Origin of the sequence: Halorientalis sp. IM1011 (genome assembly GCF_001989615.1) — an archaeon.
Lineage (GTDB): Archaea > Halobacteriota > Halobacteria > Halobacteriales > Haloarculaceae > Halorientalis.
Genome location: NZ_CP019067.1, coordinates 2655042 through 2767302, shown reverse-complemented (window position 1 = coordinate 2767302; position 112261 = coordinate 2655042). Strand labels below are relative to the sequence as shown.

115 protein-coding genes and 3 tRNA genes (1 of these 118 running past the window's edge) are annotated in these 112261 nt (G+C 66.4%); 60 read left to right on the top strand and 58 right to left on the bottom strand.

Features of this window, described 5'->3' with window-relative positions; all coding sequences use genetic code 11:
* Positions 1-330: 330 nt before the first annotated feature.
* Genes BV210_RS14300 through BV210_RS14290 form a run of 3 tightly spaced genes read right to left on the bottom strand, consistent with a single transcriptional unit; the run spans position 331 to position 2762 of the window.
* Entirely contained in the window at positions 331-1086 is a 756-nt protein-coding gene (locus BV210_RS14300; protein ID WP_077207303.1) for a VOC family protein, read from the bottom strand.
* 54 nt (positions 1087-1140) lie between these two features.
* On the bottom strand, positions 1141-1650 hold the full coding sequence (locus BV210_RS14295) for a TIGR04206 family protein (RefSeq protein WP_077207302.1): 510 nt from the start codon (positions 1648-1650) through the stop codon (positions 1141-1143).
* Positions 1650-2762 carry a GTP-binding protein gene (locus BV210_RS14290; RefSeq protein WP_077207301.1) on the bottom strand — a complete coding sequence of 371 codons (1113 nt, stop codon included), beginning with the start codon at positions 2760-2762 and terminating at the stop codon, positions 1650-1652. The genes BV210_RS14295 and BV210_RS14290 overlap by 1 nt, the downstream gene beginning before the upstream one ends.
* Positions 2763-2951: 189 nt before the next feature.
* Between BV210_RS14290 and BV210_RS14285 the strand changes: the two genes are divergently transcribed.
* Together BV210_RS14285 and BV210_RS14280 are read left to right on the top strand one after the other, a co-directional pair.
* Complete coding sequence (locus tag BV210_RS14285; RefSeq protein WP_077207300.1) at positions 2952-4433, top strand: APC family permease; 1482 nt, start codon at positions 2952-2954, stop codon at positions 4431-4433.
* A gap of 1 nt (position 4434) precedes the next feature.
* The gene (locus tag BV210_RS14280) at positions 4435-5091 is read left to right on the top strand and encodes a TrkA family potassium uptake protein (protein WP_077207299.1); all 657 of its coding nucleotides are present in this window, start codon (positions 4435-4437) and stop codon (positions 5089-5091) included.
* Here BV210_RS14280 and BV210_RS14275 read toward each other — a convergent pair.
* Complete coding sequence (locus BV210_RS14275; protein ID WP_077207298.1) at positions 5088-6323, bottom strand: cation:proton antiporter; 1236 nt, start codon at positions 6321-6323, stop codon at positions 5088-5090. The genes BV210_RS14280 and BV210_RS14275 overlap by 4 nt on opposite strands.
* Complete coding sequence (locus tag BV210_RS14270; protein ID WP_077207297.1) at positions 6324-6821, bottom strand: cation:proton antiporter regulatory subunit; 498 nt, start codon at positions 6819-6821, stop codon at positions 6324-6326.
* A gap of 115 nt (positions 6822-6936) precedes the next feature.
* On the opposite strand from BV210_RS14270, the gene BV210_RS14265 reads away from it, so the two are divergent.
* The 7 genes from BV210_RS14265 (at position 6937) to BV210_RS14235 (ending at position 13395) form a co-directional block, all read left to right on the top strand.
* Positions 6937-7137: a hypothetical protein gene (locus BV210_RS14265; protein WP_077207296.1), complete on the top strand. Its 201-nt coding sequence runs from the start codon at positions 6937-6939 to the stop codon at positions 7135-7137.
* Positions 7138-7260: 123 nt separating this feature from the next.
* A complete protein-coding gene (locus BV210_RS14260; protein ID WP_077207295.1) occupies positions 7261-7743 on the top strand; it encodes a 50S ribosomal protein L11 in 483 nt (160 codons plus the stop codon).
* Positions 7744-7924: 181 nt separating this feature from the next.
* Positions 7925-8563 carry a 50S ribosomal protein L1 gene (locus BV210_RS14255; protein WP_077207294.1) on the top strand — a complete coding sequence of 213 codons (639 nt, stop codon included), beginning with the start codon at positions 7925-7927 and terminating at the stop codon, positions 8561-8563.
* A gap of 1 nt (position 8564) precedes the next feature.
* The gene (locus BV210_RS14250) at positions 8565-9611 is read left to right on the top strand and encodes a 50S ribosomal protein L10 (protein ID WP_077207293.1); all 1047 of its coding nucleotides are present in this window, start codon (positions 8565-8567) and stop codon (positions 9609-9611) included.
* Positions 9612-9642: 31 nt separating this feature from the next.
* Positions 9643-9996, top strand: a complete 354-nt coding sequence (rpl12p, locus tag BV210_RS14245) for a 50S ribosomal protein P1 (protein ID WP_077207292.1) — start codon at positions 9643-9645, stop codon at positions 9994-9996.
* 194 nt (positions 9997-10190) lie between these two features.
* The gene (locus tag BV210_RS14240; RefSeq protein ID WP_077207291.1) at positions 10191-12089 is read left to right on the top strand and encodes a histidine kinase N-terminal 7TM domain-containing protein; all 1899 of its coding nucleotides are present in this window, start codon (positions 10191-10193) and stop codon (positions 12087-12089) included.
* A gap of 55 nt (positions 12090-12144) precedes the next feature.
* On the top strand, positions 12145-13395 hold the full coding sequence (locus BV210_RS14235) for a tripartite tricarboxylate transporter permease (RefSeq protein ID WP_077207290.1): 1251 nt from the start codon (positions 12145-12147) through the stop codon (positions 13393-13395).
* On the opposite strand, the gene corA is transcribed toward BV210_RS14235, so the two are convergent.
* Positions 13392-14369, bottom strand: a complete 978-nt coding sequence (corA, locus tag BV210_RS14230; protein ID WP_077207289.1) for a magnesium/cobalt transporter CorA — start codon at positions 14367-14369, stop codon at positions 13392-13394. The genes BV210_RS14235 and corA overlap by 4 nt on opposite strands.
* A gap of 258 nt (positions 14370-14627) precedes the next feature.
* Here corA and BV210_RS14225 point away from each other — a divergent pair, with 258 nt between their 5' ends.
* Both BV210_RS14225 and BV210_RS14220 read left to right on the top strand, forming a co-directional pair.
* Complete coding sequence (locus BV210_RS14225; protein WP_077207288.1) at positions 14628-15152, top strand: FlaD/FlaE family flagellar protein; 525 nt, start codon at positions 14628-14630, stop codon at positions 15150-15152.
* 86 nt (positions 15153-15238) lie between these two features.
* Positions 15239-16297: a hypothetical protein gene (locus tag BV210_RS14220; RefSeq protein ID WP_077207287.1), complete on the top strand. Its 1059-nt coding sequence runs from the start codon at positions 15239-15241 to the stop codon at positions 16295-16297.
* Here BV210_RS14220 and BV210_RS19960 read toward each other — a convergent pair.
* Positions 16291-16464 carry a hypothetical protein gene (locus tag BV210_RS19960; protein WP_157526035.1) on the bottom strand — a complete coding sequence of 58 codons (174 nt, stop codon included), beginning with the start codon at positions 16462-16464 and terminating at the stop codon, positions 16291-16293. The two genes, BV210_RS14220 and BV210_RS19960, sit on opposite strands and share 7 nt — an antisense overlap.
* A gap of 190 nt (positions 16465-16654) precedes the next feature.
* Between BV210_RS19960 and BV210_RS14215 the strand changes: the two genes are divergently transcribed.
* The 4 genes from BV210_RS14215 to BV210_RS14200 all read left to right on the top strand — a co-directional run bounded on the left by BV210_RS14215 (position 16655) and on the right by BV210_RS14200 (position 22201).
* A complete protein-coding gene (locus BV210_RS14215; RefSeq protein ID WP_077207286.1) occupies positions 16655-18040 on the top strand; it encodes a PH domain-containing protein in 1386 nt (461 codons plus the stop codon).
* A 99-nt stretch (positions 18041-18139) separates the two neighbouring features.
* Positions 18140-20317, top strand: coding sequence for an N-6 DNA methylase (locus BV210_RS14210; RefSeq protein WP_077207285.1), 2178 nt, complete (start codon positions 18140-18142; stop codon positions 20315-20317).
* Positions 20318-20361: 44 nt separating this feature from the next.
* A complete protein-coding gene (locus tag BV210_RS14205) occupies positions 20362-21660 on the top strand; it encodes a PH domain-containing protein (RefSeq protein WP_077207284.1) in 1299 nt (432 codons plus the stop codon).
* A 187-nt stretch (positions 21661-21847) separates the two neighbouring features.
* On the top strand, positions 21848-22201 hold the full coding sequence (locus BV210_RS14200) for a hypothetical protein (protein ID WP_077207283.1): 354 nt from the start codon (positions 21848-21850) through the stop codon (positions 22199-22201).
* A gap of 29 nt (positions 22202-22230) precedes the next feature.
* Here BV210_RS14200 and BV210_RS14195 read toward each other — a convergent pair whose 3' ends face one another.
* Positions 22231-22476: a hypothetical protein gene (locus tag BV210_RS14195; protein WP_077207282.1), complete on the bottom strand. Its 246-nt coding sequence runs from the start codon at positions 22474-22476 to the stop codon at positions 22231-22233.
* Positions 22477-22571: 95 nt separating this feature from the next.
* Here BV210_RS14195 and BV210_RS14190 point away from each other — a divergent pair, with 95 nt between their 5' ends.
* Together BV210_RS14190 and BV210_RS14185 are read left to right on the top strand one after the other, a co-directional pair.
* The gene (locus tag BV210_RS14190) at positions 22572-23513 is read left to right on the top strand and encodes a M48 family metallopeptidase (RefSeq protein ID WP_077207281.1); all 942 of its coding nucleotides are present in this window, start codon (positions 22572-22574) and stop codon (positions 23511-23513) included.
* 208 nt (positions 23514-23721) lie between these two features.
* Complete coding sequence (locus BV210_RS14185; RefSeq protein WP_077207280.1) at positions 23722-24552, top strand: hypothetical protein; 831 nt, start codon at positions 23722-23724, stop codon at positions 24550-24552.
* A gap of 1 nt (position 24553) precedes the next feature.
* Here BV210_RS14185 and BV210_RS14180 read toward each other — a convergent pair whose 3' ends face one another.
* Both BV210_RS14180 and BV210_RS14175 read right to left on the bottom strand, forming a co-directional pair.
* Entirely contained in the window at positions 24554-25903 is a 1350-nt protein-coding gene (locus tag BV210_RS14180; protein ID WP_077207279.1) for a cytochrome P450, read from the bottom strand.
* Between the two features lie 65 nt (positions 25904-25968).
* Positions 25969-26688: a TIGR00266 family protein gene (locus BV210_RS14175; protein WP_077207278.1), complete on the bottom strand. Its 720-nt coding sequence runs from the start codon at positions 26686-26688 to the stop codon at positions 25969-25971.
* Positions 26689-26867: 179 nt separating this feature from the next.
* Here BV210_RS14175 and BV210_RS14170 point away from each other — a divergent pair, with 179 nt between their 5' ends.
* A complete protein-coding gene (locus BV210_RS14170) occupies positions 26868-27452 on the top strand; it encodes an NAD(P)/FAD-dependent oxidoreductase (RefSeq protein WP_077207277.1) in 585 nt (194 codons plus the stop codon).
* Positions 27453-27481: 29 nt separating this feature from the next.
* On the opposite strand, the gene BV210_RS14165 is transcribed toward BV210_RS14170, so the two are convergent.
* From BV210_RS14165 to BV210_RS14150, 4 genes are all read right to left on the bottom strand, one after another.
* Entirely contained in the window at positions 27482-28120 is a 639-nt protein-coding gene (locus tag BV210_RS14165; protein ID WP_077208070.1) for a helix-turn-helix domain-containing protein, read from the bottom strand.
* A 34-nt stretch (positions 28121-28154) separates the two neighbouring features.
* Positions 28155-29093, bottom strand: a complete 939-nt coding sequence (locus BV210_RS14160) for an alpha/beta fold hydrolase (RefSeq protein WP_077207276.1) — start codon at positions 29091-29093, stop codon at positions 28155-28157.
* Between the two features lie 237 nt (positions 29094-29330).
* A tRNA-Val gene (locus BV210_RS14155) sits at positions 29331-29405 on the bottom strand.
* 42 nt (positions 29406-29447) lie between these two features.
* Positions 29448-29711 carry a hypothetical protein gene (locus tag BV210_RS14150; RefSeq protein WP_077207275.1) on the bottom strand — a complete coding sequence of 88 codons (264 nt, stop codon included), beginning with the start codon at positions 29709-29711 and terminating at the stop codon, positions 29448-29450.
* A gap of 274 nt (positions 29712-29985) precedes the next feature.
* On the opposite strand from BV210_RS14150, the gene BV210_RS14145 reads away from it, so the two are divergent.
* On the top strand, positions 29986-30930 hold the full coding sequence (locus BV210_RS14145) for an MBL fold metallo-hydrolase (RefSeq protein WP_077207274.1): 945 nt from the start codon (positions 29986-29988) through the stop codon (positions 30928-30930).
* Between the two features lie 24 nt (positions 30931-30954).
* Here BV210_RS14145 and BV210_RS14140 read toward each other — a convergent pair whose 3' ends face one another.
* On the bottom strand, positions 30955-31491 hold the full coding sequence (locus tag BV210_RS14140; protein WP_077207273.1) for a cob(I)yrinic acid a,c-diamide adenosyltransferase: 537 nt from the start codon (positions 31489-31491) through the stop codon (positions 30955-30957).
* A 78-nt stretch (positions 31492-31569) separates the two neighbouring features.
* On the opposite strand from BV210_RS14140, the gene BV210_RS14135 reads away from it, so the two are divergent.
* From BV210_RS14135 to BV210_RS14125, 4 genes are all read left to right on the top strand, one after another.
* Positions 31570-32160 (top strand): rhomboid family intramembrane serine protease, encoded by a 591-nt coding sequence (locus tag BV210_RS14135; protein WP_077207272.1) that lies wholly within the window; start codon positions 31570-31572, stop codon positions 32158-32160.
* Between the two features lie 66 nt (positions 32161-32226).
* Positions 32227-32394 (top strand): hypothetical protein, encoded by a 168-nt coding sequence (locus tag BV210_RS20305; RefSeq protein ID WP_172824903.1) that lies wholly within the window; start codon positions 32227-32229, stop codon positions 32392-32394.
* Positions 32395-32770: 376 nt separating this feature from the next.
* On the top strand, positions 32771-34372 hold the full coding sequence (locus tag BV210_RS14130) for a methyl-accepting chemotaxis protein (protein WP_077207271.1): 1602 nt from the start codon (positions 32771-32773) through the stop codon (positions 34370-34372).
* Positions 34365-35102 (top strand): bacteriorhodopsin, encoded by a 738-nt coding sequence (locus BV210_RS14125; protein ID WP_077207270.1) that lies wholly within the window; start codon positions 34365-34367, stop codon positions 35100-35102. Before BV210_RS14130 ends, BV210_RS14125 begins: the two co-directional genes overlap by 8 nt.
* Positions 35103-35104: 2 nt before the next feature.
* Here BV210_RS14125 and nikR read toward each other — a convergent pair whose 3' ends face one another.
* The 14 genes from nikR to BV210_RS14055 form a co-directional block, all read right to left on the bottom strand.
* Positions 35105-35536 carry a nickel-responsive transcriptional regulator NikR gene (gene nikR / locus BV210_RS14120; protein WP_077207269.1) on the bottom strand — a complete coding sequence of 144 codons (432 nt, stop codon included), beginning with the start codon at positions 35534-35536 and terminating at the stop codon, positions 35105-35107.
* A gap of 60 nt (positions 35537-35596) precedes the next feature.
* Positions 35597-37054: an aminomethyl-transferring glycine dehydrogenase subunit GcvPB gene (gene gcvPB / locus BV210_RS14115; RefSeq protein ID WP_172824902.1), complete on the bottom strand. Its 1458-nt coding sequence runs from the start codon at positions 37052-37054 to the stop codon at positions 35597-35599.
* Positions 37051-38388, bottom strand: a complete 1338-nt coding sequence (gene gcvPA / locus BV210_RS14110) for an aminomethyl-transferring glycine dehydrogenase subunit GcvPA (RefSeq protein WP_077207268.1) — start codon at positions 38386-38388, stop codon at positions 37051-37053. Before gcvPA ends, gcvPB begins: the two co-directional genes overlap by 4 nt.
* An 81-nt stretch (positions 38389-38469) precedes the next feature.
* On the bottom strand, positions 38470-40332 hold the full coding sequence (locus BV210_RS14105; protein WP_077207267.1) for a sodium:proton antiporter: 1863 nt from the start codon (positions 40330-40332) through the stop codon (positions 38470-38472).
* Between the two features lie 447 nt (positions 40333-40779).
* The gene (locus tag BV210_RS14100; protein ID WP_077207266.1) at positions 40780-41193 is read right to left on the bottom strand and encodes an SRPBCC family protein; all 414 of its coding nucleotides are present in this window, start codon (positions 41191-41193) and stop codon (positions 40780-40782) included.
* Positions 41194-41331: 138 nt separating this feature from the next.
* Positions 41332-41715 (bottom strand): glycine cleavage system protein GcvH, encoded by a 384-nt coding sequence (gene gcvH, locus BV210_RS14095; RefSeq protein ID WP_077207265.1) that lies wholly within the window; start codon positions 41713-41715, stop codon positions 41332-41334.
* A complete protein-coding gene (gene gcvT / locus BV210_RS14090) occupies positions 41712-42815 on the bottom strand; it encodes a glycine cleavage system aminomethyltransferase GcvT (protein WP_077207264.1) in 1104 nt (367 codons plus the stop codon). Before gcvT ends, gcvH begins: the two co-directional genes overlap by 4 nt.
* A gap of 45 nt (positions 42816-42860) precedes the next feature.
* Positions 42861-44270 (bottom strand): phosphomethylpyrimidine synthase ThiC, encoded by a 1410-nt coding sequence (thiC, locus tag BV210_RS14085; protein ID WP_371340827.1) that lies wholly within the window; start codon positions 44268-44270, stop codon positions 42861-42863.
* Between the two features lie 134 nt (positions 44271-44404).
* Positions 44405-45103 (bottom strand): ABC transporter ATP-binding protein, encoded by a 699-nt coding sequence (locus BV210_RS14080; RefSeq protein ID WP_077207262.1) that lies wholly within the window; start codon positions 45101-45103, stop codon positions 44405-44407.
* Positions 45096-45893 carry an ABC transporter ATP-binding protein gene (locus tag BV210_RS14075; protein ID WP_077207261.1) on the bottom strand — a complete coding sequence of 266 codons (798 nt, stop codon included), beginning with the start codon at positions 45891-45893 and terminating at the stop codon, positions 45096-45098. The genes BV210_RS14080 and BV210_RS14075 overlap by 8 nt, the downstream gene beginning before the upstream one ends.
* Complete coding sequence (locus tag BV210_RS14070) at positions 45890-47014, bottom strand: urea ABC transporter permease (protein WP_077207260.1); 1125 nt, start codon at positions 47012-47014, stop codon at positions 45890-45892. The genes BV210_RS14075 and BV210_RS14070 overlap by 4 nt, the downstream gene beginning before the upstream one ends.
* A gap of 1 nt (position 47015) precedes the next feature.
* Positions 47016-47978 carry an urea ABC transporter, permease protein UrtB gene (gene urtB, locus BV210_RS14065; RefSeq protein WP_077207259.1) on the bottom strand — a complete coding sequence of 321 codons (963 nt, stop codon included), beginning with the start codon at positions 47976-47978 and terminating at the stop codon, positions 47016-47018.
* A 1-nt stretch (position 47979) separates the two neighbouring features.
* Positions 47980-49254, bottom strand: coding sequence for an urea ABC transporter substrate-binding protein (locus tag BV210_RS14060; protein WP_084802640.1), 1275 nt, complete (start codon positions 49252-49254; stop codon positions 47980-47982).
* Positions 49255-49608: 354 nt separating this feature from the next.
* Positions 49609-50280 (bottom strand): sulfite exporter TauE/SafE family protein, encoded by a 672-nt coding sequence (locus tag BV210_RS14055; RefSeq protein ID WP_077207258.1) that lies wholly within the window; start codon positions 50278-50280, stop codon positions 49609-49611.
* A gap of 337 nt (positions 50281-50617) precedes the next feature.
* Here BV210_RS14055 and ureB point away from each other — a divergent pair, with 337 nt between their 5' ends.
* The 10 genes from ureB (at position 50618) to BV210_RS14010 (ending at position 57252) form a co-directional block, all read left to right on the top strand.
* Complete coding sequence (gene ureB, locus BV210_RS14050; protein ID WP_077208067.1) at positions 50618-51049, top strand: urease subunit beta; 432 nt, start codon at positions 50618-50620, stop codon at positions 51047-51049.
* On the top strand, positions 51046-52749 hold the full coding sequence (gene ureC, locus BV210_RS14045) for an urease subunit alpha (protein WP_077207257.1): 1704 nt from the start codon (positions 51046-51048) through the stop codon (positions 52747-52749). The genes ureB and ureC overlap by 4 nt, the downstream gene beginning before the upstream one ends.
* A 2-nt stretch (positions 52750-52751) precedes the next feature.
* The gene (locus tag BV210_RS14040; RefSeq protein WP_077207256.1) at positions 52752-53153 is read left to right on the top strand and encodes an urease subunit gamma; all 402 of its coding nucleotides are present in this window, start codon (positions 52752-52754) and stop codon (positions 53151-53153) included.
* Entirely contained in the window at positions 53150-53764 is a 615-nt protein-coding gene (gene ureG / locus BV210_RS14035) for an urease accessory protein UreG (RefSeq protein ID WP_077207255.1), read from the top strand. Before BV210_RS14040 ends, ureG begins: the two co-directional genes overlap by 4 nt.
* 1 nt (position 53765) lies before the next feature.
* On the top strand, positions 53766-54653 hold the full coding sequence (locus BV210_RS14030; protein ID WP_077207254.1) for an urease accessory protein UreD: 888 nt from the start codon (positions 53766-53768) through the stop codon (positions 54651-54653).
* Complete coding sequence (locus tag BV210_RS14025; protein WP_077207253.1) at positions 54653-55297, top strand: hypothetical protein; 645 nt, start codon at positions 54653-54655, stop codon at positions 55295-55297. Before BV210_RS14030 ends, BV210_RS14025 begins: the two co-directional genes overlap by 1 nt.
* A complete protein-coding gene (locus BV210_RS14020; RefSeq protein WP_077207252.1) occupies positions 55294-55998 on the top strand; it encodes an urease accessory protein UreF in 705 nt (234 codons plus the stop codon). Before BV210_RS14025 ends, BV210_RS14020 begins: the two co-directional genes overlap by 4 nt.
* 200 nt (positions 55999-56198) lie before the next feature.
* Positions 56199-56351 (top strand): hypothetical protein, encoded by a 153-nt coding sequence (locus BV210_RS19955; RefSeq protein ID WP_157526033.1) that lies wholly within the window; start codon positions 56199-56201, stop codon positions 56349-56351.
* Between the two features lie 128 nt (positions 56352-56479).
* Positions 56480-56767 carry a HalOD1 output domain-containing protein gene (locus BV210_RS14015; RefSeq protein WP_084802639.1) on the top strand — a complete coding sequence of 96 codons (288 nt, stop codon included), beginning with the start codon at positions 56480-56482 and terminating at the stop codon, positions 56765-56767.
* Positions 56768-56808: 41 nt separating this feature from the next.
* A complete protein-coding gene (locus tag BV210_RS14010) occupies positions 56809-57252 on the top strand; it encodes an NYN domain-containing protein (protein WP_077207251.1) in 444 nt (147 codons plus the stop codon).
* A 12-nt stretch (positions 57253-57264) separates the two neighbouring features.
* Here the strand turns inward: BV210_RS14010 and BV210_RS14005 are convergent, their stop codons facing one another.
* The gene (locus BV210_RS14005) at positions 57265-58305 is read right to left on the bottom strand and encodes a sodium:calcium antiporter (RefSeq protein ID WP_077207250.1); all 1041 of its coding nucleotides are present in this window, start codon (positions 58303-58305) and stop codon (positions 57265-57267) included.
* Between the two features lie 117 nt (positions 58306-58422).
* Between BV210_RS14005 and BV210_RS14000 the strand changes: the two genes are divergently transcribed.
* The 8 genes from BV210_RS14000 to BV210_RS19950 all read left to right on the top strand — a co-directional run bounded on the left by BV210_RS14000 (position 58423) and on the right by BV210_RS19950 (position 66413).
* The gene (locus tag BV210_RS14000) at positions 58423-59280 is read left to right on the top strand and encodes a TatD family hydrolase (protein ID WP_077207249.1); all 858 of its coding nucleotides are present in this window, start codon (positions 58423-58425) and stop codon (positions 59278-59280) included.
* Entirely contained in the window at positions 59277-59480 is a 204-nt protein-coding gene (locus BV210_RS13995; RefSeq protein ID WP_077207248.1) for a hypothetical protein, read from the top strand. Before BV210_RS14000 ends, BV210_RS13995 begins: the two co-directional genes overlap by 4 nt.
* Before the next feature lie 195 nt (positions 59481-59675).
* Complete coding sequence (locus BV210_RS13990; protein ID WP_077207247.1) at positions 59676-60263, top strand: DUF2150 family protein; 588 nt, start codon at positions 59676-59678, stop codon at positions 60261-60263.
* Positions 60264-60358: 95 nt separating this feature from the next.
* Positions 60359-60775, top strand: coding sequence for a type IV pilin (locus tag BV210_RS13985; protein WP_077207246.1), 417 nt, complete (start codon positions 60359-60361; stop codon positions 60773-60775).
* 74 nt (positions 60776-60849) lie between these two features.
* On the top strand, positions 60850-62835 hold the full coding sequence (locus BV210_RS13980) for a hypothetical protein (protein ID WP_077207245.1): 1986 nt from the start codon (positions 60850-60852) through the stop codon (positions 62833-62835).
* 100 nt (positions 62836-62935) lie between these two features.
* Complete coding sequence (gene hmgB, locus BV210_RS13975) at positions 62936-64279, top strand: hydroxymethylglutaryl-CoA synthase (RefSeq protein WP_077207244.1); 1344 nt, start codon at positions 62936-62938, stop codon at positions 64277-64279.
* Positions 64280-64437: 158 nt separating this feature from the next.
* Positions 64438-65682 (top strand): hypothetical protein, encoded by a 1245-nt coding sequence (locus BV210_RS13970; protein WP_077207243.1) that lies wholly within the window; start codon positions 64438-64440, stop codon positions 65680-65682.
* Positions 65683-65978: 296 nt separating this feature from the next.
* Positions 65979-66413 carry a hypothetical protein gene (locus BV210_RS19950; protein ID WP_157526031.1) on the top strand — a complete coding sequence of 145 codons (435 nt, stop codon included), beginning with the start codon at positions 65979-65981 and terminating at the stop codon, positions 66411-66413.
* Between the two features lie 101 nt (positions 66414-66514).
* Here BV210_RS19950 and BV210_RS13965 read toward each other — a convergent pair whose 3' ends face one another.
* Positions 66515-67222 (bottom strand): helix-turn-helix domain-containing protein, encoded by a 708-nt coding sequence (locus BV210_RS13965; RefSeq protein ID WP_077207242.1) that lies wholly within the window; start codon positions 67220-67222, stop codon positions 66515-66517.
* 93 nt (positions 67223-67315) lie between these two features.
* On the opposite strand from BV210_RS13965, the gene BV210_RS13960 reads away from it, so the two are divergent.
* Positions 67316-67942 (top strand): metal-dependent hydrolase, encoded by a 627-nt coding sequence (locus tag BV210_RS13960; protein ID WP_077207241.1) that lies wholly within the window; start codon positions 67316-67318, stop codon positions 67940-67942.
* Here the strand turns inward: BV210_RS13960 and BV210_RS13955 are convergent.
* On the bottom strand, positions 67930-68505 hold the full coding sequence (locus tag BV210_RS13955) for a hypothetical protein (RefSeq protein ID WP_077207240.1): 576 nt from the start codon (positions 68503-68505) through the stop codon (positions 67930-67932). The genes BV210_RS13960 and BV210_RS13955 overlap by 13 nt on opposite strands.
* Positions 68506-68739: 234 nt before the next feature.
* On the opposite strand from BV210_RS13955, the gene BV210_RS13950 reads away from it, so the two are divergent.
* Positions 68740-70233 carry a replication factor C large subunit gene (locus tag BV210_RS13950; protein ID WP_077207239.1) on the top strand — a complete coding sequence of 498 codons (1494 nt, stop codon included), beginning with the start codon at positions 68740-68742 and terminating at the stop codon, positions 70231-70233.
* A gap of 15 nt (positions 70234-70248) precedes the next feature.
* On the opposite strand, the gene BV210_RS13945 is transcribed toward BV210_RS13950, so the two are convergent.
* Positions 70249-70758: a COX15/CtaA family protein gene (locus BV210_RS13945; protein ID WP_077207238.1), complete on the bottom strand. Its 510-nt coding sequence runs from the start codon at positions 70756-70758 to the stop codon at positions 70249-70251.
* A gap of 139 nt (positions 70759-70897) precedes the next feature.
* Between BV210_RS13945 and BV210_RS13940 the strand changes: the two genes are divergently transcribed.
* A complete protein-coding gene (locus tag BV210_RS13940; RefSeq protein ID WP_077207237.1) occupies positions 70898-73156 on the top strand; it encodes an NADP-dependent malic enzyme in 2259 nt (752 codons plus the stop codon).
* Positions 73157-73308: 152 nt separating this feature from the next.
* On the opposite strand, the gene BV210_RS13935 is transcribed toward BV210_RS13940, so the two are convergent.
* A complete protein-coding gene (locus tag BV210_RS13935) occupies positions 73309-73701 on the bottom strand; it encodes a hypothetical protein (RefSeq protein WP_077207236.1) in 393 nt (130 codons plus the stop codon).
* A gap of 41 nt (positions 73702-73742) precedes the next feature.
* Positions 73743-74384 carry a ribonuclease HI gene (locus BV210_RS13930; RefSeq protein WP_077207235.1) on the bottom strand — a complete coding sequence of 214 codons (642 nt, stop codon included), beginning with the start codon at positions 74382-74384 and terminating at the stop codon, positions 73743-73745.
* 119 nt (positions 74385-74503) lie between these two features.
* On the opposite strand from BV210_RS13930, the gene BV210_RS13925 reads away from it, so the two are divergent.
* On the top strand, positions 74504-75049 hold the full coding sequence (locus BV210_RS13925) for an HPP family protein (protein ID WP_077207234.1): 546 nt from the start codon (positions 74504-74506) through the stop codon (positions 75047-75049).
* A 14-nt stretch (positions 75050-75063) separates the two neighbouring features.
* Here BV210_RS13925 and BV210_RS20645 read toward each other — a convergent pair whose 3' ends face one another.
* The 6 genes from BV210_RS20645 to BV210_RS13895 form a co-directional block, all read right to left on the bottom strand.
* Positions 75064-75222 carry a hypothetical protein gene (locus BV210_RS20645; protein ID WP_253741528.1) on the bottom strand — a complete coding sequence of 53 codons (159 nt, stop codon included), beginning with the start codon at positions 75220-75222 and terminating at the stop codon, positions 75064-75066.
* 360 nt (positions 75223-75582) lie between these two features.
* Entirely contained in the window at positions 75583-75849 is a 267-nt protein-coding gene (locus BV210_RS13915) for a hypothetical protein (protein ID WP_077207232.1), read from the bottom strand.
* Positions 75850-75886: 37 nt separating this feature from the next.
* The gene (locus BV210_RS13910; RefSeq protein WP_077207231.1) at positions 75887-76318 is read right to left on the bottom strand and encodes a hypothetical protein; all 432 of its coding nucleotides are present in this window, start codon (positions 76316-76318) and stop codon (positions 75887-75889) included.
* A gap of 43 nt (positions 76319-76361) precedes the next feature.
* The gene (locus BV210_RS13905) at positions 76362-77330 is read right to left on the bottom strand and encodes a methyl-accepting chemotaxis protein (protein WP_077207230.1); all 969 of its coding nucleotides are present in this window, start codon (positions 77328-77330) and stop codon (positions 76362-76364) included.
* Positions 77331-77417: 87 nt separating this feature from the next.
* Positions 77418-79034, bottom strand: coding sequence for a bacterio-opsin activator domain-containing protein (locus BV210_RS13900; protein ID WP_077207229.1), 1617 nt, complete (start codon positions 79032-79034; stop codon positions 77418-77420).
* Positions 79035-79128: 94 nt separating this feature from the next.
* Positions 79129-79833 carry a 5-formyltetrahydrofolate cyclo-ligase gene (locus BV210_RS13895; protein ID WP_077207228.1) on the bottom strand — a complete coding sequence of 235 codons (705 nt, stop codon included), beginning with the start codon at positions 79831-79833 and terminating at the stop codon, positions 79129-79131.
* Between the two features lie 106 nt (positions 79834-79939).
* Between BV210_RS13895 and BV210_RS20300 the strand changes: the two genes are divergently transcribed.
* A complete protein-coding gene (locus BV210_RS20300) occupies positions 79940-80116 on the top strand; it encodes a hypothetical protein (RefSeq protein ID WP_172824901.1) in 177 nt (58 codons plus the stop codon).
* A 343-nt stretch (positions 80117-80459) separates the two neighbouring features.
* Here the strand turns inward: BV210_RS20300 and BV210_RS13890 are convergent.
* Both BV210_RS13890 and BV210_RS13885 read right to left on the bottom strand, forming a co-directional pair.
* Positions 80460-80600, bottom strand: a tRNA-Met gene (locus BV210_RS13890).
* A gap of 57 nt (positions 80601-80657) precedes the next feature.
* A complete protein-coding gene (locus BV210_RS13885; protein WP_157526029.1) occupies positions 80658-82556 on the bottom strand; it encodes a hypothetical protein in 1899 nt (632 codons plus the stop codon).
* Between the two features lie 108 nt (positions 82557-82664).
* On the opposite strand from BV210_RS13885, the gene BV210_RS13880 reads away from it, so the two are divergent.
* Positions 82665-83744, top strand: coding sequence for a hypothetical protein (locus BV210_RS13880; protein WP_077207226.1), 1080 nt, complete (start codon positions 82665-82667; stop codon positions 83742-83744).
* On the opposite strand, the gene BV210_RS13875 is transcribed toward BV210_RS13880, so the two are convergent.
* Positions 83741-84103, bottom strand: coding sequence for a DUF5830 family protein (locus BV210_RS13875; protein WP_371340796.1), 363 nt, complete (start codon positions 84101-84103; stop codon positions 83741-83743). The genes BV210_RS13880 and BV210_RS13875 overlap by 4 nt on opposite strands.
* A gap of 83 nt (positions 84104-84186) precedes the next feature.
* Between BV210_RS13875 and BV210_RS13870 the strand changes: the two genes are divergently transcribed.
* A complete protein-coding gene (locus tag BV210_RS13870) occupies positions 84187-84855 on the top strand; it encodes a TVP38/TMEM64 family protein (protein WP_077207224.1) in 669 nt (222 codons plus the stop codon).
* On the opposite strand, the gene BV210_RS20895 is transcribed toward BV210_RS13870, so the two are convergent.
* Together BV210_RS20895 and BV210_RS13865 are read right to left on the bottom strand one after the other, a co-directional pair.
* Positions 84849-85025 carry an HVO_2523 family zinc finger protein gene (locus BV210_RS20895; protein WP_172824900.1) on the bottom strand — a complete coding sequence of 59 codons (177 nt, stop codon included), beginning with the start codon at positions 85023-85025 and terminating at the stop codon, positions 84849-84851. The genes BV210_RS13870 and BV210_RS20895 overlap by 7 nt on opposite strands.
* A gap of 154 nt (positions 85026-85179) precedes the next feature.
* On the bottom strand, positions 85180-88314 hold the full coding sequence (locus BV210_RS13865; RefSeq protein WP_077207223.1) for an adenosylcobalamin-dependent ribonucleoside-diphosphate reductase: 3135 nt from the start codon (positions 88312-88314) through the stop codon (positions 85180-85182).
* 518 nt (positions 88315-88832) lie between these two features.
* Here BV210_RS13865 and BV210_RS13860 point away from each other — a divergent pair.
* Positions 88833-89036, top strand: coding sequence for a hypothetical protein (locus BV210_RS13860; protein WP_077207222.1), 204 nt, complete (start codon positions 88833-88835; stop codon positions 89034-89036).
* On the opposite strand, the gene trpG is transcribed toward BV210_RS13860, so the two are convergent.
* From trpG to trpD, 4 genes are read right to left on the bottom strand one after another with little or no spacing between them, the layout of a single operon-like run.
* On the bottom strand, positions 89030-89656 hold the full coding sequence (gene trpG, locus BV210_RS13855; protein ID WP_077207221.1) for an anthranilate synthase component II: 627 nt from the start codon (positions 89654-89656) through the stop codon (positions 89030-89032). The two genes, BV210_RS13860 and trpG, sit on opposite strands and share 7 nt — an antisense overlap.
* Positions 89653-91404: an anthranilate synthase component I gene (gene trpE / locus BV210_RS13850; protein ID WP_077207220.1), complete on the bottom strand. Its 1752-nt coding sequence runs from the start codon at positions 91402-91404 to the stop codon at positions 89653-89655. The genes trpG and trpE overlap by 4 nt, the downstream gene beginning before the upstream one ends.
* The gene (locus tag BV210_RS13845) at positions 91401-92042 is read right to left on the bottom strand and encodes a phosphoribosylanthranilate isomerase (RefSeq protein WP_077207219.1); all 642 of its coding nucleotides are present in this window, start codon (positions 92040-92042) and stop codon (positions 91401-91403) included. The genes trpE and BV210_RS13845 overlap by 4 nt, the downstream gene beginning before the upstream one ends.
* A complete protein-coding gene (trpD, locus tag BV210_RS13840) occupies positions 92039-93040 on the bottom strand; it encodes an anthranilate phosphoribosyltransferase (RefSeq protein ID WP_077207218.1) in 1002 nt (333 codons plus the stop codon). Before trpD ends, BV210_RS13845 begins: the two co-directional genes overlap by 4 nt.
* Positions 93041-93223: 183 nt before the next feature.
* Between trpD and BV210_RS13835 the strand changes: the two genes are divergently transcribed.
* Positions 93224-93298, top strand: a tRNA-Val gene (locus tag BV210_RS13835).
* A 41-nt stretch (positions 93299-93339) separates the two neighbouring features.
* On the opposite strand, the gene BV210_RS13830 is transcribed toward BV210_RS13835, so the two are convergent.
* A complete protein-coding gene (locus BV210_RS13830) occupies positions 93340-94080 on the bottom strand; it encodes an HNH endonuclease (protein WP_077207217.1) in 741 nt (246 codons plus the stop codon).
* A 229-nt stretch (positions 94081-94309) separates the two neighbouring features.
* Here BV210_RS13830 and BV210_RS13825 point away from each other — a divergent pair, with 229 nt between their 5' ends.
* A complete protein-coding gene (locus tag BV210_RS13825; RefSeq protein ID WP_077207216.1) occupies positions 94310-95884 on the top strand; it encodes an ATP-binding protein in 1575 nt (524 codons plus the stop codon).
* A 51-nt stretch (positions 95885-95935) separates the two neighbouring features.
* Here the strand turns inward: BV210_RS13825 and BV210_RS13820 are convergent, their stop codons facing one another.
* On the bottom strand, positions 95936-96421 hold the full coding sequence (locus tag BV210_RS13820; RefSeq protein WP_077207215.1) for an HTH domain-containing protein: 486 nt from the start codon (positions 96419-96421) through the stop codon (positions 95936-95938).
* Between the two features lie 291 nt (positions 96422-96712).
* Here BV210_RS13820 and BV210_RS13815 point away from each other — a divergent pair, with 291 nt between their 5' ends.
* The gene (locus BV210_RS13815) at positions 96713-97855 is read left to right on the top strand and encodes a CBS domain-containing protein (RefSeq protein ID WP_077207214.1); all 1143 of its coding nucleotides are present in this window, start codon (positions 96713-96715) and stop codon (positions 97853-97855) included.
* Between the two features lie 138 nt (positions 97856-97993).
* On the opposite strand, the gene BV210_RS13810 is transcribed toward BV210_RS13815, so the two are convergent.
* Together BV210_RS13810 and BV210_RS13805 are read right to left on the bottom strand one after the other, a co-directional pair.
* Entirely contained in the window at positions 97994-98392 is a 399-nt protein-coding gene (locus tag BV210_RS13810) for a hypothetical protein (protein WP_077207213.1), read from the bottom strand.
* Between the two features lie 387 nt (positions 98393-98779).
* Positions 98780-101008: a CDC48 family AAA ATPase gene (locus tag BV210_RS13805; protein ID WP_077207212.1), complete on the bottom strand. Its 2229-nt coding sequence runs from the start codon at positions 101006-101008 to the stop codon at positions 98780-98782.
* Between the two features lie 165 nt (positions 101009-101173).
* Here BV210_RS13805 and BV210_RS13800 point away from each other — a divergent pair, with 165 nt between their 5' ends.
* Positions 101174-103342 carry a PAS domain S-box protein gene (locus BV210_RS13800; protein ID WP_077207211.1) on the top strand — a complete coding sequence of 723 codons (2169 nt, stop codon included), beginning with the start codon at positions 101174-101176 and terminating at the stop codon, positions 103340-103342.
* A gap of 187 nt (positions 103343-103529) precedes the next feature.
* Here the strand turns inward: BV210_RS13800 and BV210_RS19945 are convergent, their stop codons facing one another.
* Together BV210_RS19945 and BV210_RS13795 are read right to left on the bottom strand one after the other, a co-directional pair.
* Positions 103530-103700, bottom strand: a complete 171-nt coding sequence (locus tag BV210_RS19945) for a hypothetical protein (RefSeq protein ID WP_157526025.1) — start codon at positions 103698-103700, stop codon at positions 103530-103532.
* Position 103701: 1 nt separating this feature from the next.
* Positions 103702-103932, bottom strand: coding sequence for a hypothetical protein (locus BV210_RS13795; protein ID WP_077207210.1), 231 nt, complete (start codon positions 103930-103932; stop codon positions 103702-103704).
* 137 nt (positions 103933-104069) lie between these two features.
* On the opposite strand from BV210_RS13795, the gene larC reads away from it, so the two are divergent.
* Complete coding sequence (larC, locus tag BV210_RS13790; protein ID WP_077207209.1) at positions 104070-105440, top strand: nickel pincer cofactor biosynthesis protein LarC; 1371 nt, start codon at positions 104070-104072, stop codon at positions 105438-105440.
* Between the two features lies 1 nt (position 105441).
* Here the strand turns inward: larC and BV210_RS13785 are convergent, their stop codons facing one another.
* A complete protein-coding gene (locus BV210_RS13785) occupies positions 105442-107433 on the bottom strand; it encodes a thiol-activated cytolysin family protein (RefSeq protein WP_077207208.1) in 1992 nt (663 codons plus the stop codon).
* A 189-nt stretch (positions 107434-107622) separates the two neighbouring features.
* Between BV210_RS13785 and BV210_RS13780 the strand changes: the two genes are divergently transcribed.
* Positions 107623-108396, top strand: coding sequence for a winged helix-turn-helix domain-containing protein (locus BV210_RS13780; protein WP_172824899.1), 774 nt, complete (start codon positions 107623-107625; stop codon positions 108394-108396).
* Between the two features lie 20 nt (positions 108397-108416).
* Here the strand turns inward: BV210_RS13780 and BV210_RS13775 are convergent, their stop codons facing one another.
* The gene (locus tag BV210_RS13775; protein ID WP_077207206.1) at positions 108417-109151 is read right to left on the bottom strand and encodes a hypothetical protein; all 735 of its coding nucleotides are present in this window, start codon (positions 109149-109151) and stop codon (positions 108417-108419) included.
* Positions 109152-109226: 75 nt separating this feature from the next.
* Here BV210_RS13775 and BV210_RS13770 point away from each other — a divergent pair, with 75 nt between their 5' ends.
* The 5 genes in view from BV210_RS13770 to radB are tightly spaced (at most 59 nt apart) and all read left to right on the top strand, a layout consistent with a single transcriptional unit that may run on beyond the window.
* Positions 109227-109637, top strand: a complete 411-nt coding sequence (locus BV210_RS13770) for a hypothetical protein (RefSeq protein ID WP_077207205.1) — start codon at positions 109227-109229, stop codon at positions 109635-109637.
* A gap of 59 nt (positions 109638-109696) precedes the next feature.
* Complete coding sequence (locus BV210_RS13765; protein ID WP_077207204.1) at positions 109697-110272, top strand: hypothetical protein; 576 nt, start codon at positions 109697-109699, stop codon at positions 110270-110272.
* On the top strand, positions 110269-110715 hold the full coding sequence (locus BV210_RS13760) for a hypothetical protein (RefSeq protein ID WP_077207203.1): 447 nt from the start codon (positions 110269-110271) through the stop codon (positions 110713-110715). Before BV210_RS13765 ends, BV210_RS13760 begins: the two co-directional genes overlap by 4 nt.
* 46 nt (positions 110716-110761) lie before the next feature.
* The gene (locus BV210_RS13755; protein ID WP_077207202.1) at positions 110762-111601 is read left to right on the top strand and encodes a hypothetical protein; all 840 of its coding nucleotides are present in this window, start codon (positions 110762-110764) and stop codon (positions 111599-111601) included.
* Between the two features lie 46 nt (positions 111602-111647).
* Positions 111648-112261, top strand: the 5' portion of a protein-coding gene (gene radB / locus BV210_RS13750; RefSeq protein ID WP_077207201.1) for a DNA repair and recombination protein RadB. The gene runs 79 nt beyond the window's last position; only the first 614 of its 693 coding nucleotides appear in the window; the start codon lies at positions 111648-111650; its stop codon lies off the right edge, out of view.

Genomic DNA, 112261 nt, shown 5'->3' with positions numbered 1-112261 from the left:
TACGGTCAGAACAACTGGCCCTCATAATAAATGCTTTGTGGTCAAATTCGCGGGTTGACATCATCCCACACACCCAGATTTCGGGGTTTCGAGGCCCTGATTCCGGAATTTAGCCTCAGATGTGAGGGCGTCAGTCGAACGGCTAACAGGCGTCTGACACGAGCGGCCGGGTAACAGCCGTCTCGATCTGGCACGCAGCCGGGACGGTAGATGCCGGCTTCCGGAGCGGTATCGATCACCAGCCTTTGGATGGAACGATCGCTCGCGGTAACCGATAGGCAGCGAAAAACGAGTACTGAGACTAACCTGTCGAGGAACCGCGAACGACGCTCAGTTCGTCACGACCTCGACTTCGTGGCCGTCCATCGTCTTCGTGAACGCGTAGCGGTCGTCACAGCTCTCTGGGTCGCGGTAATCCTCGGCGTGGCGAGTCAGCAGCGTGTCCCAGAACTTCTGGAGGTCGTCGGCCTGCACCGCGACGTGGCCCCACGCGTCGCCCACGTCGTACGTGCGCCCGTCGTAGTTGTACGTGAGTTCGACGGACATCTCCTCGGGGGCGGCGTCCTCGGGCTTGAGGAAGTAGAGTGCGAAATCGTCGAACTCCTCGCGGCGGAACAGTCGATAGTCGAGTTTCCGGGTGAACCAGCCGATGGCTTCGTCGGCGTCCTCGACGCGCAGCATGGTGTGGTCGAGGCTCCACTTCGCGCCGTGGTCTCGCTCGACGATCTCGATCTCGTGGCCGTCCGGATCCGTCACGAACGCGTACTGCCCGCCACAGGAGTCGGGATCGCGGTAGTCCTCGACGCCCTCGTCCATCAGTTCGTCGTAGGCCTCGTACACGTCCTCACAGCGCACCGCAACGTGCCCCCACGCGTCGCCGAAGTCGTAGGTCCGGTCGTCGTGGTTGTAGGTGAGTTCCAGCAGCGCACCGTCCTCGTGTTTGTCCGCGGGGCCGAGGAAGACGTTGGTGAAGGTGTCGGCCTCCCAGCGGCCGTACTCCTCGTAGTCGAAGTGGGTCCGGTACCAGTCGAGGGACTCCTCGAGGTCCTCGACGCGCATCATCGTGTGATCGAGCGTCGCGTGCATGTCCGATAGGCTGGGGTGGAACGCCGAAAAGGATATCGACGGCCAGATCGCGTGTCAGTCACCGTACCGGAACATCGAGGCCAGATCGCGCCGGTAGTACCGCCAGACGAGCCCCCACAGGAGGAGGGTGCCGAGCGGGACGGCGACGTACCCGGACGGCCGCCGGAGGAACCCGAGCACGAACACCAGCTGTCCGAAGCCGGCGAAGACGTACATCGCCGCCGTGATCCGTGGGTCCTCCCGCAGGGCGAGGCCGAACCGCTCGCTCACCAGTCCGAACAGCGCGTTCGCCAGTCCGACCGCGAACAGTAACACGCCCAGGCCCCACGCGTTCAGGTACTCGGGGAGCCCGGCCGTGTGCCGGAAGTAGAAGTCGGTGACCGTCGTCACTCCCGACGGACCGACCGGAACGAGGCCGAACGAGAAAAACAGGTCGAGGTACTGCCGTCTGAACAGGACGGTCCACGGCAGAAGGCCAACGGCGATGGCGGCGAGAACGCGACGGGAGGGCGGTCGGGCGTCCGAATCGCCCCCGTCCTCGTCGGGTTCGGATCGGCCGTCCATCACTTCCGGGTCACGAGTCGGAGCACGTCCTCGTCTTCGAGTTCGTGGTCCTGGCCGACCTGTTGCTCGTCGTGTTTGGCGCTGGGGCCGGAGACACGGGCGAAGCGGAACCGTTCCTCGAACTCGCCGCCGAGTTTCTCGCAGGCGTCCTCGACGGTGTCACCCGACCGCAGGACGAGGGGTTCGTCGTAGTCGACGCCCCGTCCCGGTTTGTCCATGTAGATCCGGATCAGGCCGAGGGCGTCCCAGATCTTCTCTTTCAGCGCGTCCAGACCCTTTCCCTCCTCGGCGCTGATGAACACCGCCTCGTCGGGGTCGATGTCGTGGTCCCGGAGGTTCTCCTCGACGGTCGGCAGGTAGTCCGGGTCGATCAGATCGGCCTTGTTGACGACCTCGATCGAGGGGAGGTAGACGCGGTTGTCCATCACGCCGTCGATGAGGCGGTCGATGTCGACATCCTCGCCGACGGTCACGTCGGCGTTGACGAACCCCTGGTCGCGGAGGACCTGCTTGATGGTCTCCTCGTCGAGTTCGAGGTCCGAACTCGCGTTCACGTCGATACCGCCTTTCCCCTTCCGACGGATGGTCACCCGCGGGGGTTCGGTGTCGACCCGGACGTCGTTCTTGTATAGTTCTTCGCGCAGGCGCGCGTACTGGTCTATCTCGAACACGTCCATCACGAAGACCACGAGATCGGCCGTCCGGACGACCGAGAGGACCGCCTGGCCGTCACCGCGGCCCTCGGCAGCGCCCTCGATGAGGCCGGGCACGTCCAGCATCTGGATGTTCGCGCCGTTGTACTGGAGCATGCCGGGGTTGACGTCGAGCGTGGTGAACTCGTACTCCCCGACTTCGCTGTCGGCGTTGGTCAGGGCGTTCAACAGCGTCGACTTGCCGACGCTGGGGAAGCCCACGAGGGCGACGGTGGCGTCGCCGTGTTTCTCGACGGCGTAGCCGCCACCACCGCCCGAGCCAGACTGCTGTTTCTCGAGTTGCTCCTTTTTCTGTGCGAGTTTGGACTTCAGCCGGCCGATGTGGGCCTCAGTCGACTTGTTGTAGGGAGTCTCGGCTATCTCCTCCTCGATCTCCTCGATCTCCTCCTCCAGGCCCATTAGGGGACAGTCGGCAACCGCGACTCAAAAGCGCTTTCGTTGGGTCTCGTCACACCGGCCGTCGCCCCCACGGACCGGGAATCGCGCCGAGGAATTATGAGCCACGGGTGAGAGGGCTTCGACGGATGCACTCCGGAACCGGCCGGCCTGTCGCTCCGATGAAAGACCACTCGTACTGGGAGGGAAGCGATGAGTAGCGGGAGCCACGGCGAACGCAAGCCCGAGGCCGAACTCGGCCTGCTCGACGCCACCATGATCGGCATGGGCGCGATGATCGGCGCGGGCATCTTCGTGTTGACCGGACTGGCCACCGAGATCGCCGGCCCTGCCGCGATCGCCGTCTTCGCGTTGAACGGCGTCGTCACGGCCTTCACCGGCCTCTCCTACGCCGAGCTCGCCTCGGCGATTCCCAAAAGCGGTGGCGGATACGCCTTCGTGCGCGAGGTGTTCGACGACCTGAGTTCGTTCCTGATGGGCTGGATGCTCTGGTTCGCGTACATGATCGCCGGTGCACTGTACGCCCTGGGCTTCGCCCCGAACTTCCTCGAGCTGCTCCACGTCTACGGCCTCGCTCCAGCCCCCGGTCAGGTGGGCGCAATCACGCTCCCGGTGGTCGAGGCTGCCGTCCCGGTCAGCGTCGGCCTGGCCTTCACCGCGGTCCTGTTGCTGGTGGCGCTGAACGCCGCCTCCACGGCCGCGAGCGGGAGCGTCGAGACCATCTTCACGCTCGTGAAGGTCGCCATTCTCGTCGTCTTCGTCGCCTTCGGTGCGCTGTCCCCGATGTTCTCGACCGCCGAGTTCCAGCCGCTGTTCCCCGTGGACGGCTCGGCCTTCGCGATCATCCCCGCGATGGGACTGACCTTCATCGCCTTCGAGGGGTACGACCTCATCACGACGGTGACGGAGGAAGTGAAGAACCCGCGGGAGAACATCCCGAAGGCCATCTTCCTGAGCCTCGCGGTGACCGTCGTGGTCTACCTCGCGGTCGTCACGGTCGCCGTCGGGACCCTCGGGGCACAGGGGCTGGCCGAGGCCGGCGAGGCCGGGATCGCACAGGCGGCGACCGAGTTCATGCCGACTGGCCTGCCGGTGATCCAGAACGGGGGTGCGATCATCGTCTTCGGCGCGGTGTTCTCGACGCTGACCGCGCTGAACGCCGTCGTCATCGCCTCGTCACGGGTCGCGTTCTCGATGGGGCGGGAAGGGCAGTTGCTCCCCTCGATCGGCCAGTTACACCACCGGTTCGGGACGCCGTTCGTCGCGATTCTGGCGAGCGCGGTGGTTATGCTCGCCTCAGTTGCTCTGCCGACCAAGAGCGCGGGGAACATGTCCAGCCTGTTTTTCCTGCTCTCTTTCATCGTCGTCAACGGCGCGGTCATCCGCCTGCGCCGCGAGCGACCCGACATGAAACGGCCCTACGAGATGCCGTACTACCCGGCACCGCCAGTGCTGGGAATCCTGTTGAACCTGGTGCTGACGAGCGTACTGATCTGGTACCTGGTACAGACGGACCCGCTGGCGCTCGTTCTCAGCGTCGGCTGGATACTCCTTGGCGGACTGGCGTACGTCGGGTTGAACCGGTATCGGTCGTCCGGGGAGGCCAGCGGATCGCTAGCGGACCCGGGCGCATCAGAAACGACTGCCGAACCCGTTCCAGGGGAGGACGACTGACATGACTCAGGACCTGAACGTCATCATCGTTGGCGGTGGACGCGTCGGTTTCCAGACAACGGCCATCCTCGCGGACAGGGGCCACGACATCACCGTCGTCGAGCGCGACCCGGAAGTGTGTGACGCGATCGCCGACGAGTACGTCGCGACGATCATCCAGGGCGACGCGACGGATCCGGCGATCCTCGAACAGGCCGACGTGGAACGCGCCGACGTGATCGCGGGGCTGACCGCCTCGACCGGCGTGAACCTCGCCGTCTGTCTCGAAGCAAAGGAGATGAACGGTGGCGGTATCCGAACCATCGCCCGCGTCGAGCGCCTGGGCGGCGAGGAGTACACGCGGTTCGTCGACGACGTAGTGTTTCCAGAACGCGCGGGCGCACGCATGGCCGCAAACGAGATCGTCGGCGGCGACGTGGAGAGCATCAGCGACGTGACCGAGACACTGGACATCATGCAGGTCCGGGTGGCCGACGGCGCGCCGGCGGCGGGCAAGCGACTGGCGGACGTGAACTTCCCGACGGGGACGCTCGTCGTCTCCGACGACGACGGCGAGCGCATCGCCGGTCCGGAGACGACGCTCGATCCGGGGAAACGCTACGTGGTCGCCGTCGAGCCTGACGTGGCCGACGAAGTCATGAACCTGCTTCGCGGTTAGGACTCCCCCACCGCCCGCTCCCTGAGCCCCTCGATCGCGCTCGCGTTCTGGATCAACAGCGTCCCGACGATGCTCATGATCAGGACGTAGCCGACCGCAAAGGCCGGCACGACCTCACCCAGCGTCCCCGCCGACCCGCCGGCGGTCGCCGCCAGCGTCGCGAGGATCAGCGAGAACTCACCGCGAGGAACCATCCCGAGCCCGACTCGCAGCGATCGCCGCGGGTCCAGATCGTACACGCGACCGGAGACCGTCCCGCTCAGGAGCTTGCTCGCGGTGGTCAGGACCACCGCGGCCGCCAGCAACAGTGCCACGTCGGCCAGCAGCGTCACGTCGGTCGTCAGCCCGATCGAGAAGAAGAAGACGGCGGCGAAGAAGTCCCGGGAGGGCGCGATCACGTGCTCGATGCGTTCGGTGTGGTCGGTGCCGCTGAACGCCGTCCCGACGAAGAAGGCCGCGACGGCCTCGCTGACACCCATCGCGAGCGCAACGCCGGCGACCAGTGTCGTGACCCCGAGCACACGCAAGAGGAACAACTCGTCGGAGTCGGTCCCGAACAGGCGTTCGACAACGCCCGAGCCGTACCACGCGGCCCCGAACAGCACGCCCAGGAAGGCGAAGGCGATACCGACCGAGGTGGCGGCGTCGGCGAGCGAGCCACCGCCCAGCGCCACCGCCGAGAGGACTGCGAGATAGACGGCGATGAAGATGTCCTCGAAGACGAGCGTCCCGAGGATCGGCCCGCTCTCGGCGTTGGCCACCCACCCCTCGTCGATGAGGGATTTGGTGATCACGGCCGAGGACGAGATGTAGACGATGCCCGCGAGAAACAGCGTCTCGACGGGGCCGAAACCGAAGGCGAACCCGAGCGCCAGCCCGATCCCGAAGTTCACGACCAGATCGATCACGCCGATGGTGGCGATCCGACGCCGATCGTCGAGCAGCTGGGAGACGCTGAACTCCAGCCCGAGGAAAAAGAGGAGGAGGACGATCCCGAGTTCGGCCAGTCCGGCGACGAGGTCGCTATCGGAGACCAGTCGCAGGGACACGTCGCCGACCGCACCGAGCGCGACGGGCGAGAGGTCACCGACGGTGGTCGGGAAGTTCGGGCCGACGAAGATGCCGATCACGATGTACGCGGGGATGACCGACAGGCCGTAGCGGTAGACGACGGACCCCGCGATCGCGAGCGCGGTGATCGCGATCCCGAGTTCGTAGAGTGCGACCGCCATCTACTCGCTGGACGCGTCGTCCTCACCGAGCATCGTTTCCAGTTCGTCCTGTTCGTCGCTGGTCCCGAGCGTGACCAACACGTCCCCGGCGGCGAGTTCGAACGAGGAGTCGGGATTGGGGTAGGTATCCGAATCACGCTGGACCGCCAGCACGGAGACGCCGGTCTCCTGGCGGAGGTCGGCCTCGCCGAGTGTCTGTCCGGCCAGTTCCGAACTCGGCTCCAGATCGAGCCACTCGATGAAGGCGTCGCCCAGCGGCACCTGCACCTCGTCGGTCTCGACGGGCTGGAAGTACGCCCCTTCGAGGATCGACCCGAGTTTGCGGGCCGTCTCGCCGCTCACCGTGAACAGCTTCTCGCTGTCGGCGTCCGGGTCCGGCCGCCGGTACACCTCGCGTTTGCCGTCGTGATGGATGAGGACGACCAGCCGTTCGTCGCCGCCGGTCTCGAGTTCGAACTTCTTGCCGACGCCGGGTACGTCGGTCTCGTAGACGGTCATGCCCGGACAACGGAGGTGAACCGGGATAAATCCAGTGCGGTGACGGCGTCACAGGCGTCGTTCACCGGGGATCGTTTCGATACACCTATACGGAGAGATAGCTTTGATCCGGGTGATGCCCGACGCAGCTCTGCTGCGCGACAGTACACAGATCCTGCTTCCGGAGGAGGCCCTCGACGGGCTCCGGGAGGAACTGGAGCACCGGTTCACGCTAACGATCCGCTCCGAGGAAGAGGGGGTGCGTATCGTCGGCAGTCCCGTCGAGATCAAGGAAGCGAGCGCCTACCTCTCTCGAAACGGCGTCTCGATCCAGTAGTCGGGCGCAGTTCGCCCGGTCCCCCTTTCTGGTCGTCGACCCCCTCGTGACCGGCGTGTGTCCCGTCGACACCCTCGCCGCGGAAAGCAACCGTTAAAAGCGCGCCGCCACGATAGATCCGATATGGCTGGAACCATCGAAGTACTCGTCCCCGGCGGGGAGGCCAACCCCGGACCGCCGCTCGGTCCGGAACTCGGCCCGACCCCGGTCGACGTGCAGGCAGTCGTGCAGGATATCAACGACCAGACCGCGGCCTTCGACGGAACCGAAGTCCCGGTCACCGTCGAGTACGACGACGACGGCTCCTTCGAGATCGAGGTCGGCGTCCCGCCGACGGCCGAACTCGTCAAGGACGAGGCCGGCTTCGAGACGGGCAGCGGCGAACCCCAGGAGAACTTCGTCGCCGATCTCTCGGTCGATCAGGTCAAACAGATCGCCGAGCAGAAACACCCCGACCTGCTGGCCTACGACCTGAAAAACGCCGCCAAGGAAGTCGTCGGTACCTGCACCTCGCTGGGCGTCACCATCGAGGGCAACAACCCCCGCGAGTTCAAAGAGCGCATCGACGAGGGCGAGTACGACGACCAATTTGCGGCCGAAGCCTGATTTCGGCGGCAACTTTTCGGCGGTATTCGTCCCCGTCAGTGACCGGTGTAGCGCTCGGAGCGGGGTTCTGACGGGGCCGGTTCGACGGGTTTAAGTTTCACATTGGCGTCGTTCCGGGTGAGACAGGCTTCGCCTGTTTCACTGACCCGTAGGAGCGTTACGCGTACTACGGAGGTGAACGATGGCAGATCAGGACATAGAGCAAGCAGTATCTAGCGCACTTGAGGAGGCACCGCCGCGGAACTTCCGCGAGACGGTCGACCTCGCGATCAACCTGCGCGACCTAGACCTCGACGACCCGTCGAACCGCGTCGACACTGGCGTCGTCCTCCCCGAGGGGACGGGCCAGGAGACAAGTATCGTCGTCTTCGCGGAGGGCGAGACCGCCCTGCGTGCCGAAGACGCCGCCGACGACGTGCTCGACGGGGACGACCTCGAAGAGCTAGGCGACGACGACGACGAGGCCAAGGACCTCGCCGACGAGACCGACTTCTTCATCGCGGAGCAGGACATGATGCAGGACATCGGTCGCTATCTCGGTACCGTCCTCGGCCCGCGCGGGAAGATGCCCGAACCGCTCGACCCCGACGACGACGTCGTCGAGGTCGTCAACCGAATGAAAAACACGGTGCAGCTCCGGAGTCGCGACCGGCGGACCTTCCACACGCGCGTCGGCGCGGAGGACATGGACGCCGAGAACATCGCGGACAACATCGACGTCATCCTCCGGCGCCTGCACGCCGAGCTCGAGAAGGGCCCGCTGAACATCGACTCGGTGTTCGTCAAGACCACGATGGGCCCGGCCGTCGAGGTGGCCTAACATGAGCGCAGAACGCAAGACAGAGACCATCCCGCAGTGGAAAAAGGAGGAGGTCGACGACCTCGTCGCCACGCTGGAGAGCTACGACTCGGTCGGCATCGTCAACATCGCCGGCATTCCGAGCCGTCAGCTCCAGGACATGCGGCGCAATCTCCACGGCACCGCCGAACTCCGCGTCAGCCGAAACACGCTGATGGCGCGGGCCCTCGACGAAGTCGACGAGGGGCTGGAGGACCTCACCGAGTACATCGGTGGGCAGGTCGGCCTCATCTGTACGAACGACAACCCGTTCACGCTGTACCAGCAGCTGGAGGCTTCCAAGACCTCCGCGCCGATCAACGACGGCGAGGTCGCCCCCAACGACATCGTGATTCCGGAGGGCGACACCGGGATGGACCCGGGCCAGTTCGTCGGTGAACTCCAGGCCGTCGGGGCCGAGGCCCGTATCCAGGAGGGGTCGATCCAGGTCATGGCCGACTCCACAGTGCTGGAAGCGGGCGAGACGGTCGACAGCCAGCTCGCGAACGTCCTCAGCGAACTCGGCATCGAGCCCAAGGAAGTCGGGCTCGACCTGCAGGCCGTGTTCGCCGACGGCGTCCTCTTCGAGCCCGACGCGCTCGAACTGGACGTCGAGGAGTACCGGACGGACATCGAGGCCGCCGTCGCTGGCGCACAGAACCTCTCGCTCAACGCCGAATACCCGACCGCACAGACCGTGGGGTCGCTGCTCGGCAAAGGGGCCGGCGAGGCCAAATCGGTCGGCCTCCAGGCGGCCATCGAGGACGAGGAGCTCATGCCCGACCTCGTGAGCAAGGCGGACGGCCAGGTCCGTGCGCTGGCGGCCCAGATCGACGACCCCGAGGCGCTCCCCGAGGAGCTCCAGGACGTCGAGACGGCCGAACCCGAGACCGAAGCCGAGCCCGAGGAGGGTGACGAGGAAGACAGCGAGGAAGACGAAGCGGACGCCGACGCGGAGCCCGACGACACCGACGACGATGACGACGACGACGGTGACACGGGCGATGCGATGGGCGCGATGTTCGGCTAACAACTAAATACCACCAACCAGACTACCAACCATGGAATACGTTTACGCAGCACTCATCCTGAACGAGACCGGCGAAGAGATCAACGAAGACAACATCACGGGCGTCCTCGAAGCGGCGGGCGTCGACGTCGAGGAGTCCCGCGTCAAGGCCCTCGTCGCAGCCCTCGAGGACATCGACATCGAGGAAGCCGTCGAGCAGGCCGCAGCGGTCCCGGCCGGCGGTGCAGCGGCCCCCGCAGGCGGTAGCGCCGACGGCGAACTCGAAGAGGGCGGCGACGACGAAGGCGGCGACGAGGGCGGCGACGAAGCCGAAGCCGAAGACGACGGCGACGACGACGAAGAAGAGGGCGACGGCGGCGAAGGCCTCGGCGAGCTGTTCGGTTAAACGCGGCCCACCAATCTTCTCCAGTTATTTTTCACCCGGGAGTGGCGACGCCGACACCCGCCCGATCCCAGTGACACTAGTTCCCGGCATGGCCCACCAGGGCCCCGGAGACGGGCGTATCAGCGGTGATTTCCAGGACGTATCTTTATATATCTGACTCACCGAGTCCGAGTCAAGGTCGACTTTCGAACACGATGGAGTGGCAAGCGACACCGTACACGCTGCCGCTCGCGCTCGCGGTGGTGATCGGGACTGTGGGGGCGGCGATCTCCTGGCGTCAGCGAGAGGGACGTCTGGAGCTCTGGGCGATGGGAGTCCAGCTGTCGCTGGCGCTGTGGTCGCTGTTCACGCTGTTGACGGTCTCGGCAGTGTCGCTGTTCTGGAAGCGGTTCTGGTTCGCGCTCTTTCTCCCGACGATCCCGATGCTCGTCGTCACGACTGGGCTGTTCACGCTCAACTTCGTGGGCCGTCGGGACTGGCTCACGCGGCCGCGGATGGTCACAATTCTGGCCTTTCCAGTGGTCACGCTCGCGCTCACCCTGACCGACGGGATTCACGGGCTGTTCCTGACCGAAGTCGCGGTGGATCGGAGCGGGGCGTTCGACGAGCTCACCTACGAATTCGGGATCGGGATGTACGTGATGGGGGCCATCTCCTATGGCGTCGCGATCGGGTACAACACTATGCTGGCCCGGCGGGTACTCCGGTCCCGAAACGTCTATCGAAAGATGAGCGCCGTCGTCTCCCTGTCGACGCTCGCAATCGGAGTCGTGACGGTACTCTCGTTCACCGGACTCAGCCCGTTCCCGCACTTCATGCTGGTCCCGTTGATTTACCTCGGGATCGGCGTGGTCCTCCTGCTGGCGACGGGCAGCGTGACGTTCGTTCGGGCGCTCCCGGTCGACCGACTCTTCGCCGTCGTCGGGTCGCGGTTCGAAGACGACGTTCCCCTGGCCCGGGACTTCGTCGTCGAGGCGGTCGACAACGGGATCATGGTCCTCGACGAGGAGGGTCGGATCGTCGACGTCAACTCGACGGCAAAGCGGATGCTCGGACTGGACCGACCGATCGGCGACCCGCTGACCACCGTCGTCCGGCCGGAGTGGGTGCTGGAGTGCGACGAGATCGGGCCGGTCCTCGACGGGGACGAACCGGTCCACGAACTCGACGACGAGGTGTGGGTCGAGACACCGAACGGTGAGCGCTGTTATCAGGTGACGATCTCCGCCCTGAGTGACGACGAAGCGGCGGCGCGTGCCCACGTCATCCTGCTCCACGATATCACGGACCGCAAACGCCGGGAGGAGCAGTTAGAGAAACAAAAAGAGACGCTCCGGGCACGGAAACAGCAGCTCGAACACCAGAACGAGCGGCTGGACCAGTTCGCCGGGATCGTCTCCCACGACCTGCGGAATCCGCTCAACGTTACGTCGGGCTATCTCGAACTGATCGACGCGCGGATCGAGGACGACACCGCCGCGGTCGACGAGTCGGAGCTCGACGAGATGAAACAGGCCGCCGAGCGGATGGAAGCGATCATCGAAGACGCGCTGACGTTGGCCCGGGAGGGGAAAGCGGTCACGGAGACGAAGGCCGTCGGGCTGGCCGAGACCGCACGGAGTGCCTGGGAGACCGTCGCGACCACCGATGCTACGCTGACTGTCGAGACCGACGCCGTGATCGAGGCGGATCGTGGCCGAGTGCGAACGATCTTCGAGAACCTCTTTCGCAACAGCGTCGAACACGGCCGGGCGGACGTGAGCGTCACGGTGGGCGACCTCGACGACGCGACCGGCTTCTTCGTCGCCGACGACGGTCCCGGGATTCCCGACGAGCAAAAAGAAGCGGTCCTCGATCACGGATTCACCACCAGCGAGGACGGGACCGGGTTCGGACTGGCTATCGTCTCCGACGCCGCCAGCGCCCACGGCTGGGACGTGACCGTCACCGACAGCGAGACCGGCGGTGCCCGGTTCGAGTTCACCGGCGTCGACCGGACGGACGACGACTTCCGAACAGCCGACGTCCGCGACGGTTCGCCCGGTCCCTCGCCGCACGCCGAAGTCGACAACCGACCGGTGGACGAGGACTGACACAACACCGTCCCGGCCGAGCCCTTAAATCGGAAGCCGGGACCAGCCACTCTCGATGGCAGTATCGACCTGGTTGGGTGTCCGGATCGCGGTCGCGCCGTCGGCGGCGGCCGCGGCGCTCGCGTTCGTCCTGGGCGGTGTCGCACTCGGGGTCGTGAGCGGACTCGTCCCGGGCCTGCACGCGAACAACATGGCGTTGCTGCTCGCGGCGGGGGCAACGTCGGTGCCCGGCCCGCCACGGCTGATCGGGGCAGCGATGCTGGCGGCGGGCACGGTTCACACGTTCCTCGACATCGTTCCCGCACTGTCGCTTGGCGTCCCCGATCCGGCGATGGCCGCGACGGCACTCCCCGGCCACGAACTCGTACTGGCCGGCCGTGGCCGGGAAGCCCTGCGACTGTCGGCACTGGGAAGCGGGCTGGCGGTCGCGCTGGCCGTGCCGCTCGCGATTCCGGTCACAGAAGCCGTGACTGCACTCTATCCGACGATTCGGGCACACCTCTCGGCCGTGCTGGCGGCCGTCGCTGTCGGACTGGTGACGACCGAGGGAACCTATCGCGCGAAGGTCGGTGCCGGAATCGCGCTGGCTGCCAGCGGCGTCCTCGGTCACCTAACGCTCGATCTCCCGACAGACGGGCTGGTGAGCGCGGGCGGAACGCTGGCACCGCTGTTCGCAGGGTTGTTCGGCGCGCCGGTCCTCATCGAGGCCCTCGGCGGAAGTGGCGTCCCGCCACAGGACGACGCGACGCTCGCGCTCTCGAAGCCGGCGGTCGGCGGGCTCTCGGCTGCCGGCACGCTCTCGGGGGCCGTCGTGGGGTTCATCCCGGGCGTCTCCAGCGCCATCGCGGCCACGGGTGCGCTACTCGCCGTGCCGTACCGCTTCGGCGCGCGCGGGTTCGTGGTGATCACGAGTGGCGTGAACACGTCGAATACGATATTCGCTCTGTTGGCCTTGCGCGCGCTCGGGTCCCCGCGGACGGGCGTGCTCGTCGCGCTTGAGGAAAGCGGCGCGCCGCTCGCGTTCCCGCTCTTGCTCGCGAGCGTCGCGCTGGCGTCGGCCGTCGGGTTCGTCCTCGTCCCGACGGTCGGTGACCGCTATCTCTCGCTGGTCGGCTCGGTCGCCTACGGGAAGCTCTCCGTGGTCGTATTGGCGCTGCTTGCGGTCCTCTCGCTCGTCCTCGCCGGCCCGATCGGAATCGCGATCTTCGTGGCGGCGACGCTCGTGGGTCTGATCCCGCCTCGCTTCGGCGCGCGGCGTGCGACGCTGATGGGCGTGTTGCTGGTGCCGCTGATCGCGGGGGGCTAGAGGTATCCCTTCCGCCTGAAATAGACGAGCATCCCACCGGCGATGGCACCCATCAGGATCAGGCTGGCCGGGTAGCCGTATCGCCAGGTCAACTCGGGCATGTTGTACGGGCTCCCGGCGAAGTTCATACCGTAGACGCCAGCGACGAAGGTCAGCGGGAGGAATATCGTCGCGATGACCGTCAGCACCTTCATCACCTCGTTGGTGGACTGTGAGAGCGTGTTGAGGTAGATGTCTCGGGCTCCGTTGGTCAGGTCCCGGTAGGTCTCGGTGAGGTCGACGACCTGAACGAGGTGGTCGTACACGTCCCGGTAGTACTTCTCGGTCTCCTCCGCGATCTGGGCGGGGCCGCCGCGAGCGAGGACGCCGACGGCCTCCCGGCAGGGCCAGGCCACCTTACGGAACGCCAGCAGATCCCGGCGGAGCGCGTTGATCTCTTCGAGCGTCTCGATGTCGGTCGAGACCGTGACCGCCTCCTCGATGGCCTCGATATCGGTCTCCAGATCGTCGAGGACGGTGAAGTACTCGTCGACGATCACGTCGACGATCCGGTAGGCAGCGAAGTCTGGACCGCGGTCGAGGATGCGCCTGTCGCCCCCGAGCACCGCCTCCCAGACCCGGTCGACGGGATCGTCGGGAGCGACCGACAGCGTGACGAGCCAGTCCGCACCGACGCAGATCCCGACGGGTTCGGCGCGGATCTCCTCGTCGAAGGGCTGATCGCCCCGGGCCAGTTCGACGGTCTTGACGAGGGTGAAGGCGTAGTCGTCGTAGAACTGAGTCTTCGCCCGGACCTCGTTGTGAACGTCTTCGACGACTAGCGTGTGGATCCCGAAGGTCTCTGCGACGGTGTCGAGTTCGTCCGGGGTCGCGTCGCTGACACGGACCCAGGTCGTCCCCGTCGCGGCATCGGCGGCGGCGAGGTCGTCGTACTCGGTCACGCCGTCGGCGTCGTAGACGGCCGTCGAGATCATGGGACCCGCCTCCTGCGTGGTGAGCGACTGGCGGGCGCAGGTCGCCGGCTCCGAACGCCGTGCATACCGGCCAGTCACACGGACGTATGAAAAACGTTCCCGGGCCCAGAACCGAGCGTGGCGTGACAGCCAGTCGTCAGCCCCGCGTCAGACGCGTCCCTGATTCCGGGCGATTTCCGGCGGAGCGAACCCACAGCGGGCGCTCGGTCGGGTGTAAGGTTTAACATACTGGGGGAGAAATCTCTTCACAACGAACACATGACGATCAATCCACGCGATTACGATCTCGACGAACTCCGGAAGATGGCCCGGGAGCGGGGTGACGGACCCCGCTCCGGCAGTGACGGCGGCAACGCGCCGAGACCCCCGACGAGCGATGGCGAGGAGAGCGCGCGGCCGGATGCTGGCGGCTGGGACGGCCTCGATTCGGAGACGCCGTCACGTGACCAGTTCGAGAACGGACTCTACCGGGAACTGTTGCCCCTGGAAGCGAGTGTCGACGATCTGGAGAAGCCGTATCTCGACGCCCTGCCGGAGAGCTACGCCGCCGAGTACGTCGTCTTCGAGTGGCTGGAGTTCCTGCTCTCGAACTTCGGCTACCAGGGGACCAGCGAAGCGCTCCAGTACTACGAGTCGGTCGGCTGGCTCACCGAGGACGTGGAGGGGGCCCTGAACGACTACCTGCTCGGACTGGAGAGCCCGAACGAGGAACCTCGCGGCGGCAGCGTCGACGATCACAAACTCAGTCTGGTCTACATCGCGCGACTCGTCTCGATGCTGTAGCGAGCGATACCGTTCGGGCCGACGTGTTTCGATTTTGAGTACAGGGAGAGATTATATACCAGAGCCGTGAGTAGCCGCGGCCGATTATGAGCGATGACGAAGACACGGCGTCGGACGGACCAGTTCCGGTCGGGGTCAAACTGGGGAGTACCCGGACTGTGATCGCCCGCCCGGACGGCGAGGGCGGACTGGAGACGATCCGGACGCTGACCTGTCTGGCCACCTACGAGGACCAGCTCACCGGCGAGGAACGGGTGCTGTACGGCGACGAGGCGGCGATGGAGTACCCCGACCGCGCGGAGTTCATGCTCCGATCGGGGCTGCCCGAGGACGACGACCGGGCCGAACTGACCAAGAAGTTCTTCGACGCCCTGATCGAGGAACACGACGTTCCCGAGGACAGCGTCGTCGTCTACGCCATCCCGACCATCGACAACGAGGCGGGCCTCGCCAACCTCGAATCCGTGATCGAGGAGAGCGCCATCGGCCAGGCCGGCGTCCAGAGCTATCCGGAGTCACTCTGTGGCTCGATCCCCGCAATCGGCGACGACCTCGAAGCGATCAGCGAGATCTTCACCGCGGTCAACATGGGCTCGACCAATCTGGAGGCCTCGGCCTACCGTCGCGGCGAGCAACTCACGCCGTTCGCGACGGGCGCGGTGACGGGCAACGAAGTCGATCGGATGATCGCGAACAACGTCGAGGAGGAGACCCAGGGACGGGTCAACATCGACAAGACGACCGCCCGCGAGTACAAGGAGGAACACGCCGACTTCGTCGACTTCGAGCCCTTCACCGACGTGATCCAGCAACCCGGCGGTGGCGCACACGAGTTCACCATCGAACGAAGCGTGATGGACGCCTGCAACGACTACTTAGACGAAGTCGTCGACGAGATCGCCAACAGCTTCCTGCCCGACCTCGCCAACGATTACATGAAAGTGTACCAGCTCGCGCTCGACCAGCCCATCGCCCTCACGGGTGGGATGGCCTGTGTCCCGGGCATCGTCGACGAGTTCGAGGAGCGACTGAGCGAGGAACTGAACCGGGAGGTCACCGCCACCGCGCCCGAGCGACCCGACCTCTCTGCGACCGTCGGTGCACAGCGCATCGCCGCCCACCTGATCGAGAGCGACAGTTACTGATCGCCGGCCCAGCACCGGTGCCACCGGGCGACTCTCGGATCGTCGCTACCCGTCACGGTCGCCGTTCGGGTCCGGGCTGCGGTCCCGCCGGTCCGTCTCTCACCGTTCTCGCGACTGTTCTCGGCTCGCCTGAGGTCGTCGGGCAGATCCAGCGCCAACCGTGGCATACCCCACAGAGAGGCGGTCAGACCACCTAAACCCCAGTCAGACACGCGTCTGCGCTGTGGCGCACACGAGACGTATTCGGCGTAGGCAGCCATTTATTTCTGCAAATATATAATAAATATAATGTCTGACGCTCGTTTGATCGAGCGCATGACTCATTATCAACCAGCATCATTGTATCCCTGCGAACTCATGTTGGCTTCCCAGGACGAGAACGCGATTGTAGACGAGGAGTTGCTCACGGAGACGGGTAGCGGGGGTGTATTCGCGAGTGGCTACCTCGCCGACAAACCGCTCATCGAACACCTGGGAGCCGCCGAACGCGTCGCGTTTCTATTATCGAACAAGAAAAAGGGCGTCAGACGGGAGAGCGAGGAAGACACGACGGTGTACACGCCGGGCGACGGCCACCGGGCCATCGCGGCGATCACCGACACCCGTGTCTTCTTCGTCGTCGGTGACAGCGACGGGACGGGCGACGAGTCCTTCGCAGTCCCGTACACGGAAATCGAGGACGTGAAGACCCGAAGCGGGATGTTGACGAAGGGCGTCGATATCTGGACGACGGAAGGCGTCAAGTGGCGGTTCTCGGTCCGGAGTTCCGTCGACATCGATCCAGCGGTGGAGTATCTGGAACGGGCCGCCGTCGTCTGGTCGCGCGTCGAGAGCCAGCTCGGACACGCCCGCAGACACCTCGCCGACGTCGAGGAACGGCTCTCGGACGGCGACCACGACGCGGCTCGTGACGCCGCCAGCACGGCCAGAGATCACGTGGAGGAGGCCCAGCGGAAAGCGCCGGAGCTTTCGACCAACCGGGACGACGCAGTCTGGGAACGCGTCCACGAAGTCGAGCGACGACTCGACGCCAGCGTCATGAACATCCACGTCTCGCGGGCTGAGGACCACGCGAAAGCGGCCCACGACGAGTGGCGACGGGAGCAGTACAACGAGGCCTACGACGCCTTCCTGCAGGCGCGGACGGAGTACGAACGCGCGCTGGACATCGCACGGGACGACGACTTCCCGGACGAAAGCGACATCCGGGAGAACGTCGACACGGTGACCCAGAGTCTGGACCACCTCTCGAAGTCGCCGCTCCAGCGCGCCGAGACGGCCTACGAACGCGCCCGGGACGCGGACACGCTCGCCACGACCGCCGATCAGTTCGAGGTCGCACTGGAGCGATACCAGACCGCGCTCGTCCTCGACTGGGGTAGCGACGACCGGCGCTTCGCCGGCGACAGCGACGAGTTGCGCGAGACGATCGAGCGGGTCGTCGGCGAGATCGTCCACACGCGTCAGCGGCTGGCCGCGTACCACCGGACGGCCGGCGACCGCCTCCATGCGGCCGACCGGTCGGTGGCGGCGGCCGTCGCCTACGAGAACGCGCTCGACGAGATCGGGCAAGCACTCGGCGTCGCGAAAGAACTGCAACCGGGGCTGGTCGCCGATCTCGAGGCCTCCATCGAGACCCTTACCGACCTGCTCGACGGGCTCGAACCGTCCGACGACGACTTCGAGTTCGTCGGCGACATGGCCGACGGCGACCCGCGGACCCGGCGACTCTCGAACGACTGATACCTCACGGTTTCGGCACGCCAGCGACCGAGACCGGCCGGACCCGGCAGCGATAGAGGGCGGGAGGTATTTCACAGGTCCGCTCGAAGCCGCGAGGGAATGGTCGTATTCCGGGATTTCGACGCCGACGCCTGCCGCGACGCCTACTGCACCGCCGCCCGGGAGCGACTCGACGAGGACGGTCCGCTGGCCGACGCCCGTGACCGCTGGGCGAGGTTCGTCCGAACCAGCCACGGGGACGTGTTCACCGCCCTCGACGCTCCCGATCCGGTCGACCGGGCGTTCGTCGAGACCTGCTACGTCGACTTCCTGCTCGACTGCCTGCTCGATGCCTTCGAGGGCAAAGTGGGTGTGAGAGTCACGAACCGCCAGCCGGGCGTGAACACGGGCGCGTCCGACGTGGCGTTCGGCGACCTCCACGATTGCGTGCTCGCGCCGGAGCGGGGACGGGAGCGGGTGATCGCCGCCGTCGATGACGAAACCCTGCGACGGCTGACGCCGGATCGGCTCAGGGGCCTCTACGCCGAGGTGGTCTCCCGGGAGGTCCGACTCGTGCTGGGGGAGTACTACACGCCTCGGGGCGTGGCTGATCTGGCGCTCGACGCGCTCCCGGCGTCGGTGGCCGACCGGCGCGTCCTCGACCCCGGTTGTGGGTCGGGCGTGTTCCTCACCGCCGCGCTGGATCGGAAACGCGACGCCTGGACGGGCTCGCCCGAGGAGTTTCTCGACGCCGCCACCGAATCGGTCGTCGGCATCGACGTGAACCCGGTCGCCGTCAAGTCGGCCACGCTCGCGTACTGCACCGCGCTGTTCGACGAACTTGCGGCCAGCGACCGCGAGACGATCGCCGTCCCTGTCTTCCTGACCGACGCGCTCGGGCTCACCCGAGACGACGAGATCGAGTTTCGCGGCGACTCGCTCGATCTGCAGTACGATACCCTCGTAGGCAACCCACCGTGGATTCCCTGGGAACGCCTCTCCGAGCGACTCAAGGATCGGTGGCGCGAGCGATACGTCGAACCGCTCGGGCTCCAGCCTCACGAGGGCGTCTCCGCCCGACTGGGACACAGCAACGACGATGTGTCGGTCCCGTTCGCCTGGACCTGCATCCACCGCTACCTCCGGGAGGGCGGGACGGCGGCGTTCGTCCTCAAACGCGACCTGATGCGGGGGCCGGCGGGGGCGGTCCTCCGGCAGTTGCAGGTCGGTGACCGGCCGCTGTCGCTCCAGACAGTCGAAGATCTCTCCGCACTCGATCCGTTCCCCGAGGTCGGCGCGAACGCCGCGATCTACGGCGTTGCGGCCGACACCGAGCCGACCTTCCCCGTGTCCGCGACGGTCCGGACGCCCGGCGACGGACAGGCGGAGTTCGATTCCGGCACGGCGCTCCGGGCCAGTACCGCGACGACGGACACCGAACTCGTCCCCCTGGATCCCGACGATACGACGACACCGTGGCTCCGGGCGGATGCCGAGCGGGCCGCGCTGGGGGGATGCACACACGAGATAAGACACGGGCTGAAAGACGACGCCAACGCCGTGTTCGGGCTGGAGCGGGGGGATCTGGACCGACTGGAGCCCGGACTCGTCTACCCGTATCTCAAGTCGCGACACGTCCGGAAGTGGGGGTTGACGGGCCACGACCTCCGGTTGATCCCACAGGAGCAGGCCGGCGAGGACAACGAGGCGTGGCTTCGCGATGAGTACCCGGAGACCTACGACTACCTCACCGAGCACCGCGAGGCGTTGCTCGATCGGTCCTCGTCGTGGCTGGACCGGGGACCCTTCTACTCGGTGTTCGGCCTCGGAGAGTACACCTGGGCCGACTACAAGGTGGCGTGGTGTCGGCTGGGGTTCAAACCGGATTTCACGGTGGTTTCGACCCGCGAGGATCCGGATCTGGGCGAGAAGCAGGTGATTCCCGGCGATCACTACATGTTCGTCGCGACCGAGGACCGCCGGGCGGCCCACTTCCTCTGTGCCCTGCTCAACGCCGCACCCTACCAGCGGACGCTGCGGGACCTGTCCTCGAACGGGAAAGCCAGCCTCTCGAAGTCGGTCGTCTCCGAACTCGCTCTCCCCGCGCCGGCCGACTGCCCGCACAGCGACCGGCTGGCAGACCTCTCTATCGAGGCACACGAGCGGGTCGCGACGGCCGACGGGGAGGTGGCAGAAGACGCCGAACTGGCGGCCATCGAGACCGAAATCGACCGTCTCGTCGAGGAGTGGCTGGCCGAGGCCGGGGATGTCGGTTCGACGGAGGTACCGGGCGAGTGATTGATTAGGGATGAGCGACAATCACCAACAGTTACGGGATCACAATGGGGGGCAGCACTAATGCGGGGCACGCGGTAACGAGCGACGGCAGTGGGAACGGCTACCTCGACGGAGAGACGCTAGACGACTACTTCGAGGGCACCGAAGAACCCCGGTACGTCCTGACGAACGAGAAGAAGGGGATCGAACACGAGGACGGCGACGGGGAGCGAGTCGTCAAACCGGGCTCGGGGTACAACGCCGTGGCGGCGGTGACCGACGAGCGAGTCCTGTTGCTCGTGGGCGGCAACGACGACGGAAGCGGGCGAAACCGGAGCGTCTCACTGCCGTACACCGAGATCCGGGCCGTCGAGACCAAAAGCGGCGTGTTCAAGAGTCGCCTGACGCTGACCGCGCGGACCAGCGACCGGTACACCTTCTGGGTCGGCGGGCGCGAGGACCTCGACCACGTCGCGGAGTACGTCGAACAGGCGATCTCCTACTGGGTGACCGTCGACCGCAGACTCGAGAAGGCGCGGGAACACCTCTCGACGGTCGAGGACAACCTCGACGACGGCGAACCGGCGACGGCACGGACCGCCATCAACCGGACCGAGGAGTTGCTCGGGGAGGCCGAGCGGGTGGCCGCGGACTTCCGTGACGGCGACCACGCGATGCACCGGCGGATCGCCCAACTGGAGACGCGGCTGTCGCTGGCACGGATCCGCACTCACTGGACCCGGGCGCGACACCTCGCCGGCGGGGCCGAAGCCGCCCGGTCCGCGGGCGACTACGCCGAGGCCTACGAGATTTACCAGCGCTCACTCTCGGCGTACGAACGCGCCACGGAGCTCTCCGAGGACGTCGAGTATCACGCGACCGACGACATGGCCGCGGAAGTGGCCGGTGTCGAGAAGGCAATCGACGAGATCGGCTCCGCTCCGCTCAGGGAGGCCACCGAGGCCTGCGACGCCGCGACCGGGACCGACGACCCCGAGACCGCCGTGGACCGCTGGGAGACGGCGCTAGAGGCCTGTCACGAGGCGCTCACCCTCGGCCTCCGTCGCGGGGACGTGTTCGACGGCGATCCGGACGCGCTCCGCTTCCAGGTCGAGTGGGCCGCCCAGAAACTCGTCGCGGCCCACGAGACCGTCGCGGAGACGGCCCGGGGCCGCGGCGAGACTGCACGCGAGACCGGCGACGCAGTGACGGCCGTCGAGTCCTACGACCGCGCCCGCGACCACTACGAGGCCGCTCGGCGGGTCGCCGCAGAGTTCCGGTCGTGTGACCCCGAGCGGTTCGAGCGCGCACTCGACCGCCTGCCCGAGGACGTCGACGCCGAAGCGGTCGACGCCACCGTCTGACGGTTCCCTCTCCTCTCCCGTCCGTCACCAGTAGCGGCGTCCTCACCCGCCGGGAACCCCCCATCTCGTTTACCCGGCTTCGATGAGAGCCGGATGCGGACACCGAGGCAACTCGGTCCAGGTTGCCGCTGGCCGCCGAGCGTTCCAGACCGGCCATCTAAAGACGCCCGACCGACAACCGGTGACCATGACTACCTATCACGTGACGCGGGGGTTCGAGACGGTCGCGACGGTCAGTGCCGGCACGACCGGGACGGCCAAAAGCGACGCCGCCGACTCGGTCCGGGAATCGGTCCGCGAGGCCGGCGGTGAGACATTCGAGTCGGTCACCGCGGAAGCCATCGACGTGTACGAGTTCCCCTCCGGCCCGTTCGATCCCTATCGGATCACCGTCGAGGGAGCGGCGACGGTGGCCATCGAGAGCGAGGACGAGGCGAGCGCGTCCGAGACCGGCGGCCAGTTGCTCGAGGACCTGCTGACGGCCGCGCAGCTGGACGACTGGGAGTTTCTCGACGAGGCCACCGTCACCGTGGCGGACTGAAAAATCGGTCCGGGCGGGCGCCCGGCTGTTCAGAGATAATCGTCGTCGGGGCCGCCGGCGGCCGGGTCCTCGGCGGTGTCCCACATGTCCTCGGCGAACTCGTCGGCCACGTCCGTCGCCTCCCGGTCGTCGCCGGACAGATTACGCGTATACGCGTCCAGTCCCGACGAGAGCAACTCCTCGACGGCCTCCTCCTGTGTGACGAACTCCTCCTCGACGAGCCGTTCGAACTGCGCGTGTACGTCCTGTGGAAGCGAGACTTCGACAGTCGGCACGTTCGTAGCTATCCCGTCGTTCGATTTCAATCTTTGGGCTACGGTGACAGTTTCGAGACGACACGCCTTTGCGCGGGAGTGGGTTAAGCCAATCCATGGGTCGGCTGGGACTGCGCGCGCTCATGGCCGGCGTCGGACTCTCCTTGCTCGTCGGGTACGGACTCGCCGCCTGGTTGGTCTACGCCCTGTTGGTCTGGTTCTGGTCGAGTCGGCCGCCGCTGGGGACGACAGTGGTCGTCGTCGCCGTCACGACGCTCGTCCTGAGCTATCTCAGCTACCAGTACGGCACCAGTCGGTTGCTCGAGAGCGTCGACGCGACCGCCCTCACTCGGGAGCGCGCGCCGGAACTGTACCGGCGTGCCGATCGACTGGCCGCCGACATGCGCATCGAAACGCCCCGACTGCTCGTCGCGGACATGGCGGTACCCAACGCCCTGTCGCTCGGAAGTCGGCGCGACGGCGCGGTGGTCCTCGACCGGTCGCTGTTTCGCCTGCTCTCGCCGGCCGAACTGGAGGGAATCCTCGTCCACGAGTTCGCCCACCTGGAGCACCGCGATAGCCTGATCCAGACGCTCGCCTACAGCGGCCTCCGCACGCTGGTCGGAATCGTCACCGTCGTGCTGTCGCCCGCCCTGCTCTTTCTGACAGGGGTGGCCCGTGGCGTGGCCTGGATCCGCGGCCGTCCGACCCGGTGGGCCGAGGGGTCGATCGGCCGGTTTCGCCTGCTGATCGGCAACGCCGTCGTCGTCCTCTTTTTCGTGCTCACACTCCTGATCCGCGCCCACTCGCGCCGGCGGGAACTGGCCGCCGACGACCGCGCCGCGTCGGTGACCGGCGATCCGCTCGCGCTGGCCCGTGCACTGGCCAAGATCGACCGGGTACAGGACCCGAACTGGAGTCTGCTCTCGCCGCTGTACACCCGCGGCGACGAGGACGGCACGCTCGGAGAGATTCTCTCGACTCATCCCGCCGTCGACGAACGCATCGAGCGTCTGCGCGAACACGCACGGACGAGCGACCAGCGGATCGTCCGGTGAGTGTCGACGAGTGACCGGCCGACAGGGGTATCCGTCCGTGGCCGAACCCTGTGACAGGATGTGCTTTCCTACCATGCAAACCTGCGGCGAGGACGGTTGTGAGCGCGTCGCGATGACCGGGAGTCGCGTCTGTTTCGGGCACGCCGAGATCGACGAGATCGTTAGTTGAGGACGAACCTTCTTGTCAGTCGACCGCATTTACTCGGGGATGACCGACGAGACGACTGGGTCGAGACTGGTCGACAACTGGCGACGTGTGGCACTCGGTATCGTCCTCGCGTTAGTGGTTCTGCTGGCGGTCGTGTTCGGTGCGATGTGGCTCTACAGCGGCCACCTCTACCGCACCAGCTACGAGAGCGAGTACACCTACGAGGTGACGCTCTCGACCAACGGAACCCTCACGAACGCGACGGTCTACCTGCCGGTGCCGGACGCGACCGACGGCACCGACCTCGGAGCGGCCGCCGTCGAGACCGGGACGAATCGGTCCGGCCCGCTCACCTACGAGGTGGTCGAGACCGATCGCGGCCCGATGCTCGCGCTCTCGGCCGCCGAGTTGCGGGTCACACCTGAGTACTACGAGTTCGTCGAGCGGGACGGGCGCGGCGAACGAGTCGAGATCTCCGAGGACGAGTACGAGCCCGGAAACCCCTCGATGGTGGTCAACGACACGCGAAACGTCCGCGTCGAGGTGACCGTTCCCGTCGACCGGAGCATCGACACCGCGACGCCGTGGGACGATGAACCCGTGTTCGGCCCGCAGGTCGACCGTCGACCCACGGCGTGTGATACTCCCGGCCCCGACCGGATCGAGTGTTACGAGTACGATTCGGCGGTATACGCCAGCTACGACACCGACGCGGACACGGAAGTCTACGCGTCGGCGACGGTGCACGGCACCAACTCGTGGTGGGTCTTCGGCTGGAGCGCCGACGAGTACCGCGACGACGTTACTGTGACCCTCGACGGCCCGCAGGACGACTGGACCGGAGTCACGGGCACCCTCCAGACCGACGTGGACCAGCGCGAGCCACCCTGAGCTACGTCTCGCGGGGTACCACCCGCATCGACATCTCCTGTCGCGGGTGTGCGGTCAGCGTCGGGAGCAGGTCGAGCGGTGACTCGCCCAGAAACTCCAGTCGGTAGCGGTCCGCGACGGTGGCGAGAATCGACCGGGCCTCCAGCATCGCCAGGTGTTTGCCGATGCAGTGGCGCGGCCCGCCGCCGAACGGGAAGTAGGCGAACCGGGGCCGATCTGTCCGGCGCTCGGGGCTGAACCGCTCGGGATCGAACGTCTCCGGATCCTCCCAGTACTCCTCCGAGCGGTGGACGGCCCACTGGGGGAGCATGATGCTCGTCCCCGCCGGCACGGTGTAACCGTCGATCTCGATCGGCCGTGTCGGCGACCGGAACATCGTGTACACCGGTGGGTAGAGCCGCATCGCCTCCTCGATGGTCCAGGTGGTGTACTCCAGCTCGCGCACGTCGGCCATCGTGGGTCGCCCGTCGCCCAGCACCGCGTCGAGTTCGTCGTGGACCCGGCGCTCGACCTCGGGGTGTTCCGAGAGCAGATACCAGGTGTAGGTCAGCGTCAGCGCCGTCGTGTCGTGCCCGGCCAGCAACATCGTCATCATCTCGTCGCGGATCTGCTCGTCGGTCTGCTCGCCGCGGCCCCTCGCACGAAGGAGGATCGACAGGAAGTCCATCGGCGCATCCGGGTCACCCTCGCGGCCGATGTCGTCGCGACGACGGCGCACGATCTCGTCGATCACGGTCTCCAGTTCCGCGACCGCCGCCTCGAACTCGGCGTCGTCGGGCATCGGGACCCAGTCCGGGAGGGCGAAACGGATCGGGTCCGGTTCGAACCGCTTTCCCAGCGGCTCCAGTTGCTCGCGGACGTGTTCGACCCGTGCCTCCTCGAGTTCGACGCCCATCATCAGATCGAGGATGACGTTCAGCGTGACGCCGGTCATCGCCTCCTCTGCGTCGATCACGTCGCCGGCCGCCCAGCCGTCGACCATCGACTCGGCGTGGTCGACGATCCGGTCGGCCATCCCAGACAGCCGCGACATCTCGAAGGCCGGATTCGCCAGGTCGCGCTGTGTCCGCCAGGTCTCCCCCTCGCTGAGGAGGAGTCCCTCGCCGAGCAGATCGCCGAGGGCGTCGTCCTGAAACGCGGGCTTCTCGAAGTTCGCCGCGTCGGAGACGAGGATGCGCTGGATCGCCGCCGGGTCGGTGACCACGTACGTCTCCAGCGGTCCCATGTCGAACCGGGCGATCCCGCCGTAGGCCCGTTCCAGCGCCGTCACGAACGTGAACGGGTCGCGGGCGTACTGACGGGCGCTGCCGAAAACCGGTCGTCCTTTGGGACCAGGTGGCGTCCGGGACATCGAGTTCCCTAGGGACTGTACCACTAAATACCTGGTCCGCACGGGCCGAAAGAACGCGATCGGATCTAGAGGAAGTCGTCGACGCCGATCCCGCCGTCGTCGTCCCCGCCGCCACCGCCGCCGGGAATCTCCTCTGCGACCTTCTCGGCGAGGCTCTCGAAGTCGCGGTTCTGGATCCAGATCTTGCCCGGCCCCGAGAACCTGGCGACTTTCCCCTCGTCGCCGAACGCCCGACTCTTGACGCCGCCCGGCCGAAACGTCGAGTACTCGACGGATGCGTCGAAGGCGACGATGTGGTCAGTGTCGACGTTGAACTGCTCGCCCTGTCCCAGTTCGATGGTCTCCATCGCACCGTAGCTGTCGAGGAAGACCGTACCCGTCCCCGTGAGCTTCAAGAGGAACACGTCGCCGCTGGTGAAGAACTTCGACGCGCCCTGGAACTCGGTCGTCACGTCGACGTTGGGTTCCGATGCCAGGTACGACCCCGAATCGGCGTAGACCGTGTCGTTGTCGAGGAATCGTGCCCGAACGTCGCCCGGTGCCGGCGGCGCGAGATAGACGCTGCCGGGCTGTTGGGCCGTGAACGTGTTCATGAACACCGATTCGCCCCCAAGCATCGACCGCTTGGCCGAGTCCAGCAGGCCCCCACTACCCGTGTCCGTCGTCATCTCGATGCCGGGGTCGTAGCTGACCATCGCTCCCGGCTCCGCGAGGATCTGCTCGTTTGCATCCAGGGCGACCTCTACGTCCGCGAATCCGTTCTTGCCGCGAATGTCGTACTCCATTGTCTGACCGGGGCGTCGACACCCCTGTATCTATCAGTGGTCGTGTAATCCCATATAAACGTACACACTGGCACGTTGGAATCTTCGGAAGATCGCCGCCGATGTCGTCGAGAGGCCGTCGTGTAGTCACGGATCGCCGCTGGCCAAACGGTCTTCCGTCACGCGGCCGTGAATGGCGTATGGCCAACGCAGCCATCGTCGGCGGCGGTCCCGCCGGCCTTAGTGCCGCACTGTTCCTCCAGAAAAACGGGGTCGACGCGACCGTCTTCGACACCGACGCCACCTGGATGCACAAGGCCCACCTGTTCAACTACCCGGGACTCGGCTCCGAGGACGGCTCGGCCTACATGGCGACACTCCGGAACCAGGTCGACAGCTTCGGCGTCGAGCGCAACCAGGGCGAGGAAGTCACCGACGTCGAGTCTACCGGCGACGGCTTCACCGTCACCTCGGCCGACGGGGAGTACGACGCCGACTACCTCGTGCTCGCGACCGGTGCGAACCGCGATCTCGCCGAAGCACTGGGCTGTGACTTCACCGACGACGAGACCGTCGACGTGGACGTGGACATGGAGACCAGCGTCGACGATGCCTACGCCACCGGCGCGATGGTCCGCGCCGAGGAGTGGCAGGCCGTCATCTCCGCCGGCGACGGCGCTGCTGCGGCGCTGAACATCCTCAGCAAGGAACGCGGCGAGAACTACCACGACTTCGATACGCCCGCCGACGCCGACGAAACCTTCGGCGGGATGGCGGGGGAGTGAACCCGATCACGGATCGCCGAGCGTCGCGCCTATCCCACGGTGGCCGCAATGACGGCCGCCTCGGCTTTCCGCAGGAGTTCTCCCGCCGTACTCGGTGCACACTCGAGTATCGCCGCCACGTCCTCGACCGTCCCGTCGCGCGGCACCTCGTAGTATCCCACTGCGAGCCCCGCTTCGAGAGCGGCTCGCTGGCGGTCGGTTAGCGTCGACGGCGACCGCTGGCGCTCGAACTCGCGGACCCGTTCGATAGTGACGTCCCCGAGCGTCGCGAGGTCGTCGTGGAACGCGCTGACCGCCGCCGCCTCACCGACCGCCTCGAACTGCACCGCTCCAGTATCGAGAAAGATCACCGGCGGGAGGAAGATCACCCCTGCCTCGGCGACCGTCGTCAAAATTGCACCCGAGAACTCGTACTCGCGCTGTCGGAGGATCACATATGTCCCGCCCTCGTCCCCGACGAGCGTCCTGTCTCGAACCGACTCGATGGCGTCGACGAGTTCCGCGGTCGCCGTCCGGTCGCCGTCACACCAGAACAGCGCGCTCGCGTCCGCTGTCGGACTCCACATCAACAACTCCGCCCGGGTGAGGGGGCCGTCCCCGGCGAGTCGCCGGTGTAGCGGATGGACGAACCGCTCCGGATAGATCACCGAGAACCGAATCCGTTTCATTCCCCGTCCGACCCCGAGTTCCCCCGCCACCGTCTTAATCGACCGGATCGACTCGCTGTCCGTCACGGCCCCATGTCGTCCCGCAACAGTGACGATCCAGTACGTCACCCCTGCACCGGAGGAGCGTTCGGAGATGGTCGGCGTCGGCGACCGTCTCCACCTGCGCGCCAGGAATCCGCTCGGCGAGTCGACGGACGCCCGCTATCGGGACGTTCGCGTCGGCGTCCCCGTGACAGAAGCGGACCGGCAGGTCGATGTCGTCGAAGTCGATGCCCCACCCCGAAGCCGCGTGCTGGAACTCGGTGACCGCACCCGACCGGTGTGTGGCGAACGCTTCGACGAAATCCGAACGGACCACATCGGCGATCTCATCCGGGATCGTCTCGGCCTCGTCGGTGTACTGAGAGACCACGATGGACGGATCGAAACGCCTGGCCAGCCACGTCTGCCCGCGAAAGAGTCCGCCGAGTAGCGAGGGCGTCCGCGTCGCTAGCCCATGCAGGAGTCGCTGGATCGCAGGGTCGTCCCCCGTGTCGGGTGGTGTCGCCCCGGAGATCACGTCGACCCGATCGACACGCTCCGGACAGGTGGCTGCCGTCGCGAGTGCGTACGGACAGCCACCCGAGAACGCGATCAGCCCGGCGCGTTCGACGCCGACGTCGTCCAGCACCGCGGTCACGACAGTCGCACAATCACTGACCGACCGCGCTCGCCACGGCGACGACGCCCCGAACCCCGGCCTGTCGGGGGCCAGAATCCGGACGCCGCGCTCCCGGGCCGCCGTGTCGAACAGTTCCCCCAGTCGCCGCGATCCAGGCGTGCCGTGGAGGAAGACGACCGGCGTGCCGTCCGGCGAACCGTACTCCGCGTAGGCGAGCCGTCGCCCGTCGGAGACCGAGACCGTCCTCGGACCCTCATCGCCGCCACCACTCTCGGAGCCGGATCGACCGGTCTCTCGTGTTTGCGTTGCCATACCCGTTGATACCAGTCCGTTGCGTGAGAGGATGGTGGCGGATGCATACGGTGGTTTATACGCTGACACCGGAACCGACATCTGCGTGACTCACGGTATCCTTCAAATGTAGGAAGGAAGCGGATGGGTTGGGGCGGATTTGAACCAGAGGAAGACTCACTTCGTTCGTCTTCCAGGGTTCAAACCGCCGACCGCTTCACTCGCGGCGCTCGTGAGTGAGCGCCGCGAGAAGTTCAGTGGGTTGGGGCGGATTTGAACCGCCGGCTTTCTCCGTGTGAAGGAGATATCATAACCGGACTAGATCACCAACCCGGCGCTCGGTGCTACCCCTGCGCCGGACTTAAGGGTTACCTCTCAGGCTTCCGTCTTCCGGTAGGTGTCGATCTTCTCCCGGGCGTCGGCGATGGCCTCCTTGGCCTCACCCTCGGCACGCCCCTGTAGCTCTTTCAGATCGGCCCGGATCTCCGCAAGCCGACCCGGCTCCGGTTCCTCGTCCTCACCACCCCTGACGTCCTCGATCCGCTCCTGAATCGGCTCCAGTTCTTCCACGACACCTTTTTTCGCCGTCTCGCCTGCACGTTTGAGGTAGTATTGTGCGTCTTCGAAGTGTTTGTTCATATCCGTTGGTACGCCGAGGACAGATAAAAGGTTTGTGCCACTACAGTTTTGACCCACCGGAGGGACCACGATCCGATCGACAGTCCACCCGATCACAAGCTTTTTCAATCTTTTAGGCATACCTAAAACCGGCTGCGACCCTGCGGCGGGGTCGGCCACGCGTCTGTCCCAACGCGTCCACCATGCATCCGGCCGACGGGAATTCCGTGGGCATGGTCTCGCCGGCCGGTTTTTCGACACAACCCTATTGGTCGACCGGTGGGTACGAGTGTGCATGTTCACACAGCTCACGGTGCCCACGCCGTTCCAGATCGGGGCGGTCGACGCCTACCTCGCCGGACGGACGCTGATCGATCCCGGCCCGAACAGCGAGGAGGCCTGGTCGCGCCTCCTCGACGCGCTCGAAGAGCGGGGTCTCTCCCATGCCGACATCGAGCGCGTCGTCGTCACCCATCCCCACCCCGATCATTTCGGACTGGCCAGTCGGTTCCGCGACGCCGGCGCGAGTGTCGTCGCCACGCCCGACGCCGCCGGAATCATGGCCGACTTCGAGGGCCGCTTCGAGCGTGAGCGCGCCTTCTTCACCGACTTCTTCGAGCGCTGCGGGATGGCCCGCTCGACCGCCGAGACCGTCACCAGCCTCCCCGAAGCGTTCCTCCGGTACGCGCCCGACGTAGAGACGGACCAGAAAATCGTCTCGGGCGACACACTCGTCGTTCACGACACCGTGCTCGACGTGGACGAAGTGCTCGGCCACGCCGACGGGGAGTGCATCCTCTCGTTCGATTCCGAGGGAGAGCGCCGAGCCATCGTCGGCGACCACGTCCTCCCCGAAATCACACCCAACCCCTTCCTCCTCCCGCCCGACGAGGACGGCGAGCGCCCGCGAGTGCTTCCCGCCTACAACCGATCGCTCGACCGCCTGCGCGACCGGGAGTACGACCGGCTGCTCCCGGGCCACCGCGAGGTGATCGAAACCCCGAGCGAGCGGATCGGCGAAATCCGCGAGGCTCACGAAGACCGGACTGACGACGTTCGCGAACTGGTCGACGGCCCGACCACGCCCGTCGACGTGATGGACGGACTGTTCGGCGATCTGCCGGCGACGGAGGGGTTCGCCGGCATGAGCGAGGCGGTGGGACACCTCGACGTGCTCGAAGACAGAGGCGAGGTGACGCGCCGGGACCGGGGCGGCGTCCTCGTCTACGAACCGGTGTGACCGGGCCCCGCGCCGACTCCAGCCTCAGTACGTCGGGCTCTCCTCGCGGACGCCCTCGCGCTTGTTCACGACGCGCGCGAGCGTGAACAGGCAATCGGAGAGCCGGTTGAGGTAGACGATGGCGGCGTCGTTGACGCCGGCTTCCTCGCTCGCGAAGGAGACCGCCCGGCGCTCGGCGCGGCGACAGACCGCGCGTGCCTGGTGGAGTTTCGTGCCGGGGTCGCTCCCGCTGGGGAGGATGAACCGCTCCAGCGGGTCGAGTTCGTCGTCGTAGTCGTCCATCCACGATTCGAGTTCGTCGACGTGCTCGTCGGTGATCTGTGGGTCGTCTTCGTCGGGGTCGGGGTTGGCGAAGTCCGCCTGCACGACGTGGAGGTGGTTCTGGATCGACCGCAACTGCTCGTCCACGTCGTCGTAGCCCGTCGGACGGACCACACCCACGAGGGCGTTGACCTCGTCGACGGTTCCGTAGGCCTCAATCCGCGGGCTGGCCTTGGAGACGCGGTCCATGTTCCGGAGGTCGGTCATCCCCTCGTCACCGCGACCGGTGTAGATCTTCATATTCGTACTGGGGCTGCCAGCGTCTTATAGCTCCCCCGACGGCGACGGAGTTTACTTCTCGGCCGTCGCTACACCTGTATGGTCACCGGCCGGAGTCCCACGATCACGACGCTCACCGTCTTCGTCGTCGTCTTCCTGCTGGAGTGGATCGCGCTCCCGCTCGGGCTGTTCGGCACGCTGTTCGTCCTGACGCCGCCGGCCAGCGTCGATCCCTGGACGCTCGTGACGAGCGTCTACGCGCACGCGACTCTCCAGCACCTGCTGGTCAACTCCGTCGGACTCCTGCTCACCGGCGTCGTCCTCGAACGCGCGACGACCCGCCTGCGCTATCACGCCTTCTTCGTGACGACCGGCGCACTCGCCGGCCTCGCACAGATCACCGTCGGCACCGCTCTGGGCTCCGGATCCGGCGTCCTGGGGGCGAGCGGCGCCATCTTCGCGTTCATGGGCTATCTCCTGACGGGCAACCGCCTCACCGACACCGTCGTCGTCGGCGTCTCGCTGTCCGGTCGCGTCCAGTTGCTCGTCTTCCTCGTGATCGCCGCCGTCGTCACGCTCACCACCGGATCGGCCCGCGCCGCGCTGATCGCCCACTTCACCGGCCTGTTCGTCGGGTTGCTCGCCGGCCGGGCACACCTGCTACGGGCCGACCGATCCCGTTCGATATAGCACTCAGCCGTTTATTGCCCCACGAAAATCGGGACGTTGAACTGTTCGGCCGTGAAACCGACTGGTATGCCGATGGAACTCGACCGATCCTGTCCGAACTGTGGCGAGGAAAAGACCTTCTACCGGGCGGCGAGCACGGAGCTCCACCTCGGCCAGAAGGTCAAGTGGCACTGCCCGGACTGTGACTACGGCTTCGTCAAGATCAACGGCATCGACACCGGCGCGGAAGCGTGACAGCCGTCCACAGCTAACGTCGTGGGCTTTCGTCCCGTACTGCTGTAACCCTCTCGACACACCGGCGTTCTCCACCGCCAGCTGTCGCCCGCACGACCGAATTCTCCGATAGTTACCCGTCTACCGCCCATTCTCTCCTCGATCTGGCCTCGCGTAGAGTGAATCAAGCGTTAGCGTCGGCCAGAACGGTACATTCGCTGCAACCGTTCGAATTCGAGCGTACGGTCATAAATCAGATAACGCGATATCAAACCATCGATACTTGTGGAATTCGAGACTCGAGTGATTCGAGAGGGCGTGTGGACTGGGAACGTGGATGCATCGAGCGGTGAAATCGCCGAAAACCGTAAACACGATAGTACGAAAGATAGAGGACATGTCCGAATCGCTTACCGAACGTATCGCGTCGCGGTACAGCCAGCGCATCGGTGTATCGCTGGCGACGACCCTGGTCGCAACGCTCGTGTTGGGCGGCATCTTCACCGTCCACGCCGCGACTACCGGGGCTGGAGTTCCGGCACTGGCCGGGACACTGTTCGTGGTCATACTGCATCTCGGCCTCCTCGGGCTCGTCCTCGGCGGGAACGTCGGCGTCGAACTCCGTCAGTTGACGGCGGTCGCCGAGTCCATCGAGGACGGCGACCTCGACGTGACACCCGAATCCGACCGCCCCGACGAGTTCGGCGAACTGGCGGCCACGCTCGACGACATGCGGCTGTCGCTGGACTCCGCGTTCGACGACTCCGAGCAGGCCCGCCAAGAGGCCGAGCAGGCTCGCCAAGAGGCCGAACAGGCGAAACAGGAGGCTGAGGAGATGACCGAGACGTTGCTCGACCGGGCCGACGACATCGGCGACGCGATGACTGCGGCCGCCGACGGCAACTTCACCCGCCAGCTCGACGAGGACGCCGACATCGAAGCCATAGAGCGCATCCTCGTGGCGTACGAGGAGATGGCGGACGGGCTGTCGGTGACCGTCGAGGAGATACAGTCGTTCGCGGGCGAGGTCCAGACGGCTAGCGAGGCGGTGGCCGACGACGCGGCGACGGTCGAGGACCTCAACGCCAGGCTCGCGACGGACATCCGCGAGCTCGCAGAGGACATCGGCGATCAGGCCGAACGGCTGGACGCGGCCGTCAGCGAGGCCAACGACCTCTCGGCGTCGATCGAGGAGGTCGCCTCGACGACCGACGAGGTCTCACAGCAGGCCTCGGACGCGAGCGAAGTCGGCGAGACCGGCGTCGAGCGCGCCCAGCAGGCCGTCGACGCCATCCGCGAGGTCGAGGACGCCGTCCAGCGGCTTGGCGAGCAGGTGGGTGAACTCGACGACCGGATGGACGAGGTGGCGACGACGACGGACCTCATCGACGAGATCGCCGAGCAGACGAACATCCTCGCGCTGAACGCCAACATCGAGGCCGCCCGCTCCGGCGAGGCCGGCGACGGGTTCGCCGTCGTCGCGAACGAGGTCAAACAGCTGGCCGAGGAGACCCAGACCTCCATCGACGAGATCGAGGAGATCGTCACGGCCGCCCGGGCCGACGTGGACACCGTCACCGACGAGATGGCGGCCACGCGCGACCGGATCGGCGAGAGCGTCGGCACCGTCACCGAGACCGGTGAGACCATCGAGGAGTTGATCGAGACCGTCACCGACGTGGACACCGCGATGAGCGAGATCGCCCGCGCCACCGAGGACGGCGCGGCCGCCACCGAAGAGGTCGCCGCGACCGTCGGCGACGTGCGGTCGGCGGCCGCCGACGTGGCCGAGCGATCCCACTCGCTGGCGGACACCGCCGACGATACCGCAGAGACGATGCAAGACGTGCGTGGACGCGCGGACGAACTCGCCAGCCGGACCGCGGATCTCCAGCGGCGACTGGCGACGTTCGAGACCCGCGACGTAGACGACGCGACCGATCACGGGATGAGCGGAATGAACGCCACCGCCGCCAACGCGGGTGGTGACGATGATTAGTCCGACGACCGTCTACGCGGTGACCGGCGTCCTCTACACCGTCGTCTTCGCGGCGCTGTTCCTCTGGCTCCGGCGGATTCCCGAGCAGTACCGCCGTCTCTGTCAGCTGGTTCTGGCGGTCATCGCCGTCTCCGCTGTCGGGATGTTCCTCGATGCGGCACGGGTCGGGATTCTCGTCGTGAACGGCACCGAGCTCACGATACCGACCGTGGTGAGCGATCTGGTCGCCTATTCCGTCCTCTGGGGAATCGCTGCACTGCTCGCCGGCGTCTCCCGCAAGCTGCTGGCCGTCGCCGTCGGGATTCCGCTCCTGCAGCGACTGTCCTTCAGCGTCGCGACCGTCAGCGGCGGCGTCGTCGCGTTGCTCGCGCTCGGAATTTTGATCGGTGGCCACATCTTTTTGATCTACTTCTACCGCAACCGGATCTGGGCGGTCGCACAGTCGCTGCCCGACAAACAGCGGCTCCTCCACTGGAAGTCCCGGAATCTCCTCCTGTTCCTGGTCGGGATGATCATCGTGTTCTCGGTTCTCGCGCTGTTCGGACTGTTCGACACGTTCGTCTCCAACGTCCTCACGCAGTACATGAACCTCCTGATCCGCGCCGGCTTCGCCGGCTTCCTCTTCGCCAACGTCACGAACGTCGACATCGGGGACGCAGCCGACGGCCTCGTCGACGAACTAACCGGTGACACCGGCGGCGACCCCACCGACCCCGAACCGGCCGACTGATCTCAACTACCGCCGCCCAGCGCTCCGTTCAACCCGTCGACCGGAATCACCGAGTAATCCACCGTCAGCGTGTCCTTCGTCGCCCGGATCTTGCCCACGAAGGTCGAGATATCTTCCAGTGAGCCCTCGAGGATGAACAGTTCCATGCAGTAGGCGTCACCGACGTGGTTGTGGACGTTCGACTGGACCAGTTCCTCGTGCTGGTGGCGCAGGTGCATCATCCGCTCCTCGACGCTCGTGGTCTCGTAATTGAATAGCACGGTGACCACACCCATCAGTTCCCGATCTTCGAGGCGGCGGTCCTCGAACTCCCCCAGCAGGTTGCGCGCGGCCTCCCTGACGACTTCGCTGCGGCCGGTGTAGCCGTGGCCGTCCGCGAACTCGTCGATACGTTCGAGCAGTTCGTCCGGCATCGACACGCTGACGACGGTCATATATTAATCCAGCGCGGCTCAGCTATTAAGGATTGGCAAGCACCGGCCGCGTCGGGATCGTCACACGTCGTCGTCCAGCGACTGCCAGGAGAGTCGCGGGTTCCGGGCCGCCGCGACCTGGTCGATCCGGCGGGCACTGGTCTCCTCGGGGGCGGCCCCGAGGGTCGCGTCGTCCTCGTCTGCGACGGCGTCGAAGGCGGCCGCGAGTTGATCGAGCGTCCGCTGTGACTCGATCTCGGTGGGTTCGGTCATCAGTGCCTCGGAGACGATCTCGGGCCACTTCGTCGTCGGCGGGTGGACGCCGTAGTCGAGCATCCGTTTGGCCACGTCGGCGGCGTCCTGCTCGCCCGCGCTCGCGACGAACTCGTGGTGGAAGGGTCCGAACGGGACCTCGTATTCCACCTGCTCGGCGAGGTAGTTCGCGTTCAGGACGGCCTTGGCGCTGGCGTCGCTCAGTCCGGGATCGCCCAGCCGAGCGATGTAGGCGTAGGCCTTGATCAGGACGAGCCAGTTGCCCTCGAAGCCGTGGACCTTCCCGACACTCTGTTCTGGTTCGTAGCGCTCGTACCCGGTCCCACCGGATCGCTCGCGCACGTGCGGTGTGGGCAGGAACGGTGCCAGTTCGGACTTGACGCCGACGGGACCAGCGCCGGGCCCGCCGCCGCCGTGGGGCGTCGCGAACGTCTTGTGGACGTTGTAGTGCATGATGTCGAAGCCCATGTCGCCGGGGCGAGCGCGGCCGAGCAGCGCGTTGAGGTTCGCACCGTCGTAGTAGAGCAGTCCACCCGCGTCGTGGACGATCTCGGCGATCGCCTCGATATCGCGCTCGAAGAGACCGAGCGTGTTGGGGTTGGTGAGCATCAGCGCCGCGGTGTCCTCGCCGACGGCCGCTTCGAGGGCGTCCAGATCGACCCGGCCGTCCTCGGCACTGGGCAGTTCGACCACGTCGTAGCCCGCTAGCGCCGCGCTCGCGAAGTTGGTGCCGTGGGCGGTGTCCGGGACGACGATCTCGTCCCTGTCCTCGCCGTTTGCCTCGTGGTAGGCCTTCGCGAGCAGGATGCCGGCGTACTCGCCGGCCGCGCCCGCCGGCGGCTGGAGGGTGACCGCGTCCATCCCGCCGATCCGGCCGAGGTAGTCCTGCAGACCGGCCATGATCGCGAGTGTTCCCTGTACGGTTCCGTCGGGTCGGTCCGGGTGGACCGCGCCGTCGGGGAGGGCAGCCACGTCCTCGGTGAACTTGGGGTTGTACTTCATCGTACAGGACCCCAGCGGGAAGGGGCCGCTCTCGACCCCGTAGTTCATCTGGGAGAGGCGGGTGTAGTGGCGGGCGAGTTCGGGCTCCGACAGCGAGGGCAGTTCCAGCGAGTCGCGGGTGAGGTCGTCCGGCAGCGGCGAGTCGTCGCCGCCGACGTCGACCGCCGTCGTGTCTTTCTCCGAGAGCAAGGGTTCGTAGCGCTCTTCGGAGTCGGTCCAGCGGGCCTGCTGGTAGCCCAATTGATCGGGTGTCTCCTCGCTCATGGTGCCACCTCCGCCATCGCGTCTACCAGACCGTCCACCGCCCGCTCCGTCCGCTCGGTCACACAGATCTGCAACTGGTGTTCGCCGACGGTGTGGACGGCGTACCCCCGATCCCGGAGGTCCCCCGCGATGGCCGCCGCGGGCTGATCGGTCCGGGCCAGGAACTCCCGGAAGTGGTGGCGGTCGTGGACGGGAGCCTGTACACCCTCGATCTCGTCGAGGCGAGCTGCCAGATCCTGTGGGTAGCGCACGCAATCCTCGGCCAGATCGACCAGTCCGTCCGGGCCGAGCCACGCCGCGTGGATCGCCGTCCGCAGCGCCACCCACGCCTGGTTCGTACAGATGTTGGAGGTGGCTCGTTCCTTCCGGATGTGCTGTTCGCGGGTCTGCAGGGTCAGGGTGTAAGCCCGCCGACCGCCGTCGTCCTCGGCCGCCCCGACCAGTCGACCGGGGACCTGCCGGAGGTACTCCTCCCGTGTCGCGAACATCCCCAGCCCCATCCCGTAGCTACGGCCCAGACCGAGGGTGCTTGCGTCGCCGATCACCACGTCCGCGCCGACGCTCGCTGGTTCCTCCAGCAGCGCGAGCGCCACCGGATCCGAGCCGAGACAGAACAGCGCGTCGTGGGCCGCGGCGAGGTCGCCGACTGCCGACAGCGACTCCTCGATCACGCCCCGCACCGTCGGCGTCTCGGCGTAGACCATCGCCACGTCATCTCCAATCGTGCCTTCGAGGGCATCTGTGTCGACGGCCCCGTCGTCCATCGGATAGGACTCGACGGTGACGCCCACGCCCTCGGCGTAGTTTTCGAGGACCTCGCGCCGGCCGGGTGCGATGTGGGCGGGGACGAGCACGCGGTCGCCCGAGACAGAGCGGACGCGCTGGGCGAGCGTGGCGGCCTCGCCGAGCGCCGTGGCGGCGTCGTACATCGAGCAGTTGGCCACGTCTAACCCAGTGAACTCGACGAGCATCGACTGGTACTCGAAGAGCGCCTGCAGGAAGCCCTGCGCGACCTCGGGCTGGTACTGCGTGTAGGAGGTGAGAAACTCCGAGCGGTCGGCCAGGTGGTCGACGAGCGACGGGACGTAGTGGTCGTAGTGGCCGCGGCCGAGCAGTTCGGTCAGGTCGTCGTTGCGCGACAGCGTGCGCTCGACGTCGCGACGGACCTCGCGCTCGCTCCCGGGGTCGATACCGAACTCGTCGGTAAAGCGGACGGCCGCTGGGATGTCGAACAGTGCTTCCTCGCTGTCGACGCCGACGGCGTCGAGCATGGCCGCCGTCTCCGCCTCGGTGTGGGGTGCGTAGGGGCTCCCACGTGTGTCGTTGTCGGTCATGGTAGGTACCGCAGGACGGCGCGGCCGTCCTGTGAGTCTGAGAGAGTGTTACGTCCGGGCCAAAAAGAGTGTCCCGGTTGGTTACGCGGTGAAGTAGTCGATAGCCTCGCGGACGGCTTCCGTCCGGCCGATGATCGTGACGTGATCGTCGCGTTCGATCCGGTCGTCGGCGTGGGGAATGCGGTTCTCGTCGTCCCGACCGATCAGGCCGATGTAACAGTCCTCGGGGAGGTCGTCCGCCAGGTCGGCGACCGTCCGGCCCGCCGCGGCCGCTGCCGTCACCTCGATCTCCTGAACGTCGCCAGTCCGGTCGAGTTCGGTCATCCAGCGGGCGATGGCCGGCCGTTCGATGACGTTGTCCATCGACCACGCGACCGACATCCCGGTCGAGATCGCCTCGATGTCGAGGTCCTGAAAGGCGTCCTCGTTGTCTGGCTGGTTGACGCGGGCGACGACCGTCTCCACGTCGAATGTGTTGCGGGCAAGCTGGCCGACCAGCAAGTTCACGTCGTCATCGGGGGTCGCGGCCGCGACTACCTTCGCGTTGTCGGCCCCCGCCGACAGCAGTACGTCCCGGTCAGTTCCGTCCCCGTGCGTGACCCGGTAGCCCGCCTCGCGGAGGGACTCGACGGTCTCGGAGTCCTGTTCGACGATCGTGACCTCCTCGCCGCGGTCTTCCAGCCGGTCCGCCAGCGCCCGGCCGATTCGACCGCCGCCGACGACGATGGTGCGCATCGGAATCACGTCAAGCGCCTGCGCGATGTGACGGGCCAGTCCCCCTTGAAAGGCCACGGTCGCGAAGATCACGAGAAAGACGGTACCGACCAGCGTCGTCGCCGCTTCGGGCTGGCTCTCGCCGAGCTGGAGAGCGAACAGCGTCACGACGCTGGCCGGGATGATCCCCCGTGGCCCGATGGCGCTGACGAACAGTCGCTCACGGAACGTGAACCGGCCACCGATCGTCGAGAGAAAGACCAGCAGCGGGCGGACCACCAGCGCGACCACGAGGACGACAGCGATCCCGCCGATCCCGAGCGACCGCAGGTCCGACAGCGAGAGCAGGGAGGCCAGGACGACGAACACGAAGGTCAACACCACGAGCGTCACGTCGCCTTTGAACTGCTCGATCTGTTCGCGATAGGGCAAGTCGACGTTGCCCAGGAGGAAGCCAGCGCTCGCGACGGCGGCGATGCCCGATTCGGCGACGCCCAGCCCGGCCTCGGCCACGCCGTACGCGACCAGCGCCGACGCCAGAACCACGAGCCGTGCGTTCCGTGGCGCGTTCTCGGTGGGTAGTTCGACCCGGGCGAGCAACAGCCAGACGACGCCGGCGACGGCCACGCCTACGAGGACCCCCGCCCCGAGCCGGTAGGTGAACTGCCCGATCAGCGTCGGCAGGCCCTCGCCCTCCAGCAGCAGATACTCGAACATCACGATGGCGAGGATCGCGGCCGTCACGTCGTTGACGACGCCTTCGGTCTCCAGCGTCGTCGCCACACGCTCGCGAACGGGGACGACCTCCAGGATCGGGGTGATGACCGTCGGCCCGGTCGCGATCAGTAGCGACCCGATCAACAGGGCGAGTTCCCAGGAGGTGCCCAGCGCGAAGCGCACGACGAGGGCCGTCCCGAGGTGGGAGATTATCGCCCCCAGCGTCACCAGTCGCAACGTCTCCCGGGGCGCTTCCCGCAATCGGTCGATTTTGAGCGCGAACGCCCCCTCGAAGACGATGACGGCGACCGAGAGACCGACGATGGCCGACAGCGACCCGCCGTCGATGGCCGTCGGCGTGATGATGCCCAGTCCTTCGGGACCGACCGCGACACCGGCCGCGAGCCAGAACAGGACGCTCGGGACGCTCAGCCAGTCCGAGAACAGCTGAGCGGCGACGCCGACGCCGACGACGGTGACGACGAGCGCGATGAGTTCGGTCGACGCTGACACGTATGCGTATCGGAAATCCAGTACGCGAGCGTCGAAAGTGTTCCGTTCGTTCGGTTCAGGACGGTTCAGCCAGCCGTGCCGTTCGGCAATAAATTACATATCGCTATATCAAATTGGTGGAGCGGCCGAGTCGCTGGACTGGACCGACGAGCTTGACGGAGGCGATATCCCGTCGGCACAGCGCACGAGGAGAGCGTCCGGGCCGACGACGGCCTCGACGGCAAAGAGTATTTCGTGCTCGTCGACGACTACGACCCCCAGGCCGTGGAGAAAGCTGTTCGAGGCAGATATCGGCCCGGGTTCTGCTGGGGGATCCACCAGCAGAACCCGGTGAGTTCCAGGTTCCGGTCGGAAAACGATGAACCGGTTCGGCCAGGTCGGTCGACAGTGCCGGCGAGAACACGGAAGCGGCCGTCTGAATCGGAGCGGGACCGGGACCCACCGGCGTCAGGTCAGGTTCGATTCGAGCCAGTCGAACTGTTTCGTGAGTTCGCGCCGCCGCTGGCGTTTGATCACCGTCGCGTCGAGGACGGCACCGACCACCGCCACGTCTAGCTGGAACTCGGTCGTCGCCGTCACCCGGGTTCCGCCGTCCTCGGCCGCCACCTCGTAGGTCGTCCACATCTCCTCGAAGATGCCCTCGTCCTGTTCGTAAGCCAGTTCGACGTCGTCACGGTCGACGATGGTGAGCGACAGTTCGATGGCGGCGAGGCCGAAGCCGTTGACGATGGTCAGGTCGTCGCCGTCGACGCGGGTCTCGTCGAAGCCCGCTGCCGCCATGAACGGTTGGACGTCGGCCATCGCGTCGCGGACTGTCTCGGGGTCGGCGTCGAACGTCCGGGTGACACTGACGGATTCCATACGTCGACCTACACGAGGCAGCCCTAATCCGTTTGTGGCGAACACCAGCGGGACACCGTCGTATCTTCGACTGGATTCCGACCCGACGCACGAAGGTGACCGGCCGTTCGGCGGTGATCGGTCCGTCGCGGTAGCCGCTCAGGCGATCTGGTCGTCGTACGCCTCGGGCGAGAGCAGGTCGTCCAGTTCGCTCTCGTCGTCGATCTCGACGTCGAGCATCCAGCCGTCGCCGTAGGGGTCCTCGTTGACCAGTTCCGGAGCGTCGACGAGGTCGTCGTTGACCGCGACGACGGTGCCCGAGACGGGGGAGTAGAGGTCGGACACTGCCTTGATGCTCTCGACGACGCCGAACTCCTCGCCCTGGGTCACCTGGTCGCCCTCGGCGGGGAGTTCGACGAACACCACGTCGCCGAGTTCGTCCTGTGCGAAATCTGAGATGCCGACCCGGACGGTACCATCCTCGCGGCGTGCCCACTCGTGGGAGTCCAGAAACCGGCAGTCCTCGGGAATCTCGAAGCTCATCTATCCAGAAATGGCAACGCCTGTGTTTGTGCCTTTTTCGGCTCGCCCCGGACCATCACCTGCACGTTGACGCCCGGACTCCGATACTCGACGGGGAGGTAGGCCAGCCCGATCGGCTTCTCGAGCGTCGGGCTCATCGTCCCGCTCGTGACGGTCCCGATGGCCTCGCCGTCGAGGTCCCGGACGGTGTAGCCCTGTCGGGGAACCCCCCGGTCCACCAGTCGGAAGCCGGTCAGTCGCTCCGCGACGCCCTCGGCGTCGACCCGCTCCAGCGCGTCCCGGCCGACGAACTCCGTGTCGAGTTTGACCGTGAATCCGACCCCGGCCTCGTAGGGATTCCGGGGATCGTCCTCGGGATCGAAGTCCTGGCCCGAGAGGAGAAAGCCCATCTCGATGCGGAGGGTGTCGCGAGCGCCCAGCCCGCAGGGCTGGCAGTCGAACTGCTCCCACACTGTGTCGGCCTCGTCGGCCGGGGCGATCAACTCGAAGCCATCCTCGCCGGTGTAGCCGGTCCGGGCGACCAGGCAGTCGACGCCACCGACGGTCGCCGGGACGACGCCGAACCGGTTGAGTCCACAGATCGTCGTCCGCTGGTCCTCGGCGACGGCGTCGAGCAGGCGCTCCTCCGCGTCGGGCCCCTGGAGCGCGAACATGGCGTAGTCGTCGGTCCGGTTGGACACCTCAGCGTCGAGGCCCCACTCGTCGCGGTGGTCGACCCAGCGGTCGTACATCTGACCGTCGTGGCCGGCGTTGGGGATGAAGAGGTAGTCGGCGTCGTGTTCCGGCGGGAGGTTGTACACCACCGTGTCGTCGAGGATGATTCCGTCCTCGTCGGTGATCATCGCGTACTGTGCCTCGCCGGAATCGAGCGCGGGCACGTCGTTCGTCGTCAGCCGCTGCATCAGCTCCCGGGCGTCCGGGCCGGTCACTTCGATCTCGCCCATGTGGGACACGTCGAAGATCCCGACCGACTCGCGGACGGCCGCGTGTTCCGTGCGGATGGAGTCGAACTCCACCGGCATCTCCCACCCACCGAAGTCCGTGAACGACGCCCCCGCGTCCTCGTGGACGGCCTGCAGGGGCGGTGTGCGTCCCGTCATACCTGTATCGGCCCCGCCCAGCGACCTAACTCTTCCCCCTCCGCGTTAGTCGTCACCAGTCGCGTCCTCGCCGTCGGCCCCATCGCCGTGGACTGGCTCCACCCCGTCGGGCAGGTCCGGCACCTGGCTCGTGTCGTGGCTCCCCGTCGGCGGCAAGTTCACCTCGGCCGCTGCGGACTCGCTCAGGTCCGTCTCGTCCGAGATGGCCTCCATCTCGCCATCGGCGTCGCGGGCGTCCTGATCGATCCGCATCGAACAGAACTCCACGCCGCACATCGAGCAGAAGCGGGCCTCCTTGTAGTTGTCGCCGGGGAGCGTCTGGTCGTGGAACTCGCGGGCGCGTTCGGGGTCCAGCGCCAGATCGAACTGCCGCCGCCAGTCGAAGTCGTAGCGGGCTTCCGAGAGCGCGTCGTCCCAGTCGCGCGCACCGGGCTTGTCCGCGGCCACGTCGCCGGCGTGGGCGGCGATCCGGTAGGCTGCCAGCCCGTCCCGCACGTCCTCGGCCGCTGGCAGGCCGAGGTGTTCCTTGGGCGTGACGTAACACAGCATCGCCGCGCCGGCGCGGGCGGCCTCGGTCGCACCGATGGCGCTCGTGATGTGGTCGTATCCGGGTGCCACGTCCGTCACCAGTGGACCGAGCAGGTAGAAGGGTGCGCCATCACAGACCGCCTGCTGGCGCTGTACGTTGTCGGCCACCTCGTCGAGCGGAACGTGGCCCGGCCCCTCGACCATCACCTGCACGTCGTGATCCCACGCGACGCGGGTCAGTTCGCCCAGCGTCTCCAGTTCCGCGAACTGCGCCTCGTCGCTCGCGTCGGCCAAAGAGCCCGGTCGGAGGCCGTCGCCGAGGCTGAAGGTCACGTCGTGCTCGGCGAATATCTCACAGATGTCCTCGAAGTGGGTGTAGAGGGGGTTCTGGTCGCTGTTCTCCTCCATCCACTGCGCGAGGATCGAGCCACCCCGCGAGACGATCCCGGTCTTGCGGCCGTCGGTCAGCGAGAGGTGTTCGGCGAGGACGCCGGCGTGGATCGTCATGTAGTCGACGCCCTGCTCGGCCTGCTTTTCGATCACGGAGAGCAAGAGATCGGCGGTGAGATCGGCCACGTCGTCGACCTGCGTGACGGCCTCGTAGATCGGCACCGTCCCGACGGGCACCGGAGAGTGAGCGACGTTGGCCTCCCGGATCTCGTCGAGGTTCGAGCCAGTCGAGAGGTCCATCACCGTGTCCGCGCCGTAGTGGACAGCGGCGTGGAGTTTTTCGAGTTCCCCTTCGAGATCGCTCGTCGTCTCGCTGTTGCCGATGTTGGCGTTGACCTTCGTCGCGAACTCCCGGCCGATCACCATCGGGTCGAGCGACTCGTGGCCGTAGTTGGCGGGGATCACCGCTTGCCCCTCGGCGACCTGCTCGCGGACGTACTCCGGATCCCTGTTCTCCCGGTCTGCGACCCGCGTCATTTCGGGGGTGATCTCCCCCTCTCTGGCGCGGGCCAGCTGTGTCGATGGCATCCACCACTAGATAATATTACTAGGTAATAAGCCTTGGCTCGGCGGGGGTCCCGTAGTCGAGTCGGGCGGAAAGAAGGGGGTAGTCAGACCGCGAGGTACGAGGCGATGGTCTCCTCGTCTTCGAGGGCCGTTTCTCCGAGTTCGTCGACGATGGTCCCCCGTTCCATGGCGTAGCAGCGGTCGGCCATGTCCCGGATCACCGAGAGGTTCTGCTCGACGAAGAGGATGGTCGTGCCGAGGTCCTCGTTGATCGCGCGCATGTCCTCGCTGATCTGGGCGACGATGGAGGGCTGGATGCCCTCGCTGGGTTCGTCCAGCAGGAGGAGGTCGGGGTTGGCGACCAGCGCCCGCGCGATGGCGAGCATCTGCTGTTGGCCGCCGCTCATCGTTCCGCCCTTCTGGTCGCGGCGCTCGTCGAGGATCGGGAAGTAGTCGAACACGTCCTCGTAGAGGAGTTCGGACTCGCCCGCGTTTATGGACTCGCCCATCCGGAGGTTCTGTTCGACGGTGAGGTCGGGGAAGATCTCCCGACCCTGCGGGATGTAGCCCATCCCTTGCCGGGCCCGCTCGTGCGGCGGGTCGTCGGTCACGTCGCGGCCGTCGAACCGGACGATCCCCTCGTCGGGTTCGACGAGGCCCACGACGGTCTTCACGAGCGTCGACTTCCCGACGCCGTTTTTGCCCATCACGCCGACGATCTCGCCTTTTTCTACCGTCAGGTCCACGTTCCGGAGGATCGGCGTCGAGTCGTAGCCGGCCCGTACCCCCTCGAGTTCAAGCATCGGCCTCACCTCCGAGGTAGATCCGCTGGACCTCGGGATCGGCCTCGATCTCCTCGATCGGCCCCTCCCGGAAGGTCTCGCCCTGGTGGAGGACGGTGACGTGGTCGGCGATCTCGGCGACGAACTCCGTGTCGTGTTCGATCACGACGAACGCAATCGATCGCTCCTCGTTGAGGCGGGTGATCCGCTCGGCGATCCCGTCGCGCTCGTCGACCGAGAGGCCGGCGACGGGTTCGTCGAGCAGGAGGAGTTCCGGTTCCAGCGAGGCAGCCATGCCGATCTCCAGTTGCTGCTGTTCCCCGTGGGACAGCGCCGAGGCGTCGATGTCGGCCTTGTCGGCGAGCCCGGACGCCGCCAGCGCGTCGGCGATCCGCTCCTCGCGCTCGGTGCCGGAGGCCAGCCGCTGGATCGGCAGGCGGACGTTCTCCCGGACGGAGAGGTCCTCGTAGACGCTTGGCACCTGGAACTTGATCGAGAGCCCGCGCCGGATGCGCTCGTGGGGGTCCATCCCCGTGATGTCGTGGCCCTGAAAGTAGACCGAGCCCTCGGAGGGGGTGAGTGCCCCCGTGATCAGGTTCAGGAGGGTGGACTTGCCCGCGCCGTTGGGGCCGATGAGACAGCGCAACTCGCCGGCCTCGACGCCGAATTCCACGTCGTCGATGGCGGTCAGACCGCCGAAGCGCTTGGTCAGCCCGTCGGTCTGCAGGATGGTGTCGGTGTCGACCCCGGTCGCCAGCTCGGCGCTGGTCTGTTTGACCGCGGGGTCCATCCCCTCGGTAGCGTCGCTCATTCGACCACCTCCCCGGTCGGCTCGGTCGTATCGTCGGGCTCGCCACCGCTGCGGCGGTCACCGACCCAGGAGACGAGGTCCCGGAGTCCCGGAAGCAGCCCCTCTGGCAGCAGGAGGACGATGACGAGCAACAGGAGCCCGTTGATCACGAACGCCCAGTCGCCGACGTTCACCGAGAGGAAGAGTCCGAGTCGCTCGATGAAGACGGTCGCGACGATGGGGCCGAGCAGCGTCTTCCGCCCGCCGACGGCCACCCAGATGACCGGCAGGGAGGCCGCGGTGAGGCTGAACTGCGTGGGGCTGATGTAGTTCATGTAGGTGACGTAGAAGACGCCGCCGAGGCCGGCGAGCGCGCCGCCGAAGGTGAAAACGAGCAGTTTCACCCGCTTGACGTCGTAGCCGAGCATCTCGGTCCGGTCGGGGTCCTCGCGGATCGCGACCATCACGCGGCCGAAGTCACTGTTGAGGAGCGCCCGGAGCCCGAGGTACGTTCCCAGTACCACGAGCAAGGCGGCGTAGAACAGCGCGTCGTCCGCGAGGACGAGCGCCGAATCGCCGAACCCGAGGGCGAGGTCGGGGATGCCGGGCATCCCGTTGAACCCGCCGAGCGCTGCGTCGCCGATGGTCCAGAAGTCGCCCGCGGTCTGGTCGAGGAAGGTCTGCAACACGAGCACGACCACGAGGGTCATGATCGTCACGTACACGTCGCTGACGCCGCCGTAGAACATGAAGTAGCCCAGCACCGCCGCGAACAGCGCGGCAACACCGACGGCGATGACCAGGCCGGCCATCGTCCCGGCCGGTCCGGGGACGTTGATCCCGACGATACCGAAGGTGTAGCCGGCGACGCCGAAGAAGGCGACCTGCCCGAAGCTCAACACGCCGGTGTAGCCCCAGACGACGGCGAGGCTCAGCGCGAGCAACACGAGCGCGAGGTACTGGGACATGTTCGTGACCGCCGTGTCGAGCATGTACAGCGGGAACGCGAACATGAGCAGCGTGGCGACGACGAACCCGTACCAGAACCGCCGGGAGTCGCCCATCGTGTTTGGCCCGCTGAGGGCCGCCGCGAGTCGACCGAGCGGTCCAGTCCGTTCGTCGGAGGCGGTGTCGACGGCCATCTCACTCCACCTCCGCGCGGCGCTCGCGGATCCGTTCGACCAGCCCGGTCAGGCCGGCGGGCAGGAACCGGATCGAGACGATCGCTACCAGTAGCAGGGCGATCCGCCCGGCGAAGGTCCCGAACCAGTTCGAGAAGACGGCGTCGACGAACCCGAGGAGGCCGCCGGCCAGCAGCGTCCCGACGACGACGGATGCGCCACCGACGACGACGGCGACGAACGCGTCGACCAGGAACTGCGACCCCAGACCGGGCTCGATGCTCAGGAGTGGCGCGTAGAGCGCCCCGGTCAGGCCAGCCAGCCCGGAACCGAAGGCGAAGGTCAGCACGTACATGCGATCGGTGTCGACGCCCAGCGACTGGGCCATGTCCTCGTTCTGGATGGTCGCCCGGGCACGCATCCCGTAGTCGGTCCGGGCGAACACCAGGTAGAGCCCGATCAGTACGAGGACGGCGACCCCGGCCAGCGCGACCTGGTAGGTGCCGATCGACAGGCCGGCACCGTAGTCGAGCTGTCCGAACGGGATCGGGATGCCGTCCAGCGAGTTCCCGAAGACGTTGCGGAAGGTCTGGACCATGATGAGGCTGAGCCCCCAGGTCGCGACCATCGAGTCGAGCAGCCGGTCGTACAGCGGGGTGATGATCGGCCGGCCGAGGGTCCGCTCGGCGATCCAGTTCGGGATCGCTCCGGAGACGATCGTCCGCTCGACGAGCAGGCCGAACAGCGCGGTCACGAGCGCCCCGGTCAGCATCGCGGCGGGCAACGGGAGTGGGGGGATCGGCACGAACGGCAGCGCCCCGTTGTACGCGAGGGTGGTCGAGAACGCCCCGACCATGATGAACTCGCCGTGGGCGAGGTTGATCACCCCCATGATGCCGAAGATGATCGCCAGCCCGGTCGCCGCCAGCACGACGGCGGCGAAACTCGGGAAAAACTGGACGACCAGATCCATGCCGACGGCCATCCTACCCGGCCTCCTCGTAGTAGTCCTGGGGCGTGTACTGGGTCTCCTCGTCCTCCGCGGTGAGGTCACAGCCGACCGTGTCCTTGAGGAAGGTCTCGTCGATGACCATGTCGTCGACGGCCTCGACGTTGTGCTCGTCGTCGGCCCGCATGACCCACATGTGGTGGTTCACGTGGTGGGTCTCCGGGACGAGTTCGATCTCCTCACCCTCCGGGGCCTCCGGCGCGGGGTAGGTGATACCCGACTCCAGAGCTTCCTTGACCTCGGCCTGATCGGTCGTGCCGGCCTGTTCGACGGCCCGCTTGTACATGTAGATCGAGAAGTAGTTGTTCTCGGCTTCCTCGTTGAGGTAGGCGGCGTCGGGCCAGCGCTCGTAGTACCGGTCGACGAAGCCACCGTCCTCGGTGTTTCGCGTCGTCGGAATCTCCTCCATGTAGTTGACGCCGGCGTAGATGTTGGTCATCGCCGGCGGATCGAGCCGCAGGTGTTCGTGCCCCTGGGCCATCGCCGTCGAGGTCCCGATCGGGACGTCCAGCCCCGCGGAGGCCTTCTGCTCGTAGAAGGAGGTGTGGTTCGAGCCGACCAGCATCGACATCACGAAGTCCGGGTCGGCCTCCTGGATGCGATTGATCGTCGAGGAGAACTGGGAGTTACTGAGCGGGATGAACTCCTCGCCGATCACCTCCGCGTCGTTCTCGTCGGCCAGCACCTTCACCCAGTCGGCCGAGAGCTGGCCGAAGTTGTAGTCGGCTGCGATCGTGTAGATCTCCGACCCGTACTCCTCGACGAGGTACGGGAGGACGGCACCGAGCTGCTGGCGGGCGGTCGGCCCGACCGCGAAGACGTTCTTGTCACAGACCCCGCCCTCGTACTGGGTCGTGTAGAAGTACAGCTGATCGTTCTGGTCGATGGTCGGCCGGATCGTCTCCCGGGTGGCACTGGAGTAGCCGGCCCACAGCGCGTCGACCCGGTGCTGGTTGATCATCCGCCGGGTCAGCTCCAGGTAGCGGTCGTTGTCCGACTGCGGGTCCGGATCCTCGTACTCGACCTGCTGGCCGTCGATCCCCCCGTCGTCGTTGATCTCCTCGATCGCCAGGATGCTCGCGTGGTGTTTGGGCGTGCCGTTGAGCGCGAAGTTCCCCGACTGGTCTTCGAGGATCCCCAGCGTGATCGTCCCGCTCCCACTCTCGCCGAGCAACGCGCACCCGGCCAGCGAGGCCGTCGCGACGCCGGCTCCCCCGGCGAGCAACTCGCGGCGACTGACGCGTTTCGTCACGCCATCACACCCCCGCGAGGACGACCGTCCACAAAGTCCGCAGTTACGTTCGAGTTGTAGCCAATACTTCCGTGATTTTCCGAATATACGTCCACCATCTTTCGACGGAAGACTGTGATTGGCACGTACTTATAACAGTTTCCAAGCAGGTATTAATTCTCCCAAGATTCTGCCGTATTGTATAAGGACAGACCCCACACGTTAGCAATATAATCCGGGACTCGCTCGAAACCCAAACATTCGGTCAAAATTAGCACAGCCAATTACGGATGGTGAGAAAGTGAATGTAGAAGATTTGACAGGACAACTGTCGCTCGACTGTACAGGCGACGGAAACCGCCGACGACGGAGGCGTTAGAACAGGATCGGGCCGATGCCCAGCAGTTCGTTCGCCACGAGCAGACCGCCGATGCCGAAGCTCGCGCTCCCGGCGACGACTTTCAGGCCGGACTGGAGGCGGGTGGTCAGCACCGAGCCCCACAGGTACGAGAGGACGCTCATCGTCAGCACCGTGATGACCGAGAAGGAGAGCAACAGCGAGAACGAGGAGGAGACGGTCGAGGCGCTCGCGGCGAGCGCGACGACGATGGCACCGCTCCCGGCCAGTCCGTGGACGATGCCGACGAGGAACGACTCGCCGTCGACGTGCGTGTGGAAGGAGCCGATCGAGACGCTCCCGAGCGAGACGTGCGTGTGTTCGTGGCCGTCGTGTTCGTGGCGCTCGACGGTGAGTAGCCCCGCGACCTCCAGCAGCATCCGGAGACCGAGATAGACGAGGATCAGGCCGGCCAGTACCTCGAAGGCCAGCGTCACGGTCTCGGGGAGCGACGCACTGAGGAAGACGAAGAGGAGCCCGACGGCGATGATCGGGAGCGAGTGCCCGACACCCCAGGAGGCTCCGACTACGCCGGGGCGGTCGGTCTTCCGGTCGTCGACGAGCGTCGAAATTGCGGCCAGGTGGTCCGCCTCCAGCGAGTGCCGGAGGCCAACCACCGCGCCGGTGATCGCTGCAGCAGTGATTGCCATGTGTCCCGACACGAACCACCGTCGTGATTAATCCTCCGATCCGATCAAAATATCCGTCGCTTTTACCGACAGGAACCGAACGAATCCACCTAGTTTCCATCCGAAAGAATACAATCGAACGCGTTACTGGCAGAATTTCGTTCATACCGGAACACACAGTGGTCGGGACAGACCCCGATTTTACACGACTGTTCAGAAATTCTCGGTCGTTCGTCCACTGATTGCCCGTCTTTCCAGTTGCTTCGTTCGCCCCAACCGGCAATGATTAGTGAATGCTCTAGATATTCACCAGTGAACATGGACAATCGGCAAAAGATAGTGGCGAGAGGTGACGAAGATGGGAAGTGATCTGATTCCCGGCGAGGTCGACCCTGGCGAGGGGACTGTCACGATCAACGAGGGTCGGGAGACGGCCACGGTGTCGGTCGCGAACACCGGCGACCGGCCCGTGCAGGTCGGCTCGCACTTCCACTTCTTCGAGGTCAACCGGGCGCTCGCCTTCGACCGGGAGACGGCGTTCGGGATGCGGCTGGACGTGCCGGCGGGCACCGCAGTCCGGTTCGAGCCGGGCGACGAGCGCGAGGTCGACCTCGTGGCCTACGGCGGGAACCAGCGCGTCACCGGGCACAACGGGCTGACCGACGGCGCGACCAGCGACGGCGAGGTCGGGGCGGCGCTGGCCCGGGTTCGGGAACGCGGGTTCGGGGATACCGGCAGTGGAGACGACCAGCCGACCGAACCCACGGACACTGCGGAGGACGCGGAATGAGAGACGTCTCGAGACGCCAGTACACGGACCTGTACGGCCCGACGGAGGGATCGCGGGTCCGACTGGGCGACACCGAACTCTTCGCCGAGGTCGAGGAGGACCTCGGCACACCCGGCGACGAGGCGGTCTTCGGCGGCGGGAAGACGCTCCGGGACGGCATGGGGATGGCCTCGGGCGTCACGGCCGCGGAGGGGGCGCTGGACTGGGTGCTGACGAACGCGGTCGTGATCGACCCCGTGCTCGGAATCGTCTCGGCCGATATCGGGATCGAGGACGGCGAAATCGCGGGCGTCGGGAAGGCTGGCAACCCGGACACGATGGACGGCGTCGACATGGTGGTCGGCCCCTCGACCGACGTGTACAACGCCGAGGGGATGATCGCCACGCCCGGCGGGCTGGACATTCACATCCACTTCAACAGCGAGAACCTGTACGAGCACGCCCTCACGTCGGGAATCACGACGATGGTCGGGGGCGGCTACGGCGGCGGCGCGACCACCTGTACGACCGGCCCCGCGAACATCGAGCGGTTCCTGCAGGCGGCCGACGAGTGGCCGGTCAACGTCGGCTTCTACGGAAAGGGCAACGCCAGCGATCCCGAACCGCTCCGCGAACAGGTCGAAGCAGGCGTCTGCGGGCTGAAGATGCACGAGGACTGGGGGTCGACGCCCGACGTGATCGACACCTGCCTCTCGGTCGCCGAGGAGATGGGCGTCCAGACGGCGATCCACACGGACACCCTCAACGAGTCCGGGTTCGTCGAGGACACCTTCGACGCCATCGACGGCCGGACGATGCACATGTTCCACATCGAGGGGGCCGGCGGCGGCCACGCACCGGACATCATCGAACTCGTCGGTGAACCCAACGCCCTCCCCTCGTCGACGAACACCTCGATGCCGTTCACGGAGAACACCGTCGACGAGCACCTGGACATGGTGATGGTCTGTCACCACCTCGACGACGACGTGCCCGAGGACGTGGCCTTCGCGGAGTCGCGCATCCGCCCGGAGACGCTGGCCGCTGAAGACGTCCTCCACGACGAGGGCGCGGTCTCGATCATGACCTCCGACTCGATGGCGATGGGCCGGATGGCCGAGGTCATCTCGCGCACCTGGCAGACCGCGGACAAGATGAAACGCCAGCGCGGCTCCCTGCCGGGCGACGAGGGGACCGACAACGACAACGAGCGCATCCTCCGATACATCGCGAAGTACACGATCAACCCGGCGATCACTGCGGGCATCGACGACTACGTCGGCTCGCTCGAACCCGGCAAGATCGCGGACGTGGCGCTGTGGGAGCCCGAATTCTTCGGTATCAAGCCCTCGATGGTGTTCAAGGGCGGCTTCCCGGTCATGTCGAGCATGGGCGAGGCCAACGGGTCGCTGATGACCTGCGAGCCGATCGTCCAGCGCGAGCGCGCCGGCGCTGTCGGGAAGGCCAAACACGCCCTCTCGCTGTCGTTCGTCAGCGAGGCCGCCGCCGAGCGCGGGGTCGGCGAGGCGTACGGTCTCGACAGCGAGGTCGTCCCGATCTCTGGCGCCCGGACGGTCGCGAAGTCCGACATGGTACGCAACGACTACTGCCCGGACGACATCGAGGTCGACCCAGAGACGTTCGAGGTCACAGTGGATGGCGACGTGATCAGTTGCGAACCAGCAGAAGAGATCCCGCTCGCACAGCGGTACATGCTCTAACGATGAAACTCACACCCAAAGAACGCGAACGGCTGACGATCTTCATGGCCGCAGAGCTCGCACGACGCCGCCGGGAGCGCGGTGTCGAGCTGAACCACCCCGAGACGGTCGCGCTCATCTCGGACTGGGCCTGCGAACGCGCCCGCGAGGGGATGGGCGTCGCCGAGATCCGCTCGGCGGCCCAGACCCTGCTCACCGAGGAAGACGTCATGGACGGCGTGCCCGAGATGATCGACACGGTGCAGGTCGAACCGACCTTCCCCGACGGGACGAAACTCGTGACGATCCACGACCCGATCCGGTTCGAGACGCCGGAGCAGGCAGAGGAGATGGGGTTGGCGACCGACGGCGGTCGGCCGGCGGAAGCCGACTCCCCGGACGACGACGGAGGTTCGGAGCCGTGAGCCGGCAGGTCGCCACCGTCGGCATCGGCGGCCCGGTCGGCTCCGGCAAGACCTCGCTGGTCCGGGCGCTCGTCCCGCGGCTACGCGAGGAGGGACTGGAGGTCGGCGTCATCGCCAACGACATCCTGACACAGGAGGACGCGGACGTGCTCCGGGAGTCCTTCGCGGGCCAGATCCCGCCGGAACTGGTCGCCGGCGTCGAGACCGGGGCCTGTCCCCACACCGGCATCCGGGAGGACCCGTCGATGAACTTAGAACAGATCGACCGGTTCCTGGAGATCGAACCCGACCTCGACCTCGTCCTCCTGGAGAGCGGCGGGGACAACCTCGCGGCCACGTTCAACCCGGAACTGGCCGACTACTTCGTGTACGTCATCTCGACGGCGGAGGGCGACGACATCCCCCGAAAGCGCGGCCCGGGCGTCACCGAGGCCGATCTGCTGGTGATCAACAAGACCGATCTGGCACCCCACGTCGGGGCCGATCTGGACCTGATGAAGCGGGACGCGAACGAGGTCCGGGACGGGCCGGTGATATGCACGAACTGCAAGACCGAAGACGGGATCGACGCCGTGGCCGACGAGATCCAGGGCCAGGTGTTGTTCGCCTGAGATGGCGGCGAGGAACCCACGCGAGGCCTTCGCGGCCTACGCGGACGAACGGCTGCCCCCGGCGGCCGACGGCGCGGTCGGGAAGGAGGGCCGGCTCGAGGCGGCGTTCGCCGCCGTCGACGGGGAGACGCGGCTGGTGCAGGACTACGCCACGGTCCCCTTCCACCTGACCGGCGCGCTGGACCACGACGAGGAACTGCCCGGGCTGGCGACGGTCTACCTCCAGTCACCGACCGGCGCGGTCGCACAGGGGGACCGCCACGACCTCTCGGTGACCGTCGGCGCGGACGCGCGGGCTCACGTCTCGACCGGGAACGCGACGAAGGTCCACGGCATGGACCGCAACTTCGGACGGGTCGACGTAGACCTCTCGGTCGCCGAAGACGGCTATCTTGAGTACCTGCCGGAGCCGACGATCCTGCACGCCGACGCCCGCTTTCGCGGTGAGACGATACTCTCGGTGGCCGAGGGAGCCAGCGCCGTCGTCGGCGAGGTACTGGTCCCGGGACGGCTGGCCCGGGACGAGGTCTTCGAGTTCGAGCGCGCGTACACGCGCCTGCAGGCACGCGACGCCGACGGGCTGTTGTTCGAGGATACGACCGACCTCCACCCCGCCGAGCGCGACCCGCGACGACCCGGTGTCATGGGCGTCAACGACGTGCTGGGGACGCTGTACGTCGTCGGCGACGCGGCGGCCGATCCCCTCCACGAGCGGGTCGCGGACGCGACGGACGCCCGGGCGGGCGCTACTGCGCTCCCGAACGACGCGGGTGTGATGGTCCGCGCGCTGGGCGAGCGGGCGGCCGTCTCGGGCGCGCTCGACGCCGCGTGGGACGAAGCGCGTCGGCTGCTGGTCGGTGCGCCAGCACCCGAACGGAGGAAAGACTGATGCTGGTCAGCGAGTCGATCCTCGGGAACGTCGACGACGACGCCGATCTGCGGCGGTCGGTCGAATCGCGCCACGATTCGGCGGTCGAACGAGTCGTGCTGGACGAGCGCGAGCGCCGGCGCTCGCGGATCCGGACGACGACTGACGCCGGGACAGAGATCGGGATAGTCGTCGAGGACGAACGCGGCCTGCGACCGGGAGACGTGCTGGTGGACGACGACGAGCGAGTCGTTCTCGTCGAGTTCGCCGACCGCGAGGCGCTGGTCGTGGGGTTCGCTGCCGGCGACGCCGCCGCGATGGCCCGGGCCACGGAACTGGGCCACGCCGTCGGCAACCGACATCGTGACCTCGCCGTGCGGGGCGACGAAGTACTGATCGCGCTCGACGCCGACGGGGAACGGACCATCGAAGAGGTCACCGCGATGCTCCCGGCCGGAGCGGAGACCCGGCGCGAGAACGTCGATCCCACGCGGTTCGACGGTGCAGGCACCGCCGATCACGAGCACGGCCACGGAGACGATGGCCACGATCACGGCCACGGCGGTGACGGTCACGTGCACGGATCGGAGAGCCACAGCCACGCACCCGGATCAGATATCCGGACGCTGGACGAGTCGGTCCTAAACGAGGAGGGAGGCGGATGAGCGACGGGACGCCGGCGGACGAGTCGGCGGTGGCGGCGCTACAGTTCGCGGACTCGTTCCTTCCGGCCGGGTCGTTCACGACTTCCTACGGGGTCGAGCAGTTCGTGGCGGCCGACGACGTCGAGGACGCCGCGGACCTCCAGGCGCTGGTCGCGACCTACCTCGACCGGCAGATCGGGCCCTGCGACATGGTGGTCGTGGCAGCGGCCCACGACGCGGCGAGCGACGGCGACCTCGCGGAACTCCGGCGGGTCGACCGGCGGTGCTCGGCGGTGCAGTTGCCCGCGGAGTTCCGGGAGAGTTCGACACGGACCGGCGGACAGTTGTGCTCGCTCGTGGCCGACACCGAGGACGACCCCTTCCTGCCGACCTACGAGGAGGCCGTCGAGGCGGGGGGCGCGCCGGGCAACTACGCGGCCGTCCTCGGCGCGGTGGCCGCCCGCACCGGCACGAGCGCGCGGCAGGCGGCGCTGGTTCTAGGCTACTCGTTCGTCACCGACCTCGTCGGGGCGGCCCAGCGCGTCCTCCGGATCGGTCACACCGACGTGCAACGTATCGTCACCGAGAGCCGCCCCACAGTCGTCGCGGCGTGGGAGGCGAACGAAGACCGGACCGTCGAGGATCTGAGCCCGTTCGCTCCGCTGGTCGATGTTCTGTCGGCGGAACACGAGCGCGCCGAGCGGCGGCTCTTCCTCAGTTGACGCGCGAAGGGATCCGCAATATTTTTCGACGAACGTTTACCCGGCCCAGAATAACCGAACATTACGGCAGAATCGACGCGTTATATTGGGTCAAAGTAGACGGACATCCGCCCATCGCTGACCGTACGCTGTATAAGGATAAATCATGAAGGTTTATACTGATGGAGGTGGGACGATGAAACGAAGCGGACGTACCTACTATGATCCGGCCTCGATCCAACGAAATCGACCCGATGGTGCCCGAACTCGCAGCCGCGACCGACCGGACCGACGACGGGAGTCGCGTAGCCTCGGACGGGGGCGTCGCGCGTGGGGCGGAGACGGACGCGCCGCTGGTGCCCGACCTGACCTGATCGCCGGGGAATCGTTCTCGGTCGTCGCTAGACGGGAAGCGACGGCTCCGTCGGCAGGAACTGTCGGTGGTGACTGTGTTCTGCACGGAAGCACAACCTTTGATTACCCGGTGGCTGTAGCCGGGTGCATGGGGTCTGATGGGACCGACGAGGATGACGGGGGACCGATCCGGACGACGTGGGATCCGGACGATCCGGACTCGCTGACGGGGGCCGTCGTCAATACCGTCGCGGAGGCGCGGGGCGTCGAGGGGATGGAGCTCTCCGAACTGCTCAACGACGTACTCGACCCGGACGCGCTCGCGCGCGTGCTGGCGTCGGGAACCGGCACGGTCACGGTGACGTTCACGCTGGACGGACAGGACGTGACGGTCGACAGCGACGGCACCATTCTGGTCGACCCGTCCGCGGAGTGAGGACGAACAGTCATTTAACGCCTGCCCGCCCTCGGAGGGGTATGGGACTGCTGGATCGGCTCTCCGGCGGCGGGGCGACCCGTGTCGGCCTGTTCGTCGACGGGCCGAACGTTCTGCGCTCGGAGTTCGACGTCGACCTCGCGGACGTACGCGCCGTCGCCGACGAGCGGGGACGACTCGCCATCACACGGCTCTACCTCGACGAGAACGCGACGGCCGGACTGATTCAGGCCGCCGAGGCCAACGGCTTCGAGGTCGTGACGACCAGCGGCGACGTTGACGTGAAACTCGCCGTCGACGCGACCGCCGCAGTCGCCGACGGCGAGATCGACCTGCTCGCCATCGCCTCCCGGGATACCGACTTCAAGCCCGTCGTCGAGGCCGCCGCGCGCCGGGGCATCGAGACGTTCGCCATCGCGCCGGGCGAGTACGGCCGCTCGGACGCGCTCCGGACCGCCGCTCACGACGCTGTCACGCTGGAGTGAGCAGGTGGCTCGCTAGCCCGCCGGCAGAATCCCGTCGATGACGCCGGCGGATTCGAGGACGACCCACACGACGAAGACGAGGTAGGCCAGGAGCAGGCTGTAGGCTTCCAGATCGGTCAGCGAGAGGTCGGTCCGGAGAACGGTGAAGAGGTGGATGGTCGCCAGCGTGAGGACGGCGAACATCGGGACGGCCATCGCGAAGTCGATCGAGGCCGACCCGACGATGAGGACGCCGACCGGAATCGCCACGAGCAGGTCGAAGGTGTTCGACCCCAGCACGTTCGCGAGCGAGGCGACGCCGCGGTCCTCCTGTGCCGCCCGGACGCTCACCAGTGCGTCGGGGAGGCTCGTCGCGGCGGCGATGATCGTCACGCCCATGATGAACTCCGGGACGCCCAGCGTCGCCCCGATCACGTCGACGGAGTGGACGAGTCGCTCGACGGCGATCAGGATCACCACGAGACCCGCCGCGAGATAGCCCCACTCCCGGCGCACGTCGATGGCCTCGATCCCGTCGGTGTCGGCCTCGTAGTCGCCGGTGTCCTGGGCCTGAATGAAGATGTAGAGGCCGTAGAGGCCGATCGGAATGAGGGCCAGCGGCCGAGTCACGAACCCGGCGAGGTCGGGTGCCCCCGCCGAATTGTCGGGGTAGTAGATCACCGCCAGCGCGAAGGTGATCACCAGTACCGAGACGGCGAGCATGTAGAACTGCGCTTCCTTGTAGACCAGGGTCCGGTTGGCCTCGATGTCGTCCTCGACCGCGATGCCCGACAGCGCCGGGATCACGAGGATGTTGAAGATCGCCGAGCCCACGATGGCCCCCACCCCGAGTTCGATGGACCCGGTCAGAATCGCGGCGAAGACGACGGACGCGAGTTCCGGGAAACTCGACCCGACGGCGGTGACGATGGCGCCCTGAACGACCTGGGGGAGGCCGTAGTACGTCGAGAGTTCCTCGCTGGCGTCTTCGAGCCAGCCACTTCCGATCCAGATGCCGCCCGTGGCGACGAGGATGATCCCGATGTCGACGAGTGAAACGCCGCCCGTGCTCATCGAGTGGGGTATCAGCCAGCGAACGGAAAGTGGTTCCGGAGGGCCGCTACCCGGACTGTCACGTCCCGAGGCGCGACGAGACGAACGGTTTTTGCGCCGGGCGTGACCACGTCGGGTATGGACGACCTCGACACGCCGGTACTGGACGATCACCTCCATCTGGACCCGGTAAACGGACGCAACACGGAAGCCGTCGAGGAGTTCGCCGACCACGGCGGCACCCACCTGCTCGTGCTCAACAAGCCCTCCTGGGGACTGGGCGTCGAGGTCGAGGCCGCCGAGGACTTCCGGGAGGTGTTCGACATGACCGTCGAGGCGGTCGAGGACGCCACGGAAGTACTCGACGGACGGGCCTGGCCCGTCCTCGGGGTCCACCCGGCGCTGATCTCGCAGTTGCTCGACCGGGGCTACGAACCCGAGGAGGCTCGCGACCTGATGCAGGCGGGACTGGACGTGGCCGCCGAGTACGTCGCCGAGGGGCCGGCGCTGGCTATCAAATCCGGTCGGCCCCACTACGACGTGGACGAGGACGTATGGGCGGCCTCCAACGACGTGATGAAACACGCCTTCGAGCTGGGCGGCGAGGTCGGCTGTGCCGTCCAGTTGCACACGGAGGGCGGCGAGGACTTCACCGAGGTTGCCGAGTGGGCCGAAGACCGCGGGCTTCCGCGCGAGCGCGTAGTGAAGCACTACTCTGGCGGTCGAATGGAAGGCCCCGTCCCCAGTGTCCTCGCGGACAAGGAGGAACTCGAAATCGCAATCGAGCAGGGCGAGCCGTTCATGATGGAGACCGATTACATCGACGACCCGGATCGCCCCGGGGCGGTGCTGGGACCGAAGACGGTCCCCCGGCGCGTGCGCTGGCTACTGGAGGCGGGCCACGACGAGGCGGTCCGCAACGCGCACGTCGAGACCCCCGCACGGGTGTACGGTATCGACACCGAGGCGACGCTGGAGGCCGAGGTTGAAGAATGACGGGCCGCTGTCCGGACTGTAGCGTGACGATGGAAACCGTCGAGTTCGGGATGAGCGACGCCTGGCAGCCCTACGTGAAGACCGGCGAGAAGAAGTCGGGACTGCTCGGCAAACTCGGAATAAACGAGCGCGAGGAGGTCGAGACGCTGATGTGCCCGGAGTGTGGCCTGCTCCGGTTCTACGCGGCGATCGAGGAGTGAGCGGGGGGATCACGGAGTCGTGTCGCGGACACGGTCGAGCGAGTCCACCCGAGTTATCCTGACCTCTTCCGCTCGACAGTATCCTCGGAAAGCTGCCTCTCGGCCTCGCTATCGTCCGAATACTCGGAATTCGTGGGGCCGCCGTGGGTGTGTGTACCTCGAAGTCTTTAACCCCGGCCGTACATAGGGGCAGGTATGAGCGAAAGCGATCCGCCGGGGACGTTCTACACCGAGGAGCGGTGGCAAAACTGGATCGAGCGCATCGACGAGGAGGATATCGATCCCGAAGACGAGGACTCCGCGCGGCTCCTGCTCAACCTGCAGGACGACACGGCTATCGCAGTCGCGAAGATCATCACGGCCTACGAGGACGGCCACATCGAGGACGAGGAGGCCCGCGAGAAACTCGCGGACATCCGCGAGATCGTCCTCTCTGAGGTCCAGCTCGACGACGAGGAGAAGCTGATGCTGGTCGACGGCGTCCAGACCTCGCTCGTCTGTGTCTTCTACGCGGCCGAGGAGTACGTCGCCGGCGGCGTCGCCGAGGACGGCACCATCGAGGAGTACGTCCGCGCGGCCGCCGACGCCGAGGCCGAAGAGGACCCCGACGCGGCGCTGGGGTACTGCGCACAGGCCGGTACCCGCATCATCGACGGCGAGGAGCTGTCGATGGAACTGGCCGAAGACCTGGAGTTCGGGCTGGTGGCGGAGTGGGTCAACGGCCTCGACAGCCTGCAGACGGCGATGAGCGACCCCGAAGTCGTCGAAGAGGACGAGGACTGAGAGCGACTGGGCGCTGACGCGGTCGCCACGGGGGTCGAGGGGCCGATACGGCCCCAATACTATTGCGCGTCGGGCGACGAGAGCCCGTATCCCGGATGTCCCGTGATCGTGCCCAGTCGGAGGTCGTCGGCGTCGTTATTCTGGTCGGCGTCGTCGTCACGCTGGTCGGGCTCGTGAGCGTCGTCGTGCTCTCGAACGTCGCCACGGAGCAGACTCCCGTCGCGGACCTCCGCGTGGAAGCCGACGACACGCATCTGACCGTCACACACCAGGGTGGCGACGAAATTCCAGTTGACGACCTGGTAGTCGTGGTACGGGGGTCGGACCGGACCACCCGGGTCGCAGTCGACGCGGCGAACCTGACGGACGATGGCAACGGCCGGTTCCAGTTCGGTGAATCGCTGGTTCGCGAGCACGGCCACGTGGGAGACGACGCACGGATTCTCATTGTCCACCGGCCGACGAACGAGATTCTCGCCGAGGAGCACGTTCGTTTCGGGAGTGGTGGATAGCGAGCTGCCGCGAACGTTACGGCCCCTGGAATAGCCACACGAGTTTTACTCACGGAGCCGAAAGGGTCGGGAACGTGAGCTTTCGGGACGACGAGCGCGGGCAGGCAATCCAGGTCGGAGCCGTGCTTCTGTTCGCGGCATTGATCATCGCCTTCTCGTCCTACCAGGCGTTCGTCGTCCCGAATCAGAACCGACAGGTCGAGTTCAATCACAATCAGGATGTGCAGGGGCAGCTACAGGAGGTCCGGAACGCCATCGTCTCGGTGCCAGGTGGAAACACCGGACGTTCGGTGACCGTCGATCTCGGTGTCGAGTATCCGAGTCGGCTCGTAGCCCTCAATCCCGGACCAGCTACTGGGACACTCAGGACATCTGGGACGACCGACGAACGATACAACCTGACGATCGCGAACGCGACGGCGACGGGTGAGGTCGGCGACTTCTGGAACGGATCGACCCACGTGTACAACACCGGCGGACTCGTCTACGCGCCGGGTTACAACCGCTACGATCAGGCCCCCCAGACCGTCTACGAGAACTCGGTACTGGTCAACCAGGGTCGCGATCGATCGGTCCCGATCACTGGCCAGCAACTGATCGAAGGTGATCAAATTACGTTGGTGACGCTGAACGGGTCGCTCAGTTCGACGCGATCCGGACCCATCTCGGCGGATCTACAGGCACTCAGCACGTCGACGCGAACCGTCTCGGTCCGAAACGACTCTCACAACCTCACGCTCGAAGTTCCGACACGCCTCTCGGAGGATCGGTGGGAGAACCTCACCGATGGCGAAGATAACGTGGAGGGCGTAGAAGTTTCCGAAGGGGCTCTCGACGGCGAGTGGGGACTGTTACGACTCGATCTGGCTTCGGACACGACCTACGATCTCCGGATGGCGAAGGTGGGCGTCGGGACCGGGACCGAGGGAACCGATGGGAAGTACCTGACAGCCGTCAGCGGGAACGGCGAGAGCCTGAACACGGGCCAGAGCCAGCGACTCGTCGCCGAGATCAGGGACGATTTCAACAATCCCGTGTCCGGCCAGGAGGTGAACGCGTCAGTGGTCGACGGATCAGGAAGCATCGAGCCGATCGACAACGTGACCGACGAGGACGGGCGAGTCGCGTTTCGATACGACGCGCCGAGCGGGGCGACGACCGCACGAGTCGAAACCAGTTTCTCGCCTTCGCCCTCGGAGAGCCAGCGAGCGAGTTTCGAGATAGACGTCGCTGGCGCGGCCGAGTCGGGGTCCTACGGGATCGACTGGCTCTTCTCCGAGATCGAAAGCGAGGCCGGCGTGCGTTCCTGCTTCCAGGACAACCGGACCTGTATCTACAACGTGGACGCGGACGACGGGACGTTGCCGCTGACCGCCGAAACGACGCCGACTGTAAGTTTCGCGTCGGTCGATTTCTCGGTGAACGATACGAACCGGATCAGCGACCTACAACCCTCGACGAGCGAGACTGGCCCCAGCGGCGTGGCTACGACGGACGCGAGCGTCGAGGCGGTCGGAGACGTCACACTCCGGGCGACGACGGACGCCGGCGGTGACGAGTTCACCCTGCGAATCGCCCGGGAGAATCCGGAGGGACTCGTCTACAACGGCGACGGCGCGGGCGTCGACGTGGACGGGTCCGGCGTCCCCGCCGGCCTCCGGTTCAGCGTCACGAACAACTACCAGCAGTCCCTCCGGATCACCGACCTGTCCATCGACCCGAGGCAGAACAGCATCGAAGAACTCGACGTGGTGGACTTCGGCATCGGCCCGTGGGAGGACGAACTCCACGTCGATACCGACCTGCAGTCGGGATACGTCGATTACGCCGGCGGCGAGACGATACCGAACAGCGGGCTGACGATCGATCTGAGCGCAGACGGATACCAGACCGCCGAGTCGGTCACCTCTGCGTCGGGAACCGCGACCGTCCACCTGTACCAGTTCTTTGGGACGAACGGCGCTCAGGCGGACATGTCGTCGTCGACAGTGGAGGTGACCGTCCAGTATCGGCTGGCCGACGGGACCGCGGGCAGCGAGACGTTCACGGTCTCGCCGTAATCGTGGCTCGAACGAATCGACGGGTCCGGGGACGCTCGATTCGACATCTGTCGATAGTTTAGTCGACAATATATTATACTACGTTCCCGCAGTTGCTGGTATGACAGCGGTCGGCATCGACGCCGTGGAGATCAGGACGGGAAAGCTGGAACTGGACCTGGCGGAGACCTTCGCGCCCGCGAAGGGCGAGTCGCCGGAGAAGTACACGAAGGGACTGGGCCTGCACTCCAGTTCGTTCCCGGACGCCTACGAGGACATCGTGACGATGGGTGCCAACGCGGCCCACCGGCTGATGGAACGGAAGGGGCTGGAGCCCGACGACATCGGTCGGATCGACGTGGCGACCGAGAGCGCGTTCGACAACTCAAAGCCCGTCTCGACGTACATCGCCGGCTGTCTCGAACAGGTGTACGACGGGGACTTCCACCACGCGAACAAGGGCGAGCGGAAGTTCGCGTGCGTGGCGGGCACCCAGAGCATCGACGACGCGTACAACTGGATCCGCGCGGGGCGCAACCGCGGGCGGAAGGCCATCGTCGTCGCGACGGACACGGCGCTGTACGCCCGCGGCGACCCGGGCGAGGCGACCCAGGGCGCAGGCGCGGTGGCACTGCTCATCAGCGAAGACCCCGACCTGGTCGAACTGTCGCCCGAACAGGGCTTCGGGAGCGCCGACGAGACGGACTTCCTCAAGCCCAACCAGCAGTTCCCGTCGGTCGACGGGAAGCGGTCGGTGCAGGTGTACCTCGCGCGGATGCGCGAGGCAGTCGAGGACTTCGAGTCCGTGTGGGGCGAGGTAGAACCAGAGGACTTCTCGCTGGTGCCCTTCCACACGCCGTTCCCGGGGATGGTCCGGAAGGCCGCGCTGCTTGGCTTCCGGCACATGACTCGAAACACCCACATCGAAGACGAGTTGGCCGAGGATATCGGTCGCCAGCCCCGGCCGGAGGCGTTCGACGACGAGGAGGCGTACCGCGACGCCATCAGCGAGTACACGGACAAACTCAAAGAGACCGAGACCTACGCGGAGTGGTACGACGACGTGATCGAGCCGACGCTGACCATCTCCCGCGAGGTCGGCAACTGGTACACGGGCTCCGTCCACGTCGCCCGGGTCAGCGGCCTCAAAACGGCACTCGAAAACGGCGAGGACCTGACCGGCGAGCGCCTGCTCGTCGGCTCCTACGGGAGCGGCGCACAGGCCGAGATCCACGCCGAGACCGTCCAGCCCGGCTGGGAGGACGAAATCGCCGGGCTGAACGTCGACGAACAGCTCGAATCGCGGTACTCCATCTCCTTCGAGGAGTACGAACACATCCACGACGTCCACAACCACGACACGGACACGCAGGCCGACGCCGAGGAGTTCACCACCCCCGACGAAGAGTTCGTCTTCGACGGGTGGGGCCGGATGGGCGAGCGCAAATACCGCTACGTGGAGTAATCCCCCGTTACACCCGGCCGTTTTCGAAGTTGATACGTCGATTTTGCTGCCAGCGTCGCCGAGAGCACGAATCGTTCAACTGTCATCCAGCCAGCCGAAACTATTGATAACGATAAAATTAACGAGGGATTCAAATCAGGTGCGGGACAACTCGGGGTATGGCACATCCAGCGGAGAGCGCGTTCGTGGGGGCGATCATCGGGTTGGTCACGGCGCTGGTGCTGTTCCCCACGCGAGTCGGGCGATTGCTCGCGCCGGCGGGCGGTGCCGTCGTGGACGGCCTCCGCTGGGCCAGCGAGTCGTTTCCCTACTGGGCGTTCATCCTGACAGTGTTTCTCGGGACGATGATCGTCACGGTGTTCGTCGCCTACGAGTTCGCCAGAGTGGGGTACGCCGCGGTCCGGCGGGCCGGTCCCCGGACGAGACGCGTCGTCGGATTCGTCACGCCGAACACACCCATCGGCAAGGCGGCCTTCGCGTTCTGTTTCACGATCCTCTTTCTCATCGGCTCGGTCTGGGCGCTCCCGTACGTGATCGGCGACATCGGCGCGAACAGCCCGATCAGCGACTCGAGCGACCTCTCGAACTCCAGCAACCCACAGGAAGCGCTCGAGGACGCGAACGAGCGCCTCGACGACGTACTCGACGGTGACGCCGCGACCCACGGTGACGGAGCCGACGGCGCTCGCACCGCCGAACGGGAGTACGACCGGCCCAGACCGGACGGCGACGGCGACCGCCTGAAGGACAGCTGGGAACGAGCAGGTGAGACCCCCGCCGGCGTCGAACTCCCGAACGCCGACCCGGATCGGATGGACATCTACCTCCAGATCAACTACGCCACGTACACGCGGCCGCTCTCCCAGCAAGAAATCGCACAACTGAAGCGAGTCTTCGCGGAGATGCCGGTCGAGAACCCCGACGGCTCGACGGGGATCACGCTCCACATCGACGACGAGGGGCCGTACGGCGGGGCGCTGGGGTCCGAGGCGGTCTACGACGGCACCGGTGACGACGAGACCACGCGGTTCTACACCGCGGGCCACCTCGGTGACCGCCGCTGTCGGTACCACCAGATCGTCGTCGGACAGGTCGACCACCCGACGCTCGCCGGACGGGCGAGTGCGCCCGGCTTCGCGGGCTACGTCCAGTCGAAGCAAAACGACGCCTACCAGCAGGCCCGGAGCAGTGACGATCCCCGACAGGTCTCCTCGCGCGTCCACGTCATCACCCACGAACTCCTCCACAACGTCGTCGGCGAGGTCGACGGCTCGACGCACACGAGCGAAGGCTGGCTCGCCCCCTCCGCCACCCCCGACGACGCCTTCCTCTCGGATGCGGCCGCCAGCGAACTGAACGGGGGACTGGCCGGGTCGGGGTACTACCAGGAGAAGCTCTGCTAGACCACCTTTTTCCTGCTCGGGTGGCCTGCGGCCACCATCTGCTCACGGGTGCTTTGCGCCCGTTCGCATGGTATGCAGGAGCTACGCCCCCGCACTACTCGCGGCAAAAACGTGGTTCTCGTGAGTGACCACAGGGAACGAACGAGAGCTCGGAAGCCGATCGAAGCGAGTCTTCCGGTGGCGAAAAAGGGCGCGCCCTCACTGCGTTCGGGCGCGGTGAACCGGCGGCTTCGCCGCCGGATGCTGGTGCTCAATTCAGACAAAATATTTACCGACGACAGCAGGGATTTGGACACATGGGCGAATTGACGCCGTATCGGATTGCAATTATGGTCCTCTGTTTACTGGCCGCAGTCGGTGCGGCCGGGTGCAACACAACTGACTCACCAGACTCCGAAAGCGAACGAGACCGGACAGACATACCCACAACTACTCTGGAACGGGACAACCCGAGCGGCGAAGTATTCGCTGTCGAGCGTGTGACACCCGACGTACCACCAGAAAACCCGATCAACGTATCCGAGCTTCCGGATCAAGTTCGGAGAAAGGCAGTATTCGCGATCGAAGACAAAGGGTGTGTCACGGGTGAGCCATCGCTACAAGACGATCTCATAAATCGGTCTGCTCAAAACCAGTACCTCGTCTACGACGGCTCATACTACGGCGTCTTTTATCGAAAATCCGACGTAATATATGCAAGTACAGCACCATCTCAGGACTGTTCGGAGTGACCTGGACATCAAACTGAATGGGTGAATACGCAGAGCCACTGAACGGTTGCTCCGTTCTCGACTACCCGGGAATGAATGTGTGACCTGGTATAGGAGATCTCTCAGGGCAACTCGTCCAGTCCGTCGAGCATCGTCGGCAGATCCGTCGTCGTCACGGCCAGCGAGAAGCCGTCGATCTGGGCCAGTCGCGGCGCGTGCTCCCAGAGGCTGTCCTCGTCCAGTCCGTGGAGGACGATGGCGTTGGGCGTCGGGGTGACGACACGCATCGCGACAAGCGGCGACTCACCGCGCGTGACGTTCGTGAACACCAGCGCACGGTTGGTCGACTGGCCGTAGAGCCGGTAGAACTCCTCGCTGGAGAGTCGGGTGATCGCCTCGATGCTGTCGATGACGGTGTGGCCCGCGACGGTCGCTTGCGCCCCCTCGACGACCTCGGTCGCGTCGATGGCGTCGTAGTATCGGTCCATCGGGATCGTCGCCGGATACTCCCGGAGGTCGTGGACGATCTCGCTGTCGAACCCGGCCGAGAGGACCCGCGCGTGCTGGCGGATCCGCCCACCGCCGCGTTCCTCGTCGATGTCCAGCAGGGCTCCGACGATGCGCTCGATGACGCCGATGCCCGGACTCTGCCGGCGGCCGCTCTCGTAGTCGGAGATCACGGAGGAGGAGACCTCTAGCGTGTCGGCCAGTTCGGTCTGGGACACGTCGAAGTCGGTCCGCCACTTCCGGAGGGTCGCGCCCGGGTCGTCGCTCAGCGTGATCTCGCCGGCGATCTTCTCGGCGAGTTCACGCCGTGGCCCACGTCCCATGTCCTCTGTGGACACGTTCGACGACTAAAACGTACCGACACGGCACCGAGACCACCGGAAGGGGTTTTCACTCGTCGCTCCCATATCAGTCGTATGCCATCGACGGTGGTACATCTCGCCTTCGCCGGGATCCTCGCCGCTGCGTTGCTCGGTGCCGCCTTCTCGCCCCGGAGCGTAGCCGTGGTGTTCACCGCCGTGATCTTCGCCGATCTGGACGTGTTCGTGAGCCTCCTCGTCCCGGGAACGCATCGCGCGGCCTTTCACACGCTCTTGCTCCCGGCAGTCGCCGTACTCGCCCTTGCGTACGATGCCCGACGCGAGACGTCGTGGCTCCGGGCGCGCTTCGGCGAGCACGCGCCACGCGTGGCCTGGACCGCCGTCGCCGCGTTCGTCTTCGCCGCGGTCGGACTGGACCTGTTCACCAGCTGGGGTGCGAATCCGTTCTACCCGCTGGTCGATCAGTTCTACTCCGTCGGCGGAACGCTGGAGTACTCGACACAGCGGGGGCTGGTCCAGACGTTCGTCGAGATCGGGGGTCCCGATCCGGGACCCCAGCAACTGGGGACGACCGACAGCTACCACGTCAACAGCGGCGTCGACCCGACCCGCGGGGCCGAAGCGGAGAACGTCGACCGCGTGTTCCCCGTCGCCCAGTCGGGCTGGCAACTCCTGCTCGTGCTTACGAGTCCGGTCGTCCTGTGGGCACGCTACCGGGACTGAGTCGCGAAGGCGACGACGCTCCCCACTGCACCGAGGACGGCGGGGTAGACGACGCCCGCCAGAACGGCACCGAGGAGGAGGTCCGGGCCCGCGGAGGAACCGCCTGACTGGACCTGGACCAGGAACGCCCCGATCACTGCGAGGGGCAGATACCCGGCGACGACGGTCACGCCGGCAGCGGCCGCGTCGCCGTAGTCCTGTTCACCGGGCGTCCGGCGGCCGACGGCGAGGCCTGCACCGAGCAGCAGGAGGATCGGGATCAGGTACAGGATGGGGGAGAACGCTTCGGCCTCCGCGATGAGGTTCATCGCCCCGGAGCCACCGAAGAAGGGCACGTCCACGTCTACCACCGTCGAGACGAAGTGAGCATTGTAGAACACCCATCCGACGGCCTGATACGTCATGTCTTGTCCCCCGACAGCCTGAACGATCTGATTCGCGGCCGATTCGCGTATCTCGTTCCCGACCAGCAGATACGTGAAGACGTATCCTAGCACGTACGCACCCGCGCCAGCTATCGCGCCTGTTCCGAGCGGTAACCCACCGAACCGATCAGTGCTCATATCTTTCTCCTCGCGTGTCACGGGAAAGTACCTTGTGGCTCCACCTTTTTCGCGAGGGGGTCGCTGAGTGACCCCCTCGCCAAAAACGTGGGCGAAAAAAGCGGGACTCGCGCAGAGCGCGAGTCCCGGGAACCGGCTCGCTTTGCTCGCCGGATGCTGGCTCTCCGACGGCGAGGCTACAGCTTCAGCCCCCGCTCCGCAATCCCTAAACGCGGTCCGTTCGTCCCACCGGTAATGAGTGACTGGACCGAGAAATACCGCCCGTCGACGCTCTCGGAGGTCCGGGGCAACGACAAGGCCCGCGACGCCCTGCAGCAGTGGGGCGAGACCTGGGACGAGCACGGCGAGGCGGCCATCTGCCACGGCAGTCCCGGGATCGGGAAGACCTCGGCGGCCCACGCGCTGGCCAACGATATGGGCTGGGACACCGTCGAACTCAACGCCAGCGACTCCCGGACCAAAGACGACATCGAGCGCCTCGCCGGCCGCGCCGCCAAGAACACGACGCTTGGCGGCTCCGGGAAACAGCTCATCATCGTCGACGAGGCCGACAACTTCCACGGCAACGTCGACCGCGGCGGCTCGCGAGCGGTCACCTCCATCGTCAAGGACGCCGGCCAGCCCGTCGTCCTCATCGCCAACGACTTCTACGAGATGTCCAACACGCTCCGGAACAACTGCCGCGAGATCGAGTTCCGCGACATCTCCGCACGCTCCATCGTCCCCGTCCTCCGGGACGTGTGCCGCCAGGAGGGAATCGAGTTCGAGGACGAAGCGCTATCGGCCATCGCCGAGTCCAACAGCGGCGACCTCCGGGGCGCGATCAACGACCTGCAGGCGCTCGCACAGGGCCGCACGGAACTCAGGGCCGAAGACGTGGTCACCGGCGAGCGCGACCGCACGAACGGTGTCTTCGACTACCTCGACACCGTCATCAAGAAAGCCGGCGCGGAGGAGGCGCTGAAGGCCTCTTACGACGTGGACGAGACGCCCGACGACCTGATCAACTGGATCGAGGACAACATGCCCAAGGACTACGAGGGCCCCGAGTTGGCGCGGGCCTACGACTTCCTCGCCGACGCCGACCGCTGGCTCGGGCGCGTGCGGGCGACACAGAACTACTCCTACTGGCGCTACGCCGGCGACAACATGACCGCCGGCGTCGCCGCGGCCCGGGACGGCGAGAAGGGCGGCTGGACCCGCTACGGACCGCCGAGCTACTGGTCGAAACTCGGCCGCTCGCGGGGCACCAGGGAGAAACGCGACTACGTCGCCCGTGAGATCGCCGAGAGTCTGGGGGTCAGCATGGCCACCGCCCGCCGGGAGGTCATCCCGCACCTGGCGGCGATGACCCACCACTGCAAGAATCGGGAACTCACCGTCGCGATGGCTGCCCGGTACGATCTGGACACAGAACACGTCGCCTTCGTCACCGGCTCCGGGAAGGACACCAACAAGGTCCAGGACATCGTCGAAGACGCCCGACAGCTCCGGGAGGAAGCCGCCGTCGAACACTCCGGCGGGGCCTTCGAGGGCGGCCACGCCGCGGGAGCGACGGACGACGGCGAGAACGAGAATACCGGAGACGGCGACGAGGAGAGCGACGGACAGGCAACGCTCGCGAGCGCGGCGTCCGAGGAGTCGGCGGACGAGGCCGGAGAGGGCGAATCGGCCGAGGACGACGCGAACGCGGGAGATCAGCAGTCGGGACTCGGCGACTTCGTCTAGAGTGGACAGCCGAGATCAGAGCCGGACGGGGTCCGACGATCCCTCGGCGCTGGTGTCGGCGTCCGCGTCGGTCGCAGTGTCGGCCGTGGACGTGGTTCCCTGGAACGCCCAGGCGGTCGCCGCAGTCAGCGCGGCGAAGATTGTGAGCGCGGCGGTGTGGTGGAGGACCTGCGCGACGGGCCCGTAGAACCAGATGGTGTTCGCGCCGAGCAGGACCTGCACGGGCAGGACGGCGAGCGCGACGGTCGAGGCCCACCGGATGTCGGTTCGGGGCTGGCGCTTCCAGGCGGCGTAGGTCGTCCCGAGGATCATGAAGCCGGTGACCATCGCGACGAACCGGTGGAACCACTCGACGAAGCTCGGCCAGTCTGCCGGAAACAGACCGAACACGGCTCCGTTACAGAGCGGCCAGCGTGCCCCACAGGACAGTCCCGCACCGATAGCACCGGTGTAGACGCCCAGCAGGATGAGCACGAACGTCATCCCCGTGGTCGTCGCAACGAGGTGGCGAAAGCCAAGTCGCATAGCCGACGTTCGGGTTCGCGCCTACTTAGGTTCGGCCTTTCGTTCCCGCGACCCGAGAGCGCCCCAGAAGCAGGGAGTTCGACGACCGTCGAACATTATTTTCGGTTACCTTTTTACGCTGGCAAGGTCCCCTATGGGCATGGGACTAGACGAGGATTCGCTCGACTATCACCGGGAGGATCCCCCGGGGAAGATCGAGATTTCGACGACGAAGCCAACCAACACGCAGCGCGATCTGAGCCTCGCCTACTCGCCGGGCGTGGCCGCCCCCTGCCGCGCGATCCGGGACAATCCGACTGACGCCTACAGCTACACCGCCAAGGGGAACCTCGTCGGCGTCGTCTCCGACGGCACCGCGGTGCTCGGCCTCGGCGACATCGGTGCGCAGGCCTCGAAACCCGTGATGGAGGGGAAGGGCGTCCTGTTCAAGCGGTTCGCCGACATCGACGTCTTCGACATCGAACTCGAGGACGCCGGCACCGAGGAGATGATCCGCTCGATCAGTTCGATGGAGCCGACCTTCGGCGGTATCAACCTGGAGGACATCAAGGCCCCCGAGTGTTTCGAGGTCGAGGAGCGACTCCGCGAGGAGATGGACATCCCCATCTTCCACGACGACCAGCACGGCACCGCCATCATCTCCGGGGCCGCGCTGCTCAACGCCGCCGACATCGCCGGCAAGGAACTCGACGAACTCGACATCGTCTTCTCCGGCGCGGGCGCGAGCGCCATCGCCTCCGCCCGGTTTTACGTCTCGCTGGGCGCGAAACGCGAGAACATCACGATGTGTGACTCCTCGGGAATCATCACCCAGGCCCGCGCCGAGGAGGACGACATCAACGAGTTCAAACGCGAGTTCGCCCGCGACGTGCCCGAAGGCGACCTCGCCGACGCCATGGAGGGCGCGGACGTGTTCGTCGGCCTCTCGGTCGGCGGCATCGTCTCCGAGGAGATGGTCCAGTCGATGGGGCCGGATCCGATCATCTTCGCGATGGCCAACCCCGACCCCGAGATTGCCTACGAGGACGCCAAACAGGCCCGCGACGACACCGTCATCATGGCGACGGGCCGCTCGGACTACCCGAATCAGGTCAACAACGTCCTCGGCTTCCCCTTCATCTTCCGGGGTGCGCTCGACGTGCGCGCGACCGAGATCAACGAGGAGATGAAGCGCGCCGCCGCGGAGGCGCTGGCCGACCTGGCCCGGCAGGACGTGCCCGACGCCGTCGTCAAGGCCTACGGCGATCAGCCACTCCAGTACGGCCCGGAGTACGTCATTCCGAAACCACTGGACCCCCGCGTCCTCTTCGAGGTCGCACCGGCCGTCGCCGAGGCCGCCATGGACAGCGGCGCTGCCCGGGTCGAACTCGACCTCGACGAGTACGTCGAGCAACTGGAAGCCCGCCTGGGCAAATCCCGCGAGATGATGCGGGTCGTCCTCAACAAGGCCAAAAACGATCCAAAGCGGGTCGTCCTCGCGGAAGGCGACGACGAGAAGATGATCCGGGCGGCCGCGCAACTGGTCGATCAGGGGATCGCCGAGCCCATCCTGATCGGCGACCGCGAGCGCATCTGGGCGATCATGGAGACGCTGGCGCTCGATTTCGACCCCGAGATCGTCGACCCGGGCGAGGGGAGTCTCGAACCCTACGCCGAGCGGCTGTACGAACTCCGCAAGCGCAAGGGGATCACCCGCCGCGAGGCCGGCGAACTCGTTCAGGACGGCAACTACCTCGGCAGCGTCATGGTCGAGATGGGCGACGCCGACGCCATGCTGACGGGGCTGATGCACAACTACCCCTCGGCGCTCAAGCCGCCGCTCCAGATCGTCGGCACCGCCGACGACGCCAACTACGCCGCCGGCGTCTACATGCTCACGTTCAAGAACCGCGTCGTGTTCTGCGTCGACACCACCGTCAACCAGAACCCCGACGCAGAGGTCCTCTCGGAGGTGACCTGCCACACCGCCGAGCTGGCCCGCCGGTTCAACATCGAACCCCGCGCCGCGATGCTGTCGTACTCGAACTTCGGATCGGTCGACAACGAAGGCACCCGCAAACCCCGGAAGGCCGCTGACCTCCTGCGGCAGGACCCCGAGTGTGACTTCCCCGTCGACGGCGAGATGCAGGCCGACACCGCCGTCGTCGAGGACATCCTCGACGGCACCTACGAGTTCTCCGACCTCGAAGAGCCCGCAAACATCCTCGTGTTCCCGAATCTGGAGGCCGGCAACATCGGCTACAAACTCCTCCAGCGCCTCGGCGGCGCCGAAGCCATCGGCCCGATGCTCGTCGGCATGGACAAGCCCGTCCACGTCCTGCAACGGGGCGACGAAGTGAAGGACATCGTCAACCTCGCGAGCGTGGCCGTCGTGGACGCCCAGCAGAACGACTACTAGCCACCACTTTTTACGTCGGGGGGTGCGCTCCGCGCACCCCCCATCGCAAAAACATGGGGAAAAACTGCTCCGAGCGAGCGCGTGCGCTCGCTCGGAGTGAACCGCGCGCCTCCGGCGCGCGGATGCTGGACGCGTGCGATTCTCGACCGCCCTCACTCCGGACGCACGGCCGTCAGCCGCGACTCCGTCGCGAAGTAAAACTGGGCGATCACACCGGTCCAGAGGAAGGCGAGGACGGCGACGGTCACCGCGGTCGGGACGCCGACCGGTGACCCGATTTCGGCCAGCACCAGCCCGACGGCCAGTAGCGTCACGAGGAAGACGTACTCGTCGAGCGGGTCCACGTCCAGCCGGATCACGTCGATGTAGGCGAAGCCAACGCCGCCGCCGACGCCGACGACGAGGGCCACTAGCGCGAACGCTATCGAGCCATCGGGGACACCGCCCCACAGTTCGACGACGACGTAGATGGTCAGCGCGAGGGTCAGCACGCCAGCCTGTGCGACCGACGCCACTGGCTCCCAGAACCCCCCATCGCCCCCCATTGACACATCGTGGCAACGGCCAGTGAGTTAAATCTCCCGCCTCAGTCGCTCGCACCGCGGTCCGACCGCGACGGCGGGGGTACCTGCTTCTCGGACTGGTCCTGTGGGATGACACACCGGTCGGGTTCGTGATTGACGTGGGCGTACTGGTCCGGCGCGTTCGCGAGCGGGTGGGCCGGGTTCACGTCACTGGAGATGCGGGCGGCCCGGATCTCGTCGAAGCCGTTGATCCGGGCGCGGATCCCCCGCCAGTGGTGGGTCGTGGCCGCGGGGACGGAGACGGCGGGGTTCCAGTCGGCCCCGCGGGCGTCGATGACGGCCTGGTTGACGTTGCCCGCCAGGTCGTCGTGGTCGATCAGGACGCCGACGCGGGCGTCGGCGGGCGCTCGTGCCGCGAGGACGTCCAGCCCCAGATGGAGTGCGCGGTACTCGGCGACGTTGTTGTCGGGGGCGCTGTCCGCGACCGAGAGCCGGGCCACACGTTCCCCGTCGCGTGTCTCGATGACCACGCCGAGACCGCCGTCGGGGTCGTCCTCGCCCCCGACCGCGCCACGTCGGCCCCTGTAGGAGCCGTCTGTGGCGAGATAGAAGTCCCGGTGGTGGGTGCGAGGGGGGTGTGCAATGTGTGGCGTCGGCGACTCGTCGAACAGGTCCCGAAGGGACGGCCGGCCGTAAGCGGCCATACCTCCTCTTTAGACGTGGGACAATTTAAATATATGGCCCGATCTGGCAGATGACCGGGTGCCCGTAGGTGGGTTCGGCGACCGGAACGCCTACGGCCGGGCCGGCCGTCCTCCTCCGCATGCCCACCGCTCGCGACATCATGACGACCGACGTGGAGACGGTCGCCCCCGACGACGACGTGGCCGAGGTGCTCACGAAACTGGCCCGCGCGAAGTTCAACGGCTACCCCGTCACCGACGGCGACGAACTCGTCGGCATCGTCACACAGGGCGATCTGGTCGACCTGTTCCAGCCCTCCGACCGGACGCTGTGGATCCCCGTCGGCTTCCCCCCGTTCCTGGAGAGCCTCACCTACGGGATCGACCTCTCGTGGGACAACCTCGACGTGGGACTGGACATGGTGCGCAACTCCGGAAAGTCGATCAGCGACGTGATGACGGCCGACGTGGTGACGGTCACACCCGACGACGACATCGACCGCGTGCTCGACCTGCTGGCCGACCGCGAGCGGGACATCAACCGCTTGCCGGTCGTCGAAGACAGCGAGGCGCGAAGCGCCTCTGGCAGCCGGACGCAGTCCGGCGACGGTCGCGTCGTCGGCATCATCGCCCGGGAAGACGTGCTCCGGGCGCTACGGGACGAGCGGCTGGAGAATGCGGGGTAAGGCGGGCAGCAGTGTCAGTCGTGGTATCGGTGACCGATGACCGCCGCGACCACGTTCAGGGCGAGCAGACCGACGAAGGCACCGACGATCGAACTGCTCCGGAAACCGTATGCCAGAAGCGGGAGGTAGAGGAAAGGCAGGACGACTGCAGACCAGAAGGCGAGACCGGTCACACCGGTTTTCAGACCCGTCCCGTACTGCGCCAGCGTAGGCCGGACGTCACTCACTGGCGGGAACCGTTGCCGTTCGTTGCTGGAGGGACTCGACGAGGACATCGTATCGTTCTACTCGTTCTTTGGACAGCTACCCCCTTATAACCGGTCGAGCCTTCGATCCGTTTCGGTTCATTTCATTTGGATACCGACAGCATACGGACCTTTCACGACGGCCGCAGATCGCCCGATAAATTTTATACTCCGATCTAGATCCGTGACGTGGAATTATAGCCAGGCATTATTCCACAGCCATCCGTCCGGAACGAGTGGTGGTGACTGCGCGTTGTAAGACATTGGTTAACACACTCACGCCAACAACTAGCTCGGATCGAGTTCGGAGCGGAGGCGGTCGCGACTCGTCGGGTCGAGGTCGGCGGCCGCGCAGTCGGTGAACGGGGAGGCGAGCAGCGTCGCGAGCGCGCGGTCGGTCTTCTCGCGGATGCGGTCGATCGCTTTCTCGACGGAGTCGACGGACTCGTCTCGTGCAGTGGCGATCTCCTCGACGGAGTGACCCTCCCGGAGCATCGCAGCGATCTCGCGTTCGCCGTGGCTCAGGATCGAGGCGTCGGGCGTGGCGTCGGACATAGCGGTGGTTCGGCAGGGGCGGCCAAAAACGGTGGCGTCACCCGAGCACGGTGACACCGACCTCGTGAGGACCGGTCGGCGTCTCGAGTGTGACGGTATCGACGACGTGGTCGGCGACGGCCTCGCGCCAGTCCGCCACAGCCGCCGCGTGGCGTTCGCGGTGGCGTTCCCGGGTGTACTCGACGGACGCGTCGTCCCGGAGCGCGTCCTCGGTTTCGGCGGGGGTCGGATAGGACGGTGCGGCGTCGGCCACGAGGTCGTCGGGGTCGACGTGGATCGGCGCGGGTTCGTCGTCGTAGTCGGTCGCGCCGCCGCGGTGGATCCGGGCGCGCATGCGCCCGCTGAACGGCGGCGTCACGCGCAGGACGGGATCCCGTCCGCTCCGCCGACCAGCCTCCAGTGCGGTGACCACGTCCTCGGCGTCGACCGCGATCGAGCGGATCACCGTCGGGTCGGATGACCCGGTCATAGAGGCGGATAGCGGCCCACAGTCTTGAGGGTTCCCGTCGCAGTCAGTCGCCGGCGGCGCTTTGCCCCTGCACGTCCGCGATCAGGTCGTCGACGGATCGGTTGATATCGGCGACTTCGTCGGTCTGATCGTCGAGTTCGTCGGTGATATCGTCGACGGCGTCGACGATGTCGGCGGCGTTGTCGGTCGACTGGTCGATCATGCTGGCGACCTCCTCCGTCGAGGCGGCCTGCTGGTCGGTCGCGGTCGCGACCTCCTCGATCCCGTTGTTGACCTCGCGGACGGTTTCGCTGATCTCCTCGAGGTTGTCCATGGCGTCGTCGACCGACTCGATACCGCCTTCGATTCGCTCGTTGTTCCGTTCGAGACTACCGACGGCCTGCTCGGTGTTCTCCTGAATCTCGTCGATCATGCCCTCGATCTCGCCCGCCTGTGCCTGTGACTCGCCCGCCAGGTCTTTGATCTCGTCGGCGACGACGGCGAACCCTTCGCCGGCCTGGCCGGCGCGTGCGGCCTCGATGGACGCGTTCAGCGCGAGGATGTTCGTCTGGTCGGCGATGTCGTTGATGATCTCGACGATCTCGTCGATCTCCTGAACGCTCGACTGGATCGTTCGGACGTCCTCGGCGACGCTGTCGGCCGCCGACTGGATCTCCTCCATCGCCTCGACGACCTCTTCGGCCGACTCCTGTCCGTCGTCCGCGAGGTCCCGCGCTTCCTTGCTGGCGGCCGCGACCTCCTCCGCGGAGGAGGCGATCTCCTCGACCGACGCCGACAGCGTCGAGACCTCGTTGGCCACCTCGGACATCCCCTGGTGTTGCTCGCGGGCCAGGTCCGAGATCTCCCGGGTCCGACCGGCGATCTCGACCGACGAGTCCTCCAGTTCGGCGATCGAGGTCTGAATCTCACTGGCCGCGTCGTGGTCGTACCCCGCGTCGCGGTCGATGTCCTGTTCCACGTCGTCTTCGATATCGTCCCCGATACCGGCGTCGAGACCGCTCTCACGTGACATTGATACCTATCGAACGGGAACTCGCGACAAAACGGTGCCCCTCCGGCTGTCAAAACTGATAACTCAGGTGGGATCGGCCGGTCGATTTCACTGCCTGTCGCGCTCGAAGAAGGAGTCGAGCACTTTTCGCTCGGCGACGCGGAGGTGCTGGTGGAAGGTAGACCGGGAGATGTCCATCATCGCGGCGAGTTCGTCGCCGTCGACGGCGCGGGGCCAGTCGAAGAAGCCGCTGTGGTAGGCCGTCCGGAGCGCGGTGAGCTGGCGGTCGGTGAGCCGGTCTTCGAGGCCCGCACGGAACTCCTGGCGGGTCTGGACCGGCCGCTCGTGCTCGTGGTAGCCGGCGAGTTCGGTCCCGTCGTACCGGTCGGCGACCTCCTCGAACAGCGCCCGGGCGTCGGCCTCGCGGGAGAGTTCGACGGTGAAGGTCGTCACACCGTCCTCGCTGGTCACCGCCTTCGTGACCGCGCTCCGGTCGACGAGTCGTTCCACGAGCGAGCCGTCGAGCGCCAGTTGGAGGAGACAGCCGTCGTCGTGCGCCGCGAGCATCGTCACGTCGACCACGGCGTCGTGGTCGGTCGCGAACTCCCGGACCGTCTCGGGATCACAGCCCTCGACGGTGTAGAACTCCCGGAGCGTCCCGTCCGAGCCGTAGACCGATCCGGAGTGGGAGAATCGACAGCCGAGTTCGGCCGAGGCGGCGTTGAGCAGCAGCGTCCGATCCCCGACGGTGAACTCCAGTTCGACGATCCGGTCGGCGGTGAGCGTCCGCTTGCTCTCCAGAGCGTCGATGGCGTTGGCGATGGCCCGACCGAGCGCTTCCAGCACGACCTGTTCGCGCTCGTCGAAGGCGTCGGGGTGATCGGCACAGACGGTGAGGACACCGTACTCGCTCTCCCGGTTGCCGATCGGGACGGAGATGAGCGCCTCGACCCCCGCGTCTCCGTAGCGTCGTCCGACGGCCGAGCCACCGTCGACCGTCGAGACGATGTGGGACTCCCCGGTCGCGAACGCCCGAGCGCTCGGCGTCGGTGCGTCGGCCGCCAGCGCGACTGTCTCCGCGTCGAGGTTCACGTCCGCTGACCCGTCCGCTGCCCGCACACGGAGCCGTTCCGCGGGGATGTCGGCGCTCCCGATCCAGGCGAACACGTAGGGGTCGGTGTCAGTGAGACGCTCACAGACGCCGCGTTCGATCTCCTCTCTGGAGACCGACTCGACGAGCAACCGGGTGATGTCCTGGACGAGTCCGTTGATGCGGTCGACGAGGTGTTCCAGGTTGCGCCGTTCCTGTTCGGCCTGCTCGGCGTTCTCCTGGGCCGCCAGTTCGGCGAGCCGGCGGTCCGTGATGTCGATGTGTGCGACTGTCGCGAAGTTGCCGTCGCCGATGGAAAACGGCGTCGCGCGCATCAGGAACCAGCGCTGTTGCTCGGGCGTGTGGCAGGGATATTCGAAGGTGAACTCCTCGCACTCGCCGTCGAGAACCCGCCGAATCCCCCGGACCGCCTCGACGGCGTAGTCGTCTGCGGCCGGATCGACCGAATCGAAGTAGTTGACCCCCTCCGCCTCGACGTCCGTCCCGGCAGTCCCGTCACCGACGGTCCCCCACGAACTGTTGGTGAACAGGATGTGTCCCTCCTCGTCCAGCACGGCGACCTGACTCGACAGCGTATCGAGGGCCGCCCTGGCCACCGACTCGGTGACTTCCATTCAGTCGCTTTCGGGACCCCAGAGGTATAAAAATCTCCCCGGTCGGCCGACACCAGTTCAGTGACAGCCCGCGGTCGAGTATCGGCAGGCCCCGTCACTCCGGAGCGAACCGATCGAGCACCGGAATCTCCGTCCGGCGCTCGGCCGAGAGCAACCCCCAGTCGATCCCCGCCGGCTTCTCACCGCCCCCCGTTCGAATCGTCCGCTCTGGCGTCACCACCAGATCCAGCGGCACGTCGTGATCCCCCGTCGGCACGGCCGTGTCGACCACCTGTCGCTCGTGGACGGTCGTCGCGACCGGCGTCGCGTCGTCGACCAGCCCGAGTTCCCGCAAGACCGCGAACTCCAGGTCGCTGTACCCCTCGCCCTTGCCGACCCGTGCGCCGTCGGCGGTGACGGCGACGCTCCCCGAGACGATCAGCCCGATATCGTCCATCTCGTCCGGGCCGACCTGCACTCCGACCTCGGCTGAGCCGCCGACCGTCGTCGCGTGATCGATGTCCTCGATCTCGGCGGGATCCAGCCGCAGGAAACACTTCTCGTCGCGCAATCGCGGCACGGCCATGTACACCGTCTTCCCCTGCCGGAGCGCCGCGCGCCGGACCGGCAGCTGGGGCGCGTCGGGATTGGCCTTGATCACGTCGGCCTGGGCCCACGCGTCGGTGTCGGTCAGTCGCTTTGCGGCCTCGTCCGCGCCCGCGAAGTTGGGGATGCGCCCGTGTGGCGGGAACGGGAACCGCGCCTCCCCGCTCTCGTCGAGGTCGTCCCAGACGCGCTCGCGGAGTCGTTCCTTGTTCATACTCGATCCAGCGGTGCCAGTGATATCAGCCTTCAGGAACGTCGAAGCTTAAACGGCCGCAATATGTTCGCACAACGGCTACACCCACATCTCCCAACGCAACAGTATGGGTAGCGTTGACAGGACAGATGGGGACGCGGGGGCTCGTGATTCCGAAATCGAGACGCGGGGACAGCCAGTCGTAACGACGATCCAGGGGGCAGCGGACCGGACCGTGTTCACCGAGACGGGCAACACCGACGCCTGGATCGCGACCGATTGCGTCAGCGACGTCCCGCGATAGGCCGCTTTTTCGACCGGCTGGCCCGGCTAGCAGTCACGATCGAACCCTCGGAAAGGGGCTCCGAACCACGGAAAACCGGAGATTTTCCTGCTCCCGTCTCGCTCCGCTCGGCGGGACCCTACGGTTCGAAGTCGGCCGGGCATTCGCACGGCATTGCCACTGGCAGTTGGCTCGTGGCGTTCGAGAGGATGCCCGGGGAGGGCTCGCGAACTACGTCGAGACGCGCGGTGCGCGTCTCGCCTCTTGCACGCTCACTGGCGTTCGCGTGCAACCTCCCGGGTTCTCCGCCCACCGCCGGGCATTTCGGAGCAGTCGCTCACACGAGGTTCGCGACGGAAGGAAATGCCCGGGGAGGGCTCCGAACCCTCGATCTCCGCATGTCCCAGGTTCGAGGCTGACGGGCCTCACGGGACCGGGAGCGACGCCGCGCAGAGTCTCGAAAACCCTATGAGTGCGGCGCTATGTCCAGCTAAGCCACCCGGGCTCAGTGTGCACCCGGTGCTAAACGAGTGGTCGTCTTTAACCTTCCCATCTCGGGCGGCTATCCCCGTCGCTGCCAGCGAATCCCACACACGAGAAGCGCCAGCGCAACGAACCCAGCGACCATCCCGAACCCGGCCCCGTCGGCCTCCGTGACGTGAGGCCCGACGACGGTCCCGTTCGGCGTCGCCACCGGCTCGGTCTCCGTCCGCGCCGCCGCGGCCGCGTTCGCCGCCGTCTCCGGCGTCACCGTCTCCACCTGCGCCCGTTCCGTCGTCGTATCTGACGGCGTGACGGTCTCCGGCGGCCGCTCCGTCGTCACCGGCTGTGGGGTTACCGGACCCAGTCCCGAGACGTCGTCCACGTTGATGTCGACATCACCGCCATCGTCGTCCCCGGACGCGTCCACGGGTTCACCACCCCCGCCGCTCTCGGCGTCGCCACCGTCGTCCGACTCCGCTCCATCGTTCGAGTCACCACCGTCGTCCGCCTCGTCCTCGTCGACCGGTCGCTGTGTGGTCGCCGGCTCAGGGGTGTCGGTAGCCGTCGGTTCTGGAGTGTCAGTGGACGTCGGTTCTGGAGTATCTGTAGCCGTCGGTTCTGGAGTGTCGGTTTCAGGCGCGTCGGTCGGTTCGGGCGTCCCGGGATCTGGGTCCGTCGGCTGTGGGGTCGGCGTCTCCGGTTCCGCGGGCGTGGCCGTCTGTGATGGCGTATCCGGCTCGGTTGGCGTCTCGGGCGCGGCAGGCATGTCCGGCTGCGCAGGCGTATCCGCGGTCCCAGTTTCGGCGGGCGTCTCGGGTTCGGGCGTATCCGGATCGGCCGGTGTCGACGGGTCGTCGGTTGGCTCCTGCTCTACCGGGGTGGGCGTCCCACCGTCGGGTGTCGACTCGGCCGGCGTGTCACTGTCGGGCGTATCGGTCGCAGGTGCCGGCGTCGAGTCGGGCGTAGACCGGTCAGGGGTGGACTGATCGGGCTCTGGCGTTTCCTCGTCGGTCGAATCGTCGTCGGCATCGGTCCCCTCGTCGTCGTCGAATATGTCTCCGATCTGATCGAAGAAGCCGTCCTCTCCCTCGTCATCTTCTGACTCCTCGCCCCTCTCGTCGTCTTCCGGCCCGTCGTCTCCCTCGTTGTTCCCCGGTTCGTCCTCATCGGACTCTTCGCCCTCCCCATCGTCTTCCGACCCGTCGTCCTCTTCGTCCTCTTCGTCCTCTTCGTCCTCGTCGTCCTCCGATTCTCCCGAGGACGCGTCGCCGTTTTCCGCCTCGCTCTCATCATCCGACTCGTCCGGTGATCGATCCGGTTCGTTCTCGCCATCTTCGTCGGCGTCGCTATCGTCGTCTCCGTCGTCAGCATCGTCGTCTTCGTCAGCATCGTCGTCTCCGTCGTCAGCATCGTCGTCTCCGTCGTCAGCATCGTCGTCTCCGTCGTCAGCATCGTCGTCTCCGTCGTCAGCATCGTCGTCTTCGTCGGCATCGTCAACATCGTCGTCATCCCCCGCCTCGTCTTCATCGGCCTCGTCGGTGTCGATAGCCGGCTCGTCGTTCTCCGATTCGTCACCGGGCTCGGAGTCGGGGCCACCTGGCCCGTTCGGTTCGGCAGGTTCGCCGTTCCCGTTGGACGGGGAGTCGTCGGACTCGGGCGAATCCGGATCACCGTCGGATTCGCCCGCCTCGTCCTCGCCGCCTTCGGATTCGTCAGCTTCGTCGTCATCGTCGGATTCCTCATCATCGTCGGCTCCGGGTTCGTCGGCGTCCGGTTCGGGCGTCGGGTCGGAGCCGTTCTCCTGGACGATCGGGTTGGCCGGCGAATCGACCACGGAGGGAGCAGCGACGGCCGTGGAGACGCCGAGGGAGAGCAGTGCGAGGGCTGCCAGGGCGGCGATGAGGAGCGAGACGGGGCGGGACACGGCCAGCAGGTCGAGGGCGGGCGGAATTGTTACGCGGGGGGTATCGGCCGACAAGCCGGGCTTATCCGGTCCGGAGACGGGTAAGCTGGTGATACCGAACCCGGAGTGAGACGGGGGCACACCACCCGCGGATTTAAGCCACCCGGCAAGCACACAACGACCATGGAGATTCCTGACCTCGTCCGGGACGCGCTCGGGGGCGAGGACGTCGAGCTGGGCGTCAACCTCGGTGACGAAGACGTCGTCTGTCTCACGCCGACCCGGACACTGCTGTACCGGGCCGAAGGACTGCTGAGCGACGAGAAAGTCCAGGAGTTCCCTCACGACGTGGAGTGGCTGGACGTCAAGGAGGGGCGCCGGAAGACGAAGTTCGTCCTCGAATACGTCGAGGGCACGCGGTCGTTCGGCGTCCCGAGCAACAGGGATGGAGCGGTGCTCGAACTACTCCTGACCGGCATCCTCCGGGCCGACGGCGTGACCGACCCCGACGAGTCCGTCGTCGGTGCCTTCCGGTTCAGCGAACTCGTGATGATCGTCACCGAACAGCGCGTCGTCCGCCACATCGGCTCGGCGGTCTGGACCGAGGACTTCGAGGAGTACCCCTTCGCGGACCTCACCGGCCTCGGCTTCGAGGAGGGCAACGTCGCGACCGAAGTCGTCCTCGAAGTCGACGGCCGCCCGAAGCGGATCAAGACCCCGAACGATCAGGCGCGCAAGGTCCAGCAGGTCGTCGAGGACGCCGTCTTCGACTTCTACGGCGTGGGCAGTCTGGAGGAACTGAACGCCAGCATCGGCATCGACGACGACGCGGACGAAACGGAGCGCGACGACAGCGACGGCGGCAGCGACATCGACATCGGCGGCGGCATCGACCCGCTGGTCTCGGACGACGAGGAGCGAGCGAGCGCGAGCATCGACGGGCCCACGGCGACCGATTCGTCCGAGACGAGCGCGCAGGTCGAGTCCAGGTCGCAGGCCGAGACCGGAACGGACGCCAGTTCTGCGTCGGAGTCGGCCGGTGCGCGGGAGTGGCCCGGCGAGGAGAGCCAGTCGAACGGCGGCCAGTCCGACGTGTCCTCGACCGCGACGAGCCAGGGCGACGTGGCGAGTCAGCAGGACCTCGACGCCGTGGAGGCCCAGCTCGCCGAGTTGACGACGGCGGTGAACCGCCACAACGAGTTACTCGAAAAACAGCAGCGGACGATAAACAAGCTCATCGAGGAGTTGCGCGAGGGACGCTAGTCCTCCCGACCGGTGACTTTTCGGATACAGGAGGATCCGAAGGGGCCGTGTTCCCCGGCGTCGAACGTGATGAAGTAGCCGGTCGAGAGCCCGGCACCGCACCGTCGACAGGAGAACTCGCCGTCTTTCGTGATTACGTCCGTCTCGAAACTCACGTAGTCGTGACTGGTCGGGCGGACCGTGCCGTCCTCGCGCTCGACGATGCCACGCGCGACGGCGGTGTCGAGGATCTCGCGCTGAATCGACGGATCCGTGGTGACGGTCTCGATCCGGTCGAGCGCCGCGGCGACGGACAGCGAGTCGTGTTCGAGGCTGGCGAGGAGTTCCAGCCCGAGTTCCACCGGGTCGGCGTCCTGCACGTCGGACACTGTGACGGCGACCGAATTAAGGGTTGTGAGCCCACCACAAGAGGTATATCGCCGGGGAATCGGGTTGTGGGTAGATGCGAGGCGTGACGCGTCAGCGGCTGGTCGTCGGTTCGATTCTGGCCGCCGTGGCGGCCGTCGCGGTCGTCGGTCGGTCGCCGACGGCCGTCCTCCGGTGGGCCGAGAGCCTCGCCGGCCAGCCCGCGCTGTTCGCCGTCGTGCTGGCCGGGATCTACCTGTTTCGCCCGCTCGCGCTGCTCCCGGTCGCCGTGTGTTCCGTCCTCGTCGGCTACGTGTACGGTCTCGTCGGGATCCCCATCGCGCTTGCGGGTGCGGCCGTAACCAACCTGCCCGTCTACCTGCTGGCCCGCTACACGGACTTCGGTGGGTCGCTGGCGTCCCGGTTCGAGAGCCACGCAGGGCAGTTCGTCGCCGCGACCGGCGCGTTCCGGAGCGTCCTCGTGGCCCGACTCCTGCCGCTGCCCTCCGACGCCGTCTCCTACGCCGCCGGACTCACGCGGATCCCGGTGCGGTACTACGTGCTCGGTTCGACCGCCGGCGAGATCCCGTGGGTGATCGCCGCCGTCCTCGCCGGGCGGTCGATGCACGAACTCACCGCGTCGGGGGCGACGATCGGACTCGACGTGATCGTCGGCCTGCTGGCGCTCGCGGCCCTGTTGCTCGTCGGCCCGGCCTACCGACATCTGGGGGAGAAGCGACGCCCGGGCACCGCCGACACTCAGTAGAAGGTGTCCGCACAGTCGTAGACGACGCCGTGTTCCGGACAGACGTACTTGCAGTGACGGCTGTACATCGGCCGATCACAGAGTGGACAGGGGCGACCCGCGGAGTCGTCGGTCCCGGTCGCCGAGTTGGAAGCCTCGTCCGTACCAGCCCCGGCGCTGTCCTCGTCCATACCCTCGGGTGGGCCAGCGCTGGCTTAACTCTTCCCGACCATAGGGTAGTCGGCGTATCCTGAATCGTCGGCGAAAAACGAATCGCGCGACTCGCGTTCGATCGCTCCCCAGTGTCACACGCTCCAGATGTAAACGGGGGAGGTTAGCGGCCAGTCAGCACTCGGACCAGCCACAGGACTCGCAGGTCTTGCAACCCTCCGAGTAGTACAGCGTCATCGCGCCGCAGTCGGGACACTCCGGACTCTCGCCGCTAGAGATGAGTTCCTGCGTCGCGTCCTCGCCGGACTTGGCCTTGGCACCGCCGTCCGGTTCGGGCGCGCCAGCACCGGTGTCGGCGACGGCCTCGGCGTTGGGGTCCTCGGCGGTCTCGGTGTCGCTCGCCGTCTCTTCGAGGGTCTTCTGCTCGGGGTAGCCCTTGTCGATCTCGTCGTCGAGGTAGCGACGCAGGGCCGTGCCGATAGCGTCCGGGATGGACTGGATCTGCTCGCCCTTGTCCCAGGCGACCTTCGGCGACCGGGTACCCTGGAGTTCGTCGACGATCTCGTCCGGATCGACGCCGCTGCGCAGGGCGGTCGAGATTACCTTCGCCAGCGCCTCGGTGAAGGAGTTGGTGAACCCACCCGAATGCCCGATGTTGGCGAACAGCTCGAACGGTTCGCCCGTCTGTGGGTCCTCGTTGATGGTCACGTACACCTTCCCGTAGCCGGTGTCGATGCGCTGGGAGACGCCCCGGAGCGCGTCGGGCCGGGAGCGTTTGTCGGCGTACTTGCTCGCGTCCAGATCGAACAGGTCCTCGGCGGACACGTCCAGTTCGGCCTGCACGTCCTCGTGATCGATGAAGGCCTCGAAGCTACCGAAGATGTCCTCGATCTGTTCGCTGAGGACCTCGGCGGCCTCGTCTTCGTCCATCTCTGCGAATTCCGCGTTGTCCGCCCGCGTGGTCAGCACCTGCTTGCTGCGGGTGCCGTCGCGGTAGTAGGTGACGCCCTTCCCGCCGTGTTCGTAGATGTACTCGAACACGTCCTTGGCGTCCTCGACGGTCGAGTCGTTGGGCGCGTTGACCGTCTTCGAGATGGCCGAGTCGACGCCCTCCTGACAGGCCGTCTGGATCGCCGCGTGCTGTTTGGCCGTCAGGTCCTGCGTGGTGACGAACAGCTCGCCGATGGCGTCCGGCACGGTGTCGAGGCCGTCGATGCCATCGAACTCGTTCGTCGCCATCTGCTCCTGAGCCTCCTCCTTCACGGCGTCCACGTCGATGCCGTTCTCCTCCAGCACGCGGAGGAAGTAGTCGTCGAACTCCACCAGCATCTCGTCGCCCTGCACGTCGTCGGAGACGTTCTTGTAGTAGGCGACGTTGTAGATGGGCTCACAGCCGCCGGTGGTGTTGCCGACCATGCTCGTCGTGCCCGTCGGCGCGATGGTCGTCGTGTTGTGGTTGCGGATGGTGAACCCGTCTTCCCACTCGTCGGCGTCGAGGCCGGTCTGTTTCTCGAACCACTCGCGGTACTCGGTGGGGTCGGCGTACTTCGAGTTGTCCCACTCGTCGAACGCGCCGCGGTCCTCGGCGAGTTCGTGGGAGGCCCATTTCGAACCGTGGTTGATGTGGCGCATGATCTGGCGCGCGACCTCGTTGGAGGCCTCGTCGCCGTACTTCATACCGAGCTGGACGTACAGCTGGGCCAGCCCCATCACGCCCAGCCCGATCTTGCGCATCTCCCGGACCTTCTCTTCGATCTTCTCGACCGGGAAATCGGACATGGTGACCACGTTCTCCAGGAAGCGCGTCCCCATCTCGATGCGGTGGTCGAACTCGTCGATGTCGAGTGCCTCGTCGAGGAACGCGTCGACGGCGTCCTCCAGACTGTCGTACTCGTCGCGGTGCTGTTCGGACCAGACCCGCCAGTCCGGCGCGTCCTCGGCGGCCAGCGTCGAGAGGTTGATGTGGCCGAGGTTACAGGCCTCGTACTCCTCGAGGGGCTGTTCGCCGCAGGGGTTGGTCGCGAGAATGCGGTGGTCGGGGTGTTCCTCCACGTCGAAGGAGTGTTCCTTGTTGACGCGTTCGAGGTAGATCACGCCGGGTTCGCCGTTCTCGTGTGCGCCCTGGACGATGTGGTCCCAGACCTTCTCGGCGGGGACCGAGAGGACTTCGCCGACTTCGACGTGGTCGCCGAGCCCGAACATATCGTACAGTTCCTTGGTCTCGGGCGTAGCGACGTGGGGTTCGCCGGTGCGCGGGTTGGTGAAGGTGAACTCCTCGCCCGCCTTGACGGCCTCCATGAAGTCGTCGGTGATCCCGACGGAGATGTTGAAGTTCGACAGGTGGCCCTCGACGGCGTTGCGGAGGTGCTCCGGCACTTTGCCGTCGTCGTCGATGAGTTCGCGGGCCTCCTCCAGCGCGTCGGCGAAGGAGTTGTGCGTGAAGTCGTCGGGGTCGTTCAGGCGCAGGGTCTCCGCGAGGCTCACGTCCTTGTTCTTGGCGTGGATGAACTGGATCACGTCCGGATGGGAGACGCGCATGACGCCCATCTGGGCACCCCGGCGGGCACCGCCCTGGGCGATGGTCTCGCACATCTGGTCGTACGTGCGCATGAACGTGATGGGCCCGGAGGCGATTCCACCGGTCGAGCCAACGGCGTCGCCGTAGGGGCGGAGTCGCCAGAAGGCGTAGCCCATGCCACCGCCGGACTGGAAGACCTGCGCGGCCTCCTTGGCGGTCTCGTGGATGTCGTCGATGTCGTCTTTCGGCGAGTCGACGAAACAGGCGGAGAGCTGCTGGAGTTCGTCGCCCGCGTTCATGAGTGTCGGCGAATTGGGCATGAAGGCGAGTCGCTCCATCAGGTCCTGGAACTCCGCGGCCGTCTCCTCGACGTGCTCTCGGATTCCGTCGGGGAGTTCGGGGACCAGCGTCTCGTAGGCGAACTTGTTGACGTTGTAGATAGAGAGCGTCGTCTCGGCGTCGGAATCGGCGGTGACGCCCGCACCGAAGACCTCGGCGGCGAGTTCGTCCCGTCGCGGGTGGTCGGGCTTGAGCTGGTCGGGCGTGACGGTGATCGTCACGTCCCGCTTGCCGGCCTCGAAGACCGCCTCGGCCAGCGCGATGTTCTTCCCGACCCGGTCGAAGAGATCCTCCTGCTGTTCGATCAGTTCGCCGTCGGCGTCCTTCCGCAGATACCGCGCGGGTAGAATGTTCCCATAGGCGTTGCCGGTCAGCCGCTCCTCGAGGGTCTCCCCCTCGGTGCGCTTGATCGGCAGCGTCACCTCGTCGGTCGAGAGATCGCGCCGGCTCACGGACGCTCCCCCCTCTCCGGCGCTGTCTGGCGTACGATTCGCGACTCGATCCTGGGCCTCTGACCTGTCATTTGTAACGGAACTCGTGTTAACGTGGGTGGCAAATAACCCTTGTCGTTGGGGCTTTTTCGCGGCGATACAGATGTAACTTGCTTGTCATTCCGTGCCCGCAAGCACAGCTTCGCGGGCGTGTTTGCTACGTTCGTTTGCGAGGAACCGACCACTCTTAAGGCTGGCCAGACCGGAGTGAAAGTGAAATCGAAACTTCGAGAACCGATAGACGGGGGAGTGGTTTCCAGTGGAAATCGGAGGGGGTTCGGGTACGTGGTGTCGCGACGCGTTCGGAGTGGCTTCGATCCGTGATTCAGCCCGACGAGAGAGGGGATAATCAACAGACAGCGGCAGGATGTACCGTCCGAGATTCGAGTGCGGTGCGAGCGGTGCGCGCGCGCCAATCTCGACACGAAAGGCGGGGACCGGCCGGTACGTTTTATTGTCGCGGTGCTGTACTGTCGGACGTGTTACCCGTTCAACTCGGTCCGCTCGGTTCGCCGCCCACGCTGTTGTTCGGACTCGTGGCGCTGGCGGTAGTGTTGTTCGTCGGCCGCATCCTGTTGAGTCTGGCCTGGCGGCTCGTCTTGATCGCGGCCGTCGCCGTGACCGTCCTCTGGCTCGTGGGCGCGATCAGTCTCGGCGACGTGCTGGTCGCCGCGCCCTACTGATCGGCGGCCCACTCGAGGAAGTTCCGGATCACGTCGTGACCGACGGCGGTCAGGACCGACTCCGGATGGAACTGGACGCACTCGATGGGGTGCTCGCGATGGCGAATCCCCATCACGAGCTCCTCGCCGTCGTTCTCGCAGGTCGCGGTCACGTCGAAGCAGTCCGGAATCTCGGTCGCGACCAGCGAGTGATAACGGCCCCCCTGAAACCCCTGCTCCAGGCCGTCGAACACGCCCGTCCCGTCGTGGTCGATGGCGAACGCCTTCCCGTGGATCGGCTCGGGCGCGCGCCCGACCGTCCCGCCGTAGACGTGGGCCGCGGCTTCGAGGCCGAGACAGACGCCCAGCGTCGGCACCTCGGGGCTCAGCTCGCGCAACACCTCGGTGGTCACGCCCACGTCCCGTTCGTTCGCGGGGTGGCCCGGACCCGGGCTGATCACGATGGCGTCGGGGTCGACTGCGCGCACGTCCGCGAGCGAGACCGTGTTGCGCAGTACCTCCGTCTCGGCGTGTTCGCTGACGTACTCCACGAGGTTGTAGGTGAACGAGTCGAAGTTGTCCACGAAGAGGACCCGCTGGCGCTCCCCGTCGGCCGCGGTGTCGTCAGCGGCGGGACTCATCGGGACACCTCCTCGGCGTCGGCGGCCGGATCGTCGGCGGTCGTGTCGCCGGACTCGTCGGGATTGGCGTCGGCTTCCACCGACTGATCCGCGATCCCGTCCAGCGCGGTCAACACGCCGTCCATCTTCTTCTCGGTCTCGTAGTACTCACTCGCCGGATCGGAGTCGGCGACGATGCCCGCGCCGGCCTGGACGGTGATGCGGTCCAGGTCGTCCTCGCGGTCGGCGGTGTAGGGGCCGCTCCCCTGCTCGCGGCTCTCTTCGTTCGCCGCTCGCGTCTCCGAGGCAGTCCACGCCTCGCCATGCTCGACCGTCGCAGTCCGGATCACGATGGCGAAGTCGGTGTCGCCGGTCCAGGAGTAGTAGCCGACGCCGCCGCCGTACAGGCCCCGCGGTTCGGGTTCGAGGTCGTCGATGATCTCCATGGCGCGGATCTTCGGTGCGCCCGAGAGCGTCCCCGCGGGGAAGGCCGCCCGGGTCGCGTCGAACTGGTCGGCGTCGGCGGCGAGGTCGCCCGTCACCGTCGACTCGATGTGCTGGACGTGGCTGTACTTCAGCACGTTCATGAACTCCTCGACGCGGACGCTCCCGGGTTCGGCGACCCGGCGCACGTCGTTACGCGCGAGATCGACAAGCATCGTGTGCTCGGCCCGTTCCTTCCCGTCGGCGAGCATCTCGCCGGCCAACCGGCGGTCCTCGACCGGCGAGGTCCCGCGGTCGCAGGTCCCCGCGATGGGGTTGGAGACGATCCGGTCGTCCTGCACCGAGATCAGCGTCTCCGGGCTCGCGCCGACGATCGTCAGCCCGTCGTAGCCCAGCAGGTACATGTACGGCGAGGGGTTCACAGTTCGAAGCGACTCGTAGAAGGCCAGCGGATCGACCTCGCCGTCGAGTTCGCGTTTCCGGGAGATGACGCCCTGGTAGATGTCGCCGTCGAGGACGTGCTCTTTGGCGCGTTCGACCGCCGCCTCGTAGTCCTCGCGCGGGTCGGCCCGCTCGTCGGCGAGAGTGAACCCACCGGTCTCGACGGCCACCTCGTCGTCGAGCAGGGCCGCGACGCGCTCGGCCTCCGCTCGCAATTCGTCGTAGCGCTCGCCGGCGTCCTCCTCGTTCGTCACGAGCGGCGTGAACACGAGCGAGACGGTCCCCTCCTTGTCGTCGAACACCAGCGTCTTCGTGTTCAGGACGAACTGCGCGTCGGGGAACCGGCCCCCGGGGTGCTCGAGTCCCACCTCGTCGAGCCACATGTCGTAGACGGCGTCGTAGGAGAGAAAGCCCACGAGCCCGCCGTCGAGGTGCTGGCGGTCCGCACCGTTGAACCCCCGCAGGGTCGCGTCCGGGAGCGCGCTCCGGAGGTGGTCGACCGTGTCCGGGTCGCCCCCTTCGCTCCCGTCCCCGTCGGCGACCGAGACGCGTCCCTCGTACCGGTCGTCGAACGTCTCGACGCTCGCCCCCTCGCTCTCGACGGTCACGACTGCCTCGGGATCGTAGCCGACGAAGGAGTAGCGGGCGTGACGCTCCTCCTTGGTCGGCGCGAACGCCCCATCTGGGTCGCTGGAGGCCACCTTCTCGGCGCTCTCCAGGAGGAAGGCGTAGGGAGCGGGCTCGGCGTCGGTCGTCCGCCCGGTCAGCGCGGCGTAGGCGGCCAGTGGTTCCACGTCGGCGGGCAACTCCGCGGCGACGCGAACGACCGCGGGTTCATCGGTGTCGGAAAGTTCCAGAAACTCCTCGCGGCTGGTGTCCATCATGCGTCGACCACCGCGCTCCCGGTTCGCTCGACGAACCGCCTGACTGCGTCGTGGTCCTTGACGCCACCTTGGCGCTCGACGCCGCTCGCTACGTCCACGGCGAACGGCTCGACCGTGTCGACCGCCTCCGCGACGTTCTCGGGCGTGAGCCCGCCTGCGAGGATCACCGGGGCGTTCAGTTCTGCGACCAGTTCGGCCGTGCGTTCCCAGTCGTGGGTCTCGCCGGTTCCGCCACCGCCCTGTTCGTCCACGGAGTCTACCAGGAGGGCGTCGGCCGCGTCTGCGTAGTCGCCGACGGCCGGATCGGTCACGTCCACGGCCGCGATAGTCTTCACAGGCACGCGATCACCGACCGCGGCGATTTCGTCAGGTCCGAGATTCCCGTGCAACTGGACGGCGTCCGGTTCGACGCGCTCGACCAGTTGGACCGCGCGTGCGACGGTGTCGGGCATCGTCACCAGCACGCTCGTGACGAACGGCGGCACTGCGGCCGCGAAGTCGGCGGCCTGTTCGACCGAGACCTCGCGGGGCGTGTCGACGGTGACGGCGGCGGTGACGCCCACCGCGTCCGCGCCGGCCGCGACGACGGCGTCGAGATCCGACTCGCGCGTGATGCCACAGATCTTCGCTCGCGTCATTGCTCGACCGCACAGAGATCGGCGAGTTTCTCGGCGGCGCGGCCCTCCTCGATGGCCTGTCGCGCGCGCTCGACTCCGTCGCGGTGGGAGTCTGCCTCACCCGCGACGTAGACCGCCGCGCCCGCGTTCGCGAGGATGATGTCCCGCTTGGGGCCCGTGACCTCGCCCTCGACGATCCCACGCAGATCTGCCGCGTTCTCCTGGGGCGAGCCGCCCGCCACCGCCTCGATGTCCGCCCGGTCGAGGCCGAGATCGTCGGGCGTGAGCCGGTACTGTTCGACGGAGTCGCCCTGGACTTCCGCGACGACCGTCTCGTCGTGGATGCCGATCTCGTCCAGTCCGGCACCGTGGACGACCATGGCGTGCTCGACGGGCATGTGCGTCAGCGAGTCGGCGATCAGCTCCACGAGGTCGGGGTCGTAGACGCCGAGCACCTGTGCGTCGGCACCGGCGGGGTTCGTCAGCGGCCCGAGGACGTTGAAGATCGTCCGCATCCCCAGTTCCTTGCGCGGGCCGATGACGGCCTTCATCGCCGGATGGAAGACGGGTGCGAGCATGAACCCGATCCCGTCGTCCTCGATGGCACCTTCGACCGCCGGCGGTTCCGCCTCGACGTCGACCCCCGCGACCTCCAGCACGTCGGCGCTACCCGACGACGAGGAGACCGAGTAGTTGCCGTGCTTGGCGATCGGGACGCCCGCCCCGCTGGCGACGATGGCGCTGGTCGTCGAGACGTTGATCGTGTTGTAATCGTCCCCACCGGTCCCACAGGTGTCGACCAGCGGCGACCGATCGGGCGAGATCGTCCGTGCGGCGTCGCGCATCCCTTGTGCGAAGCCCGCGATCTCGTCTTCCGTCTCGCCTTTCGCCCGCAGCGCCGACAGCAACGCGCCGATCTGGGCCTCGGTGGCCCCCTCGAAGACCGCCGTCGCGGCCTCGCGTGCCTGGCTAACCGTCAGATCCTCTCCCTCCGTCACTCGTTCGATGTACTCCTGCATTGTGGACACCAATGGACGTATTCGCGTTGCAATGTACAAATACGTTCATCGCCTTAAGCATGTCGGGTCCACGGCTGTCGGCGACGGCGCGTGTGAAACGAGCACGAATGCCGGACGGGACGGCCTTCTCCAATCCGAAACCTTCAATTACCACTGCGGATTACGAGGTGATGGAGGCAGCACGGGTTCGTGGTCTAGATCGGTTACGACACCTCCTTGACATGGAGGAGGCCGACGGTTCAAATCCGTCCGAACCCATTAAAATTCTTACATGAGTTGTTTCGGGAGTGGCTTCACTGTCAGATACAGTCGTCATCGACCGTCTTGCCGACTGCATCAGGATGGTGTGTTCTACAGACAGTTGTCAGATTTCTGAGCGAGTGTGCGTCGCGTACGGGTTGCTCCCACTTGACGAACAGTCGTAGCGGGACGATATGGTGAACGTCAAGCCCGAAGCCGAACCGCGCTTCGTGTTCGTCGTTCGTAATCCCACAGGTCGTACAGCGGTAGTCGTCGCGTTCGAGTGCCCGTCGCCGTTGTCGATACCAGCCGTCTCGATAGTGCGTCGAAACACCGCCCCCAACATCGATGTTGTTCTCCTCCCCCCAACACGCCATCGAACAGTACTCGGTATCCAGCGACTGCCGCCGTTCGAACGTCTCGCCACAGCCGGGACACTCGATTTCGACCTGCCGCCGTCGCGGTTTCCCGGCACAGGTGTTCGAACAGAACTGCCCGTCCCTGACTGACGGATAGTAGCGGAACGAATCACCGCAGGTCGCACACTCGCCAGTGGCCAGCGACTCACCGTCCGTTATGTCGAGTCTGGCGAGCCAGTGGCAGATGGTCGTCGTAGAAACGTCGCACTCGTGAGCGATCGCCTGCTGATCGCGGCGGTTCTCGACGTACTGCTCGTACAGCCACTCCCGATCCTGATACCGACGGTCGTCGTCGATCCCGTGGCGGTCCAGCCACCGGCGGATCGTACTCGGCGACGTACCGCACAGGTCGGCGATTTCGGTCGACGACTTTCCCTCCATTGGGTACTGCGTCCGGAGGAATTCGGCGTCACGATACGGTCTACACATCGGTCGCGGTCGCGTATGTACGTGACACAGCGGGTTCGAAGACCGCCTCGGTCGGTCGCAAGCGGTGAGGCACGAGTCGGGAATCGTCCTGTTCCAGTACTTGAACGTTCGGAGTGTGAAACTGTCGACAGTCGAGGCGGCGCGAACCCTTTTGGACGGCCCCGACCTAGAGCGGTCGAGAATGGACACGGGTGACGATGCGTCGCCGTTCAACGCCGAGAGCGTCGGGGACCTGCTGGACCGGATGACGGACGCGTTCATCGGGCTGGACGACGAGTGGCGGTTCACCTATCTGAACGAGCAGGCGAGAGACATCGTCTGTACCGCCATGGACGAGGACGCATCGGTCGAGGAGCTACAGGGACGGGTGGTCTGGGAAGCGATTCCGGACCTCGCGGGGACGCGGTTCGAGGAGACTTACCGGGAAGCGATGGCGACGCAATCGCCGCGCTCGTTCGAGGCGGAGTACGAACCGCTCGACGCGTGGTTCGACATCCACGCCTACCCCTCCGAGTCGGGACTGTCGCTGTACTTCCGGGACGTGACGGAACGGCACCGACAGCGCGAGGAACTTCGGAATCGGGAGACGGTGCTCCGGGAGACCTACGAGGTCATCTCGGATCAGGCCCGGTCGTTCGAGGATCGCGTCGAGGGGTTACTGGAGATCGCGTGCCGGGAGCTCGGTATCCAGATGGGGACGCTCTCGCGGGTCCGGGACGACGAGTACGTCTTCGAGGTCGTCCGGGCACCAGAGGGGACGGTCGAAGCGGGCGACGTGGTCGATCTGGAGGTGACGAACTGTGAGCGGGTCGTGCTGGACGAGCAGCGACTCGTCGCGGGCGATATCGCCAGGGACCACCCGGAGCTGACCGAGAAGGAGGGGTTCACGCAGTGGGGCATCAGCTGTTACATGGGGACGCCAGTCGTGGTCGACGGTGACGTGTACGGCACCTTCTGTTTCTACGACACGGACGCGCGGACGGAGCCGTTCTCGGAGTGGGAGGTGACGCTGGTCGAGATCATGGGGCGGTGGATCGGCTCGGCGCTGGAGCGGAAACTCGCCCGGGAACGACTCCTCAGGCAGAACGAGCGCCTCGAACAGTTCGCGACGATCCTCTCACACGACCTCCGGAACCCGCTGGGCGTGGCGATCCAGCGAACCGAACTCCTCGAACGGGACCTCGCCGGCGAGAACGAACACGTGGCCGCGCTCGAACGGGCCCACGAGCGCATGGAGACGCTTATCGACGACGTGTTGACGATGACGCGCGTCGGCGAGACCGTCGAGGAGACGACGGAGGTCGAGATGGCGTCGATCGCCCGGGAAGCGTGGGACAACGTTCGGACCGGCGACGCGTCGCTCGACGTCGACGAGGACCTCGTGGTGGCCTGTGAGCCGAGCCGACTCCAGCAGTTGCTCGAGAACCTCTTCCGAAATTCGATCGAACACGGCGGTCCGGACGTGACGGTCCAGGTCGCGGCCGTCCCCGGCGGCTTCGTCGTCGCCGACGACGGACCGGGCATCCCGGAAGCAGAGCGGGACTCGGTGTTCGAGTTCGGCCACTCAGGTGCCGACGGGAGCGGGGTCGGCCTCGCCATCGTCGAACAGATCGCCGCGGCACACGGCTGGGACGTGAGACTCACCGGCGACTACGACGGCGTCCCCGCGAGCGAAGCGAGTGGGGGTTCGGCAGACGAGCACCGCGAGTCTGCCGGTGGGGCGCGTTTCGAGTTCCTGACGACGGTGGATCGGTAGGACGGCCGACGCTGTCGCTGGGATCGATTGCGGCCAAAGAGAAGTACCCGGTTACTCCTCGGCGACCGGTGCGGCCGCGCTGGCCGTCGGCTGGTCGGCCAGTCGGCGTTCGAGGTCGTCGAGGTGGTTGACGACGCTGATCACGTCGTCTCCCTCGGTGCAGGGCGTGACCTGTTCGAGTTCGCTCCCGTGGTACTCGGCCAGGCCCATCTTCGGCAGGACGATGGTGGTGTGGTCCCGTCCGGTGATCGACGAGGACTGCTCGTGGGTCTGATAGAACGATTCGAGGGTGGTGTTGTCGGCCAGCGCCCACTGCTTGAACTCGGCGATCCGGTTGAGGATGAACTGTCCCTGATCCGTGTCGGCGGCCTTCGTCGTCGGATCGATCTGGCGGCCCCAGACTTTCACGTAGAAATCGGCGATGTGTCCCTCGTCTTCGAGGCGCTGGAGGCGCTCGATCACCTGCTCCTGTCGCGTGCGTGCACCCGGTGGAGAGAGCGTCCGCACGTAGAGTTCGAGTCGTATTTCGTTGTTCATGGTGGGTCCCCTCCCACCGAAAAATCGTGAATCGCGCTCCTAAAGCGTTCCTCTAATCGATATAATACCACATTGGACGCCTTATACTGATATAGAGACACACGACCCTGCGGAGCGGGGACGTTCGGTGTGGTGTCGGGGGCGTACGTGAACGTGTCGATACCGGGTCAGTAGAGACCGCAACCGGGCCGACAGGTGCGACACGCATATCACTGTCGCCGGTCGCCAGTCGGGGGGAACCACCGCTAAGTTTGATTACCCCAGGCAGTCAAGCAAACACGGGATTATACGATGGATATTGCTGATATCGCGACCAGCGATTATATCGAAGTCGACGCTACCGAGCGGCTGGCGAAGGTCCGCTCCATCTTCGAGCGCAAGAACCCGCGGGGCATCATCGTCACCGACGACGGGGACTACGAGGGTGTGATCGGCCGGAAACAGCTCCTCCAGTCCCACGTGCAGGACGACGCCAAAGCCGAGTCCCTCGTGGTGTCGGCCCCGAAGGTCGAACGGACCGACGACGTGCGCGAGGTCGCGCGCGTCCTCGTCGAAGGGGGCACGAAGATCGCCCCCGTCTTCGAGGCCGGCCGGCTGTGGGGAATCGTCACGACCAACTCGATCCTCGAAGCCGTCCTCGAACACCTCGACGCGCTGACCGTCGGCGACATCTACACCGAGAACGTCGTCACGGTGGGCGAGGACACCCGCATCGGGCAGGCGATCAACCTCCTGCGCGAGCACGGCATCTCGCGGGTACCCGTCCTCGACGAGGACGGCCTGCTCTCGGGGATGCTCACCACCCACGACATCGTCGACGTGGTCGTCCGGGACATGGACAAGACCACTCGCGGCGAGCGCGCCGGGGGCAACGACCGCATCCTCGACATCCCGGTGTACGACGTGATGTCTAGCCCCGTGTCCACGACCGAGACCGCCGAGTCGGTCCGGTCGGCCGTCACCCGGATGATCGAAAACGACTACAACGGCCTGGTCGTCACCCCCGAAGACGACGACAGCCAGGTGGTCGGCATCCTCACCAAGACCGACGTCTTGCGGGCGCTGACCTACACCGAGGAGGAGCACATGGACGTTCAGATCACGAACATCAAGCTCCTCGAGGCGCTCTCCCGGGACACCGTCCGCGAGGACATCGAGGCCGTCGTCGACAAGTACAGCGACATGCAGGTCCGGCACGCCCACGTCCGCTTCCACGAACACAAGGAGAAACTGCGGGGCACGCCGCTGCTCCAGTGTCAGATCCGCCTGCGCACCACCGAGGGCCAGATCGCCGGCTCCGGCGAGGGCTACGGCGCGGAACAGTCGTTCAACGTCGCACTGGACAAACTCGAACGCAACGTCCTCGAACTGAAAGACGTGCGGGCCGACGAGGAGTACCGCGGGCAGCTCCTCCGGAAACTCGGCGAGCTGTAGGCCAGCGTTCGCCGTGGCAGCTCGTTTACCGCATCCGACCCTCGTCGCTATCGGTAGTGCTCACACCCGGTCGCGTCGGGTTTTCCTCGATCCGTCGGTCGTCCCTTAGCGGCCGCTCGGCCGGAGAAGTTACCGAGGTCACTTCGCACGGAGCCAGGCCCGCGCTTCCGGCAGGTCCTCGGCGAACAGTTGCTCCAGCGGGATGTCCGAGTCGATCCGGCCCATTCTGTCGAGTTCGAACTGCGCGACGCGGTCTTCCGGATAGATGTACGCACCGTACTCGACGTTCGTCGCCAGGAACCGGGGCGACCAGTCTTCGCGCAGCCACTCCGTCTCGTCCGGAAAGGATTCGAACGCGCGACAATCCGCGAGAATCTTCGTCGCCGTTCGCTCCTCGACGAGCGAGAGGAGCGCCTCCTGACCCGCTCGGAACGACTCGCCGTCCGGCGTGGTCTGCCACTCGAGGACGACGGCCTCCAGTTCCGGGTCCCAGCCCAGCGTGTACGCCTCGGACTCGGCGTATACCTCCAGCACCATGCGAACTGAGTAACAGCCCGGGGTTTTAGTTCCACCACCGGTTTCCGAGTTCGAAACCGGGGCCGGTCGCGGACGCATCGCTTCGTATCTCCGTGCGACACCGAGAAACGGTCGCGAAAGGCGACCGGGATGCCCGAGGTTCGGTCGACAACTGTTCGCGGACGGTCAGAACCGGGTCGTCAGGCCGTTACGCCACAGCACCGACAGCGCGACTCGCCAGCCTCCTCCTCCCATACCAGCGTCCCCTCCTCGCAGTTGCGACAGGGGGCGTAACTCGCTGACGTCGTGTACGGACGTTCGGTCCCGATGGACGGAGGGCGGAGCTGTGACTCGGGAGTCGGTTCGGCTGTGGACGGGCGTCAGGAAGAAAAAACGGATCGTCGGTCGTTACTGGAAGCCGATGCGGCCGCCGCCGCGACCGCCTTTGCGCTGGGGCTTGGCCCCGCCCTTGAACTCGTCTTCCATCTGCTGGAAGTAGTCGCGGATGTCCTCGTCGACGGTCGGCCGGACGCCCTCCATCGCCTGTCGGAAGTGGCGCATCTCGACGACTTCGGCGTCGTCGTCCTCGCGCAACGCCTCGATGGCCGCCTCGCGGCAGATGCTCTCCAGATCGGAGCCGACGTAGCCCTCGGAGATCTCGGCGAGTTCGCGCAGGCTCACGTCCGCCGACAGCGGCGTGTCCTGCGTGTGGATGCGGAGGATCTGTTCGCGACCCTCCACGTCGGGTTCGCCGATGTAGGTCAGCCGGTCGAACCGCCCCGACCGGATCAGTGCCGGATCGATCATGTCCGGCCGGTTGGTCGCGCCGATGACCATCACGTCCTCCATCTCCTCCAGTCCGTCGAGTTCCGTGAGCAACTGGTTGACGACGCGCTCGGAGACGTTCGAGCCGACGTCGCCACCCCGACCGGGGGCCAGCGAGTCGAGTTCGTCGAAGAAGATGATCGTCGGCGCGACCTGCCGGGCCTTCCGGAAGGTCTGCCGGATCGCCTTCTCCGATTCACCGACCCACTTGCTAAGCAACTGGGGCCCGCGCACGCTGATGAAGTTGGCGTCCGTCTCGTTGGCGACGGCCTTGGCCATCAGCGTCTTGCCGGTACCCGGCGGGCCGTACAGCAGGACGCCCGACGGGGGCGTCACGCCCATGCGCTCGAACTTCTCGGGGGAGTTCATCGGCCACTCGACGGCCTCCTGAACCTGCTCTTTGGCGTCGTTGAGCCCGCCGACGTGATCCCAGTTTATCTTGGGGAGTTCCACGAGGACCTCCCGCATCGCCGACGGGGAGACCTCGTTGAGCGCACCCTTGAAGTCGTCGCGCTTGATGATCATCCGGTCGATCAGGCTCGGCGGGATGTCCTCCTCGTCTAAGTCGATCTCGGGGAGGTACCGCCGCAGGGCCTTCATCGCCGACTCCTTCGTGAGGCTCTCGATGTCCGCGCCGACGAACCCGTGGGTCTCCTCGGCGAGTTTCGAGAGGTTCACGTCGTCGCTGAGGGGCATCCCACGGGTGTGGATCTGGAGGATCTCCTCGCGTCCCACCTCGTCCGGGACGCCGATCTCGATCTCGCGGTCGAACCGGCCCGGCCGACGCAGTGCGGGATCGACAGAATCGACGCGGTTGGTCGCCGCGATGACGATGACCTGGCCCCGGGATTCGAGGCCGTCCATCATCGTCAGCAGCTGGGCCACGACCCGGCGCTCGACCTCGCCGGTCACGTCCTCGCGCTTGGGCGCGATGGAGTCCAGTTCGTCGATGAAGATGATCGAGGGCGCCTCCTCGCTCGCGTCCTCGAAGATCTCCCTGAGCTGTTGCTCCGATTCGCCGTAGTACTTCGAGATGATCTCCGGGCCGGCGATGGAGAAGAAACTCGCGGAGGTCTCGTTGGCCACCGCTTTGGCGAGCAGCGTCTTCCCGGTCCCGGGCGGCCCGTGGAGCAACACCCCCTGCGGGGGCTCGATCCCCAGTTTCTTGAATATCTGGGGGTGTTTCATCGGGAGTTCGACCATCTCGCGGACCCGCTGAATCTCGTTTTGCAGGCCGCCGATGTCCTCGTAGGTGATGCCGCCGCCGGTCTTCTCGAAGCCGGAGATGGGCTCCTCGCGGAGTTCCACGTCGGTGTCCTCGGTGATGAGGACGACGCCCTCGGGGTCGGTCTCGACGGCGATCAGCGGGATGGCCTGGCCCGGCGAGCGCATGAACGGGTGGTTCGTGCTCGACATGACGGGCACGATGTCCCGTTCGACGACCGGCCGCTTGAGGATCTGGCGTTTGACCATGCCGGCGGCGTCCGAGCCGAACTGTACGGATGCCTCCTCGGGCGGAGCCAGCACCAGTTCGTCTGCCTTCTCGGCCTCGGCTTTGCGGATGGTGACGCGCTCGCCGATGCCCACGTCGGCGTTCTGGCGCGTGAACCCGTCGATGCGGACGGTGTCGGTGTTCCAGTCCTGTCGGTCGGCGCGCCAGACCTTCGCCGCGGTGGTGTCGCTCCCTTCGATCTCAATGATGTCACCCGGCGAGAGCTTGAGATGCAACAGCGTGTCGGGGTCGAGGCGGGCGATACCGCGTCCCGAGTCGTTCGGGTACGCCTTCGCCACCTCTAGTTGAACTTCGTTCATACTCTGTGGGGATGTAGCACACTCGGGTACCCCGGGAGATATGCTTTTTGCTACCGGTGGTCCACTCGTCGGTTCGTTGCCGGTCGGTTACGCGAGCAGTTCGAGCGGAGCCCACGCCAGCGTCCAACCGGAAGATATTTTCTGTTTTTGAGATATCTATGAGACATGGCCGATGTCCCGTCGTCGATCCGGGTCTTGCACGTCGACGACGACCCAGAGCTCGCGGCCGTGGCCGTCGACTTCCTCGAACGGGAAGACGAGCGCATCACGGCCACCGCCGTCGAAGACGCCGAAAGCGCCCTCTCGTATCTCGACGACCACGAGATCGACTGTATCGTCAGCGACCACGACATGCCCGGGATGGACGGGCTGGAACTGCTGGAGACCGTCCGCGAGACGTACCCCGACCTCCCCTTCGTCCTCTTCACCGGGAAGGGGAGCGAGGAGATCGCGAGCGAAGCGATTTCGGCGGGCGTCTCCGACTACCTGCAGAAGGGGACCAGCACCGAGCAGTACGAGTTGCTCGCCAACCGCATCGGGAACGCGGTCGAGCAACACCTGGCGTCCCGCGCCGTCGAGCGCGCGGAGGGACGTCTCCGGGAACTCGCGGAGAACTCGAACGACGCGTTGTGGATGTATTCGGGCGACTGGTCGGAACTCCAGTTTATCAACTCGGCCTTCGAGGAGATCTGGGGCCAGTCCGCCGAACGGCTCCTGGAGGACCCCCAGGCGTTCCTCGAGGCCGTCCATCCCGACGACCGCGAGTTCGTCCGCGAGGCGGCCGAGCGGCTCTCGGCCGGCGAGTCGGTCAACATCGAGTTCCGGGTCAACGAGTCCGAGGAATACAGCCGGTGGGCCTGGGTGCAGGCCGAGCCGATCTTCGAGGGGGACGAGGTGGCTCGGGTCGTCGGGTTCACCCGGGACATCACCGGCCGCAAGGAGCGCGAGCGGGAACGCGAGCGGTACCGCCGGATCGTCGAGACGATGGGCGACGGTGTGTACGCACTCGACGCGACCGGCTCGTACGTCCACGTCAACGAGTATCTCGCTGCGCTGTCGGGGTACGATCGGGAGACCTGGCTGACGACGTGTGAGCCGTCGGACTTCTTCTCGGAGTCGGACGTGACCGCCTTCGAGGACGCGATCAGGCGACTGCTCACCGAGCCGGAGATGTCCGTCGAGACCGTCGAGGCGGACATGCGGACGGCCGACGGCGGCACCGTCCCCATCGAGGTGAACCTGACACTCCGACCGATGGAAGACGGGGAGTTCCGCGGCACCGTCGGCGTCGTCCGGGACATCACCGAACGTCGGGAGCGCGAGCGCGAACTCGAACAGTACGAGACCATCGTCGAGGCGATCCCCGACGAGGTGTACGCGCTGGACGCCGACGGGCGGTTCGTCACGATCATCCCCCCGACCGACTCGGAGGTGACGACGACCGGGTACGAACCCGATGAACTCGTCGGCGAACACGTCTCGGTCATCATGACCGATGAGGACGTGGCGATCGGCGAGCGGGAGATCCAGCGGTTGCTGACCGACGACGAGCGCCAGAAGGCGTCCTTCGAGATGGAGACGATCACTCGCGACGGCCAGTGCATCCCCAACGAGAACCACATCGCGCTGCGCCCGATGGAGGACGGGGAGTTCCGCGGCACCGTCGGCGTGTTGCGCGACATCACCGACCGCAAAGAGCGCGAGCGCGAACTCCAGCGCCAAAACGAGCGCCTCGAACGGTTCGTCGGCGTCGTCTCCCACGACCTCCGGAACCCGCTGAACGTCGCCGAAAACAGGTTAGAGCTCGCACTCCGGGAGTGTGACAGCGAGCACCTCGACGAGATCGCCGAGAGCCACGAGCGCATGGAGACACTCATCGACGACCTGCTGGCGCTCGCTCACACCGGTGAGCGGGTGACCGACGAAGGCCCGGTGGACCTGCGTACGGTTATGGAGTCCTGTCAGGACGCCGTCGGGACCGGGTCGGCGACGCTCGACGTCGAGACGGACCGGACGGTCGTGGCCGACGAGGGACGACTCAGGCGTCTGGTGGAGAATCTCTACCGCAATGCGGTCGAGCACGGCGGCCCGGACGTGACCGTCACCGTCGGCGACTGCGAGGGCGGTTTCTTCGTCGAAGACGACGGCCCCGGCATCCCCGAACCCGAGCGTGAGGACGTCTTCGAGTCCGGCTACACGACGGCCGAGAGTGGGACCGGGTTCGGCCTCTCTATCGTCGAGGCGGTCGCCACGGCTCACGGGTGGTCGGTCTCGGTCACGGACGGTGAGGCAGGCGGCGCGCGCTTCGAGATCACGGGCGTCGAGTTCGCCTGAGACACGGCCGGTCGTCGGTCGGCCTGTGTGAGACCGGTTTCAGGCGTTCCGGCCGAGGACGTAACCAATCGCGAGTCCGAATCCGACCAGGAGCCGGGAGCAGGAGTTCCGGCCCGGCGGGACAGGAGGGGACAACCAGTTCCGGGTCGAGCGGCGTCGTGGCACCTGATACGTAACGGTGCCGTCGTCAATCTTTTTCGCCCGGCCGGTCCTCGTCCGCCTCGGGCAGGCGGAGGAGATTCGTCCGGACCCACCGAATGGCACCGCCGCGGAGGAGTACGTAGAGAACCATGAACGCGACGAGCAGTATCGGGACGGCCGGACTCGGACCGCCCGGAACGTCGGGTACGACCAGCATTCTACGACGGCGTCTCCTCGTGGCGCTCGGCGAGCGGTTCCTCGGCGTCGCGATCCGCATCGGGGTCGGGTTCGTCGGCGTTCCGGCCGCCCAGCCAGCTGCGTTTCATCCCCCGAGCGAGCAGGAGCAAGGCAAGCAGGATGTAGCTGGCCAGAACGGCCGGCGTGCCGAGGGTCGGCCGGTCGATCGAGGGGACGAGCAGGGTGGGGTCGGTCGGGACGAGGGGAGACATGACAATCCAGCGTCCGGTTCTGGGAGGGGTAAGATTGACCCCCGATATTGACGGCTCCCTACTTGGGGGTGGGGTACCGGACCGCTCGGGGGCCGTGGGACCGAACCGTTTTCCCGGCCCGCGAGAGTCCAACGGGTATGCGAACACTCGCCTTCGACGGTCGGATGGGAGCCAGCGGCGACATGCTGCTGGGAGCCCTGCTGGCCGCCGGTGCCGACCGGGACGCCCTCGCACCCGTCGAGGACGCCCCGAGCCTCGACGTGATCTACCAGGTCCGGGACGTCGAGAAGGCCGGGATCAGCGCGACGGCAGTCGACGTGCTGTTGGACGGTGCGGAGACCGACGGGGACCCCAGCGATCACGACCACCACAGCGACGATCACGGGCACGAGCACCACGATCACACGGACGAGGGGACCCACGACCACTCGCCGGACCCGGAACACGGCTACGGCGAGGCGGATTCCCTGAGCGACCACGAACACGATCACGACGACGGCGACCATACTCACGCGGAAGGACACGGTCCGCACCGCACGTACGCGGAGGTCGTCGAGATCGTCGACGGACTGGACCTGCCGGCCGGGGTCGCCGCGGACGCACGGGCGATCTTCGAGATCCTCGGGGAGGCCGAGGCCGCCGTCCACGGCACCGACCTCGACGACACCCACTTCCACGAGGTCGGCGCAGACGACGCCATCGCGGACGTGGTCGGCGTCTGTCTGTTGCTCGACGACCTCGGCGTCGACCGGGTCGTGACGACGCCGCTCTCGACCGGCGGCGGCGAGGCAGCGATGAGCCACGGGACCTATCCCGTGCCGACGCCCGCCGTCGTCGAGATCGCCGAGCGTGCGGACTGGGCCATCTCGGGCGGCCCGGTCGAGCGGGAGTTACTGACCCCGACGGGCGCGGCCATCCTCGCCCACGTCGCCGAGGGGGTCGACCGGCTCCCCTCCCTCCGGGTCGACGCCTCGGGCTACGGCGCTGGCGGCTACGACTTCGACGAGCACCCCAACGTCCTCCGGGCCGTGGTCGGGGAGGGTGACGGGGGTCTCCAGCGCGACGAGATCACCGTGCTGGAGACGAATCTGGACGACGCACCCCCCGAAGTGCTGGGCGGGTTGCAGGACCGCCTCGCCGACGTGGGCGCGCGGGACGTATCCATCGTCCCGCTCACGATGAAGAAATCGCGGCCGGGCCATCTCGTGAAGGTGATCGTCAAGCCCGAGGACGCCGACCGGGTCGCCCGACGGCTGGCAGAGGAGACCGGGACGCTCGGTGTCCGGGAACACGGCGCGGGCCACCGCTGGGTCGCCTCCCGAGAGGTCGAGACCGCGACGATCACCGTCGACGGGTCCGAGTACGCGGTCGACGTGAAGGTTGCCAGCGACACCGACGGCGCTGTCTACGACGTGTCCGCCGAGTACGACGACGCGCTGGCGGTCGCCCGCGAGACCGACCTACCCGTCCGCGAGGTGATGCGGCGGGCGGAAACGGAGACCAGGTGAGTCAGGGCGGGAGCGGCGAGATGTCGAACGCGAGTTCGATCTCGGTTCCGTGGTCGTTCCACCGGATCGTGAACTCCCCGGGGCCGTTGCCGGCCGTGTCGGGATCGCTGGGAGACTCGTTCAGGAACCACTTGACGTGTTTCTTGTTCCCGAAGTCGTCGTTCGAGAGCGGGTCTTTCTCCCGGGGGACGCCCGTGACCTGGATGTAGGCCTTGCTCTCGTCCAGTTCGGTCGTGTCCTCGAAAACGATGGTCTCGTCGACGTTGAGTTGCTTTCGCTGGTTCTGCTTGAGGTTGATGTGGCTGGATTTCTTCCGTTCCCACACTTCCCCGTCGCTGGGTGCGCCCTTCGGCTCGATCCGGGCGTCGTTGCCGACCAGCACGCCGTCTTCCGGGATCGGCCACGCGACGACGTAGATGTCGCCGTAGAGTTCCTCCTCGTTGCCCGGGTCGCTCTCTGAGAGTACCTCCCACGAGAAGTTGTGGATCCGGTACCTGCTGGTCTTCGGTCGACAGTTCCGGGCGGTGTAGGAGGTCGTCAGGTAGACGTTCGCCGTATCGAGGTTGCCGAGGTACTTTGAGTGATAGGAGATCGGGACACCGGGCGAGGAGGCGGGATCGTAGCGAGCGCCGCGCTGGATCCAGTCTTTGATCGTATCGAGGGCCCCCTCGCCGGGCTTACTGACTGTCTTCGCGCCGCTCTCGGCACTGCCGCCCATGACCTGAACGTCGATCTGCGTATCGCGCAGGACCTGTTCGTGATCGACGTCGACGTCGACCGTCCCCTCCTTTTGCCCGTAGTTGAGGGCCGCCTCCAGAGAGTTGCTGACTTTCGTTCGCTGGTACTTCGACTCGGCCGAGAACAACAGCAATCGACCGTACGAGACGTTCTTGATGAGAACGTCGTTGCGGTTCAGATACTGGCTCTGGTCGGTCACGAACCCGTTGGCGACGGGGTTGGGTACCGACACGTCGAGGGTGTAGTAGATCTGCCAGTACTTCGCGAGTTGCTTGTTCGTCTCGGAGGTACTGGAGTAGTCGAACTGGTTGTCTATCTCGAGGTTGTTGCTGTCGTAGTGGATCCCGAGGGCGACTTTGAGCTGTTCCTCGGAGTGGATCTGGTGGATCTGAGCCTTCTGTTTGGCGGGCGTCGCGGTTCGGTTGAACCGACTCAGGAGTTCGCTCCGGGCGTTCCGGACGTTCCCGAGCGAGGGGTTTTCCACCGTCGTCGTGGTGTCGCCGTCGACGTTCATCAACGACAGCGAGAGCTGGATGGGGGTCCTGATCTGCTGGACCGGCGTCCCGTTCCGGCGCTGCTGTGAGAGTGCCGGCGAGAACTGACCGTTGGCGATACTGTTGGCTTCCAGAATCGCCCCGGGCCAGATCGTTCCGATCTGGGGGTCCATGAGGAAATTCGCTGGGCCGCCCGCGGTCATCCGGCGTTTCTGGGTCGTACAGACCACGTCCGATTTCTCTTCGGTCCCTTCCTCACCGACGTTCTCGTCGCTCGTCTCTTTGCTGTTCGGCGTGACCACGACCTCGACGGCACCGGATCCCGTGACGGTCGTCGGATCCCGGAGTGACCCACCACTTCCGGAGTCGCCGTCGTTGGACCCACCGAGGTCGATATCCGACGGCAGATCCTCGACGGGGACCGGATCGACCGTCAGGTTCGGCTGGAACAGGTCCGGATCCACGTCGTTGCCATCGGGCGTGTGCAGGCAGGTTCCGTCTCTGACACACGGGGCCAGCGTGAGGTTGGGAGCCGAGTCGTTCGCCCCGTCGTCTCTGATGGTCGTCACCGGCGTCGGTGCGGTCGTCGGTGAGGGTTCCGGCGACGGGGATGAAGGTCCCCCGTCGGTGCTGTCCGAATCACTGCCGTCCGACTCCTCGAGCAATCCCAGACAGCCCGCGGTCGTTGCGAGACCGAGTGCCGCCGTCGATCCGAGGAGCGTCCGTCTGTCTACGTCCGTGTTCTCGTCGTGTTCAGTCATTTCGATCACTCCCCCACACCGGCACACTACCCGACCGACTCGCCGGCCGGTAACGGACCGATCCGGAGGACACACGCCGGACTGTCGGAGACCGTAAAATTATATTCGATGGACAGGAAAATATCCCGTCACGAAACGTTCCCGGGCTCCGGAACGCGCTCGGGCGACGGGATCGGCGAGACGAAGACAATGAAACGGGACGACGTTATCGACGTGATTCGACGCGAACCGGTACTCAGGACTCTCCGCCGATCCGACACGGTGCTCCGGCAGAGCGACCTGACGGACCGACTGGACCTCTCGAAGTCGACGGCACACCGGGCGATAGCGACACTGGAAGACCTCGGCGCGATCGAGCGGGTCGACGGGGGCTACGCGCTGACGGCCCTGGGGGCAGTCCTCGCCGACGAGACCACCGGCTATCTGACACGGATCGACCGCATCGGGGACCTGGCGGTGTTTCTCGACGTCATCGAAGAGTTGCCCTTCGATCTCGACGACTTCGAGGCGTACAGCGTCACCCACGCGACCGTGGACAACCCGACCGCGCCGATGATCCGTCTCGCCGAGCTGACCGAGCGGTCCACGACTGTGCGTGTCGTGACCAGTTCCCTCGCCCCGCAGAGCTTCGACGCCGGTCGACACCTGCTCCGACAGGGTGAGCTCACCTCGGCGATGGTACTCGACCGGCGAGCGTTCGATTCGCTGATCGAGAGCGAACGGTACGGGGCCGATCTCGCGGCCGACCTGCGCGAGACGCCGCTTTCGCTCTACCGTCACGACGACCCCATTCCGTTCCAGCTCGGGCTCATGGACGGGACACTCTGTCTGGGAGCCAACGACCGGAACCGACGACCGGAAGCCCTCCTCGAAACGTCGTCCGACGCCGCCGTTTCCACGGGCGAAGCCCTGTTCGAGCAGTATCGCGACCGGGCCGAACGGATCACACCCGCGGACGTCTGAGTCGGGGACGCACCCCGTCGTCACTCCCCGTCGTCGTTGCGGTGTTCCGCCAGTGCCTCGGGAATCGTCAACTCCCCGGCGGCCACGCGGCGGGCCAGTTCCTCGTCGATGGCGCGGTTGGTTTCTGACTGTTCGCGCGAGCGCTCCTTGATCCGCTTGATCTCGCCAGCCGTGGGTTCGATGTCCCGGGACTCGACTTCCTCACCCTCGATCCGGGCGATGTTGACCGCCGCGAGTACGTCGCCCATCCCGCGCGCGCCGGTGCCCAGATACGGCGTCGTCCCGGTCTCGTCGACGAGTTCGATGGGCACGTCGGGCAGGTCGTCGATGATCCGCGCGCCGGTCATGCGCGCGCCGTCGCCGATCCGGACCAGGGGGTCGGCGGCGTCTTCGAGTTCGTCGGCGACCACGTCGGCTGTCTGGGCAGCCGGGACGTGAAACGCCGCCACAATCGAATCCCCGACCGTGACCGCGATTCCCGGCCGGTCGCCGGGGTCGATCCCGACCACGGTTCGGCCGTCGCCACCGCGCAGGACGGTCAGCACCTCGTCGATGGCCCGTCGCGGGTCGTCGGGATCGGCGGTGACCACGGGCACGTCGGCGTCGGGATCCCCGTCCGGGCCGGTGACGACGACCGACGCCCGGTCGGGGAGGTCTTCGCCGGGTTCGACGGTGGTGAAGGGGACGCCGCGGTCGCGCAGCTCGTTGACGACGCCGTGGTACACCTCGAAGTCAGCGGTCGCGACGACGATCACACCCCGAGTTGGCGGGCCGGCGTCTTAGTCCCATCCAACCGCAACCGCTTTGGGGCGAGGTCCGAACGCCCCACCATGGACGTGGAGTTCGAGGCCGGGCCGCCCGACGCCCTGCGCCGTCGCGTGACGATCCTGACCGGCATCCCGGCCCTGCTGGCGACCCTCGCCGGAACGCTCGGCCCGTTCGTCGTCGACGTGCCGGGCCTCACCAACCTCATCCTCCTCGGCGGGGTGTGGTTGCTCGGGAGCTGGCTGCTGGGCCACCGCGACAGCTACCACCTCTCCGAGACTGGCCTCCGGCGGTCGGGTCGCGTGTGGACCCGGATCTACGACTGGGACGACTTCGATGGGTACGAGGCCAGCGACGACGCGATGGTACTCTACCGGTCGGGTCCGTGGCCCGCCGTCCGGTTCTCGCTCTCCGGCCTCGACGACCCCGACCGGGTGCGCGAGGGCGTCGCCGAGCACCTGTCGAACCACCGGTGACCGTCACTGGATAATCCGTCCGAGAAAGATTTATTCCGGCCTGGTGCGCTAGACCGGACATGGACGAACCGGCGTCGGAGTTGACCGCAGACGGGGAAGAGCGCGGGGACCGGCCGGACTTCGACGCGCTGACGCCTCCCGACGAGGTCGTTCGCGGGGATCGAACGCGGGACGATTTTCTCGACGCCGTACTCGGACTCGACAGTCCGGCGACGGCGAGCGAGGTCGCGGACCTCGCAGGGCGCGGTGCGGACGCCGCGCGGGAGTACCTCCAGTGGTTCGACCGGATGGGGATCGTGACGAGGGTCACCGACTCCCCGGCCACTTACGAGCGGAATCAGGCGTACCTGAACTGGCGACGCGTCCAGACGCTCCGCGACGAGTACACGACCGACGAACTGCTCGACTTCCTGGAGACGGAAGTGGACCGGGCCGAGGCGCTGGCGGAGACGTTCGGCGTCGACTCGCCGGACGCGGTGTCCATCTCGGAACGGGCCACGGAGGACGGTCGCTCCGTCGAATCTGTGTGGCAGGACCTCGCCGCGTGGCGGACGGCCCGCCGACGGATCACGCTCCTCGAACGGGCTGTGACGCGGGACGAGGGGAACGAGACGGATCAGCGGACGCCCGTATGACCCGCGGGGGTGAGACGAGGCCGGACGGCGACGGCCGCGGCGCACCGATAGACTTCGACCGACTGGAGACGATTGCGGAGCGACTGGCGACAGACGACCGGTTCGTCCAGATCGAGCGCGAGCCCGAATTCGCGCCGGACAGGCTGGTCTGTACCTACGACGACCGGTTCTACCCGTCGACCGTCCGGACGGCACGCCTCGATATCGCGTGGTACGAGAACGGGGACTTCTCGATCCACTATCACGAGGACCACGATGCGGGGACCTTCGACCACCGCTGGGACCGCCATCCGTCCGACCACAACGCTCGCGAACACGTCCACCCCGGACCGGATGCACCGACACCTGGCGACGACACGGCACACCCCGATGACTGGCGTGACGTGCTGTCGGAAGCACTCGCCGAGATCGAGCGCCGCCAGCGCGCCTTCTGGACGGCCTAACCCCGTCACCCCAAAGGATTTGAGCCTGTCAGTCGAACGAACGGACATGCACGAGACGGTCCGCCAGCCCGCCCTCCAGTCGCCGGACCGGCCCGATCCGTTCTTCGCGTTCGTCGCGGGTCTGTACGTCGCCCTGCTGGTCGCGCCGGCGCTGGTCGCCGCCATGGCGGTCGCGCTCCCCGCCGATCCGAGCGTCCTGTACCTGAGTTTCCTGGCCGCGCTGACGGTCGTCACGGCGGTATCGACCGTCGCGATCGGACGGCTACACGGCCTCCCCCAACGACTCGGCGCGTCACGGCTGGTCTGGATGCTGGCCGTCGTGCCGATCGTCGCGGCCGCGACGTATTTCGTTAGCCTCCACCTCGTCGGAGGCGTCGGGATAGCCGGTCTGTTCCTCTCGCTCGTCGGGTTCGTGGTCGGGGTGGGGCTGGTCGCGATGAGTCGGACCAGATACGTGCGGGCCGCCGTCGACACGGACACCGTCCGCGTGGAGTGGAAAGCCGGCTGGCCCCAGCCGCTCCGGACCCGACTGCAGGTCGGGGCCGCAGCCCTCTATTTCGGTGGGATGGCACTGCTGTTCGGCGGTGAGTTCGTCGGCCTCGGCTCGTACGGGTGGCTCGGCGCGGTCGCGTTCGTGCCGGGCGGCGCGGCTATGGGCTGGGGCCAGCCACAGCGCTACCGGCTCTCCGCCATCGGAATCGATCGGAGCAACCACATCCACCGCCGGCTCTACGAGTGGGACGCCTTCGAGTCGTTCTCGGTCACCGACGACGCGGTGATCCTCCGGCGGTCGGGGCCGCGACCCGCCTTCCGGTGCTGGCGCGAGGAAATCGACGACGAGGCGGAACTACTCGACGCGCTGGACGACCACCTGCCGCGGGCGTGAGCGACGAGTGGGAGCGTTTTTTGGGGGTGCCGCACAATCGTCGGTCGTGAGCGAGCCGATTCCCACCGGTTGCCAGGCCGTCGACGAGTTGCTGGGCGGCGGGTTCGAGCGCGGCGTCGTCACGCAGTTGTACGGCCCGCCGGCCGCTGGCAAGACCAACCTCGCGCTGTCGGCGGCCGTCGAGACCGCAGCACGCGGCGACTCCGCCCTCTTCATCGACACCGAGGGGATCTCCGTCGACCGGCTCGAACAACTCGCCAACGCCCGCACCGAAGACGTCGAGGACCTCGCCTCCCGGATCATCGTCTCGGACGTACTTGACTTCGACGAGCAGGGCGAGGCCGTCCGGGACGCCGAGGAGTTCGCCGATCAGGTGGAGTTGATCGTCCTCGATTCGGCGACCGGGTTCTACCGCATCCGCCGGAGCGAAGACGACGAGGCGGGCGACGCCCTCCGGACGGTGGCCCGGCAGGTGACACATCTGCTCTCTTTGGCCCGCAAACACGATCTGGCGGTCGTCATCACCAATCAGGTGTTCACCGACCCCGACAGCGACCGTGCGCGGCCGCTGGGCGGGCACACGCTGACCCACTGGTCGGGTGTCGTCCTCCGACTCGAACGGTTCCGCGGCGGGAACCGGCGGGCGACCCTCGAAAAGCA

Coding starts and splice junctions, on each gene's coding strand:
- BV210_RS14300 (WP_077207303.1), bottom strand. CDS start 1,086: ATGCACGCGACGCTCGATCACACGATGATGCGCGTCGAGGACCTCGAG.
- BV210_RS14295 (WP_077207302.1), bottom strand. CDS start 1,650: ATGGACGGCCGATCCGAACCCGACGAGGACGGGGGCGATTCGGACGCC.
- BV210_RS14290 (WP_077207301.1), bottom strand. CDS start 2,762: ATGGGCCTGGAGGAGGAGATCGAGGAGATCGAGGAGGAGATAGCCGAG.
- BV210_RS14285 (WP_077207300.1), top strand. CDS start 2,952: ATGAGTAGCGGGAGCCACGGCGAACGCAAGCCCGAGGCCGAACTCGGC.
- BV210_RS14280 (WP_077207299.1), top strand. CDS start 4,435: ATGACTCAGGACCTGAACGTCATCATCGTTGGCGGTGGACGCGTCGGT.
- BV210_RS14275 (WP_077207298.1), bottom strand. CDS start 6,323: ATGGCGGTCGCACTCTACGAACTCGGGATCGCGATCACCGCGCTCGCG.
- BV210_RS14270 (WP_077207297.1), bottom strand. CDS start 6,821: ATGACCGTCTACGAGACCGACGTACCCGGCGTCGGCAAGAAGTTCGAA.
- BV210_RS14265 (WP_077207296.1), top strand. CDS start 6,937: ATGCCCGACGCAGCTCTGCTGCGCGACAGTACACAGATCCTGCTTCCG.
- BV210_RS14260 (WP_077207295.1), top strand. CDS start 7,261: ATGGCTGGAACCATCGAAGTACTCGTCCCCGGCGGGGAGGCCAACCCC.
- BV210_RS14255 (WP_077207294.1), top strand. CDS start 7,925: ATGGCAGATCAGGACATAGAGCAAGCAGTATCTAGCGCACTTGAGGAG.
- BV210_RS14250 (WP_077207293.1), top strand. CDS start 8,565: ATGAGCGCAGAACGCAAGACAGAGACCATCCCGCAGTGGAAAAAGGAG.
- rpl12p (WP_077207292.1), top strand. CDS start 9,643: ATGGAATACGTTTACGCAGCACTCATCCTGAACGAGACCGGCGAAGAG.
- BV210_RS14240 (WP_077207291.1), top strand. CDS start 10,191: ATGGAGTGGCAAGCGACACCGTACACGCTGCCGCTCGCGCTCGCGGTG.
- BV210_RS14235 (WP_077207290.1), top strand. CDS start 12,145: ATGGCAGTATCGACCTGGTTGGGTGTCCGGATCGCGGTCGCGCCGTCG.
- corA (WP_077207289.1), bottom strand. CDS start 14,369: ATGATCTCGACGGCCGTCTACGACGCCGACGGCGTGACCGAGTACGAC.
- BV210_RS14225 (WP_077207288.1), top strand. CDS start 14,628: ATGACGATCAATCCACGCGATTACGATCTCGACGAACTCCGGAAGATG.
- BV210_RS14220 (WP_077207287.1), top strand. CDS start 15,239: ATGAGCGATGACGAAGACACGGCGTCGGACGGACCAGTTCCGGTCGGG.
- BV210_RS19960 (WP_157526035.1), bottom strand. CDS start 16,464: ATGCCACGGTTGGCGCTGGATCTGCCCGACGACCTCAGGCGAGCCGAG.
- BV210_RS14215 (WP_077207286.1), top strand. CDS start 16,655: ATGTTGGCTTCCCAGGACGAGAACGCGATTGTAGACGAGGAGTTGCTC.
- BV210_RS14210 (WP_077207285.1), top strand. CDS start 18,140: ATGGTCGTATTCCGGGATTTCGACGCCGACGCCTGCCGCGACGCCTAC.
- BV210_RS14205 (WP_077207284.1), top strand. CDS start 20,362: ATGGGGGGCAGCACTAATGCGGGGCACGCGGTAACGAGCGACGGCAGT.
- BV210_RS14200 (WP_077207283.1), top strand. CDS start 21,848: ATGACTACCTATCACGTGACGCGGGGGTTCGAGACGGTCGCGACGGTC.
- BV210_RS14190 (WP_077207281.1), top strand. CDS start 22,572: ATGGGTCGGCTGGGACTGCGCGCGCTCATGGCCGGCGTCGGACTCTCC.
- BV210_RS14185 (WP_077207280.1), top strand. CDS start 23,722: ATGACCGACGAGACGACTGGGTCGAGACTGGTCGACAACTGGCGACGT.
- BV210_RS14180 (WP_077207279.1), bottom strand. CDS start 25,903: ATGTCCCGGACGCCACCTGGTCCCAAAGGACGACCGGTTTTCGGCAGC.
- BV210_RS14175 (WP_077207278.1), bottom strand. CDS start 26,688: ATGGAGTACGACATTCGCGGCAAGAACGGATTCGCGGACGTAGAGGTC.
- BV210_RS14170 (WP_077207277.1), top strand. CDS start 26,868: ATGGCCAACGCAGCCATCGTCGGCGGCGGTCCCGCCGGCCTTAGTGCC.
- BV210_RS14165 (WP_077208070.1), bottom strand. CDS start 28,120: ATGAAACGGATTCGGTTCTCGGTGATCTATCCGGAGCGGTTCGTCCAT.
- BV210_RS14160 (WP_077207276.1), bottom strand. CDS start 29,093: ATGGCAACGCAAACACGAGAGACCGGTCGATCCGGCTCCGAGAGTGGT.
- BV210_RS14150 (WP_077207275.1), bottom strand. CDS start 29,711: ATGAACAAACACTTCGAAGACGCACAATACTACCTCAAACGTGCAGGC.
- BV210_RS14145 (WP_077207274.1), top strand. CDS start 29,986: ATGTTCACACAGCTCACGGTGCCCACGCCGTTCCAGATCGGGGCGGTC.
- BV210_RS14140 (WP_077207273.1), bottom strand. CDS start 31,491: ATGAAGATCTACACCGGTCGCGGTGACGAGGGGATGACCGACCTCCGG.
- BV210_RS14135 (WP_077207272.1), top strand. CDS start 31,570: ATGGTCACCGGCCGGAGTCCCACGATCACGACGCTCACCGTCTTCGTC.
- BV210_RS20305 (WP_172824903.1), top strand. CDS start 32,227: ATGCCGATGGAACTCGACCGATCCTGTCCGAACTGTGGCGAGGAAAAG.
- BV210_RS14130 (WP_077207271.1), top strand. CDS start 32,771: ATGTCCGAATCGCTTACCGAACGTATCGCGTCGCGGTACAGCCAGCGC.
- BV210_RS14125 (WP_077207270.1), top strand. CDS start 34,365: ATGATTAGTCCGACGACCGTCTACGCGGTGACCGGCGTCCTCTACACC.
- nikR (WP_077207269.1), bottom strand. CDS start 35,536: ATGACCGTCGTCAGCGTGTCGATGCCGGACGAACTGCTCGAACGTATC.
- gcvPB (WP_172824902.1), bottom strand. CDS start 37,054: ATGAGCGAGGAGACACCCGATCAATTGGGCTACCAGCAGGCCCGCTGG.
- gcvPA (WP_077207268.1), bottom strand. CDS start 38,388: ATGACCGACAACGACACACGTGGGAGCCCCTACGCACCCCACACCGAG.
- BV210_RS14100 (WP_077207266.1), bottom strand. CDS start 41,193: ATGGAATCCGTCAGTGTCACCCGGACGTTCGACGCCGACCCCGAGACA.
- gcvH (WP_077207265.1), bottom strand. CDS start 41,715: ATGAGCTTCGAGATTCCCGAGGACTGCCGGTTTCTGGACTCCCACGAG.
- gcvT (WP_077207264.1), bottom strand. CDS start 42,815: ATGACGGGACGCACACCGCCCCTGCAGGCCGTCCACGAGGACGCGGGG.
- thiC (WP_371340827.1), bottom strand. CDS start 44,270: ATGACGCGGGTCGCAGACCGGGAGAACAGGGATCCGGAGTACGTCCGC.
- BV210_RS14080 (WP_077207262.1), bottom strand. CDS start 45,103: ATGCTTGAACTCGAGGGGGTACGGGCCGGCTACGACTCGACGCCGATC.
- BV210_RS14075 (WP_077207261.1), bottom strand. CDS start 45,893: ATGAGCGACGCTACCGAGGGGATGGACCCCGCGGTCAAACAGACCAGC.
- BV210_RS14070 (WP_077207260.1), bottom strand. CDS start 47,014: ATGGCCGTCGACACCGCCTCCGACGAACGGACTGGACCGCTCGGTCGA.
- urtB (WP_077207259.1), bottom strand. CDS start 47,978: ATGGCCGTCGGCATGGATCTGGTCGTCCAGTTTTTCCCGAGTTTCGCC.
- BV210_RS14055 (WP_077207258.1), bottom strand. CDS start 50,280: ATGGCAATCACTGCTGCAGCGATCACCGGCGCGGTGGTTGGCCTCCGG.
- ureB (WP_077208067.1), top strand. CDS start 50,618: ATGGGAAGTGATCTGATTCCCGGCGAGGTCGACCCTGGCGAGGGGACT.
- ureC (WP_077207257.1), top strand. CDS start 51,046: ATGAGAGACGTCTCGAGACGCCAGTACACGGACCTGTACGGCCCGACG.
- BV210_RS14040 (WP_077207256.1), top strand. CDS start 52,752: ATGAAACTCACACCCAAAGAACGCGAACGGCTGACGATCTTCATGGCC.
- BV210_RS14030 (WP_077207254.1), top strand. CDS start 53,766: ATGGCGGCGAGGAACCCACGCGAGGCCTTCGCGGCCTACGCGGACGAA.
- BV210_RS14025 (WP_077207253.1), top strand. CDS start 54,653: ATGCTGGTCAGCGAGTCGATCCTCGGGAACGTCGACGACGACGCCGAT.
- BV210_RS14020 (WP_077207252.1), top strand. CDS start 55,294: ATGAGCGACGGGACGCCGGCGGACGAGTCGGCGGTGGCGGCGCTACAG.
- BV210_RS19955 (WP_157526033.1), top strand. CDS start 56,199: ATGATCCGGCCTCGATCCAACGAAATCGACCCGATGGTGCCCGAACTC.
- BV210_RS14015 (WP_084802639.1), top strand. CDS start 56,480: ATGGGGTCTGATGGGACCGACGAGGATGACGGGGGACCGATCCGGACG.
- BV210_RS14010 (WP_077207251.1), top strand. CDS start 56,809: ATGGGACTGCTGGATCGGCTCTCCGGCGGCGGGGCGACCCGTGTCGGC.
- BV210_RS14005 (WP_077207250.1), bottom strand. CDS start 58,305: ATGAGCACGGGCGGCGTTTCACTCGTCGACATCGGGATCATCCTCGTC.
- BV210_RS14000 (WP_077207249.1), top strand. CDS start 58,423: ATGGACGACCTCGACACGCCGGTACTGGACGATCACCTCCATCTGGAC.
- BV210_RS13995 (WP_077207248.1), top strand. CDS start 59,277: ATGACGGGCCGCTGTCCGGACTGTAGCGTGACGATGGAAACCGTCGAG.
- BV210_RS13990 (WP_077207247.1), top strand. CDS start 59,676: ATGAGCGAAAGCGATCCGCCGGGGACGTTCTACACCGAGGAGCGGTGG.
- BV210_RS13985 (WP_077207246.1), top strand. CDS start 60,359: ATGTCCCGTGATCGTGCCCAGTCGGAGGTCGTCGGCGTCGTTATTCTG.
- hmgB (WP_077207244.1), top strand. CDS start 62,936: ATGACAGCGGTCGGCATCGACGCCGTGGAGATCAGGACGGGAAAGCTG.
- BV210_RS13970 (WP_077207243.1), top strand. CDS start 64,438: ATGGCACATCCAGCGGAGAGCGCGTTCGTGGGGGCGATCATCGGGTTG.
- BV210_RS19950 (WP_157526031.1), top strand. CDS start 65,979: ATGGGCGAATTGACGCCGTATCGGATTGCAATTATGGTCCTCTGTTTA.
- BV210_RS13965 (WP_077207242.1), bottom strand. CDS start 67,222: ATGGGACGTGGGCCACGGCGTGAACTCGCCGAGAAGATCGCCGGCGAG.
- BV210_RS13960 (WP_077207241.1), top strand. CDS start 67,316: ATGCCATCGACGGTGGTACATCTCGCCTTCGCCGGGATCCTCGCCGCT.
- BV210_RS13955 (WP_077207240.1), bottom strand. CDS start 68,505: ATGAGCACTGATCGGTTCGGTGGGTTACCGCTCGGAACAGGCGCGATA.
- BV210_RS13950 (WP_077207239.1), top strand. CDS start 68,740: ATGAGTGACTGGACCGAGAAATACCGCCCGTCGACGCTCTCGGAGGTC.
- BV210_RS13945 (WP_077207238.1), bottom strand. CDS start 70,758: ATGCGACTTGGCTTTCGCCACCTCGTTGCGACGACCACGGGGATGACG.
- BV210_RS13940 (WP_077207237.1), top strand. CDS start 70,898: ATGGGACTAGACGAGGATTCGCTCGACTATCACCGGGAGGATCCCCCG.
- BV210_RS13935 (WP_077207236.1), bottom strand. CDS start 73,701: ATGGGGGGCGATGGGGGGTTCTGGGAGCCAGTGGCGTCGGTCGCACAG.
- BV210_RS13930 (WP_077207235.1), bottom strand. CDS start 74,384: ATGGCCGCTTACGGCCGGCCGTCCCTTCGGGACCTGTTCGACGAGTCG.
- BV210_RS13925 (WP_077207234.1), top strand. CDS start 74,504: ATGCCCACCGCTCGCGACATCATGACGACCGACGTGGAGACGGTCGCC.
- BV210_RS13915 (WP_077207232.1), bottom strand. CDS start 75,849: ATGTCCGACGCCACGCCCGACGCCTCGATCCTGAGCCACGGCGAACGC.
- BV210_RS13910 (WP_077207231.1), bottom strand. CDS start 76,318: ATGACCGGGTCATCCGACCCGACGGTGATCCGCTCGATCGCGGTCGAC.
- BV210_RS13905 (WP_077207230.1), bottom strand. CDS start 77,330: ATGTCACGTGAGAGCGGTCTCGACGCCGGTATCGGGGACGATATCGAA.
- BV210_RS13900 (WP_077207229.1), bottom strand. CDS start 79,034: ATGGAAGTCACCGAGTCGGTGGCCAGGGCGGCCCTCGATACGCTGTCG.
- BV210_RS13895 (WP_077207228.1), bottom strand. CDS start 79,833: ATGAACAAGGAACGACTCCGCGAGCGCGTCTGGGACGACCTCGACGAG.
- BV210_RS20300 (WP_172824901.1), top strand. CDS start 79,940: ATGGGTAGCGTTGACAGGACAGATGGGGACGCGGGGGCTCGTGATTCC.
- BV210_RS13880 (WP_077207226.1), top strand. CDS start 82,665: ATGGAGATTCCTGACCTCGTCCGGGACGCGCTCGGGGGCGAGGACGTC.
- BV210_RS13870 (WP_077207224.1), top strand. CDS start 84,187: ATGCGAGGCGTGACGCGTCAGCGGCTGGTCGTCGGTTCGATTCTGGCC.
- BV210_RS20895 (WP_172824900.1), bottom strand. CDS start 85,025: ATGGACGAGGACAGCGCCGGGGCTGGTACGGACGAGGCTTCCAACTCG.
- trpG (WP_077207221.1), bottom strand. CDS start 89,656: ATGAGTCCCGCCGCTGACGACACCGCGGCCGACGGGGAGCGCCAGCGG.
- trpE (WP_077207220.1), bottom strand. CDS start 91,404: ATGATGGACACCAGCCGCGAGGAGTTTCTGGAACTTTCCGACACCGAT.
- BV210_RS13845 (WP_077207219.1), bottom strand. CDS start 92,042: ATGACGCGAGCGAAGATCTGTGGCATCACGCGCGAGTCGGATCTCGAC.
- trpD (WP_077207218.1), bottom strand. CDS start 93,040: ATGCAGGAGTACATCGAACGAGTGACGGAGGGAGAGGATCTGACGGTT.
- BV210_RS13830 (WP_077207217.1), bottom strand. CDS start 94,080: ATGGAGGGAAAGTCGTCGACCGAAATCGCCGACCTGTGCGGTACGTCG.
- BV210_RS13825 (WP_077207216.1), top strand. CDS start 94,310: ATGGACACGGGTGACGATGCGTCGCCGTTCAACGCCGAGAGCGTCGGG.
- BV210_RS13820 (WP_077207215.1), bottom strand. CDS start 96,421: ATGAACAACGAAATACGACTCGAACTCTACGTGCGGACGCTCTCTCCA.
- BV210_RS13815 (WP_077207214.1), top strand. CDS start 96,713: ATGGATATTGCTGATATCGCGACCAGCGATTATATCGAAGTCGACGCT.
- BV210_RS13810 (WP_077207213.1), bottom strand. CDS start 98,392: ATGGTGCTGGAGGTATACGCCGAGTCCGAGGCGTACACGCTGGGCTGG.
- BV210_RS13805 (WP_077207212.1), bottom strand. CDS start 101,008: ATGAACGAAGTTCAACTAGAGGTGGCGAAGGCGTACCCGAACGACTCG.
- BV210_RS13800 (WP_077207211.1), top strand. CDS start 101,174: ATGGCCGATGTCCCGTCGTCGATCCGGGTCTTGCACGTCGACGACGAC.
- BV210_RS19945 (WP_157526025.1), bottom strand. CDS start 103,700: ATGCTGGTCGTACCCGACGTTCCGGGCGGTCCGAGTCCGGCCGTCCCG.
- BV210_RS13795 (WP_077207210.1), bottom strand. CDS start 103,932: ATGTCTCCCCTCGTCCCGACCGACCCCACCCTGCTCGTCCCCTCGATC.
- larC (WP_077207209.1), top strand. CDS start 104,070: ATGCGAACACTCGCCTTCGACGGTCGGATGGGAGCCAGCGGCGACATG.
- BV210_RS13785 (WP_077207208.1), bottom strand. CDS start 107,433: ATGACTGAACACGACGAGAACACGGACGTAGACAGACGGACGCTCCTC.
- BV210_RS13780 (WP_172824899.1), top strand. CDS start 107,623: ATGAAACGGGACGACGTTATCGACGTGATTCGACGCGAACCGGTACTC.
- BV210_RS13770 (WP_077207205.1), top strand. CDS start 109,227: ATGGACGTGGAGTTCGAGGCCGGGCCGCCCGACGCCCTGCGCCGTCGC.
- BV210_RS13765 (WP_077207204.1), top strand. CDS start 109,697: ATGGACGAACCGGCGTCGGAGTTGACCGCAGACGGGGAAGAGCGCGGG.
- BV210_RS13760 (WP_077207203.1), top strand. CDS start 110,269: ATGACCCGCGGGGGTGAGACGAGGCCGGACGGCGACGGCCGCGGCGCA.
- BV210_RS13755 (WP_077207202.1), top strand. CDS start 110,762: ATGCACGAGACGGTCCGCCAGCCCGCCCTCCAGTCGCCGGACCGGCCC.